This is a genomic window from Desulfobotulus alkaliphilus (genome assembly GCF_007830435.1).
GTDB lineage: Bacteria > Desulfobacterota > Desulfobacteria > Desulfobacterales > ASO4-4 > Desulfobotulus > Desulfobotulus alkaliphilus.
The window spans coordinates 1-89,489 of sequence record NZ_VLLC01000015.1 but is presented as its reverse complement, the minus strand read 5'-3'; the positions used below and the strand labels follow the sequence as shown (position 1 = coordinate 89,489).

The 89,489-nt window shown below is 51.0% G+C and carries 74 protein-coding genes, 3 tRNA genes, 1 pseudogene and 1 riboswitch; of the genes and pseudogenes, 46 read left to right on the top strand and 32 right to left on the bottom strand.

Annotation, left to right across the window (positions count from 1 at the left end; all coding sequences use genetic code 11):
- Positions 1-359 precede the first annotated feature (359 nt).
- Positions 360-878, bottom strand: a complete 519-nt coding sequence (locus tag LZ24_RS17860) for a hypothetical protein (RefSeq protein ID WP_246118577.1) — start codon at positions 876-878, stop codon at positions 360-362.
- Entirely contained in the window at positions 871-2,283 is a 1,413-nt protein-coding gene (locus LZ24_RS10495) for a Fic family protein (protein WP_222427606.1), read from the bottom strand. The genes LZ24_RS17860 and LZ24_RS10495 overlap by 8 nt, the downstream gene beginning before the upstream one ends.
- Before the next feature lie 399 nt (positions 2,284-2,682).
- Between LZ24_RS10495 and LZ24_RS10490 the strand changes: the two genes are divergently transcribed.
- Positions 2,683-4,644, top strand: a complete 1,962-nt coding sequence (locus tag LZ24_RS10490) for an adenylate/guanylate cyclase domain-containing protein (protein ID WP_186443070.1) — start codon at positions 2,683-2,685, stop codon at positions 4,642-4,644.
- Positions 4,645-4,653: 9 nt separating this feature from the next.
- Here LZ24_RS10490 and LZ24_RS10485 read toward each other — a convergent pair whose 3' ends face one another.
- The 3 genes from LZ24_RS10485 to LZ24_RS10475 all read right to left on the bottom strand — a co-directional run bounded on the left by LZ24_RS10485 (position 4,654) and on the right by LZ24_RS10475 (position 6,869).
- Positions 4,654-5,163, bottom strand: coding sequence for a bifunctional nuclease family protein (locus LZ24_RS10485; protein WP_144685250.1), 510 nt, complete (start codon positions 5,161-5,163; stop codon positions 4,654-4,656).
- Positions 5,164-5,186: 23 nt separating this feature from the next.
- Positions 5,187-6,542, bottom strand: coding sequence for a tRNA (N6-isopentenyl adenosine(37)-C2)-methylthiotransferase MiaB (gene miaB / locus LZ24_RS10480; RefSeq protein ID WP_144685248.1), 1,356 nt, complete (start codon positions 6,540-6,542; stop codon positions 5,187-5,189).
- A 66-nt stretch (positions 6,543-6,608) separates the two neighbouring features.
- Complete coding sequence (locus LZ24_RS10475) at positions 6,609-6,869, bottom strand: DUF4911 domain-containing protein (RefSeq protein ID WP_186443069.1); 261 nt, start codon at positions 6,867-6,869, stop codon at positions 6,609-6,611.
- 304 nt (positions 6,870-7,173) lie between these two features.
- Between LZ24_RS10475 and LZ24_RS10470 the strand changes: the two genes are divergently transcribed.
- From LZ24_RS10470 to trpA, 12 genes and pseudogenes are all read left to right on the top strand, one after another.
- A complete protein-coding gene (locus tag LZ24_RS10470; protein ID WP_186443068.1) occupies positions 7,174-7,590 on the top strand; it encodes a bacteriohemerythrin in 417 nt (138 codons plus the stop codon).
- Between the two features lie 93 nt (positions 7,591-7,683).
- The gene (locus tag LZ24_RS10465; RefSeq protein WP_144685242.1) at positions 7,684-8,343 is read left to right on the top strand and encodes a PspA/IM30 family protein; all 660 of its coding nucleotides are present in this window, start codon (positions 7,684-7,686) and stop codon (positions 8,341-8,343) included.
- A complete protein-coding gene (locus LZ24_RS10460) occupies positions 8,343-8,996 on the top strand; it encodes a YqiJ family protein (RefSeq protein ID WP_144685240.1) in 654 nt (217 codons plus the stop codon). Before LZ24_RS10465 ends, LZ24_RS10460 begins: the two co-directional genes overlap by 1 nt.
- 62 nt (positions 8,997-9,058) lie before the next feature.
- On the top strand, positions 9,059-10,780 hold the full coding sequence (locus tag LZ24_RS10455) for a flotillin family protein (RefSeq protein WP_144685238.1): 1,722 nt from the start codon (positions 9,059-9,061) through the stop codon (positions 10,778-10,780).
- A 708-nt stretch (positions 10,781-11,488) separates the two neighbouring features.
- Positions 11,489-12,010: pseudogene (locus tag LZ24_RS10450) on the top strand (substrate-binding periplasmic protein); the annotation flags it as partial.
- Between the two features lie 559 nt (positions 12,011-12,569).
- Positions 12,570-14,057: an anthranilate synthase component I family protein gene (locus tag LZ24_RS10445; RefSeq protein ID WP_144685237.1), complete on the top strand. Its 1,488-nt coding sequence runs from the start codon at positions 12,570-12,572 to the stop codon at positions 14,055-14,057.
- An 11-nt stretch (positions 14,058-14,068) separates the two neighbouring features.
- Positions 14,069-14,671 (top strand): anthranilate synthase component II, encoded by a 603-nt coding sequence (locus tag LZ24_RS10440; RefSeq protein WP_144685235.1) that lies wholly within the window; start codon positions 14,069-14,071, stop codon positions 14,669-14,671.
- Between the two features lie 10 nt (positions 14,672-14,681).
- Entirely contained in the window at positions 14,682-15,710 is a 1,029-nt protein-coding gene (gene trpD, locus LZ24_RS10435; protein ID WP_186443067.1) for an anthranilate phosphoribosyltransferase, read from the top strand.
- Entirely contained in the window at positions 15,700-16,512 is an 813-nt protein-coding gene (gene trpC / locus LZ24_RS10430) for an indole-3-glycerol phosphate synthase TrpC (RefSeq protein WP_144685233.1), read from the top strand. Before trpD ends, trpC begins: the two co-directional genes overlap by 11 nt.
- Positions 16,509-17,135 (top strand): phosphoribosylanthranilate isomerase, encoded by a 627-nt coding sequence (locus tag LZ24_RS10425; RefSeq protein ID WP_144685232.1) that lies wholly within the window; start codon positions 16,509-16,511, stop codon positions 17,133-17,135. The genes trpC and LZ24_RS10425 overlap by 4 nt, the downstream gene beginning before the upstream one ends.
- Positions 17,136-17,617: 482 nt before the next feature.
- Positions 17,618-18,850 (top strand): tryptophan synthase subunit beta, encoded by a 1,233-nt coding sequence (gene trpB / locus LZ24_RS10420; protein WP_144685230.1) that lies wholly within the window; start codon positions 17,618-17,620, stop codon positions 18,848-18,850.
- An 11-nt stretch (positions 18,851-18,861) separates the two neighbouring features.
- Entirely contained in the window at positions 18,862-19,665 is an 804-nt protein-coding gene (trpA, locus tag LZ24_RS10415; protein WP_144685228.1) for a tryptophan synthase subunit alpha, read from the top strand.
- 314 nt (positions 19,666-19,979) lie between these two features.
- Here trpA and LZ24_RS10410 read toward each other — a convergent pair whose 3' ends face one another.
- Complete coding sequence (locus LZ24_RS10410) at positions 19,980-22,697, bottom strand: ATP-binding protein (protein ID WP_144685226.1); 2,718 nt, start codon at positions 22,695-22,697, stop codon at positions 19,980-19,982.
- A gap of 624 nt (positions 22,698-23,321) precedes the next feature.
- Positions 23,322-24,395 carry a TRAP transporter substrate-binding protein DctP gene (gene dctP, locus LZ24_RS10405; RefSeq protein WP_144685224.1) on the bottom strand — a complete coding sequence of 358 codons (1,074 nt, stop codon included), beginning with the start codon at positions 24,393-24,395 and terminating at the stop codon, positions 23,322-23,324.
- A 160-nt stretch (positions 24,396-24,555) separates the two neighbouring features.
- Here dctP and LZ24_RS10400 point away from each other — a divergent pair, with 160 nt between their 5' ends.
- The 5 genes from LZ24_RS10400 to LZ24_RS10380 are packed head-to-tail and all read left to right on the top strand — an operon-like array spanning position 24,556 to position 30,251.
- Complete coding sequence (locus LZ24_RS10400; protein ID WP_144685222.1) at positions 24,556-25,467, top strand: AAA family ATPase; 912 nt, start codon at positions 24,556-24,558, stop codon at positions 25,465-25,467.
- An 11-nt stretch (positions 25,468-25,478) separates the two neighbouring features.
- Positions 25,479-26,438 (top strand): DUF58 domain-containing protein, encoded by a 960-nt coding sequence (locus LZ24_RS10395; RefSeq protein WP_144685220.1) that lies wholly within the window; start codon positions 25,479-25,481, stop codon positions 26,436-26,438.
- On the top strand, positions 26,419-28,407 hold the full coding sequence (locus LZ24_RS10390) for a transglutaminase TgpA family protein (RefSeq protein WP_144685218.1): 1,989 nt from the start codon (positions 26,419-26,421) through the stop codon (positions 28,405-28,407). The genes LZ24_RS10395 and LZ24_RS10390 overlap by 20 nt, the downstream gene beginning before the upstream one ends.
- A gap of 42 nt (positions 28,408-28,449) precedes the next feature.
- Entirely contained in the window at positions 28,450-29,199 is a 750-nt protein-coding gene (locus LZ24_RS10385; RefSeq protein WP_144685216.1) for a histone deacetylase family protein, read from the top strand.
- Positions 29,196-30,251 (top strand): radical SAM protein, encoded by a 1,056-nt coding sequence (locus LZ24_RS10380; RefSeq protein ID WP_144685214.1) that lies wholly within the window; start codon positions 29,196-29,198, stop codon positions 30,249-30,251. The genes LZ24_RS10385 and LZ24_RS10380 overlap by 4 nt, the downstream gene beginning before the upstream one ends.
- Before the next feature lie 386 nt (positions 30,252-30,637).
- Here the strand turns inward: LZ24_RS10380 and LZ24_RS10375 are convergent, their stop codons facing one another.
- The 3 genes from LZ24_RS10375 to LZ24_RS17230 form a co-directional block, all read right to left on the bottom strand.
- Entirely contained in the window at positions 30,638-32,605 is a 1,968-nt protein-coding gene (locus LZ24_RS10375) for a response regulator (protein WP_186443066.1), read from the bottom strand.
- An 80-nt stretch (positions 32,606-32,685) separates the two neighbouring features.
- On the bottom strand, positions 32,686-33,249 hold the full coding sequence (gene efp, locus LZ24_RS10370) for an elongation factor P (protein WP_144685210.1): 564 nt from the start codon (positions 33,247-33,249) through the stop codon (positions 32,686-32,688).
- Between the two features lie 165 nt (positions 33,250-33,414).
- Entirely contained in the window at positions 33,415-33,576 is a 162-nt protein-coding gene (locus LZ24_RS17230) for a hypothetical protein (protein WP_186443065.1), read from the bottom strand.
- Positions 33,577-33,606: 30 nt separating this feature from the next.
- Between LZ24_RS17230 and guaA the strand changes: the two genes are divergently transcribed.
- From guaA to LZ24_RS10350, 4 genes are all read left to right on the top strand, one after another.
- Entirely contained in the window at positions 33,607-35,130 is a 1,524-nt protein-coding gene (gene guaA / locus LZ24_RS10365) for a glutamine-hydrolyzing GMP synthase (RefSeq protein WP_144685209.1), read from the top strand.
- Positions 35,131-35,172: 42 nt separating this feature from the next.
- The gene (locus tag LZ24_RS10360; RefSeq protein ID WP_144685207.1) at positions 35,173-36,063 is read left to right on the top strand and encodes a coiled-coil domain-containing protein; all 891 of its coding nucleotides are present in this window, start codon (positions 35,173-35,175) and stop codon (positions 36,061-36,063) included.
- Positions 36,064-36,322: 259 nt separating this feature from the next.
- Positions 36,323-37,117: an alpha/beta hydrolase gene (locus tag LZ24_RS10355; protein WP_144685205.1), complete on the top strand. Its 795-nt coding sequence runs from the start codon at positions 36,323-36,325 to the stop codon at positions 37,115-37,117.
- A complete protein-coding gene (locus LZ24_RS10350; RefSeq protein ID WP_144685204.1) occupies positions 37,104-37,556 on the top strand; it encodes a metal-dependent hydrolase in 453 nt (150 codons plus the stop codon). The genes LZ24_RS10355 and LZ24_RS10350 overlap by 14 nt, the downstream gene beginning before the upstream one ends.
- 4 nt (positions 37,557-37,560) lie before the next feature.
- On the opposite strand, the gene LZ24_RS10345 is transcribed toward LZ24_RS10350, so the two are convergent.
- Positions 37,561-38,391 carry an AMIN domain-containing protein gene (locus LZ24_RS10345; protein WP_144685202.1) on the bottom strand — a complete coding sequence of 277 codons (831 nt, stop codon included), beginning with the start codon at positions 38,389-38,391 and terminating at the stop codon, positions 37,561-37,563.
- A 695-nt stretch (positions 38,392-39,086) separates the two neighbouring features.
- On the opposite strand from LZ24_RS10345, the gene LZ24_RS10340 reads away from it, so the two are divergent.
- From LZ24_RS10340 to LZ24_RS10330, 3 genes are all read left to right on the top strand, one after another.
- Positions 39,087-40,499 carry an MFS transporter gene (locus LZ24_RS10340; RefSeq protein WP_186443064.1) on the top strand — a complete coding sequence of 471 codons (1,413 nt, stop codon included), beginning with the start codon at positions 39,087-39,089 and terminating at the stop codon, positions 40,497-40,499.
- Between the two features lie 100 nt (positions 40,500-40,599).
- Complete coding sequence (locus tag LZ24_RS10335) at positions 40,600-41,514, top strand: alpha/beta fold hydrolase (RefSeq protein WP_186443063.1); 915 nt, start codon at positions 40,600-40,602, stop codon at positions 41,512-41,514.
- Complete coding sequence (locus tag LZ24_RS10330; protein ID WP_144685196.1) at positions 41,495-41,944, top strand: SRPBCC family protein; 450 nt, start codon at positions 41,495-41,497, stop codon at positions 41,942-41,944. Before LZ24_RS10335 ends, LZ24_RS10330 begins: the two co-directional genes overlap by 20 nt.
- Positions 41,945-41,972: 28 nt before the next feature.
- Here the strand turns inward: LZ24_RS10330 and LZ24_RS10325 are convergent, their stop codons facing one another.
- The 7 genes from LZ24_RS10325 to LZ24_RS10295 form a co-directional block, all read right to left on the bottom strand.
- Positions 41,973-42,770: a PEP-CTERM sorting domain-containing protein gene (locus LZ24_RS10325; protein WP_144685194.1), complete on the bottom strand. Its 798-nt coding sequence runs from the start codon at positions 42,768-42,770 to the stop codon at positions 41,973-41,975.
- A gap of 47 nt (positions 42,771-42,817) precedes the next feature.
- The gene (locus tag LZ24_RS10320; protein ID WP_186443062.1) at positions 42,818-44,755 is read right to left on the bottom strand and encodes a TonB-dependent receptor; all 1,938 of its coding nucleotides are present in this window, start codon (positions 44,753-44,755) and stop codon (positions 42,818-42,820) included.
- Position 44,756: 1 nt separating this feature from the next.
- The gene (locus LZ24_RS10315) at positions 44,757-45,536 is read right to left on the bottom strand and encodes a DUF4465 domain-containing protein (RefSeq protein WP_144685191.1); all 780 of its coding nucleotides are present in this window, start codon (positions 45,534-45,536) and stop codon (positions 44,757-44,759) included.
- Positions 45,537-45,582: 46 nt separating this feature from the next.
- Complete coding sequence (locus LZ24_RS10310) at positions 45,583-46,578, bottom strand: FecCD family ABC transporter permease (RefSeq protein ID WP_222427605.1); 996 nt, start codon at positions 46,576-46,578, stop codon at positions 45,583-45,585.
- Entirely contained in the window at positions 46,575-47,360 is a 786-nt protein-coding gene (locus LZ24_RS10305; protein WP_186443061.1) for an ABC transporter ATP-binding protein, read from the bottom strand. The genes LZ24_RS10310 and LZ24_RS10305 overlap by 4 nt, the downstream gene beginning before the upstream one ends.
- Positions 47,348-48,202, bottom strand: coding sequence for an ABC transporter substrate-binding protein (locus LZ24_RS10300; RefSeq protein WP_144685186.1), 855 nt, complete (start codon positions 48,200-48,202; stop codon positions 47,348-47,350). The genes LZ24_RS10305 and LZ24_RS10300 overlap by 13 nt, the downstream gene beginning before the upstream one ends.
- A 226-nt stretch (positions 48,203-48,428) precedes the next feature.
- A riboswitch (cobalamin riboswitch) is annotated at positions 48,429-48,615 on the bottom strand.
- Positions 48,616-48,711: 96 nt separating this feature from the next.
- Positions 48,712-49,464 (bottom strand): DUF6125 family protein, encoded by a 753-nt coding sequence (locus LZ24_RS10295; RefSeq protein WP_222427604.1) that lies wholly within the window; start codon positions 49,462-49,464, stop codon positions 48,712-48,714.
- A 779-nt stretch (positions 49,465-50,243) separates the two neighbouring features.
- On the opposite strand from LZ24_RS10295, the gene LZ24_RS10290 reads away from it, so the two are divergent.
- From LZ24_RS10290 to cysK, 11 genes are all read left to right on the top strand, one after another.
- Positions 50,244-51,926, top strand: a complete 1,683-nt coding sequence (locus LZ24_RS10290) for a methylmalonyl-CoA mutase family protein (protein ID WP_144685184.1) — start codon at positions 50,244-50,246, stop codon at positions 51,924-51,926.
- A gap of 125 nt (positions 51,927-52,051) precedes the next feature.
- Positions 52,052-52,456: a cobalamin B12-binding domain-containing protein gene (locus LZ24_RS10285; RefSeq protein WP_144685182.1), complete on the top strand. Its 405-nt coding sequence runs from the start codon at positions 52,052-52,054 to the stop codon at positions 52,454-52,456.
- Between the two features lies 1 nt (position 52,457).
- Positions 52,458-53,432 (top strand): methylmalonyl Co-A mutase-associated GTPase MeaB, encoded by a 975-nt coding sequence (gene meaB, locus LZ24_RS10280; RefSeq protein WP_144685180.1) that lies wholly within the window; start codon positions 52,458-52,460, stop codon positions 53,430-53,432.
- Between the two features lie 92 nt (positions 53,433-53,524).
- Positions 53,525-54,082, top strand: coding sequence for a cob(I)yrinic acid a,c-diamide adenosyltransferase (cobO, locus tag LZ24_RS10275; protein ID WP_222427603.1), 558 nt, complete (start codon positions 53,525-53,527; stop codon positions 54,080-54,082).
- A gap of 67 nt (positions 54,083-54,149) precedes the next feature.
- Complete coding sequence (locus LZ24_RS10270) at positions 54,150-54,791, top strand: DUF2284 domain-containing protein (RefSeq protein WP_186443060.1); 642 nt, start codon at positions 54,150-54,152, stop codon at positions 54,789-54,791.
- Positions 54,792-55,226: 435 nt separating this feature from the next.
- Positions 55,227-55,535 (top strand): hypothetical protein, encoded by a 309-nt coding sequence (locus LZ24_RS10265; protein ID WP_144685176.1) that lies wholly within the window; start codon positions 55,227-55,229, stop codon positions 55,533-55,535.
- A gap of 55 nt (positions 55,536-55,590) precedes the next feature.
- Complete coding sequence (locus LZ24_RS10260) at positions 55,591-56,133, top strand: C-GCAxxG-C-C family protein (RefSeq protein WP_186443059.1); 543 nt, start codon at positions 55,591-55,593, stop codon at positions 56,131-56,133.
- A 67-nt stretch (positions 56,134-56,200) separates the two neighbouring features.
- Entirely contained in the window at positions 56,201-56,410 is a 210-nt protein-coding gene (locus LZ24_RS10255; RefSeq protein ID WP_144685172.1) for a hypothetical protein, read from the top strand.
- A gap of 70 nt (positions 56,411-56,480) precedes the next feature.
- Positions 56,481-57,161 carry a 5'-methylthioadenosine/S-adenosylhomocysteine nucleosidase gene (gene mtnN / locus LZ24_RS10250; RefSeq protein WP_144685170.1) on the top strand — a complete coding sequence of 227 codons (681 nt, stop codon included), beginning with the start codon at positions 56,481-56,483 and terminating at the stop codon, positions 57,159-57,161.
- 140 nt (positions 57,162-57,301) lie between these two features.
- Entirely contained in the window at positions 57,302-58,204 is a 903-nt protein-coding gene (locus LZ24_RS10245; RefSeq protein WP_144685168.1) for a TIGR01777 family oxidoreductase, read from the top strand.
- 14 nt (positions 58,205-58,218) lie between these two features.
- Complete coding sequence (cysK, locus tag LZ24_RS10240; RefSeq protein WP_144685167.1) at positions 58,219-59,151, top strand: cysteine synthase A; 933 nt, start codon at positions 58,219-58,221, stop codon at positions 59,149-59,151.
- Positions 59,152-59,662: 511 nt separating this feature from the next.
- Here the strand turns inward: cysK and LZ24_RS10235 are convergent.
- The 4 genes from LZ24_RS10235 to LZ24_RS10220 form a co-directional block, all read right to left on the bottom strand.
- Complete coding sequence (locus LZ24_RS10235; protein WP_144685165.1) at positions 59,663-60,937, bottom strand: L-lactate MFS transporter; 1,275 nt, start codon at positions 60,935-60,937, stop codon at positions 59,663-59,665.
- A gap of 171 nt (positions 60,938-61,108) precedes the next feature.
- The gene (locus LZ24_RS10230; RefSeq protein ID WP_144685163.1) at positions 61,109-62,479 is read right to left on the bottom strand and encodes an acetyl-CoA hydrolase/transferase family protein; all 1,371 of its coding nucleotides are present in this window, start codon (positions 62,477-62,479) and stop codon (positions 61,109-61,111) included.
- A gap of 263 nt (positions 62,480-62,742) precedes the next feature.
- Positions 62,743-64,503, bottom strand: a complete 1,761-nt coding sequence (locus LZ24_RS10225) for a sigma 54-interacting transcriptional regulator (protein ID WP_186443058.1) — start codon at positions 64,501-64,503, stop codon at positions 62,743-62,745.
- A gap of 336 nt (positions 64,504-64,839) precedes the next feature.
- A complete protein-coding gene (locus tag LZ24_RS10220; RefSeq protein ID WP_144685159.1) occupies positions 64,840-65,319 on the bottom strand; it encodes a YqaA family protein in 480 nt (159 codons plus the stop codon).
- 187 nt (positions 65,320-65,506) lie between these two features.
- Here LZ24_RS10220 and LZ24_RS10215 point away from each other — a divergent pair, with 187 nt between their 5' ends.
- The 4 genes from LZ24_RS10215 to LZ24_RS10200 all read left to right on the top strand — a co-directional run bounded on the left by LZ24_RS10215 (position 65,507) and on the right by LZ24_RS10200 (position 72,636).
- Positions 65,507-66,655 (top strand): mechanosensitive ion channel family protein, encoded by a 1,149-nt coding sequence (locus LZ24_RS10215; protein ID WP_144685157.1) that lies wholly within the window; start codon positions 65,507-65,509, stop codon positions 66,653-66,655.
- Positions 66,652-68,679 (top strand): sigma 54-interacting transcriptional regulator, encoded by a 2,028-nt coding sequence (locus LZ24_RS10210; protein WP_144685155.1) that lies wholly within the window; start codon positions 66,652-66,654, stop codon positions 68,677-68,679. The genes LZ24_RS10215 and LZ24_RS10210 overlap by 4 nt, the downstream gene beginning before the upstream one ends.
- A 468-nt stretch (positions 68,680-69,147) precedes the next feature.
- On the top strand, positions 69,148-70,524 hold the full coding sequence (locus LZ24_RS10205; RefSeq protein WP_144685154.1) for an acetyl-CoA hydrolase/transferase family protein: 1,377 nt from the start codon (positions 69,148-69,150) through the stop codon (positions 70,522-70,524).
- Between the two features lie 309 nt (positions 70,525-70,833).
- Positions 70,834-72,636, top strand: coding sequence for an acyl-CoA dehydrogenase (locus tag LZ24_RS10200; RefSeq protein ID WP_144685152.1), 1,803 nt, complete (start codon positions 70,834-70,836; stop codon positions 72,634-72,636).
- A 118-nt stretch (positions 72,637-72,754) separates the two neighbouring features.
- Here the strand turns inward: LZ24_RS10200 and LZ24_RS10195 are convergent, their stop codons facing one another.
- The 6 genes from LZ24_RS10195 to pgsA all read right to left on the bottom strand — a co-directional run bounded on the left by LZ24_RS10195 (position 72,755) and on the right by pgsA (position 78,001).
- Positions 72,755-76,495: a PAS domain S-box protein gene (locus LZ24_RS10195; RefSeq protein WP_144685150.1), complete on the bottom strand. Its 3,741-nt coding sequence runs from the start codon at positions 76,493-76,495 to the stop codon at positions 72,755-72,757.
- Between the two features lie 181 nt (positions 76,496-76,676).
- Positions 76,677-77,006, bottom strand: a complete 330-nt coding sequence (locus tag LZ24_RS10190; protein ID WP_144685148.1) for a DUF503 domain-containing protein — start codon at positions 77,004-77,006, stop codon at positions 76,677-76,679.
- Positions 77,007-77,080: 74 nt separating this feature from the next.
- Positions 77,081-77,155 (bottom strand) — tRNA-Cys (locus tag LZ24_RS10185).
- Positions 77,156-77,163: 8 nt separating this feature from the next.
- A tRNA-Gly gene (locus tag LZ24_RS10180) sits at positions 77,164-77,238 on the bottom strand.
- A 36-nt stretch (positions 77,239-77,274) separates the two neighbouring features.
- Positions 77,275-77,349 (bottom strand) — tRNA-Gly (locus LZ24_RS10175).
- 85 nt (positions 77,350-77,434) lie between these two features.
- Positions 77,435-78,001 carry a CDP-diacylglycerol--glycerol-3-phosphate 3-phosphatidyltransferase gene (gene pgsA, locus LZ24_RS10170; protein ID WP_144685146.1) on the bottom strand — a complete coding sequence of 189 codons (567 nt, stop codon included), beginning with the start codon at positions 77,999-78,001 and terminating at the stop codon, positions 77,435-77,437.
- A gap of 253 nt (positions 78,002-78,254) precedes the next feature.
- On the opposite strand from pgsA, the gene LZ24_RS10165 reads away from it, so the two are divergent.
- The 5 genes from LZ24_RS10165 (at position 78,255) to LZ24_RS10145 (ending at position 85,407) form a co-directional block, all read left to right on the top strand.
- Positions 78,255-78,458, top strand: a complete 204-nt coding sequence (locus LZ24_RS10165; RefSeq protein ID WP_144685144.1) for a SlyX family protein — start codon at positions 78,255-78,257, stop codon at positions 78,456-78,458.
- Positions 78,459-78,929: 471 nt separating this feature from the next.
- On the top strand, positions 78,930-80,243 hold the full coding sequence (locus LZ24_RS10160; RefSeq protein ID WP_186443057.1) for a TolC family protein: 1,314 nt from the start codon (positions 78,930-78,932) through the stop codon (positions 80,241-80,243).
- Positions 80,244-80,302: 59 nt separating this feature from the next.
- The gene (locus tag LZ24_RS10155) at positions 80,303-81,370 is read left to right on the top strand and encodes an efflux RND transporter periplasmic adaptor subunit (protein ID WP_222427602.1); all 1,068 of its coding nucleotides are present in this window, start codon (positions 80,303-80,305) and stop codon (positions 81,368-81,370) included.
- 3 nt (positions 81,371-81,373) lie between these two features.
- Positions 81,374-84,652, top strand: a complete 3,279-nt coding sequence (locus tag LZ24_RS10150) for an efflux RND transporter permease subunit (RefSeq protein ID WP_144685138.1) — start codon at positions 81,374-81,376, stop codon at positions 84,650-84,652.
- Between the two features lie 173 nt (positions 84,653-84,825).
- On the top strand, positions 84,826-85,407 hold the full coding sequence (locus tag LZ24_RS10145) for a DUF4304 domain-containing protein (protein WP_144685136.1): 582 nt from the start codon (positions 84,826-84,828) through the stop codon (positions 85,405-85,407).
- A 372-nt stretch (positions 85,408-85,779) separates the two neighbouring features.
- On the opposite strand, the gene LZ24_RS10140 is transcribed toward LZ24_RS10145, so the two are convergent.
- The 4 genes from LZ24_RS10140 to LZ24_RS10125 form a co-directional block, all read right to left on the bottom strand.
- A complete protein-coding gene (locus LZ24_RS10140) occupies positions 85,780-87,084 on the bottom strand; it encodes a CBS domain-containing protein (RefSeq protein ID WP_144685129.1) in 1,305 nt (434 codons plus the stop codon).
- Positions 87,085-87,108: 24 nt separating this feature from the next.
- Complete coding sequence (locus tag LZ24_RS10135) at positions 87,109-87,918, bottom strand: hypothetical protein (protein WP_144685127.1); 810 nt, start codon at positions 87,916-87,918, stop codon at positions 87,109-87,111.
- Positions 87,919-88,062: 144 nt separating this feature from the next.
- A complete protein-coding gene (locus LZ24_RS10130; protein WP_144685125.1) occupies positions 88,063-88,566 on the bottom strand; it encodes a hypothetical protein in 504 nt (167 codons plus the stop codon).
- 41 nt (positions 88,567-88,607) lie between these two features.
- Positions 88,608-88,793: a hypothetical protein gene (locus tag LZ24_RS10125; RefSeq protein ID WP_144685123.1), complete on the bottom strand. Its 186-nt coding sequence runs from the start codon at positions 88,791-88,793 to the stop codon at positions 88,608-88,610.
- Positions 88,794-88,835: 42 nt separating this feature from the next.
- Between LZ24_RS10125 and LZ24_RS10120 the strand changes: the two genes are divergently transcribed.
- Positions 88,836-89,390: a hypothetical protein gene (locus tag LZ24_RS10120; RefSeq protein WP_144685121.1), complete on the top strand. Its 555-nt coding sequence runs from the start codon at positions 88,836-88,838 to the stop codon at positions 89,388-89,390.
- The last annotated feature ends 99 nt before the right edge of the window (positions 89,391-89,489 follow it).

The window sequence follows — 89,489 nt, the reverse complement described above, 5'->3', positions numbered from 1 at the left end:
GGGAGCTTCTTGCCCTGTGCGGAAGCGGCAAAAACTCCCCGCCACAGGCAGGATAAGCTTTTTGATTACCATAGCAGGCCTTGGTGTGCTGCCTTTGTGGCGGCTCAGACAGTTTGCCGCTTTTTATTAGCACTCCGGCACTCAAGCCTGAAAAAGCTTATTGCTTTTTATAGTAGGCTTTGGGTTTTTGGCTTGAGTGCCGGAATCCGAAACGATTGCAATGTCACTTGCAAATAGCCACGGAGCCTTGCAACAGTACGATGCTGCTGCAATTACAGCATTGGCAGTTCGGAATAAACTGTTCTGAATAATTACAAAAAAACAAAGCTTTGTTTATGTACACGGGTATGCAATGCGGATCAATTATGGAATTCCGAAAGAACCTCCCCCAATATATCATCAAGGTCTTGAATGTTTTCCATAATATCCTGAGGTGCTTTTCCCTGTATACACAGATTCCGGATGATTAAAAAAAGTGGAGGCATTCGTTTAAGGTTTCGGACACTCTCCCAGCTCATTGCTTCATCAACATGAAACAATACCCGATCCCAGCCGTCGAATTTTTCACCATCAACTATGGAATCTCTCAGCACAGCCCATGCGCCTTGAAGGTCTGAAAGGATCGTCTTTTCATATCCTGTTGGTTCTTCGATAAATGGCATGTTTTTCCCCTTTTTTTTGGATGCCGTACGGGACGGGGTCGGTATGGGCCTGTGCTGTGCTCTGGAGCAAAGTGAAGCGCAGGTCTGCCCCTGACGGTGTTTTGTCTGGTGCTGATTTTTTAATATACAGATTTCTTGGTACATCCTTTTTTTTCCTGCGTCGGCTTTCCAGGACGGTTCGAAGTGTTTTAGCCAAAGCTCAAGCAGGTCAGGCATGGTCACTTCCCTTGCCCGGCAGGGCTTTACCCTTTGCGGTGAGGCGATATTTTTGAGTCGGGCTTTTGGGGGAGGAAGGCTGCGTCATTTCTATAAATCCCAATTCAAGGGCAGGTTGTAAATAGCCGTATAGAAAAGTTGGCCGGTGAGCCAAATTTAAAACACTCATCAGTTCCTTGGTTCCTTTTGCCTGCCCCCCAATTGCTTCAAGCAGTCGTTTTACTTGTTCGGTTACTTGTTCGGTTACTTGTTCGGCTACTTGTTCGGCTACTTGTTCGGCTACTTGTTTCCCTGTTTGCCCGGCTATTTTTTGCAAATCATCTTTTTTTGGCAAGGGTTGAGCATAAGGGAAAACCACCCGCATGAAATTCCGGCTGATCTGAAAGCACTCCCGACCATAAGCTTCTAAAATACGGGGGATTCCTGAGCCAAGATGTTCGACAATTTCAAGATCCCGGAATATCCGCATAATTTCCTTATTACGGGGGGCTGTATGGCCTGCAAAGAAATCTTCCATTTCAAGGCCATAGGGCAGTCCTCCGGCAGAGGTAATTTCCAGTCTGTCAGAAAAAAATTCAAATTTGGGGATACTGCCATTGGAGTAGTCGTTATGAATAATGGCATTGACGACCGCTTCCCGCAGGGCAATGGGGTTAATCATCGGGCGCTCTTCCCGCAAAGGAACACCAATTCTTGTATAAATGGTATTTTCGACATTCATTCTGTCCATGACATTTTTATAGGCTTTAATCAGAGAGCAGCGGCCAAAATCAATATTTTCTATAAGATCAACCCGTGTCGTGTCCGCATATTTTGCCACCTGAACAGAAACCCCGTTTTCATCTGCTAAAAGATAAGCGGCATAATTGGGCTTTCCTTCGGGAGTCAGCAGTTCCAGATTTTTCATGAAAGAGGCATTCAGGTGCAAGCCCCTTGTTTCATAATAAATTTTAAGCTGTTCAAAGGTAAGATTGTGGCGGGTTGATTCCATTTTTCCAATGGTATTGCGGATTCTTCTGCTGTAGAGAGAATCTATCATATCCTGAGACATGGGTTCGCTTGCGCTGCCTATCCGTATAAAACAGCCTTTTTCCGTCATGCCATATTTGCGTAAATAATAGGGCTTTTCCATGCCACCGGCAACGATGATCCGAATAAGCTTTTTGTCTTCCCTTGCTTCCAGAATCACATCAAAAAGCCCCATGGCGGAAGGCTGGATATTGTTTCTGATTCTGTCTTTGATAATCAGCTGAAGCTGATCGCTTTTATCTACGCCAACAAGGGTTCCCTTATCATCTATGCCGATAAAAATGACACCGCCATCACGATAATTCAGAAAAGCGACAACTTCTTTTTCCAATGAATCCGTCAGTTCTTTTTTGTATTCAATGCGGTTTGATTCCACTAAGAGCCTCCCAATACATCAGCTCATTTTTCAGGGCATCACGGATGGTATTCATCAATTCACCTCTCCTCCCTCGTTTTTTATCTTCCGGGAGAAAGAAGCTCCACAAAAAAATGTCTCCCGGATCATCCGGAAAAGTATTTCGTTTTCATAGGATAGCCCGACCATTATTACAAGTTCTTTTGCAGTCACTTTTCAAGGCCCTGCTTTTCCTGAAGTGTCGCAAAAATTTCAGCACGTAAAACGGCACGGAACGATCCAGCGCTGAGGCGGGATCATTCAGCACAAGAAAATCCGGATTGGGGATCAGTGTCCTTGCCATGTGCGCTTGTCATGGAATCAGATTCTGGAGTATAGAGATTTGTATCATGATTTGATAATAAAAAAATGGAGATAGCGATGCTGAAAAAAACAGCCCTGACCCAAAAGATAAAGAAGCTTGCGGATAAAAAGACCCTGTCCCATCCGGTTTTCATCATGTTTTTTGCCGCTTTATGCATATGGGGCCTTTCCCTGCGCCCCCCCACCCTCATTGCATCCATGGCATCGGCCTTGAGCGACACCTATTATGCCTTCAATACAAAAACACCGCCCTCATCCCTTGTTTTCATTGATATAGACCACGAAAGCGTTAAGGAATTTGGCAGGTGGCCCTGGTCAAGGGATATTATCGCAAAGGGCTTTTCCGCACTTTCAATGGCAAAGGTTATCGGGCTGGATATCATTTTTGCAGAACCCACTGAGGCAGAAAAAGATGCGGCACTGGCCGAAGCCCTCTCAGGGCTGCCCGTCATTGGCGGTATCTTTTTAAATGGTCCGAGACTCTCTTCTCTGGGGGAAGATGTGTATGAGCATCTGCTGGACTCTTCCCTCATGCAGACAGGTCGAGCCAGCCTTCTGGAAAGCGAGCGGCTGGAAGCCCCCGTTTCTCCCATACGCGAATCCATTCCCCTGCTGGCTGCCCTCAATACCCTGCCCGATGCGGATCAGCGTTTCCGCCATTATCCACTGGCCTTTTGGGTCGGGGATCTGGCCCTTCCCAACCTTGGGGTACAGATGGCCCGCATGGCCCGCCATGAAGACCTGATATTCACGGATAAGGGGGTTTTCATGGGAGAGAAAAAAATTCCTGCGGATGCCAGAGGTGCCATACGCTTAAATTTCTACAGACATGATTCCTATGCTTCCATAAGTTTTACCCGCCTGATGGAAGAGGATTTTGATCCGGAGACCCTGAAGGATAAAATTGTCATTGTGGGTGTCAGCGAAGCCGGTGTCAGCGATCTGAGGGCAACACCCGTGGGGCAGTTTCCCGGCCCCCTCATGCATCTCACCTTTGTGGCCAACCTTGAGGATGGCTCCATACCCGAAGTCATTTCCGGCTGGAAAATGGCAGGCATTCTTTTTCTCTTCTGCCTTCTCTGGTGGCCTTCTCTGTGGATGGCGTTACCATGGCAGAGATTTTCTCTTTATTCCCTGTTATTTGTCGGTCTTTATGGAGCGGGTCTGGGCGGCTATCTTTACGGCGGTATCTGGCTGGAAGTCTTTTATCCGGGACTCTGGCTCATGCTGGCCATTCTTTCAGGGGAAGTGCATCTGTACATGGAAAGCCGTGCCGGAAGCGAAGCCCTGCGTTCTGCCTTTTCCAGCTATCTGGCTCCGGAGGTGGTGGAAAGCCTGATTCTTCATCCGGAAAAACTCCGCCTTGGCGGAGAAGCCAGAGAGCTTTCCCTGCTTTTTACGGATCTCAGGGGCTTTACGGCCCGTTCGGAAACCATGGATGCGGAATCCATGGTTCAGTTGCTCAACGCCTATTTTGAACCCATGACCCATGCGGTTTTCACCTACAGGGGCACTCTGGACAAGTATATAGGGGACGCCATCATGGCCATCTACAACGCCCCCATGGATGATGATGACCACGCCTTTCATGCCTGCCTTTCGGCCATATCCATGCTGAGGGAGCTTGAAAAATTCAATGCCGCTCATCCGGAACATGAGCCCCTGCAAATGGGGATAGGAATCAATACCGGGCCTGCGGTGGTAGGCAATCTCGGCTCTTCCTTCCGCTTCAGTTATACGGCCATCGGTGATGCCGTGAATGTGGCGGCAAGGCTTGAAAGTGCCACGAAAGAAGTCAATCAGGAGCTTATGGCAGAAAAGACGCTTGGAAAGGAAATCCCCGTGGACTATGCGGATATTCTTCTGGGTGAGGCCACCTATCAGGCGGTTAAAAACCGCCTGCCCTGCACGCCCCTGCCACCGAGGCCGCTGAAAGGCAAAAGCGGCTTCCTTGCCATCTATTCTTTACGGTGGAAGGAAATCAGAGAAGCCCTGCTGGAAGAGCACAGGGCCAGATAAATGTCAAAATCAGGCATGACCAAAATGTTCCGGATCCATTTTTTCAAGTACCCGCAGCCATTTTTTTCCTTCTTCGGAGGTATCGGCAGCTTCTGTAATCATTTCCGCTTTTCCTGTTGCTTCGCCAACCCCTCCCTGACCAAAGAGACGGGCTGCCATGAATATGGGTGCTTCAAAGCGCAGAGCCAGGGCAATGGCATCACTGGGCCTTGAATCCATGGGAAAGGCATCGCTTCCATCGGAGCCCAGAAAAATTTTTGCAGAAAAACGACCTTCTTTGAGGCTTGTTACCTCCGCCCGGATCATTCTGTAGCCTGTCTCACGGATAAAGGATGCAAAAAGATCATGGGTCATGGGGCTTTCAAGGTTTTCCTTGCGGATGGCTGCGGCAATGCCTGCGGCTTCCAGATGACCGATGACAAGGGGAACAGCCTCGTCTCCATCACATTTTTTCAGAATCAGAACAGGCTGACGGATTGACGGATCCAGAGACAGGCTGGCTATTTCAACACGAAACATCGTGGTCCTCCTTGGGTAAATATCTACTTCCCTGTCTGACTTCCCCACAGGGAATGCCCCAGGGCACGGTCAATGCGTACGGGGATACACCGGCCCACAGGATTTTTTTCTCCTTCGGCCAGTATAGCATGAACCACCCGGTTGCTTCGGGTTCTTCCCGTCACCCGGTCCCCTGCCGCAGGATCTGTGATGGCAGAAGAATCCACCTTTCTCGGGCTTTTACCCTCCACAAGGATTTCTTCCATTTTCCCCACACAGGCTTCATTTTTTTCACGGGTGATTTCATCCTGCAGGGCCAGCAGCTCAGCCAGGCGGCTCTTTTTTTCTTTTTCAGGAACCTTACCCGAAAAGTCAGCGGCCTTTGCATTGGGCCTGTCCGAGTAGGCAAAGGCAAAGACGCCATCATAACGGATGCTTTCCACAAGGGAAAGGGTCTTGTTAAAATCTTCGCTGCTTTCTCCGGGGAACCCCACAATAATATCCGTACCAAGGGCGATATCCGGACAGACATCCCTCAGCCGGGCGATGCGTTCCAGATAGTGTTCCCTTGTATATTTTCTGTTCATACGGGAAAGAACGGCTGTGGAGCCTGACTGCACGGGCAGGTGCAGGTGGTTGCAGAGTCCGGGGATCTGTGCAAAGGCATCGATCAGCTCATCGGAAAGATCCTTGGGATGGGATGTGGCAAAACGAAGACGCTGAAGCCCTTCAATATCTGCAACCATGCGCAGAAGCTCCGGAAAATCGGGCAGCCCCTCTTTTTTCCCGTAGCTGTTCACATTCTGGCCTAAAAGGGTGATTTCTCTGGCTCCGGCAGCCACCTTTTTTTTCACCTCGTCCACAATGGCTTCCGGCCTGCGGCTCATTTCCCGACCCCGGACATAGGGAACAACGCAGTAGGTGCAGAAATTATCGCAGCCCCTCATGATGGTTACAAAATCTGAAACCCCTCCCCGCATCTCACCGGTGTCCGGTCTTTCAGGAAGTTCTTCGGCCATATCCACATCCACGATTCTGCCGGAACCGGCCTCCAGTGCCGTCACAATTTCCGGAAGACGCCATATGGCATGGGTACCAAAAATAAAATCCACATAGGGTACACGGCTAAGAATGCCAGCCCCTTCCTGCTGGGCCACACAACCGGCCACCCCGATGCGGAAACCCGGTTTTACGGCTTTAATGGCCTGAAGCCGACCAATGAAACTGAAGGCCTTGTCTTCGGCCTTGGCCCGTATAGAACAGGTATTCACAATGACAAGGTCGGCACTTTCCGGACTGTCTGTGGGCAGATACCCCATGGGAGACAGCAGACGGTAAAAAAGATCGGCATCAGAGGAATTCATCTGGCAGCCAATGGTAAACACATAAAGAGACTTCATTCTTTTCCCCGAGAGTTTTCCTTAGTACAGGCATATAAGCCATAAAAACAAATTTTTACCATACAATCAACCAGGGCAGAGCTGTGTTGAAAACCCCATATTCTCCACCTCTGTCCTGCTGAGGGGAACAAGGGATGCTCCGGGACCAAGGGAAGCAGCCACTTCCTCCACCAGAGCAACACAGCCCGGTGCCACACGGACCATGACCAACCCCCCTTCCCTGTCAAGGGTGGTAACGGCTCCCATGCCCTCATAGGCTTCCAGCAGAAAACGAAAAAAACCGATTTCACTGCGGTTCATCCAGAAGAATAAAGCTTCCGTTTCCAAATAGACCCCCTTCTTGTATGACTGCATGAAAAAGTCTGCATTGTAAGTCCCTGCCATCTGTCTGTCAGAAGGGCATGGAACCCGGACGGGTTCCCGCACAGGAAGGCCATCATAATGGTCTGAAAAAGCTTTGCAATATTTTTTTAATAAAAAAGCAGGGAAATGTCGGGAAAATATATTTTTTATGCAAGTTCAGATTGCTTATCCTCCCTTCATTCTGATATATTTTTTTTAAGATTATACGATATACCCTGCGTACTTCCCTGACCTACCAGAAAATTTTTGCCTGACAAGGAGGTTTACAGTGCCCGACCATTTTCAGTGGCAGGCAGAATATGCCATCGGAGATCCTGAGATAGATGCCCAGCACCGCATGCTTTTTGAGCTGGCTAACCGCATTGTGACCATCATGGATCCCAGAAAAAACTTTTCTGAACTGAAAGCCAGCCTGCAATCCCTCTTTGATTACATTGACGTTCACTTTGATGCGGAAGAACAGTTGATGGAAGAATGGAATTACCCTGAACTTGAAAATCACCGGCTCCTGCATGATGGTATCCGTAAAGATATGGTCCTGCTCCTTAAGGATGCAAAGGATCTGGATCAACTGAAAAAGGATCTGGATATGATCATTAATAGCTGGGTGCTGGTACATATCCGGAATGAGGATGCAAAAGTAGGAGTCTTTCGTCAAAAACAGCAAGGTTCCGGTTATGCATAAAAACTTAAAGAATCCTTAAAAATCTGCCTGACAGGTGATTTTTACCTGCCTGATACGCCTGCCCCAAAACCCCACTGATTACAGGAGGAAAAAATGCGTGAAAGTATCCGTCGAAGGGTGGCACGTCTGCTCAGTGCCAGCATGAACAGTCTGGTAACATCCTTTGAGAACAGTGCGCCGGAAAGCCTGATGGCCGAAGCCGTCAGGGAAATGGATGCCGTGATTGAAGAAGCCAGATCCGAACTGGGCAGACTGCTGGCCCAGAAGCACATGGCTGAAAAAAGGCTGGGAGAAGAAAAAAAGCGCTATGAAGGGCTTTCGGAACAGATCCGGGTTGCCGTTTCCCTGAACCGGGATGATCTGGCTGAAACGGGCATTGCCGAGCAGATGGATATTGAAGCCATTATTCCCGTGCTGACGGCTTCCATAGATGAGTGCCTTGAAAAGGAAAAGGAGCTGGAAGGTTTCATTCAGGCCCTGCAATCCAAAAAGCGTGAAATGCGTTCCGAAATGGCTGCTTACAAAAAAAGTCAGGAAAAAGAAGGTCTTTCGGAAGCGCCTGCAAAGGCATCTCTGGATACCAAAGCGGAAAAGGCAGGCTCCCTTTTTGACCGCATCCTTGAAAATGCTTCCGGAGTTCCCGGCCGGGGCATGCAGACGGCTTCTGCGGCTAAACTGGCAGAGCTGGAAGAGCTGTCCCGGAAAAATGCCATTTCCGAAAGACTGGCCGCCCTGAAAACGGATAAAACCTGATGTGGGAACTTCTTACAGTCAGTGAAAACCTGATTTTTACCACAGCCCTTGGCATCATGCTTCTCATAGGGCTTCTGGAAGTACTGGCCATGATTTCAGGTGTGGGCGGTTCATCCGTGGTAGACAGTCTGCTTCCTGAAATAAATGCGGATGCGGGCGGCTTTGACGGCAGTCTTGGAAAATTCATGGGCTGGCTTCGCATCGGCAAAGTGCCGGTACTGATGCTGCTCGTAATTTTTCTGGCTAGTTTCGGAAGCGCAGGCCTGATGTTTCAGGCAGCTTTCCATTCCATCTCCGGACACTATCTTCCGGGATGGCTTCCGGCCATTTTTGTGTTTTTTGTCAGTCTCTGGCTGACCCGTTTTTTTGGTGGTTTTTTACACCGCATCCTCCCAAAGGATGAAACCATGGCTGTCGCCCGTACAAGTCTCGTCGGCCAGATGGCCCTCATCACTCTGGGCACGGCCAGCAAGGGCAGTCCTGCAGAAGGAAAAGCAAAGGATGCCCATGGAAAAACCCATTATTTTCTTGTGGAACCTGATGCAGAAGATACGGTTTTTAAAACAGGGGATGCCGTTCTTCTGGTTGCCATGGAAAACCACATCTATAAAGCCATCAGAAGTCCCAGCCCTTTTCTTTCCGATCCTCCCTGATGACTTAATCCCATTATTGTCAGCAATATCTCTTTTTTTACCCAGATGAAAGGAGTGCGTCCATGAATGAACTGCTATTCTTCGCCGGTGTTCTTGTCACCGTTTTTTTTATCCTTCTGATCATCCTTGCCCGTCTTTACAAAAGAGCTACCAAGGAAGTCTCTTTTGTGCGCACGGGTTTTGGCGGAGAAAAGGTGATCATGGATGGTGGCGCCATGGTGCTGCCCGTACTCCATGAAATCATTCCCGTAAACATGAACACCCTGCGCCTTGAAGTCCGCAGAACCGGTGAGCAGGCCCTGATCACAAGGGACAGGATGCGGGTGGATGTGGCTGCGGAATTCTATGTGCGTGTCAAACCCATTGCAGACTCCATTGCCAATGCCGCCCAGACCCTTGGCCTTAAAACCATGAATCCTTCGGAACTTAAGGAACTTGTGGAAGGTAAGTTTGTGGATGCCTTGAGGGCCGTTGCCGCAGAAATGGCCATGGAAGAGCTTCACGAAAAACGGGTGGATTTTGTTCAGAAGGTGCAGCAGGTTGTTTCCGAAGACCTTTTAAAAAACGGCCTTGAGCTGGAATCCGTCTCCCTTACGGGGCTGGATCAGACCGCATTTGAACATTTCAATGCCCAGAATGCCTTTGATGCCGAAGGTCTTACCAAACTGACCGAAGCCATTGAATCCCGCCGTAAAAAACGCAATGACATTGAGCAGGAAACGGACCTTGCCATCCGCCATAAAAACCTTGAGGCAGAAAGGGCCAGATTCGAAATATCAAGGGAAGAGGAATATGCAAGGCTGGAGCAGGAAAGGGAAATCTCCATCCGCCGTGCTTCCCAGGCTGCAGAAATCGCAAGGGAACAGGCGGAAAAGGAAAGGGAAGCCCAGGAAGCCCGCATTGCTTCCCAGCGGGAAATCGACTTGAAAAAAATTGCTTCGGAAAGGGATACGGAGAACGAAAAAATCCAGAAGGACCGGTCCATCAAAGAAATGGAGATTGCCAAATCCCGTGCCGTCGAACAGGCTGAGATTGAAAGGCGCAAGGCCATAGAGCTGGCAGAGCAGGAAAAAGCCATTGCCGTAGCGGAAAAATCCAGAGAAGAATCCGAAGCAAAAGCCGAAGCCGACCGCGCCAGAGCCAAAGCGGTCAAGGAAGAAGAAGGTGTTATCACTGTCCGGGATACGGAAAGGGCAGAGAGGGAAAAGCAGGTGGAGCTGGTTCTGGCAAGGCAGAAAGCGGAAAAGGATGCCATCCAGCTGACCGTTGCCGCAGAAGCGGAGAAAAAAGCCGCTACGGATCAGGCCGAAGCCCTGCGTCTTGCTGCCCAGGGCCATGCGGATAAAGAGCGTCTGGAAGCCAAAGGCAAGGCGGATGCGGAAATGCTTCTGGCCGATGCCGCAGAGCGGAAATATGCAGTAGAAGCCGAAGGTAAGAAAGCCCTGAACACGGCTGCCAATCTTCTTTCTCCGGAACAGGTGGCCATGGAAGTACGCCTTGCCCTGATCAACAACCTTCCGGAAATCATTGCCCAGAGTGTTAAACCCATGGAGCAGATCAGTGATATCCGTATTCTTCAGGTCAATGGCCTTGGCGGCAGTGGTAAAGAAGGAGAAAACGCGGAAAAGGGCAGTGCTTCCCTTTCGGATCAGGTGGTGAACAGTGCCCTGCGCTACCGTGCCCAGGCACCCATTCTGGATTCCCTGCTTTCGGAAATAGGCATTAAACCCGGTGACATTAACGGACTCACGGAGTCCTTGAAAAAATCCTCTCCCGAGGCTTAAAGTTTAGCTGCCAAAGGGGGCCATCTCTTTCTTTTCACACAGGAAAGGCCGGGTAGTTATACTACCCGGCCTTTCCTGTTGTAAGCGGTCAAGGAGTTTTTTCTAAGGAACACATGCAGTTTGGCTGGATCGCAATCTCCTGTTTCAAACCCCCCGATGGTTTTAACAGGACCAGGCCCTTATGCTGGTTTATAATAGGCAGAATACAATAATAATTCAAATTAATAATTATTCTTAATTCAATAAAAAAGTTTTAACAAAAAATCAAGACTTGCCATTCCCCATACCAGCATGGTATTATATATAAAATAATGATTTTTAAAGCTTATTGCATCAAATTTCCTCCATTAGCTCTCCCATATTTATAATCTTAAGTGATGATCCAGACAATCAGATCTTATTTCCCTGGACACAAGCAAACTGCCCTCTGCTGTCTTGGCTGTACAGACTAAAAAAATTCCCATTTATGCCACATATTCAGCAGTATCCAGAACCAGCAGGAAAAAATGACACCGGTGAAGCGCTGTTTTATAATTCTTCCTGGGAACCAGCAGGGAGAGTATCAAATATAAACCATAAAAAAGGAGGCTTATCATGAAAAAATTTTTAGTCCTTTTTATTGCGGTACTGTTTTTTTATTCCGGGCCAGTCTATGCAGAAAAGGTGCTGGTTGCAGCGGCAGATCCCTAGCCACCCTTTGTTGACCCCCAGCACCCCAAAGAGGGCTTAAGCCTTGAAATTATCCGTGCAGCTTTTAAAACCCAAGGGTACACCGTTACAATGGAATACGTTCCATGGGCCAGAGCAGAACATGGGGTCAAAGAAGGGACTTATGATATTTTACCCCCGACCTGGATGACAGATGAAAGAAAAAAATATCTTCATTTCAGTGAACCCTATGCGGTCAATCAGATTAAGTTCATTAAGAAAAAAGATGATCCATTTGAATACTCTGATTTGAACAGTCTTAAAGATAAAACCGTAGGAACCATACGCGGATATGGGTACGGAGATGCTTTTTTGCAAGCCACCCACTTTGAACGGGATGTTGCCAATGATCTCATCAGTAATGTCAGAAAACTCCTTGCCAACCGCATTGACCTGACCCTTGAGGATGAAATTGTTGCACGTGTCCGTCTTGCCCAGGAAAATCCGGATCTGTTGAAAGAGATATCCTTTACCCGAAATGCCATTTCCCAAAACCCTCTTTTTATGTGGCCTCAGGCCTGAAAAATCCAAGGCATAAAGAAATCATTTCAGCCTTTAACAAAGGACTGCAGGAAATACGCAAAAATGGTATATACGATCAAATTATGGAAAGTTATGGCATTAAAAATTAAGCATAAAATACGGTCCACACACTTAACAATCCTAAGCAGCTCCCAGCTTTTTTCTCCGTAACAACCCATTAATATTTTGAAGCCCGGAAAAAAACTTGACACACTTTTTTGCATGTGCTTTTATCTGATCAAGTGTTTCTGCCAATAGAAACAAGAAAAACAGGATGAACAGCCAGAAAAAGGAAAAAGCATTGAGAAGCCTCTGCACAGAAAAAAATATATCCATTCTCTGGTGGTGGCCCGTATCCTTCGGGCACCACGGCACAGGCTGACAAGCATCAGACGGCCCGTGGGTGTCCCATGACACCGCAGGCCATGAGAGATTTATATCAAAGGTATCAGGGGCTGCGGATCTTCCGCAGCCCTTTTGTCGTTTAAAGGCCTGGACATGGAATGATCCGGGCCGGATGAACCCTAATTTTTTCATCCCATAAAGGACAGAATACGCCATGCTCCTCAAACGCTTTCCGGAAAAAGCCTTTTTCAACGAAAAAGCCAGAGCGGGATGCAATGTCATCCCTTTGTGCGCCCGTATCCTTGCGGACAGTGAAACGCCCGTTTCCATGCTGCGCCGCTTTCACAATTCCCAGGATCCCATCTTTCTGTTTGAATCCGTGGAAGGCGGCGAGCGCTGGGCAAGGTACAGCTTCCTTGGCACAAGTTTTAGGTCTGAAATCAGAATTTATCAGGACCACATTGAAAAGCACGGTCCCGGTGCCACGGAAACCCTGCCCCACAAGGGTGATTTCACCCCTGCCCTGAGGCAGATTCTCCAGCGTTACAGACTGGCGGAGCTGGAAGACCTGCCCCCCTTCCCCGGTGGCCTTGTGGGCTATCTCAGCTATGAGGCGGTGAGCAGCTTTGAAAAGATTCCCCACAGTCTTCCCCCATCAAGGCCGCTGGGGGTATTTCTCATTCCCGACCCCCTTATGGTCTTTGACAACCACCGCCACACCCTGACCTGCATCTGCCTTGCTTTTTTGGAGGACGGAGCCAGTGCGGACAGTGCCTATACCACAGCGGAAGCCAGACTGGAGACCCTCCTTGAAACCGTCAGAAAACCCGCCCCGGAAGAACCAATCCTTCAGGGACCGGCTACGGTTCTCCAGCCCATGACCCCGCCGGAGGTTTTCCGCAACCGGGTGGAAAGGGTAAAAAATCATATCATGGAAGGTGATATCATTCAGGCCGTCATCTCCCAGTCCTTTGAAGGACCGGCTCCCGATGATCCCGTGGCCCTGTACAGGGCTGTGCGATACACCAATCCATCACCCTATCTTTTTTTTCTGAGGGCCGGAGGTCAGACCCTTGTGGGCTCTTCCCCGGAAACCATGGTTCGCCTTGAAGAAGGCCTTGCCACATTACGGCCCATCGCAGGCACCCGGCCAAGGGGCGTAAGCCCTGCCGAAGACCGTCGCCTTGCCGATGACCTGCTAAAGGATGAAAAGGAAAAGGCGGAACACCTCATGCTGGTGGATCTTGGCCGCAACGATCTTGGCCGCATTGCCCGAACGGGCTCGGTTCAGGTGACAGACCTCATGATGGTGGAGCGTTACTCCCACGTCATGCATCTGGTTTCCAACATCACAGCCCAACTCAAGCCGGAACTGGATGCCTTAGATCTTGTGGCAGCTACCTTCCCCGCCGGTACCCTTTCCGGAGCCCCAAAAATCCGGGCCATGGAAATCATAGCGGAAAATGAAGACCAGCCCAGAGACGCCTATGGCGGAGCTGTCGGGTATTTCAGCTTCAACGGCAACATGGATCTGGCCATTGTTATCCGCACTGCCATCATCCGTGGTGAAACCCTCACCGTACGCTCTGGTGCCGGAATTGTGGCGGACTCGGACCCTGAAACCGAAAGACAGGAAACCCTGAACAAGGCAAGAGCCCTACAGACGGCCCTTGCCATGCTTAAAGGCCCCAAGCCCCTATAAGGAGAAGAATCATGGAAAAAACCCGGATTCTCATGGTGGATAATTTTGATTCCTTCACCTTCAATCTGGTGCAGTATTTTGAAGAGCTGGGTGCTGAGGTTGTCACCTTCAGAAACAACAATATAACAGCCGAAGAAATTGAAAATATGGGTATTGACGGCCTTGTTATTTCTCCCGGACCGGGACGACCTGAAAATGCAGGAGGTTCCATGGATTTTATCCGCTGCTTTTCCGGAAAAAAACCCATACTCGGCGTATGTTTAGGGCATCAGAGCATTGCCAGGGTATTTCATGCGGATGTTGTCCATGCAAAGCGGCTCATGCATGGTAAGGTTTCAGAAATTACAGCCGATGGCAAAGGTGTTTTTGCCGGAGTCACCCGACCCTTTAAAGCCATGCGTTACCACTCTCTGGCCGTACGGGAAGAAAGCCTTCCCTTTTGCCTTGAAATCACAGCCCGCGCAGAAGATGGAGAAATCATGGGGCTCCGCCATCGGGAACACCCCACCGAAGGGATACAGTTTCATCCCGAATCCATCATGACGCCCATGGGCAAACGCTTTCTTCGTAATTTTCTGGATCAGGCCGCAGGTCATGTATCAGGCCAGATATAAGGAGTGAATCATGCTGTTCAGAAAGCTTATGGAAAAAATCATCCGCCATGAAGATCTCACGGAACAGGAATGCGGCGAGGCCATGGATGCCATTTTTACGGGAGAAACCGATCCTGCCACGGTGGCCGGTTTTCTTGCCGCCCTTGCGGTAAAGGGCGAAAGCGCCAGCGAACTGACCGGTGCGGCCCGTGTGCTGCGCCGTAACATGCAGCGCATCCAGACTCCGGCCAGCCTTACGGTGGATACCTGCGGTACGGGTGGAGACGGTGCTGACACCTTCAACATTTCCACCACAGCGGCCTTTGTGGTAGCAGGCTGCGGAGCTGTTGTGGCCAAACACGGCAACCGGTCCGTCTCCAGCCAATGCGGCAGTGCCGACGTTCTGGAAACCCTCGGTGTGCGGCTGGATATCCCTGCGGAAGCCGTGGAAGAAGCCCTCTTTGAAATCAAGATAGGCTTTCTCTTTGCCCCCAACTTCCATGCCGCCGTCCGCCATGCAGGGCCTGCCAGAAAAGCCCTTGGTATCCGTACCCTCTTCAATGCCATCGGTCCCATGGCCAATCCTGCGGCGGCATCCTGTCAGGTGATCGGTGTATTCAAACCGGATCTTACGGAAAGCATGGGACAGGCCCTGCTGGATCTGGGTACCCGCAAAGCCTTTGTGGTGCACGGCCATGACGGGCTGGATGAAATATCCGTCTGCGCTCCCACAAGGGTGACGGAGGCAGCCGATGGCAGGCTGAAAACCTATGATCTTTATCCGGAAATATATTTTGGCGAACCCGCCGATCCTGAAGACCTGAAAGGCGGGGACGCGACAAACAATGCGGCCATCACCCGGGCCATTCTCTCCGGTGAAAAGGGCGCAAAACGCAATATTGTTCTCATCAACAGCGCGGCCGCCCTTGTGGCCTGTGACAGGGCAAAGGACATCAAAGAGGGCATCCTCCTTGCCGGGGAAGCCATTGATTCCGGCGCTGCCATGGCAAAACTGGAGGCCCTGATTCAATTTACCCGGGAGGCCGCCGGTGGCCGATAAGATGACTTCCATTTTGAAAAAGATCGTGGAAAAACGAAAACTCCGCATTGATGAGGCCCAAAGGGAGCGGCCGGAAGCCCTTTTATCGGCCATGCTTTCCCAAAGACCCATGATCCGGAATTTTGGAGCCGGTCTGCACCAGAACGCCCAAAAACCCGCCGCCATCATGGCTGAAATCAAGCGACGCTCCCCTTCCAAAGGGGAGCTGAACCCGGATCTCAATCCTGCATCCCTTGCAAAGGCCTATGAAAAGGGAGGGGCTGCTGCCCTTTCCGTGCTCACGGAGCCGGATTTTTTCGGAGGCAGCCTTGAAGACATGCAGGCAGCCCGCTCGGCAACCCTTCTTCCCGTACTGAGAAAGGATTTTATTTTCACGCCCTATCAGGTACTGGAATCGGCAGCCATGGGAGCAGATGCCATTCTCCTCATTGCCCGGATTCTTGACCCAAAGCGTCACAAAGAACTGGCAAATCTGGCTTCTGAGCTGGGTCTCACTGTGCTGCACGAAATCCATGGGGAAGAAGAAATTTTTCAGACACTGGATGCAGGGGCCAGATTTGTGGGCATCAACAACAGGGATCTTGCCACCTTTGAAACGGACATCCGCCTTGCCCCGCGCATGGCTTCCCTTCTGCCCAAAGGGGTGATTGCCGTAGCCCTTTCCGGCATCCGGGGGCCTGAGGACATCGCCGTTTCCAGACACCTTGGCGTGCACAGCTTTCTTGTGGGCGAAAGCCTTGTGCGCAGCCCTGATCCGGAAAAAGACCTGAAGGCCATGGTGGAAAGCGGGGTTCTCCCATGACCTTCATCAAGATCTGCGGCATTACCCACCCGGATACGGCCCGTTTCTGCTCAGCCCTTCGCGTGGATGCCATTGGCTGCGTCTTTTTCCCCAAAAGCCCGAGGCATCTTGATGTGAAAACCGCAAGGCAGATCACGGATGCGGTTTCTCCGGACATCCTCACCGTGGCCGTAATGGTGAACCCCGATGCGGAAACGGCCATCCGCACCGCAAAAGAAGCCGGATGCCGGGGCATCCAGCTCCACGGCAGGGAAAGCCCCGAACTTGCGGCACGCATCATGGAAGAAGGCTTTTTTCTCATCAAGGGACTTTATCTGCATCAGGAGCCTTCCACAGCCTCGGCCCCCCGGTATTCCGCAGACCGTTTTCTTGTGGAAGCGGCCGCAGGAACCATGCCCGGCGGTAACGCCAAAAGCTGGGACTGGGCAGCGGCAAAGGATTTCTGCCAGAAGTATCCGGCCCTGCTTGCCGGTGGCCTCAACCCGGACAATGTAAAAGAGGCCCTCATCAAGGCAAAGCCCTTTGGCGTGGATGTCAGCTCCGGCGTGGAATCTTCGCCCGGCATCAAGGATCATGAAAAAATAAAGAGCTTTGTGGAAGCTGTTCGTACAAGCCCGGTCTAAGAATCAAATCTGTCAAACAGGTACAGAGGTATTCTGCTGGTTCGTGACCGAATCGGAAACCATGGCAAGGCCGCATACAAACAGTCATGATGCCTCTTGTTAAACCGTATATATGAGTAACTGCTCAGCACAGTTTATTCTGAACTGCCAATGCTGTCATTGCAGCAGCTTCGTACTGTTACAAGGCTCCGTGGCTATTTGCAAGTGACATTGCAATCGTTTCGGATCAGAGCTTTGCAGGCCTGTGCGAAAGAAGCGGCAAACTGTCTGAGCCGCCACAAAGGCAGCGTGCCAAGGCCTGCCATGGTAATCAAAAAGCTTATCCTGCCTGTGGCGGGGGGTTTTTTCCGCTTCCGCACAGGGCAAGAAGCTCTAAGAATAAGATTGCGTCACGGGCAAATAGCCTGGGGCCTGTGCATCTGTCTTGCAGGTATGGAATTTAAAAAACTGTGCTGAATAATTACATATAGGAAAGGAAAACCATGACAGCCTACCCGGATTTCACAGCCCTGCCCGATGCAAAGGGCCATTTTGGCATTTTCGGCGGCCGCTATGTGGGAGAAACCCTCATGCCCGCCCTGCTGGAGCTGGAAAAAAGCTTTGAGTCCATCCGGAAGGACAAGGACTTCCAAAGGGAGCTTTTGAGCCTTCTTCAGGATTATGCCGGACGGCCAACGGCCCTCTATGCGGCAGACCGCCTTTCGGACATGGCCGGAGGAGCAAGGATTTTTCTCAAACGGGAAGATCTCACCCACACCGGTGCCCATAAAATCAACAATACCCTCGGGCAGGTACTGCTGGCCCATCGCATGGGAAAAGGCCGGGTCATCGCAGAAACCGGGGCCGGTCAGCACGGTGTTGCCACAGCCACCGCCGCCGCCCGCTTTGGCATGGCCTGCACGGTTTTCATGGGAAAGGAAGATATCCGGCGACAGGCCCCCAATGTGGCCCGCATGAAGCTCCTTGGTGCAGAAGTAATCTCCGTAGAAGAAGGCACCGCCACCCTGAAAGATGCCATGAACGCCGCACTCCGCCACTGGACAGCCTGTGTGGAAGACACCTTTTATGTCATCGGCTCCGTGGCAGGCCCCCATCCCTATCCCCTGATGGTGCGGGAATTTCAAAAGGTAATCGGCGAAGAAGCCAAAGAGCAGTTTCTCCGGAAAACGGGAGCCCTCCCGGATCTTCTCGTGGCGGCGGTGGGCGGCGGCTCCAACGCCATGGGGCTTTTCTTTCCCTTTCTGGACACCAAAGTGGACATGCTGGGTGTGGAGGCCGCTGGCGAAGGCCTTGAAGGCCGCCATGCGGCCACCCTTCTCAAGGGAAGTGTAGGCGTTCTCCATGGCTCCAAGTCCTATGTGCTGCAGAGCAAAGACGGCCAGATTCTGGAAGCCCACAGCGTATCTGCGGGGCTGGACTATCCCGGTGTGGGGCCGGAGCATTCCCTTTTCAAGGACTGCGGACGGGTGCGCTACACGGCCATTACGGATATTCAGGCCCTTTCCGCCTTCAAGCTTCTGACCGTAAGTGAAGGCATTCTTCCGGCACTGGAATCCAGCCATGCCCTGGCCGCCGCCATCCTTGAGGCAAAAAAACGCCCGAAAACCCAGAACATTCTTGTGAATCTTTCCGGCAGGGGCGACAAGGACATGGCCAATGCCACGGGGCATCCTGCCTTTGACGCCATCAGGGCAGAACTTCTTCTGAATGCATAAGGAATGTGATCATGAACCGCATCAGCAAAATGTTTGAACAGTGCAGAAAGCGCAAAGAGGCTGCCCTCATCGGCTTTGTATCCGCAGGGGACCCGGATGTGGAAACCAGCAGAAAAATTATTTTTTCCATGCTGGACCATGGCATGGATCTCCTTGAAATCGGTATCCCCTTCTCCGATCCCACGGCAGACGGTCCTGCCATTCAGCTGGCTTCCCAGAGGGCTCTGAAGGCGGGAATGGACCTTGACACCGCTTTGAAAATGGTCAGGGAAATCCGGGAGAAATACCCAACCCCCATTGTACTCTTTTCCTACTTAAACCCCATCCTTGCCCATGGTCCTGAAACATTCTGCAAGGATGCTGCCGCCGCCGGGGCAGACGGTGTGCTGGTGGTGGACATGCCCCTTGAGGAAGCAGACGAACTTCTTCCGTTTCTGGAAGCCTCAGGCCTTGTTTCCATCCCCCTTGTGGCCCCCACCACGCCGGACGACAGGATGAAGGAGATCTGCAAAAATGCTAAAGGATTTTTGTATCTTGTTTCCATGACCGGCGTGACCGGCTCCGGTGGCCTTGATCCGGAAAAGGCAGGAGCCATGGCCCGTAAGGTCCGGAGCTTAAGCCCCGTTCCCGTGGCTCTGGGCTTTGGCATCAGCGAAGCGTCTCAGGTGGCGGCCCTGGGTCCGCACGCAGACGGCATTGTCATCGGCTCGGCCTTTGTCCGGGCCATAGGAGAAACAAAAGATAAAGAAAAGATCTCGGAGATTCTGGGAAAAATGACAGGGGAGTTCAAGCAGGCCTGCAAGTATTCAGACTGAGGAGAAAATATCCGGAGACAGGGATGAGGGCCAGCTCTCAGGGCGTCACAGATCCCTGTCAATATGCAATCTGATTACTACCCTGACTCAGCCACAGCTTGCTGGTCAGGTTGTTGCCATGTCTATGATGCGGGCTTTTAATACGGGCAGGCTTGAAGGCCTGCCCTTAACGCTTGGTTTTTACAAGCCCTGTTTTGTGTAGGGGCACCCTTTACGGGTGCTAAGCTAACATGCGTAAAATCTGATCATATAATTTCCATAATTAAGGTTTGTATGGCTGAAAGACAGTGGTAATCAGAATATGCAATACAACCTCACATTGGCTCAGGGGAAGATGAATCTTCAGGTAAAGGAAGCCAGGCAGCAAGGGTCTCCGCAAGATCATAACCGGATATGGGTTTGGAAATAAAAGCGTTCATACCGGACTGAAAACACTTTTCCTGATCACTCCGGGTGACATTGGCTGTCATGGCAATAATCAGAATCTCCGGATAAAGGCCCTTCACTTCCCCGGCCCGGATTCTTCGGGTTACTTCTGTTCCGTCCATATCCGGCATCTGCACATCCATAAGAATCAGATCATAGGGAGACTGTCCAAGCATTTCCAGCGCTTCCGCGCCACTCTGGGCGATATCCGCAGCCAGTCCCAGTTTTCTTAAAAATCCAAGGGCCACCTGCTGATTGGTAAGATCATCTTCAACCACAAGGATACGGGACTTTTTCTGTGCCGGGCTCAGAAGGGACTCCGGAGAGCGTACCTTTGGGACAGAGGCCTCCTTTTCCTCTTCTTCGCTCAGGGTATCAACCCGTTTAAAGGATACGGTAAACCAGAAACAGGAACCCTGATTTTCTTTGCTCTCTATTCCCATACGGCCCCCCATTTTTTCCGCAAGCTGCCGGGAAATCAGAAGCCCGAGACCCGTTCCCCCGTATCTGCGGGAAATGGAGCTGTCCGCCTGGGAAAAGGGTTGAAAAAGAGAAGAAATTTTTTCTTCTGAAATGCCGATTCCCGTATCCTGCACCCGGAAACAAAGATACCGTTCTGATCCATGGCTTGCTGTTTCACTGACCTCAATGGAGATACCGCCATGGTGGGTAAATTTCAGGGCATTTCCCACAAGGTTGGTAAGGATTCGGCGCAGCTTGTCCGTATCCCCCATGAGCCTGTCCGTAACATCATCGGCGATATTGCATGAAAAACGCAGTCCCTTTTCCTGAGCCAGAAGGGCCATGGGCGCACAGAAGGCCTCCATGAAATGACGAAGCCCGAAGGAAATCCATTCCAGACTGAATTTTCCAGACTCAATTTTTGCAAGGTCCAGAAGCCCGTTGATCATGCCAAGGAGTGATCCGCAACTGTCCTGAACAATCCGGAGATAACTCTGCTGTTCTTCATCCAGATCCGTCTGAAGCAGAAGTTCCGTCATCCCCTGTATGCCATTCATGGGTGTACGAAGCTCATGGCTCATATGGGTTAAAAATGCACTCTTGGCATCGTTATCGGCCTCGGCCTTTTCCTTGGCCCGGGCCAGTTCCGTCTGGCTTGTCTGATACATTGCAAGGGAATCCTCCAGTCTTTTTTCAGAAACCCTGCGTTCAATCAGGCGGCCTGCAAAGGCTGCTGCCTGCATCATGATATCCAGAAGGGCCGCCTCCTTTTTTCCATGGCAGAAAGAAAGGAAAAGGGCTTCGGCCTTGAGATGGTGGCTGTCGCAAACGGGCAGCACACAGATATTTTTTGATGCTAAACCAGATTCTTCTGAAAAAAAGGCTGGTTTTTCAAGGGCAAAATACCCTTCAAGCCCTTTTTCCATACTTTCCAACGCTTGAGCGCGGCAATCCCCCTGGCCTCCACAGCTGCATCCTGTAATCATAAGCCTGTCTTGTTCACCGCTGTGCTGCATGCGGAAAAAACCCGCCTCCCAGCCTCCATATTCACAGAGCTGTTCAAGGAAAATTCTGGCCGCATCTTCAAGCCCTTCTGCCTGCTGAACCGAAAAAGCAAGATCCCGCATGAGACCTGTCAGTTCGGCCTTGGCCTCAAGTTCAATATTTTTTTTCTCAATTTCTTTCTGCCGGAGCACCTGTTTACGAAGGAGCCATGCCATGCCACCCAGCCCCATGAAAACCAGCATGAAAATTAAAGAAAGATGATGAAGATCCCTTTCCCATACCTTAAGAATATGATTCCTGTTCAAAACCGTACCCATGTGGAAGGGAAAGTCCGGTAACTGATTTGTGGCAACAATATATTCCTTGTCTGTAAAGGAACGCATGCCTCCGGCGGTGAGATCCTCCAGAGAAAAGGAATTAAAATAAGACAGATCCCAAAGCCCTGCGGAAGAATCCGGCTTATTCCCACTCTCAGGGGGCAGCCATCCGGAAAGGAGACGTCCGTCTGCATTATAAAGCACAATGGCATCAACTCCTGCCAGTTCATACTCCTGATAACGCTTCCGGAAATAGGCAAAGTCCACCACCCCAACCACCACTCCGAGAAATCTGCCATCCCGGTTTTCCACTCTGCGGCTGAACCGGATACCAATATCACCCTTTTCATTTTCTGACGAAACACTGATGTCAAAGTCCATCAGGGAATCTTTGTGTGTACGAAGGAAATAATCCCTGTCAGCCATTGACAGATCCACCATCTCTCCCCTTGGATGGACGTACACAAGCTGCGCTTTGTCATCCAGAATATACATATTTTTAAGCTGATGCAGAAAAAGAATACGGCGACGGATGGCATCTTCAGCAGCGGCATTGCCCAGAACATCGCCTTCTTCCAGAAAGGGCATAACGGACATAAGGGTGATATCAATGGCTCGGAACAGGCCGGAGGCATGTTCTGCAAAAATCTGTGTCTGAATCCGGGAACGCAGCTCTGCCGCTTCCAAAAGGTTTTTCCGGGATTCCAGCTTGGTAAAAATAACAAAGATCAGAAAGCAGAGACTCAGCCCTGCCAGTATAAAACCCGTGAGAAAGAAGGGCATGGAAATAAGGGAGGAATGGAGAGTTCTGGGGCTTTTCATTAAGACTCCTTTCCATAGAATATAGAGGAAGCTATCCTGCAGACTGTTGAAGCATCGTAACTGTTCAGCACCGTTTTCCAAAGACCATATCTGCAAGACAGATGCACAGGCCCCAGGCTATTTGCCCGTGACGCAATCCGGCACTCAAGCTGAAAAGCTCAAGCCCTTTACGGGAGCAAAAATGCCTATGGATCTTGAGTGCCGGATTCGGGAGCTTCTTGCCCTGTGCGGAGGCGGCAAAACCTCCCCGCCACAGGCAGGATAAGCTTTTTGATTACCATAACAGGCCTTGGTACGCTGCCTTTGTGGCGGCTCAGACAGTTTGCCGCTTCTTATTAGCACTCCGGCACTCAAGCCTGAAAAGGCTGGCATCGTTTACATTATAGTCTTTGGGTTTTTAGCTTGAGTGCCGGAATCCGAAACGATTGCAATGTCACTTGCAAATAGCCACGGAGCCTTGCAACAATACAAAGCTGCTGTAATTACAGCATTAGCTGTTCGGAATAAACTGTGCTGAATAGTTACTGTTCGGTTTGCTTTACCCCAGGCAACGATAGATGTCCTGGTCCACAGATTGCCTGTATCCAGCAGTAAGGGAACCCGTAAAAGACAGAAGAACCGGCCTCAGGGCCTCACAAGAGATTCATCCAGTTTTTTTAAAAAAAGCATGGCCTCTGCATACAGTTCAGCATCCACACCAAGGGCTGTGACGATTGCATCCTGATGTCCTGCAAGAAAGCTTCTGTAGTCCGAAATCATTTTTTCCGGAGGCGTAAAAATTTTCATTCCCTGCTGCAAAAGAAGCCTTCTGGCATTTTCCTGGGCTTCTGCGGCTTCTTTTCGAGCCTCATCCACATGCTTCTCCCAGGTATCCATGATGATCTTCTGGAGATCATCGGGCAGTCTTCTCCAGAAATTCTGCCGGATAACGGGGATATACTGGGGAAAATACTGCCTGTCCTCAAACACATGCCCAAGCCCCGCATTCCACAGTTCCGCACTGCGAATGGTTTCATGGGTGGTCAGCACTCCGTCAATGTTTTTCTGCTGAAGCCTTGCGGGCAGATCCGGCCATGGAATAATCACTGCCTTTGCACCTAAGGCTTCCACGCGCATGGCATTGGCCAGTCCCCCCGCAACCCGTATATTCAAATTTTTAAGATCATTCTTTGAAAATACAGGCTGGTTTGTGTAAAGGTGGGCATGGCCAAGGTCCAGCCAGCGGCCCGGAACAGAAACCCTGAGACCTTTTTCAAGCTTTTCTACAACCCTGCGGCCAATTTCTCCGTCCACAACCCTGTGCATGTCTTCGGCACTGCGTCCATAAAAAGCCGGCAAAAGGAAAATACCAACGTCCGGCTCATACCTGTCAAAATGCCAGGTTCCGGGTACGCCCATTTCTACCCGATCCGAGGCAAGGGCACTGAGAATCTGCGCATCCCTGTAAAGCCTTGCACTGTCATGGAATTCCACATGGAGACGTCCCGCTGCTTTGCTGCTGAGATCTTCTGCAAAACGCCTGACCGCCTTTGTATGGACATGGCTGGGGGAATTTTCAACGGAAATGCGCATGAGAGGCAAAGAAACCTCACCCCATGCAGGCAGTGACAGGCATATAACAATAAAAACCGCCATCCGTATGGGAGAAAGGATCTTTTCAGAAAAAGACAGAAAAAAATGAACATTGTTTTTTTGCATGGCCTCTCCTTTTGACAATCCGTCCCGTTGCGCATACCATGTTGCTGCAGGCGGGAAGGGAAAAAGCCTGCTTCATAAAAAAACATCACGGCACACATTTCCTTTATATTCATGGTCACAAACACTTCTGTTTGCCGACAGAACCAGAGGAAGCTATCCTATGCATTCTGAGATTATGCCTGCTTTTCAACAGATCCGCAATGCTGTTTTAGGAAAAGATGAGGCCATCAAACGCTGCCTGACCTGTCTTCTGGCCGGGGGGCACCTTCTCATCGAAGACCTTCCCGGCATAGGAAAAACAACCCTGGCCAAGGCTACGGCCAGAAGTCTGGGGCTTACATTCCGGAGAATCCAGTGCACCAGTGATATGCTGCCCGGAGATATTCTTGGTGTTTCCATCTTTGAAAGCAGAGAAAGGATATTCAGGTTCCATCCCGGCCCTGTTTTTACCCAGATTCTCCTTGCCGATGAAATCAACCGGGCCGGACCCAAAACCCAGAGTGCCCTTCTGGAAGCCATGGAAGAAAATCAGGTGAGTGTTGAAGGACAGACCCATCCCCTGCCCCATCCTTTTTTTGTCATGGCTACCCAGAACCCCAGTGAACAGGCAGGGGCCTACCCCTTGCCCGAATCCCAGCTGGACCGTTTTCTCATGCGCATCTCCATGGGATATCCGGACAGAGATGCGGAAAAACGCATCCTCAAGGGTGAGGTGAGGCATGCATTTTCAGAACTGACTCCCCTGCTCTCTGCGCAAAAAATCATCTCCTTCAGGCAGGAAGTGCAGCAGGCAGGCGTTTCCGATGCCCTCATGGATTATGTTCAGGATATTCTGGAATATACCCGGAAAGAAAGCCTTTTCCACACAGGTCTTTCTCCAAGGGCTGGCATGGCCATTGTACTGGCTTCCAAGGCCTGGGCCTTTCTCCATAAAAGGGATTTCTGTCTGCCCGAAGACGTGCAGGCTGTTTTTCCATGGGTTTCCAGCCACAGGCTGCAAAAATCAAAGGATCTGACGGGTTTCAGCCCTGAAGAAATGCAGGATGTGCTGAAAAAAATTCCTTTGCCGTGAAAAGTGCTCCCATGAAAGCTGAAAAAAGAAAAATTTTCATTCTGCCCACCCCTGCCGGTCTTTTCATGGGCATCATTTTACTTGTCACCCTTGTGGCCTCCCTTAATGAAAACAACAATCTGGGGCTTCTGCTCACTTTTTTTCTCTTTTCCATGGCCCTTTGTTCCTCCTTTTCAACCCACAGAAATCTTAAGGGTATCCTGATCAAAGGCATGGAATGCCCACCGGTATTTGCAGAAAACCCCATCTGTATCCGTCTCCACCTTTTCAGTGGGAATCATGGGCGTACGGGCCTTACACTCTGCAGCCGTAAAAAAACGTCACAACCTGTTTCCATAGATAAAAGCAGCACCGGTATTCTGGAACTCCGTCTGCCTGCCGCAGCACGGGGGATTTATCAGCTCCCGGCCCTTACCCTCCAGTGCCGGGCACCTCTGGGACTTTTTTATGCATGGATCCGGCTGCCCCACGAAACAGAAGCCGTGGTATATCCCAAACCCCTTGCTGGTCCCCTGCCGGAATCCGAAGGCAAAGGCGCAGAAAAACAACCTTCGGGCAGGAAAGCACAGTCCATGGGGAATGAGGATTTTGAAGGACACAAAAGCTATGTTCCGGGAGACCCCATTTCCCGCATTGACTGGAAAATTTTTTCCAGAGACAGAGGTATGCACATCAAAAATTTTGAAAGCGCAGGCAAAAGCCTTGTTCTGGATTTCAATGCCTTCAACAATATGGATACGGAAGAAAGGCTCTCCCGGCTCTGCCACGGCATTCTTCAGGCCGCATCCAGAAACATGGCCTATGGTCTCCGTCTTCCAGACAGGGAAGTCGGACCGGCATCTTCCAGACAGCACCGGGAACAATGCCTGTATCATCTGGCCGCTTTTCAGGGAGAAAACACCGCAGAGGATTTATTTTCCATGATGCTCCATGCCATAGGTGAAGAGAAAAATGCCTTTATCATTAAATGATAAAAACAGACTGCTGCCGCCTTTGATCTTCATACTGGCATTATCCGCAGGGCCGCAGTTTCTGCATCAACCCCTCTGGCTGACGGCTCTTGTCTGTCTTGCATGGCTGATGCGCCTTGCCATGGCCCGGGGCTATCTTCCCCTGCCCGGAAAAAAAACCATCCTTGCTTTCACATGGATCTTTTTTTTTATCATCCTTGCCCAAAGCGCAGGCACCTTTGCACAGGATGCAGGCTCCCGGCTCCTTCTCATCATGGCAGCACTGAAAACCTTTGAGCTGAAAGAAAGAAGGGATGCCATTGCCCTTGTTTTCATCGCCCATCTGCTGGTACTTTCCAGCCTGCTTTTTTCAGAATCCCTTGCCATGGCCCTTTACATGGCCCTTGCCCTCATATGCAACCACGCTGTCCTTGCCCTGATTCACCACGAAAAAGCACCTTTAAAAAAAATGCTGCTGCAGGCAGCCACCCTCTTTTTTGTGGCAGCGCCCCTTGCCATTATCCTCTTTGTTTCCTTTCCAAGACTTTCAAGCCCCCTCTGGGGTATCCGCACGCCCTCTCCTTCCGGGATAACGGGTTTTTCGGATCAGTTGCAGCCGGGCAGTGTGGCAACCCTTGCCAAAAGCAATGAACCGGCTTTCCGTGTACAGTTCGAAGGCCCCATTCCTTCTTCAGAAAGCCGCTATTTCAGAGGCATTGTTTTCCGCAATGTACGATCCGGCGCATGGCTTCCGGACAGGGAAGTATCTCCCCTGCCTGATTTTGAAACCCCCCCCCGGATGTGGATACGCTACAGCATCATCATGGAACCCCATCAGCACCACTGGCTCTTTGCCTTAGACTGGCCCATTGCCCATGGAACAGGCTCTGTATCCCTTGTGCAGGGCGGACTTGCGCGAAACAAGGATAAAGTTCAGCGCCGCATGGGCTACACCCTTGAATCCTCAAAGGAAAATTTCCATCTGGAAAGACCGGATGACGTGGATCTTTATCTGCCTTCGGACGAAAACCCAAAGGCTCTGGCCCTTGGCCGAAAAATTTACAAAGAAAACCCGGATGAAAGCCAAAGACTTGGGGCCCTTGTTTCATGGATTCAGAGTCAGCCCTTCCGCTACACCCTGAATCCCGGCCTGCTTCCTTCAAAAAACAGCATGGACGCCTTTCTTTTTGAGACACAACAGGGCTATTGTGAGCATTTTTCCATGGGGTTTGCCACCCTTGCCCGGGCAGCGGGACTGCCCGCACGGATCATCGGCGGCTATCAGGGGGGGGAAATCAACCCCATCGGACCCTATCTCATGGTCAAACAGTCCGACGCCCATGCATGGACCGAAATCTATCTTGAAAATCAAGGCTGGCAGCGGATGGATCCCACAGCCCTGATTGCCCCCCTCCGTCTGGATGAAGGGGGAATGGCCGCCTCCCTTTCCGAAGAAGACCGCATGAGCATTGGCAGGCATACGGATCTTACATGGCTTGAAAGAAAAATCAGGCCTCTGGGCCTCTTCTGGGACAGCGCCACCCACCTCTGGCACAGGCAGGTGCTGGCCTACACCCATACCCGTCAACGGGAATTCTTTGCCCGATTGGGGGCATGGCTACAGGGTGCCGGGCTGTTTTATTTTTTATCCATAAGCCTTGCTTCAGGATTGTTTATCTACGGGCTGACAAAATATGCTATGATCCGGTTAAAGAACGGAAAGCAAAAGGACAAGGTGCTGCTGGCCTGGAATCTTCTGTGCCAGAAAATGAAAAAGGCAGGTTTTCCCAGAGATCCCCACGAAGGCCCCATGGATTATGCAAAGAGGATCAGAGAAAACAGACCGGAGCTTGCCGATGCGCTTCAGCCCCATCTGGAAAATTATGTCCGCCTGCGCTATGGCAACAAGGATGCTGATCCGGAAACCATTCAGGGTTTTCTGAAAGAAGTCCGGCGGTTTCGGGTGCCATCTTTAAAAAAGAAAGACTGAGCTGCCGCATAAACCTATGACCTGAGCCAGGGAGGAGGAATCATGAAAGTCGTTTTTGATCCGGCATTTTACGAAGTCTATACCCATGATCCGGCTGCCGAACCCGGCCGTATGCAGGCCATTGTTCAGGAGATTGAGGATATTGCCGTGTTTATTTCTCCTGAGCCCGCCACCAGGGAAGAACTGCTCCGGGCGCACGGCGAAGATCTTCTGGAGGAGGTAAGAAGGGAAGGCGTCTTTGACATCGCAGCCCTTGCCGCAGGTGCTGCCATCCTTTCTGCCCGCATGAGCTTTAAAGAACCGGTTTTCGGACTGATCCGGCCACCGGGCCACCATGCCTCCAGAGACAGCTGCTGGGGGTTCTGCTACTTCTCCAATATGGCTGTGGCACTTCTGGCCATGAAGGCCGAAGGTCTGATTCAGACGGCCCATGTGCTGGACTTTGACCTGCACTTTGGCGATGGCACAACCAATATCCTCGGCCCCCTGCCCTGGGTCAGCCTGCACAACCCCATGTCCCGCAACCGCAAAGATTATATGGAAGATGTTGAATCCAGACTTGAAAGTCTTGAAACGGATATCATTGGAATTTCTGCGGGATTTGATCATCACAGGGATGACTGGGGAGGACTTCTTCGTACGGAAGATTATTTTGATATGGGGAGGTGGGCAAAAAAAGCATCAAGACGCTGCAATGCCGGTCTTTTTGCCCTGCTGGAAGGCGGGTACAACCATAAGGTTCTGGGAAAAAATGCAAGGGCCCTGATGGAAGGCATGGCTTCAGAGCCATGAAAAAGATCCTAGCCCTGCAGCTTGAACCCAGCACCTTCTGCACCCTGAAATGTCCGACCTGTCCGCGCACGGCCTTTGCGGACACATGGAAAAATATCCATTTTCCTCTGGAAAAAATAAAACGCATCCTTCCTCTGGCCCTCCGTGCTGAAATCGTTCAGCTTCAGGGCTGGGGGGAACCCCTCTGTCATCCGGAACTTGAAGGAATGATCCGTGAGCTGACAAAGGCCGGTGCCCGATGTTCCGTCACAAGCAATGGCTGCCTTCTGGATGAAAAACGGGGACAATCCCTTCTGGAAGCAGGACTTGAACACCTCACCATTTCCATTAGCGGAGCCACCCCCGAAACCCATGCCGCCCTGAGACCCCACTCCGACCTCCATGCCCTCATGGAAAAGGTCCGCCTTTTTCGCCTTAGGGCAGACAGGCTGGGAAAAAAACCGAAAATCAGCCTCAGTTTTCTCCAGCAGGACAGCAATATCCACGAGCTGCCCCTGGCAGTGGGGCTGGCCAGCCGCTATGGCCTGGATGACTGTCTTGCCATCAATGCCAGCTACCTGCCGACCCCGGATCACAAAAAACAGCATGTGGTTTCAGGATTTCGCTCCAGATGGGCAGCCATGCGTGCCCTATGGGTTTCCATACGAAAAGGTCAGCCTTACATTCCTGCCCGGATGCAGCCCAAAGAACAGGCCGTCTGCGCCAACGACCCCTTACAATGCCTGATGGTCGGTGCGGATGGCACAGTCAGCCCCTGTATTTTCCTTTACCTGCCCCTCATATCTCACAATGCCTTTCATCCTCCCATGGCAGTCATGGGCAATCTTTTTGACGATGATTTTGAAACCATATGGCAGGGTAAAAAATATCGGAATTTCTGCAGGGCGTTTGAGGTCAGAAAGGAATTTTACGAGGAGCTTTATGCGGGTATAGGCAATTGCAGTGAGGGAAGACGCAGGCTGATGGAGGCACCGGGAATAGAGCGCATTTTTTATGGGAATCACCCCGTACCCCTGCCATGTCAGGGCTGCGCTCAGGTAAAGGGGTTATAATTCAGAATACCCTCTGCATTTTTTTCAGGCAGGTAATTATTCAGCACAGTTTTCCAGGTACCATACCTGCAAGACAGATGCACAGGCCCCAGGCTATTTGCCCGTGACGCAATCTTATTCGGGAACTTTTTGCCCTGTGCGGAAGCGGCAAAAACTCGCCGCCACAGGCAGGATAAGCTTTTTGATTACCATGGCAGACTTAAGCACGCTGCCTTTGTGGCGGCTCAGACAGTTTTCCGCTTCTTTTGCACAGGCCTGCAAAGCTCTGATCCGAAACGATTGCAATGTCACTTGCAAATAGCCACGGAGCCTTGCAACAGTACGAAGCTGCTGCAACTACAGCATTGGCAGTTCGGAATAAACTGTGCTGAACAGTTACAAAATAATCAGGCAGAAGATGCCTGAAGACAGGATTCAACAAATACATGCAGTCCCTGCCTGCGAAGATTGTTAATGTCCGTAAAAAAGATTCTCCGGTAATCTTCCGTGTACAGGCTGTTTTTATTCTCCGAAAAAACAATAAAAATGGGAACACAGGGTTTTCCGGCAAGTTTTTCCCAGTGGCGGATCTGGAAAAGGGTCTGCTGCATGGCTTCACTGGAAAAACGCATGAAAACACCGTCAAAATGACCATCCTCTGCAACATAGGCCGTCAGGAGGGCTGCGGCATCGCTAAAACACTGCTTGCGGTAACCCGAAGAACCGGCAAGACATCCGAGAAGATTTTCCGGAGGCGATTCTCCTATCAGCATACGGAATGACTTTTTCTGCTCTTCCCGTAAACGATGCCGGGTCAGCATTCCCTCACCATGTTTTTCACCAAGCAGGCGGCTGACCATCTCCACAAGAAAGGTTCTTGATACGGGCTGGGTAAGATAGCCCGCATAACCCGCATTTCTGCAAAACCCCGCACTGCCCGGAACAGGACGGGACAGGGCGATGACCGGTATTTTCTGGAATATACGGTTAACTTCAGAAGGATGCTTCGCCTTTTCAGGATCTTCCATGGCAACAACAGCCAGATCCGGTACATTATCTGCAGGGATGGCATCTTCATGGGAAAAAATTTCAACGGCAGCTCCCGCAGCCTTCAGATACTGGGCGCAGATTTCCGCCTGCCTTGGATGGGAATCCACCACATAAATTTTCTTATGGCCAAGGCCCGGAGAAAGGCTTTCTGGTTCACCGGTGGCGTCAGAATCCCTGCCCACTCTGATGCTGAAGCGGAAAGTGCTGCCCCCGTCCGGGTTGTTTTCCGCATGGATGTCTCCGCCCATCATTTCCACAAGCCTGCGGCATATGGCAAGCCCCAGTCCGGAACCGCCATATCTGCGGGTCCATGTGCCCTCTGCCTGCCGGAATGCTCCGAAAATGGCCTCTTCCTCCCCTTCCGGAATGCCTATTCCCGTATCCTTTACGGAAAAAACAAGTGTAAGTCCCTTTCCTTCTTCCTTTTTTACACCCACGGAAAGGGTAATTTCACCCTGTTCCGTAAATTTTAGGGCATTGGCCAGAAGATTGATCAAAACCTGACGCAGCTTCTGGGGGTCTCCCACGAGGCGGGCTGGCACATTGTCTTCAAAGTGGGAAATCAGGGAAACCTTTTCAGGATTCATACGGCTGCGGAGCATTTCAACGGCATCAAAACACAGGATCTCAAGGTCATAGGGAATTTCTTCCATGGCCACTTTTCCGGCTTCAATGCGGGCAAAGTCCAGAATGTCATTTAAAAGCTGCAGCAGGGTTTCGCTGCTGGATCGGATAATACTGAGAAATTCCTGCTGTTCATCATTGAGGGGCGTGTCCAGCAGGAGATCTGCAAAACCGATCAGGCCGTTCAGGGGCGTACGGATTTCATGGCTGATTCCCGCAAGGAACTCACTTTTGGCCCTGGAAGCGGCTTCCGCCCTTGAAGCCAGATGGCCAGAAACCGTTACCATTTTCTCCAGAGAAGCATTCATGGCATTTAAGGAACTGATGGCTTCCCTTTCCCGCTCCACCCGACGGATACGGGCCAGAAGCTCCCGCCTTTCAAAGGGTTTGCTCACATAATCCGAAGCGCCTGCATCCACAATATCCGCATAGTTATACCGCTCGGACATTCCCGTCATGACCATGACATCCAGGGCAGGATGCTCCCTGTGCAGTGCTTTCATGAATTCGATACCATCCATACCGGGCATACTGATGTCCGTAATGACAAGCCCCGGCAGATCCTTGCGGACCTCATCCAGGGCTTCATTGCCATCTGCAGCCAGACTGCATGCATACCCTTCACGGCTAAGCATGCGGTGGAGCATCTGCCGCAGGGCCGGATCATCATCCACCACCAGTATTTTCTGAAAACGAAACATGATATGCACCATCCGTGAGAAGGTTTGGGGTACAATCGGGCAGGTCAGGGCCGCCATTGCGAACCTGACCCTTTTACTTTTTATTCCTTTACCCGCTCCACATACTGGCCCGTACGGGTATCAATGCGTATTTTCTCTCCCTCCTCCACAAAGGAAGGAACCTGAACGGATACACCGGTTTCAAGAACCGCAGGCTTGGAATTCCCTGAAGCGGTATCCCCCTTTACCCAGGGTTCGGCTTTGGTCACCACAAGGTCGATAAAATTGGGCAGGGTCACACCAATGGCTCTACTGCCCCAGAAAAGAACACTGCATACCGTATTTTCCTTCAGAAAGTCCGTGACTTCCGACACCTGCTCCGGCGTGAGAAATTCCTGCTCAAAGGTTGTGGTATTCATAAAGCAGTAATTTTCTCCGTCCATGTAGGAAAATTCCATGGTACGCTCTTCAAGATCGGCCTTGTTGAATTTTTCTCCGGAACGGAAAGTCCGGTCAAACTGGCTGCCGTTTATCATATTTTTAAGGCGGCACTTATAAAGGGCCTGCCCCTTGCCCGGCTTTACAAAGTCAAACTGGGTAACGACATATGGGTCACCCTCGTACTCAATTTTAAGGCCCTTACGAAGATCGGAACAATCAAGCATACATCATCTCCTTTTCATTCATCCAGAAAAAACAGGGAAGATCATACATCCGCCCCCAAAAAAAGCCTCCTTGGAAGGAAGCTTTCTGATCATAAAAAATCCGCTCACACATTCCAAGATACCGGATTTCAACAGCATAATGCCAAAGACTGTTCCTGAAAAATCTTACCCGGAACCCTGCTTGACAAGACTTGCCGTTTCTACCATATTTTCAAAAGCTTCGCAATTCTTCATCCATGGCTTTCCTTTTGTCTTTCTGGCCTGAAGGATTCCATCTTGCAATTTCAGACAATTTGTTGGAAAAAAGGCCAGTTTTTTTTCTTCCACAGACCCTTCCCTCCCTTTAGGAGTATCCCGATGATTCTCATTATTGATTTCGGTTCCCAGTTCAACCAGCTCATTGCCCGCAGGGTAAGGGAGCATTCCGTTTACTGCGTGATTGAACCCCCTTCCGTTTCCGTGGAAAGCATAAGGGCCCTGAAGCCCGAGGGCATCATCCTTTCCGGCGGCCCGGCCAGCATTTATGATGAAAACAGTCCAAGGGTAAATCCCGCCATTTTTGAAATGGGGATTCCTGTGCTGGGTATCTGCTATGGCATGCAGTTCATGGTGGACACCTTTGGAGGCTCCGTAAAAAAATCTGAAAAAAGGGAATACGGTTTTGCCACCTTAAATATCCGCAGCAGGGAGGATCTTTTCGCAGGTCTTGAAGACAGCACCTGCTGGATGAGCCACGGAGATTCCATTGATACCCTGCCCGAAGGTTTTGTGAGCATGGCAGACACGGCCAATACGCCCGTGGCCGCCTGTCATTTTCCCGAAAAGAAATTCTATGGCGTCCAGTTTCATCCGGAAGTGGAACATACAAAAGAGGGCCGGAAAATCATTGATAACTTCCTTTCCATCTGCCAGTGTTCCCGTAACTGGACCATGGCTTCCTTTGCAAAGGAAACCATAGAAGATATTAAAAAGACCGTTGGCGGGCAGAAAGTGGTTCTGGGACTCTCCGGCGGTGTGGATTCTTCGGTGGCTGCGGTGCTGATCCACAAGGCCATTGGCGATCAGCTCACCTGTATTTTTGTGGATAACGGACTTCTGCGCAAAAATGAGGCGAAAACCCTTGAAGAGGTTCTTACCAGAAATCTCCAGATGAATATCCGCTTTGTGGATGCAAGGGAACGCTTTCTCTCAGCCCTTGCCGGAGTTACGGACCCTGAAACAAAGCGGAAAATCATCGGCAATCTTTTTATTGAAATCTTTGACGCTGAAGCCGGAAAAATTGAAGGGGCTGCCTTTCTCGGTCAGGGGACCCTGTATCCCGATGTCATTGAATCCAGATCCGCCTTTGGCGGCCCTTCCGCAGTGATCAAAAGCCATCACAATGTGGGCGGGCTGCCTGAAACCATGAACCTGAAGCTGCTGGAGCCCCTGCAGTATCTGTTTAAGGATGAGGTGCGCATTCTCGGTAAGGAGCTGGGGCTCAGTGATGAGATGGTCTGGCGTCAGCCCTTTCCCGGCCCGGGTCTTGGCATACGGATTCTTGGAGAAATTACCGAAGAGCGCCTAAATATTCTGAAGGAAGCCGATGCCATTCTCCTTGAAGAAGTCAAGGCGGAAGGCATTTACAAGGATCTCTGGCAGAGCTTTGTGGTGCTTCTTCCTGTCCGGACCGTGGGTGTCATGGGGGATCACCGTACCTATGAGTTCACCTGTGTCATACGGGCCGTGAACAGCAAGGATGCCATGACCGCAGACTGGGCCCGGCTGCCCCACGAGTTTCTGGCAAGGGTTTCCAGCCGCATCATCAATGAAGTCAGGGGCATCAACCGTGTGGCCTATGACATCAGCTCCAAGCCTCCGGCAACCATTGAGTGGGAATAAGTTGTTTCTGCCATCTTAATGAAAAAAGGATAAGGTTCTGTCATGTCCCTGCGGGAAAACAATGATCATACAGCCTTTGAAACCGAACGCCTGCAAAAGCGTATGGATGGACTCTCTTTTCGCCTGACACTGGCCCTTCTTGTCACGGCAGGTCTTCTGGCAGGCATTCTCTTTACCCTGTACGCCAGAGTACAGCAGGATATGAAAGCCATTCATCTGCAGCAGGCAGCCGTCCTTTCCGACAGCAAGCCTTTGGAGCAGAAGGTGTTTGAACTTTCTGCCCGTTTCGAAGACCTTTCCGATATACTGAGCCAGCAGACACAGGCCCTCAGCAGGCTTCAGCAGCTTATGGAGGAAACCCGGAAAAACGCTCAGGAACAGAACAAAACCCTCAGCAGTCAGATCAAAGAATTTGACAGGCGGCTGGCATCCGTGGAAAATCAGGAAAAACCCGATGCAGGAATTCTGAAAACCCTCAGCGAAAACCTGACCCGGACCCGGAACACCCTCCAGGCGGAGCAGGAAGAGCGGAAAAAACTGGCTGCTGAACTGGCAGCACAGACCAGAGAAAACACAAGACTGAGGCAGGTTCAGGAAAACCAGAAAAATGAACTGGCACAACTTCTTAAAAGCACAAAAGAAATGGAACAGGCCAGAAAAAGGGATACCCAGCTTCTGCAGAATCTTCAGAAAGAACAGCAGAATCTGAAGAACAATTTTGAAATACCCGCAGATGTGGCAAGAAAATCAGATCTTGATAATATCATCCGCCGCAGCGAAAATGAACGGGCTTCCCTCGAAAACCGTATCAACAGAAAATTCCAGCAGCTGCAGGTGGCCCTTGATGCGGCCTTAAGGGGTGGGAGTCCCGCTGCCGATGGCAGCCGTACACCAGTCGCACCCATTGTTGAACAGGAGCTGCTGACCGAATAATAACCTTTTCTGATTACCACTGTCTTTCAGCCATACAAACCTTAATCATGGAAATTATAAGATCAGATTTTACGCATGTTAGCTTAGCACCCGTAAAGGGTGCCCCTACACAAAACAGGGCCGTAAAAACCATTCGTAGGGGCAGGCCTTGCGCCTGCCCGTATTAAAGCTCGCACCATAGGCCTGACAACAACCGGACCAGCAAGCTGTGGCTGAGTCAGGGTAGTAATCAGATAACCTTTTATGACCGGAGGCAAAGATGAATGACAATCATATTCTGGCTGCCCTCAACCATCCTGCCGTACAAAGGGTCCTCTTTCATCCCAGAGCCGATCATGCCCCTGCTCCCCTGCCCCCCACCTTTCTGAAAGATATCCATACACCCGAAGGCATAAGACTTTCCGGTGAATATCACAGCTGTGGCCAAGCCGAAGCCCCCCTGCTGCTCTTTTTCCATGGCAACGGAGAAATAGCCTCGGAGTACAGGGATCTGGCCCCCTTTTTCACAGCTCTGGCATGGGATTTTCTGGTGATGGATTACAGGGGATACGGAAGATCCCAGGGAGAGCCCACGGCCATCAGCCTGCAGGAAGATGCCCTCTTTATCTTTGACACCCTTTACAGGGAAAACCCGGCAAGGCCCCTTGCCCTTATGGGACGCTCCCTGGGCAGTGCGGCTGTTCTGTACATTGCCTCCAAAAGATCCGAATCCATTAGCGCCCTGATCATTGAATCGGGTTTTGCCGACACCCAGCCCCTGATCCGTCTGCTGGGGGCGGATATGAGGGCCCTCGGCATTCCGGAGGATGCCGATTTCGGCAACCTGAAGGGGGTTCAGTCCTTTGCTGGTCCCACCCTCATCATCCACGGGGAAAACGACCATGTCATCCCCATCCATCAGGCTGAAAAACTGAAGAAAAATGCTTCGGGCCAGCCCCTTGACATGCTTGTCATTCCCGTTGCCGACCACAACACACTTTTTTATTATGGACTCAAACCCTATTTCGCAGCTCTGGGAGAGCTGCTGGAGAAGGCTCTGAATGCCCGGATATAAGGCGCACCTCGGTTTTGGTTCTACCCTTGGCATCCTCTGCCTTGCGGGACTTTTTTTCTGGGAGCTGTACCGGCCACCTCTGGAAACCATGGCCATTCTCATGGGACTCTGTCTTATAGGATCCCTGACGCCGGATGTGGATACGGATTCCAAGGGACAGAATCTTGTATACAGTCTTCTGATTCTTTTTGATCTTTTTCTGATTTTCAAGGGGGAGTATAAATGGGCCGCCATACTGGGTTTCTGCGCCATGCTGCCCGCCATCGGGCATCACAGGGGCTGGACCCATTCATGGTGGGCCATGCTGGTCATTCCCCTGCCCATTCTGGCAGCACCGGTCTATCTTTTTCATCAGCCATGGCAGCAGGTACTTCCCTATTACCTCGCCTTTGTGCTGGGCTTTTTTTCCCACCTTCTTCTGGACCGCAGGTTTTTCTGATCATTTACTGCGCCCGCATTTCAGGGATACCGTCCATGGCCACAAGAAGCACCCCAAGGCCCGCATCCATGGGTTCCGTCTGGTAGGAACCCTTCCATCCCTTTTGCATATCCAGAACAATGCGAAGCCTGTCTTGGTGGGCAAAGTGACGCACACGGGTTATGTGAAGACTGTCAATATCTATCCGCTGCTCTGATCTGTAGGGCGACTCCAGACCTTTCAAATCCAGAACAATCCGTCTGGGATTTTCAAGGCTAAAGCTTTCCACATCATGGATGGCAGCTCCTGCGATAATCACAAGGCGACCGGCGGACGCATCAAAGCGGATTTCTTTCAAAAGGGGTCTTTTTTTCACTTCCACATCTTTTTTACGGATTTCCTTCACCTCAGCTGAAAGATCAGAGACCGCTTCCATCCTGTCCATGTCAGACATCTTTTCCCCGGCAGGGGCTTCATCCCAAACAATGATTTCTTCAAAGGCCGCAGAAACTTCTTCAGAAGAGTCCGCATCATCCACTCCATGATCTTTCAGATCTGAGACTTCCGCAGAAAAAAAATCACTGCCCTTATGTTCTTTCCGGGCCATCCGGTCGTCCCCATTTTTTTCCCCTCCATGGACAGGGATCATGGAAGTTTCGGATCCCGGCGGAGAATCTCCGAAGGACTGAGTTCTCGATTCTGGAACGGAAATAAGATAACGGCCGGAATTTTTGCTCACATCTGTCTCAAGAATCGCTCCGGTTCCGTTGTCGGTACCCATGAGCTGCAAGCCAAGAATGATACTCCATATGAAAACAAGCAGTATGCCAACACCTGCAAATCCCCACTTCACCATTGCAAATCCTCCTCACTCCTGTTCAGGCATCTTTATACTCCAGATTGCCCATCAGCGAAAAACCAGCCCTTGGCCCATTGCGGCACTTCCTATGAAATATTTGATATCTGATAAGATCCTTCAGAGCCTGTTCAGAATAATTTATTTTTCCCCGTGACATAATTCCATTCATCTACGATAAAGGCCGCATGAAAACCAGACTTTTTTTAAGGCTTTCAAAAAACCTTAAACCATAAACCACTGCTTTCATTTGTTTTAAGGTAATTATTCAGCACAGTTTATTCCGAACTGCCAATGCTGTAATTGCCGCAGCTTCGTACTGTTGCAAGGCTCCGTGGCTATTTGCAAGGGACATTGCAATCGTTTCGGATTCCGGCACTCAAGCCATAAATCTAAAGCCTGCAATGAAAACAATGGGCTTTTGAAAGCTTGAGTGCCGGATTGCGTCACGGGCAAATAGCCTGGGGCCTGTGCATCTGCCTTGCAGGTATGGTACTTGGAAAGCTGTGCTAAACAGTTACGTTTTAAGCACTTAAAAAACACTGTTTTTTTCCCCATTACCATCTATGAAAAGCCACCAGGTCAAATCTGTATTTGACAAAAAAGGAATCTTGGGACTATGCCACTTTTTCATGGCTGTTCCCAGGCCCGTCACACCATTTTGTGCCCCTAACCCGAAAACAGGACTTAGCGGAATGCAGACAGCATCAGAGAGCAACCGGCCATGGCAGGTCTTTTTCCTTGTGGCCATCGGCGTTTTCATGTCCACCCTGGACAGCAGTATCGTGAATGTCGCCCTCCCTGCCATTCTCAAAAATTTCAGCACCAGCCTTGCCATGACCGAATGGGTGGTCATGATCTATCTGCTTACCATCACCTGTTTTCTACTGACCTTTGGCAGGCTGGGAGATATACTGGGCCGTAAACGTATCTATGCCACAGGCCTTCTTGTCTTCACCCTTGCTTCCATGCTCTGCGCCATGGCCCCCACCGTTCATATGCTCATAGCTGCCCGTCTGCTGCAGGGACTGGGTTCTGCCATGATCATGGCCTGCACCCCTGCCCTTCTGGTGGATGCCTTTCCCGACTCCCAGCGGGGCAGGGTGCTGGGACTCAATGGTGCCGTTGTTGCCTGCGGTCTCACCGCCGGCCCTGCCATTGGCGGTTTTCTTCTTTCCCTTGGGTCCTGGCGGCTCATTTTTTATGTGAATATCCCCATCGGCCTTATGGCAGCGGTGCTTGTCTTGATGATACTCCGTGAATCCGGCCATAAAAGCCGTATCAGCTCCTTTGACTGGCAGGGCACCCTGCTGGCCGCCTTAAGTCTCGGCCTCCTGCTCATGGCCCTCACCCACGGCTATGACTGGGGATTCAGCTCCTTTTCCTTTATCACAGTACTGGTATCCAGTCTCCTCTGCATGGCTCTTTTCATTTTAACGGAAAAAAACAAAAAAGATCCCCTGCTGCATATCTCCCTTTTTCAGAACCGGCTTTTTGCCCTGCCTGCCCTCTGTGGCCTGCTGCTCTTCTGCAGTCTTTTTTTCATGGTCTTTCTCATGCCCTTTTATCTCATGCTGTTTGCAGGCTACTCCAGTGCCCTGACGGGGAAAATGCTGATGATTCCCTTTGCCTTTCTGCTGGTATTTTCTCCCCTTGCGGGCATTCTTTCGGACCGCATGGGTTCCCGCCTGCTTTGTACGGCAGGACTTTTTATCATGGCCTGTGGCCTGACACTTCTCTCCGGTCTCAATGCCTCCCATGGCGTATGGGATATTGCATGGCGTCTGGCTCTGGTGGGTATCGGTACATCTATTTTCGTCTCACCCAACTCCGCCGCCGTCATGGGCGGAGTTCCCCCGGCCCACAGGGGTTCCGGCGGAGCGGTTCTTGCCTCGGCCAGAAACCTTGGCATGGTGCTGGGTGTAGCCCTTGCCGGTGCCATATTCCATTTTGTTTTTGACAGCCGAAGCGGCGGGGCCTCCCTTTCTGCACTGTCAGAGGAAAATATGACAATCTTCCTTGATGCCTTTCGCATGGCCATGGGGGCAGGGGCCGCCATTGCCTTTTTCTCCATGATTCCTTCATGGATGCGGGGACGGGAAAAATGAGACCCTTGACCGCAGGTGGATAGATCCTTATTCTTGCTGAACTGATTCTGATCATAAACCGTTCACCATGCCTATATCTGAAAAACAAGGAGTATTATCCATGACGCTGCCAGAACCCGGTGAGGGCTACATCCACCATCCGGAAAAAGGCCCCCTTCACTATATCGACTGGGGCGGTGAAGGCCCCATGGCCCATCTGCTCCATGCCAATGGCTTCTGCGCCGGCACCTATGACCCCCTGATCCGTCTTATGTCTGAAAAACTGCATGTCATCGGCAGCGATGTCCGTGGCCATGGCAGCTCCCTTTCCCCCGTTGAGATGCCCATACGCCACTGGAAGATTTTTGCCGATGATCTGGAATTCATGGTCTCCAGTCTGATGCAGCCCCCCGTCATCGGTATCGGTCATTCCTTAGGGGCCGTTACCACCCTCATCACCGCAGCCAGACATCCGGAACTTTTCTCATGTATTATCCTCATGGATCCGGTAATTCTGCCGCGGCGTTATCTCATGTTCATGGGTTTTTTACGCATGACCGGACTCATCGGACAGTTCCCACTGGCCAAAGGCGCAAGGCGGAGAAAATTTGTTTTCCGGGGCAAGCAGGAAGCCCTGTCCCGCTTCACCGCAGGCCGGGGTATTTTCAAAACCTGGGATCCTTCCTTTGTAGATGCCTACCTTGAATGCGGCCTGCTGGAAGTGGATGAGGAAACGGCCATTTTAAAATGTGACCCGGAACTGGAAGCCCAGATCTTTGAGTCCGTGCCTGCCGATATCTGGTCCTATGCAAAAAAAGTTCAATGCCCGGTCCTTGCCATACGGGGAAAAAAATCCGACACCTTTGTTCAGGATGCCGCAGACAGATTCAGCCGCACGGTAAAGGACTGCGAACTGGTGGTGGTGGATAAAAGCGGACATTTTGTTCCCATGGAACAGCCTGCGATCTGTGCGGAACACATCCTTGACTTCATAAAGCGAAAAGGACCGGGAATCCATGAAACTGCAGCGGCTTGAAAGGCAGCAGATTCTTAAGGGCAATATGCAAGAAATCTGGACCTTCTTTGCCGACCCCTGCAACCTTGAAAAAATCACACCGGAGTGGATGCATTTTGACATCCGCTCCGGCCATGGACACCCCATGTTTCAGGGACAGATTCTCGCATACCGTATCAAAGCCATCGCAGGCATTCCCATGACCTGGATCACGGAAATCACCCATGTGAAGGAGGGTGAATATTTTGTGGATGAGCAGCGCTTCGGACCTTACCGTTTCTGGCATCACCTGCACCGCTTCAGCCCCTGTGATGGGGGTATTCTCATGGAAGACCGCATCCATTATGCCCTGCCCATGGACCCCTTCAGCAGGGCTGTTCATCCCTTTATAAGAAAAAAGCTGGAAGCGGTTTTTGATTACAGAAAAGGGGCCATTCAGCTATTTTTTTAAGTGCTTTCAGTCCGGATTCACGAAAACCCTATTCATCCGGGATCGTCAGCTGCCCCATAAAACACCCCGCATCATTTCCTATGCCCCCCGTAACAAGGGGGGCTTTTTTTTCTTCCTCTGAAGATTCCAGAACCACTCCGGACAATACGGCCACGCCATCGAGATCAAAGCCTGCGGAAATTTTTGTGGGATAAGGGGCATAAACAGGATTCCCAAAACTGTCCTTCAGGCTGCCATCCCCCTTCACATCCACAAGCCGTACATAAACAATGCGGCTGAGATCCACCTCTCCTCCAATCACAGCATCTTCTTCCTTCAGCTGATCCAGATCAAAGGGTGTGCCAAAACCAGCCCTGTATTTTCCGGCAAAGCCGTCAATATGGGTGGGATTTACGTGGCCAAAGGCATGGACAGGATTTTGGGTAAGGGATTCGTTGGGGAAACGAACAAAGGTTTGCCCGTCCGTGGAAACTTCCACAAAGGCCAGTTCCAGAAAGGTATCGCTGAAACTATTTGAAAAAACAGCCAGGTTATACCCCTTTTTATTTTCTATGGGATAATCAAAGGTCAGGGTAAGGCTGCCGCCCCATCCAAGGGAAACCACATCCGAAGTGATGCCGCTGGCTCTGCCAAGGGCTTTGTCAGGTTTCATCCATGGATCTTCCACAGCTTCTCCGGGCAAATACTCCTGCCAGCCCGAAGCCCATCCTATAATTCCTTCATGGTCCATGGGAATGGCCGTGGAACCTGCCCTCCCCGCCTCCGGAGCATGGGGCCCCTCACCCGCCAGGCATAAAAGGGGCAGAAGCAGTAAGAGCATAAACATAAAAGGGGGCAGACCCCTTTTATGCATGACTCCTTTTATGTTTATGTTTAAAACCATAAGGTCACCCCCGCTTTAAACTGCCTGCCCGGCATGGGATAAAAGGCCCCTGAATAGGCAGCCATCGCATAATCTTCATCCAGCATATTGTTGATTTCCATGAAAATTTCCAAGCGTGCCCTGTTCAGACGGGCCCGTATATCCCAGACATGGAAGGCATCCAGCTTTTTTTCTCTGTTATCAAAGTCATTGCCGTCATAGCGGCTGTCAAACCATCGGCCAGCCAGATAAAATCCCAGCACTTCCACAGGCTCCCATGAAATCTGCAGACCAGCATGGCGCTCCGGTACAAGGGGAATGACCTTGTCCTTTTTTTCAAAGCGGGCCTGCATCAGGGTCATGTCCAGCCGAAAACTCAAAAAAGGTGAAGGGTAGAGGCTTAAGGAAGTTTCAAGCCCCCGCCTCAGGGTTGTATCTTCGTAATTGCGGTTTTCCTGCAGAAGACTGTCATAATAGATTTCATCATCCGCCTCCATGGAAAAAAGCCCGGCCTCCAGCCGAAAGCGGCCTGGCTGAAAAGACCGTAAACCAAGTTCCATGTGTCGGGTTTCCTGGGGTTTCAAATCCTTTGAAGCCTTTGCCAGCTCATCCACATTGGGACTTCTGAAACTGCTGGCATAGGAGGTGTAAAGATGGATTCCGGAGTTGATTTCATAGACAAGTCCCGCATCCCAGGCCTGCTTTGTCCATGTGGCACTCCTCAGGCTGTGCTGTCGCCACCCCTGAGAATCCATTCTGTCATAGCGGTAATCCGCATCCACATGATGGTAGCGGCCTCCCAGCGTGAGGCGCAGGGAATCCCTCAGGGCAAAATCACTGGCTGCAAAAACACCATATTCAATGATTCTTCCATTGTGGCGACGGGCCAGATTGGCATCGGGATCTGTTCTTATATAATGGCTTTCCAGATGATCAAAACCCAGATGCAGGCTGTTTCCGGCCAAGGGAAGGTGATAGTCCGTGCGCAGTATTTTTTCCGTAAGCTCTATGTCCACGGGCAGATTGTCTCGCCCTTCGCTGCTTAGCCTGCCCGTCATATCCATCTTCTGATCCCTGTACCGCAGGCTGCGCTGCAGCTTCAGGGTTCCGAAGGAATCAAAGTCCCCTTCTGCCCTGGCCGTGAATCTTTTTTCAAAGGTTTCTCCGCCATCATGGGGGGTGGAGGCACTTTTACGGGGCCTGCCCCCGGTGACAGGACCGGGAAGACCATAAGTATCCCCATGAACATGGCCGGACAGGCCAAAGGAAAACGGACCTTGTTGATCCAGACGCAGATCCAGTCCCGCATCCTTTACATTAAAATCACTGTTCTCCCGGTAACCGCTGGTTTCATGATGCCCGCCATACAGACGGAAACTGAAATCCCTGCTGCTTCCGGAAGTCTGGATGCGGTTTTTTCTGTACCCGAAGCTTCCCGTCTCCGAGAAGAGGGTGGCAGAAAGTGCCGTGGGTTTTTTGGTGATGATACGAATCACACCGCCCACAGCCCCGCTGCCCCAGTGCACGGCACCGCTGCCACGAATGATCTCTATGCGCTCAATGTCTTCCATGGCAATGGTGGAAAAATCCACACCTGAAAGATCCCTTGCATTCATGGGAACATCATCCAGCAAAACCAGAACATTGCTGGATGATGTGTCTCCCATGCCGCGGATGTCCAGCCCTCCGGACTTTCCCACGCCTTCTCTGGGGACAAGCCCCGCCTCCCTTGCCAGCACCTCCACGAGGCTGGTACCGGGCATGCGCCTGAGGTCTTCTTTGTCCAGCACCTGAACGGGTCTGGCAAGCCGTTCCGTCCCCTTATCCTCCCGGCCTGCCGTCACCACAAGGGTTTCAAGCTGAACCGGCTCACCAGAGGCCGAACCGGGCCAGAAGGAAAAAAACAAGGGGCCAAATAACAGGAAAAGAGCAGCACGGGCCGGACTCATATTAAAATCCCAGAGAATTGATAAAGCAGCTGGAGCTGGAACCTTCCGCTTCCTTGATGCGGGGTCCCCCCACATTGTCCATGGCAAAGTAGGCGGGGGTGTTCATGCCCCACTCACCCACATCCGTGGATTCAAGGGAAAAGGAGAGGCGTTTTACTGGTCCCATGGAGGCAAGATCCACCCATTTCCATGTATCCAGAATATAAGGGCTGGACGCACCTGAGCGGAAATCCGCCAGATAAACCACCTGCCGACCTGCTATATCGCCTGCTGAATTGCGACCTTCTATGGTCAGTTTGAACCAGTCTCCCTGTTCAAATTTTTTAGCATACTGATCCCCTTCTTTCATGGACCAGTAGGCATAGGTGGTGTTAGTCACATAAAGACCGGGGAGGGTGTGGGGAAAGTCCAGAACCAGTTCAGAGTCTCCATCAAAAGAAGAATAAAATCCCACAGCATAGGTGCTGGAACCATCAATTCCTTCTCCGGTTATGGCGCTGTACTGGTTGGACAAGCCTCTTGTCCAAGTATCGATTTTAGTCGAAAGGGCAAAGCCGCTCCAGGAACCCCACTCCTGATTATAATTATTTTTAAAGGAGATGGTGCCAGACCTTATTTCCCCGCTGCCATCACTGCCGTTCCAGTAACCATCTTCAAAATGTTTCCGGTCCACATCTTCAAAGGTTGCGGGAACAAAATTCTGGGCCCAGAGATAAAGGGGAAGAAATCCCGTCAGCAGTACCAGAACCAGACTTTTTATCCATGCCTGTCTTCTCATCATTTTCCTATCCTTTCCAATGTCAATCCATTTAAGTCAAAACACACCCTTACAGGGAGCGTTTCCAGAGCATCCTCAAAAAAACGGGGCCACCGATTACAGCCGTTAAAATACCCACGGGCATTTCCGTAGGTGCCACAAGAGTCCTTGCCAGCATGTCGCAGAAGGCAAGAAAAGCCCCCCCTGCCAGAGCGGAAAAATAAAGTCCCGTCCGCATGTCCGGGCCGGAAATTCTCCGTACCGCCTGGGGAATGATCAGGCCCACAAAGCCGATGGGACCGGAAAAAGCCACAGCCGCCCCCACAAGGCATCCCGTTGCAAGGCAGATGCGAAGCCGCACCCGGCGTACGGGTACCCCATGGGCCCTTGCAAGGACCGGATCAACGGCCATGAGATTCAAGGCCTGACCCAAGGGAAAAAGCAAAAGACTTCCTGCAATTACAAAGGGAAACATGGCCATGAGACTGTCCCATCCCACCACATCCAGCCCGCCCATGAGCCAGCGGTCCATGACCACAAGCCTTGATGGATCCACAAAATAGCGGATCAGCATCATCAGGGCACCGCAGAGAATATTCACGGTGACACCGGCAAGGATCACCGTTTCCGCAGCACCGCCGAAACGGGAAGCCAGTTTCAAAGAAAGCCCCACAGCCATGAGAGATCCTGCAAAGGCCAGGATCTGCACAGACGAAAAGGGGCCGAGGTACACAAGCCAGACAGGAAAGGAAAGGGCCATGGAAGCCCCTACGGCGGCACAGCCTGCAATGCCCAGAACAAAAGGCTCTGCCAGGGGATTTTCCAGCATCACCTGCAGGGCACTGCCGCAGGCGGCAAGCCCCATGCCGCAGACAAAGGCCAGCAGCACCCTTGGAAAACGGTGATGCAGAAGAATTTCTGCAGCAAGGCTTCTTTCCCCGGAAAAAAGTTCAAAAAAAGCAGCGGGTGGTGTTGCTTCCGCCCCGAAAAATGGAAGAATACACAGTGCCCCGGCAGCCAGAAAGCCGTAGACCAGCCAGTGAATTTTTTCTGCACTACCAATCACAGGAATTTTTTCCTCTCCGGTAACAGCACCCTGCCACCTCTGCCATCGGGATGGGGCCATACGGCCATGGATCTGCCATAGGCTCTGGCAAGCACTTCGGAATTCATCACATCAACAGGTTTGCCTCTGGCCAGAATCCGTCCCTGATCCATAAAAATCAAAGTATCCGCAAAGGCTGCGGCCAGATTGATGTCATGGCTCACCACCAGTGCCCCGGCACTGGCCCTTGTTTCTTTTTGCAGAAGGGAAAAGAATTCGGCCCCGTGGTGGGGATCAAGGCCTGTGGTCGGTTCATCCAGCAGCAGATAGTCGGGATTTCTGCAAAGTACAGAGGCCAGCAGCACCCTTTGCCGTTCTCCACCGGAAAGATCGGAAATAAAACGGTCTTTCAGATGCAGTATCCCGGTTTTTTCCATGGCAGCCAGTGCCGCCTCCCGTGCCGAAGCCCTTCCGATATGCCCGCCATCCACGGGAAAACGGCCCATGGCCACGACAGCATCCGTCCGGAAAGCATAGAGGGAGCGTACGGCCTGGGGAAGATAGCCCACCCGGACCGCCACCTCCCTGCGCTGGAGCTGTGCCACGGGCCGTCCTTCCAGCAGCACCCTGCCCCTGTCCGGCCTGAGTACGCCGGCAAGAATCTGCAGGAGGGTGGATTTGCCCCCGCCATTGGGTCCGATGATGCAGCAAAGCCCTTTCTGCGGAACCTCCACATCCAGAGGGCCGAGCAAAAAATCATTTTCCCGGGAAAACCCAAGGGCTTCACCCCTTAATTCTCCCATGCCATCATCTCCTCCATCACCTCCCCCAAAAGGGCCGCTGCTTCCGGAATACGGGGACCGGCCATCTGCAGATGGGTTGCTGAAAGCGCCCGGATACGGCCATGCCGCACCGCAGGCAGGGGACCAAGAGACCGCCATTTTCTGACAAGATCTTCCGGAGCTGGCGGGGACTCTCCGGGTAACAGTTCAAGGATGATATCCGGCTGACGCATGAGAATGGCTTCCTTGGAAATGGAGGGATAGCTCTGGGGATGGTCGTCAAAAATATTTTTTCCCCCGGCCAGTGCGATGAGTTCGGTAAGGTAGGAGTTTTTTCCTGCGGTCATGATCTGGGAAAGGGTGCCGGGTGTTGTTCCCAGCACAAGGAGTACGGCGGGAGGGTGGGCTCTCTCATATCGTATGCGGATTTTTTCCAGCTCTGCTTCCAGAGAATCAACAAGTTTTACGGCTTCATTTTCACGTTCCAGGGCCCTGCCCAGAGCAAGGATGCCTTGTGCAATGGAAGCCCTGTTTTCCATGCTCACCCGCAGCACGGGAATGCCCTGTCTGCGGCAGTATGTATCCACCTTTTCATGCCTGCCCTGCAGAATGACAAGGTCGGGCCTGATGGCGGCTATGCGCTCAAGATTGGGGTTGAAGTACCCCCCTACCACCGGCAGATCCAGTGCCTCGGGAGGCCATGAGGTATATTCCGGAATGGCTGCCACCATGTCTCCCGCTCCAAGCGCAAACACGGCCTCCACAAGATTGGGAGCCATGGGCAGAATGCGCCGGGGTTCGGCGGAAAGAACAAAGGGGAAAAAAAGAAGAATGATCCCGATCAGGGCAGCATTTTTTTTCATTCAGGATACCTGCACCGTAAAAAAAGTCACTTACAGGACCTGATGGGGAAAAGAAGGAAGGAAAGAAAATATCCGTAAAAATCCATGGGCCGTATGAAAATGCCCGTTCTTACGAAAAAACCACATGCCTGAACACGCTTTCCAAAAGAAAAAACAAGGTTCATGCAGAGGATCCGCCCTTAAGGGGTCTGGATCATTCTTTCCGCCCTCTGATCCTCAAGAGGTCGGGGAAAAAGCTTTCAGGGCAGGTCTTCTGACTTTCCGGATCATCTGTTTTTTAATGGCCTTCCCATCCTTTTCAAGGACAGTGACACTTTTATAAAAAACATCCCCGGTTACAGCGGTGGGCCCGTTCCCGATTTTCACGGGATTCCCTATGAAGCGCAAAGCGCACCCTGAACGCAACGTTTCTGTCATGGACTCTGAAAAAACTCAAGGGTTCTTATTGAAAAAAAGTTTCTTGGGAATGGCCGTCATTGCTTATCCATGACGGCCTTTGCAGGATTTTTTCAGGCTTTATCCCCTTCAAGAATAAATTCCCAGGCACACCACCATTCTTCCGGATGGGCATCCGGAGGACAGGCCACGCACCGGGTCTTAATTCTGGGATCTATTTCCCTTGCAAAGAAAGGATATTCAACCATTCCTGCACTTTTACATGGATAATCCTCAAGGCCTTTACGTTTACGTGCATCCTGCACACGGCACTTGTGCATGCGGAAAACAAATCGGTCCGGTCCCGTATCTTCGATGCTCTGCTCATTGATGAAGGCGTAGAGCCTGTAATTCAATGCTTTTTTCAGCCCTTCCAGTCCGGGGTTTTTCCCAAGACCGAGGCTTTTACGGATCATGGCTGCTTCAAAGGGAGAAAAGTGCGCCCAGCAGGAATCATTGCAGCGCTTGGCATCGTTCATGCCATGTTCAAATTCCACTCCCTGAAACCAGAGACCATCCAGAGCCAGCCAGTTCTGGGAAACCGCATCCCTGAGTGCCAGCCTCTTTTCTTCGGGCAGATTCAGCAGGGGTTCGGGAAGACCGTCTTTCATGGAAAAACCAAGAACCTTTGCAAAACGGTTCATATATACGCCAAGAACCTTATCGGAAACCTCAGCGATCACCCCATGGCTGCGGTCCGGACCCAGCTGGTGCCTTACTTCGGCAAACCAGAGTCCGTAGTGAACCATGCTGCGGTGCAAAAGATCCATAAGCATGGAGACGGAAGCTTCCGGAGACTGCTTTTCATCCATTTTTTCTGACATCATCTCGCCCTTTCCAGATAAGTATAAAAGGATTCCATATCGGCCAGCTCTCTCCTGATACCTGTTTCAATATTTGAGATAAGGCTGCAAAACGAGGGCCATAGCACCCTTTGTACTGAAACTTCCTTTTTTCGATCAGGCCGTACAGGCCCGGCAGACTCCCCTTTAGCCGGGATGGAAAGAGTGGCCGCATCGTTGATTTTTTTTAAAAAAAACCTGAACCGTGCGAAATCGCCACATCCTTTTTTTAAACCATTTTTAAAAAGCCATGATTTCATTCAATAAAAGAGATTTTCAAGGTGAGAGTAACGTTTCGTGGCGTTTTATGCACACTTACGGCAGCGTCATATACAAAACATATGGAAATATAATTTACCTGTCTGCGATATGAAATACAGGCAAACCGTCTTCCAAATATATAAAAATGGCGTGGATAAAGAAGCGGCTTATCCTCCAAAACCAGTGAAACGCCTTTGCCTTAAGGCAGGAAGATCCTTTCAAAATAAAACTGGCATACCCATTGCACTACAAAACTCAAAATACAAATTTATCACTTGGGATGCATCCTGAATTTTAACCGGCAGGCAACACCTTAACCGACAATCCGGACAAAACACCGATCACCCATACAAGGCATGTTTTGTTGTCAGGAATCAGACGAAATGCAAGCCGTTCATCTGACGGGATACAGCATAAGGCATAAATAAGCAGGTCCATCTAAATGCTGAAACAAACTTTCAGCGTGCAGTTAACCTGAAGTCAGAAAAAGGATTGGTGAACATATGTATTTTTCCAAGGAAGTTCTGGAAAGTTCCAGCCGGATGCGCCAGAAGTGGGAAGATGAGGTAAAAAAGGTCATTGCCAAAGGCCCGGATCAGAAGCCCAGATGGTCAACGGTCTCAGACCTTGAAATCAAACGCCTTTACGGACCCGAAGACATTCAGCACATGGATTTTGAACAGGATATCGGGTATCCGGGACAGTTCCCCTTCATCAGGGGCAACCAGCCAACGGGTTACAGGGGAAAATACTGGACATTCCGAATGTTTTCCGGGATGGGCAATGCAAAAACCACCAACGAACGCTGGCATATGCTGCTGAGGGAAGGACAGACCGGGCTGAGTACGGCCTTTGATTTCCCCACACTGATGGGCTACGACACAGACTCTCCCAAGGCAAGGGGCGAGTGCGGTAAATGCGGTGTGGCCATTGATACCCTGGATGACTTCATGCAGCTTGTGGATGGCATCCCCATGGATCAGGTGACCACCTCCATGACCATCAACCCACCGGCAACGGTTTTATGGGCCATGTACTGCGCCGCAGCAGAACTTAAAGGAATCCCCCTTACAAAAATCGGGGGCACCATACAAAATGACATGCTCAAGGAATTCATCGCCCAGAAAACCCTCATGTGTCCTCCGGACCCTTCCGTAAAACTGGTCAGCGACACCGTTGAGTTCGGCGCCAAACATGTCCCCCGCTGGAACACCATCTCCATCAGCGGGTATCATATCCGTGAAGCCGGTGCCACGGCAGTGCAGGAACTGGCCTTCACCCTCAGGGACGGTATGGAATATGTGGAAGATGTCATCCGCCGCAAAGGGCTCCACGTGGATGCCTTTGCTCCGAGACTTTCCTTCTTCTTCAATTCCCACAGTGATTTCTTCGAAGAAATCGCCAAACTGCGTGCTGCCCGAAGAATCTGGGCCAAAGCCATGCGGGATCGTTACAAATCCCAGGATCAGCGTTCCTGGTGGATGCGTTTCCATACCCAGACGGCAGGATGTTCCCTCACCGCACAGCAGCCCTACAACAATGTAATCCGCACAGCCACACAGGCCCTTGCCGCCGTACTGGGCGGAACCCAGTCCCTGCATACCAACTCCCTTGATGAGGTGCTCTGTCTGCCATCGGATCATGCCGTGCAGATCGCCCTGAGAACCCAGCAGATCATAGCCGAGGAGACCGGTGTAGCCAATACGATTGATCCTCTGGCAGGCTCCTATTTTGTTGAGTCCCTTACCAATGAACTGGAAGAAAAGGCCTGGGAATACATCCATAAGATTGATGACATGGGCGGCATGGTCGCTGCCATTGAAAAGGGCTATCCCCAGCTTGAAATTGCCGATGCGGCCTATCATTTCCAGAAGCAGATTGATGCCGGTGAAAAGATCATGGTCGGCATCAACAAGTATGTTTCCGCCGAACCCTCACCCATTCCCCTTGTGGAAATTGACGATACCGTAGAAATTGAACAGATTAAAAGCCTTGAAGCCGTCCGGAGAAAAAGGGATGACAAGGCTGTCAAAAGATCCCTTGAAGACATTAAAAACGCCTGTAAAAAGGGTGACAATGTCATGCCCCACTGCATTGAAGCCGTTAAAAACTTCGCCAGCGTACAGGAAATCTGTGACGTGTACCGCGAGGTGTACGGAGAATACCGTGATCCGGGTCTCTACTGATCAGAAAAATATCTGAGGCCTGAAACCGGGAGGCAGGATGAAAAGGCATCCTGTGCCTCCCGACTCACCATGATTTGTGAAACTGGCTGTATAACGCGACATGAGCGCATGGAGGTATATCCATAATGTCAGAACATATTATTCGTGTGATGGTTGCAAAACCGGGTTTGGACGGTCATGACAGAGGTGCCAGGGTACTGGCCCGTTGTTTTCGGGATGCGGGTTTTGAAGTGATTTATACGGGCTGCCACCAGACCCCCGAACAGATTGCAGCGGCAGCCATTCAGGAGGATGTGGATGTGGTTGGCCTGAGCTGTCTCTCCGGTGCCCACCGCTACCTCTTCCCTGCCGTTGTGGAGCAGCTCAGGCAGCGGGGAGCCGATGACATTGACGTGGTTGGCGGTGGTATCATACCGGATCAGGATTTTCAGTTCCTTTATGACGCAGGCCTCAAGGCCCTGTTCACTCCCGGAGAAAAACTTGACGATATCGTGGAATGGTTCAGACAAAACGTCAAAAAGAGAGACTGATATGGTCGATAAAGTAAAAAAAATTCAATCCGGAGATGTAAGATCTGCATCACGTCTCATCCGTCATATTGAAGACAATGTGGCTGAAGCCCGCAGTACCATGAAGGATATTTTTCCCTTAACGGGCCACTCCCACGTTGTCGGCCTGACGGGTCCGCCGGGAGCGGGCAAAAGCACACTGGTGGACGGACTCATTGATGCTTTCCGTAAAATGGGAAGAACCGTAGGTGTCATCGCCGTGGATCCCACAAGTCCTTTCACGGGCGGTGCCATTCTCGGGGACCGCATACGGATGCAGCGCCATGCGGAGGATCCCGGCGTTTTCGTGCGGAGTGTTGCCACACGGGGGGCTCTGGGCGGACTTTCCAGAGCTGTGGGGGATGCCATCCACATCATGGATGTCATGGGTAAGGATGTCATTCTTGTGGAAACCGTGGGTACGGGTCAGCAGGAAGTGGACATCATGCACTATGCCCACACGGTTCTTGTGGTTCTCATACCCGGCATGGGCGACGACATTCAGGCCATTAAGGCGGGGATACTGGAAATAGCCAGCATCTTTGTCATCAACAAGGCGGAAAGGGAAGGATCTTCCAAGCTCCGCAGGGAGCTGGTGACCATGCTCAACATGGCACCGGAATCCGCCTTTCCCGGCGGCTGGCGACCTCCCATTCTGAAATGTGACAACGCCTTTGAGCCATCAGGTTTCAGTCAGAGCGTAAGCGATCTTGCATTAAGCATCAACGAGCACTACGAACATCTTGTCAGCAAAAGTCTCATTGGAAACTGGTCTGCCAGAAAGGCCGCAACGGAGTTCAATGAAGCCATCCGCTGTGCCATACTTGATCCCGTACTCAATGATCTCATGGCCAATGGCGAGTTGGATGCCATGATAGGGCGGCTTGTGAATAAGGAAACAGATCCCTACACACTGGCGGAAGAAATTGCTACCCGGTATTTAAAAAAAATGACCTGAAAGAATGCCTGGCTATCCGCCAGAGAATCCATTAATCCCAGACCCGGTTCCTCCTCAGCAGGGAACCGGGTTCTATTCCGGAGTGACAGCATATGGAAGAATCTATAGCAGCTACCATGGAGCGCCATAAGCGGGGACTGGTGCTTGTGATTACAGGGGATGGAAAAGGAAAAACCACATCCTGCCTGGGGCAGGCCCTGCGCAGCATCGGCCACGGCAACAGGGTTTTAATCATCCAGTTCATGAAGGGAGAAAAATATGGAGAAATACTTGCCATAGAAAACTACCTTTCAGAGAGGCTGACGGCAATCCAGTGCGGTCTGCCCAGTTTCGTCATGAAGGAAAACCCTGCACCTCTGGATGTGGAACTGGCTCAGGAAGGACTCAAAATCGCCGAAAAATCCATTGCCTCAGGTGAATATCAGATGATCATCCTTGATGAAATCAATGTGGCCATGGATTTCGGCCTGATTGAGGTGGAAGATGTTGTTGAACTGATCCGAAACAAGCCACCCATGATGGATCTCGTTTTGTCCGGCCGTTATGCTCCCGTGGAAATCATTGAACTGGCGGATATGGTCAGTGAGGTCAGGGAAATCAAACACCATTACCATCAAGGTGTTACGGCAAGGGCGGGCATTGAACACTGAAAAACCCTCTCCATGGGCCTTCTGTTCTGCTGAAGGACCCCATGGAAACAAAGAAAGGGGGTCAGAAATGACCCGTCAGGTCCGGTCACATGCCCCTGTCGTGCATCCTGAAAACCCGGAATTTCTCAGTGACATTTCATCCCGTCTGATGCAGGAAGGCGCTTTTGCCACAAAAATCGTAAAAAGCTCAGCGATTCTCGTGGATGAAAGGGTGCGAATGAAATGCCTGATTCCCCTCTGTGACAGTTACGGCAAAAATCTCATGTGCCCTCCCCTTGTTGTTCCTTCCTTTGGATTTTTCCGGAAAGCACTGGCCCGTTACAATGCGGCCATTCTCATTCAGGTAAAAGCAGATCTTCTAAAAACAGATCATTTTAAAAAGGACCTTCCGGACAAACCCGATGAAACAAGGAAAGCGGACATCTACGCCCCTGCCGGAAAACTGCATCACCTTGTTAATCAGGCGGAAAAATGGGCTTTTGAGTACCGCTACCGCTTTGCTCTGGGACTGATAGGAGGATGCTGCCGTCTCTGTGATGAGTGCGTGGCCCTCACCGGAGGGACTGCCTGCCGTCATCCCTTTAAAGCCCGTCCATCCATGGAAGCCATGGGTATTGATGTACTGGCAAGCCTTGAGCGGGCCGGACTGGACACAGCAGCTTTTCCCGTAGCTGACAGCGTAACATGGACCGGTGTTCTGCTGGTCTGAAGACCTTTACTTTACGCCATATCCTTATGCACCGGAGCAAGGTATGCTTTTTTAAAAAAAGAGTAACTGTTCAGCACGGGTTTCCAAGTATCATACCTGCAAGACAGATGCACAGGCCCCAGGCTATTTGCTCGTGACGCAATCTTATTCGGAAGCTTCTTGCCCTGTGCGGAAGCGGCAAAAACTCGCCGCCACAGGCAGGATAAGCTTTTTATTACCATGGCATGCCTTGGTACGCTGCCTTTGTGGCGGCTCAGACAGTTTGCCGCTTCTTTCGCACAGGCCTGCAAAGCTTTGATCCGAAACGATTGCAATGTCACTTGCAAATAGCCACGGAGCCTTGCAACAGTACGAAGCTGCTGTAACTACAGCATTGGCAGTTTGGAATAAGCTGTGCTGAATAATTACAAAAAAGATAAGGAAGGATGAACGGACATGGAAATCAGGATGCCCATCAAATCTTACGGAAACTACGTTGTTGCCATCCGTCAGAACAAGGAAGAAACCCGTGAGCGTTGTCAGCAGTTGCGGGTACGCAGGCTTTCTCCGGAAGAGCAGCAGAAAGCGTACAGGGATCAGGGTCTCAGCGAAGAGGCCATGCCCACCCACCAGATCATTTTCTATGATTTCGGATGCAAGCGAATCATAGAAGGAAAGCTTGCGGAAAATGAGGAGGACCGGACCGTATTTCAGGTACAGGACAAGGAGTACGTCTTTTTCCCCTTTGTTCCCAAAAGGCCATAGTATTTTTTAAAACGACTTAAAACCTTAGAGAATGTATAATCGTGGAGGACGCATCATGGAAAAGGAAGAATTGACAGAAAGTATCCGTCAGCGGGCCAGAAAAAATTTTTCCCTTGGGTATAACTGCGCAGAATGCATCACTGAAGCTGTTTTTTCCCTTGTGAACACGGGGATGCATGTGGATGTCAAAAAATGCGCCACAGGGTTTGGTGGTGGTATCGGCCTGTTCGGGGATACCTGCGGCGCCCTTGTCGGTGCTGTCATGGCCGTCAGTGCCGTGCATGGCAGAACGGAACTGCCTCCGGGAGAGGATCAAAAGGCAGTGGCAAAGCGGTCTAAGGAACAGCTTTACGGCAAACCCGGTATCTACAGAATTTTCAATCAGCTTCCCAACCGTTTCAAAGAACAGTTCGGCCATACCCTGTGCAGGGAACTGGCAGGAAAGTGGGAGTCTGAATGGCTGTGCCGCGACCATGCCCTGTACTGCCGTGAAATCATTACAGAGACTGCAGGTATTGCCGCAGATCTCATCCTTTCGGACAGGGATACGCTTGCCAGCCAGCCCTTTGGCAGCAATGTGGAAAATCTGGAAAACTGATCAGGCAAAAAAAACGCCTGTGCGGCCATGAAACCGTTAAAGGAAGCCTGGCCGGGGAGGGATAAAAATGATGGAACTGCAGACAGTGGTCATGGTCAACCATCCGGGGCATCCCTTTAACGGTTGCGTGGGAAGGGTTGTTGGCAGACGGGGAAACAGAACAGAGGATGACATCTGGCTTCTGATTTATTTTGCTTCAAAAATGAGAAGCTATCTCATCCCTGAATCCATGGTCTCCGTGCAGGACAGACAGGATGCACCCATGAAATTACGATGATGCTTACCGCTTGCAGATATTTCTGGTATACTGACAGGGCAGGCAAAAAAACAAACGACGGAAAACAACGATGAAGCTACTGGTTGTCGCAGCGATGTATACGGAAATAGAAGGCCTGATCCTCAGGCTCGGGGCAGAAAAATCAGGCAATCTGAACGGCATGGACTGGTATTTCAGAAAAATGAACCATGCTGCCATCCATCTTGTCCAGTGCGGTGTCGGCAAAGTCAACGCTGCGGCCATCAGTCAGCATGCCATCATCCTTTTTCAGCCGGATCTTCTCATCATCACGGGCATTGCGGGCAGCATGCATGGAAACAACAGAATCGGAGATATCATTATTGCAAGGGAGCTGGCCCACCATGATGTGAGCAGGGGGCAGATGAAGCACTGTTTTCCCTATCAGTCCGCCTTTTTTCCGGATGAAAAGGCTTTCCGTGAACTGCAAACCATGGGGCAGGAATATGAAGCAGGAAAGGTAAAATCCGGAAAAATTGTCAGTGGTGAGCGCTTTATCAAAGATTCTGAAAAAAAAAGAAAAATTCAGGAGGCCCACAGGCCGGACTGTGTGGATATGGAAAGTGCCGCCATCGCACATACGGCCTTTATCAACCATGTCCCCTTTGTCTGCATCAGAACCATCTGCGACCATGCCAATGACGATTCCCTTGAAGATTTTTCATCCTTTGAAAAGGAAAGTGCCGACCTGAGTTCCCGTTTTACCTTTGAGTTCATTATCCGTATCACGTGAAAATAACCCCTCCAGCCCAGCGCATGAATGCTTCCTGACCCTCCCCTTGCCCCGAAAATTCCATTGCAGGATCCCCTGCTGCATGACAATATACCTTTGAAGCGTCCATTTTCCCAGCAACCCCTTCAGAGGAGAACCCCATGCATGCTTTCATTACAGGTGGTGCCGGATTTGTGGGCACCCGCATCCTTTCCTTCCTGCTTGAAAAAGGCTTTGATGTTTCAGCGACAGACCTTGCCCCGTCTCACCCTTCCATCAGCCATGATCAACTCACCTATATTCAGGCGGATACGACCCTGCCCGGCCCATGGCAGAATGCGGTGGCAGATGCGGACCTTGTCATCAATCTTGCCGGTCGCAGCATTTTCCACTACTGGACAAAGGCTTCCATGGAAACCATGCGCAACTCCCGCATTCTGACCACAAAAAACCTTGTTTCTGCCCTCTCCGGCAAAAAAGATCAGACCCTGATTTCCACATCCGCCATTGGATATTATGGTTCCTGCGGCGAAGAAGTCCTCCGTGAAGACCATGGACCGGGCGAAGATTTCCTCGCAAAACTCTGTGTTGAATGGGAAGATGCGGCTCTGGCTGCGGAAAAAAAAGGGATTCGTGTGGTCTGCATGCGACTGGGCATTGTCTTGGGTGACAGGGGCGGCGCACTTTCCAAAATGATTCCCGCCTACCGCATGGGAGTGGGCGGACCCTTAGGATCAGGAAAACAGTGGATGCCGTGGATTCATGTGGAGGATATCCTTGCTGCCGTGGACTTTTTCATAAGCCATCCGGAAAGCGCAGGCCCTTACAATCTGGTGGGACCGGAGCCTGTCACCAACGCAGACTTTTCCCGCACCCTGGCACAACTCCTGAAGAGGCCTGACTTTTTCCGGGTTCCGTCCTTTGCCCTGCGTCTGTTCCTTGGAGAATTCGGAGAAATCCTTCTGGCAAGCCAGAGGGGAACTCCGGAAAGGCTTGAAAAAGAAGGATTTAAATTCAGATTTTCCAGCTTGGAATCCGCCCTTAGGGATGCCATTGAAGGCTGAAAAAGGAGTCTCCCATGAATATATATCCGGATATTCCCGCCACCATCGGCAGAACGCCCATGGTAGATATCACACCGGATTCCATGAAAAAAAAGAATACAAAAATCCTTGCCAAGCTGGAATTTTTCAATCCTCTGGGCAGTGTCAAGGACCGCATTGCAGAAGCCATGCTCAGTGCTGCTGAAAAAAAAGGTCAAATCGGCCCGGGTTCTGCCATCCTTGAACCCACCAGCGGGAATACGGGCATTGCCCTTGCGGCGGTCTGCGCAGCAAGGGGGTATCGTCTCACCCTGACCATGCCCGAAAGCATGAGTCTTGAGCGTAAAAAACTGCTGCGCTATCTCGGAGCCGAACTGATTCTCACCCCGGCAGCCGCGGGCATGGCCGGTGCCATTGAAAAAGCCCATGATATTTTATCAAAAAACCGGAAAATTTTTATGCCGGACCAGTTCTCCAATCCCGCCAACCCCGCCATCCATGAAAAAACAACGGCCCCTGAGATGGATGCGGCAGCACAAGGCCATGTCCATGCCCTTGTGGCCGGGGTGGGAACCGGCGGAACCCTCACAGGCATTGGCCGCTATTTTAAAAGGAAGAATCCTGATTTTAAAGTGGTTGCCGTAGAACCATCATCCTCTCCGGTTCTTTCCGGTGGTTCTGCCGGAACCCATAAAATTCAGGGAATCGGCGCAGGTTTTATTCCTGCCATTCTTGATACGGCTCTGATGGACGAAGTGATCCCGGTGAGAGACGAAGAGGCCATGGACATGGCAAAATGGCTGGCCCGGAGCCGTGGTATTCTCTGCGGAATTTCATCGGGTGCCGCTGTTTCTGCGGCCATGGCCCTGGGTGAAAGGGCTGAGTTCCAAGGAAAAACCATTGTGACCATTCTGCCCAGCACGGGGGAACGTTACCTCAGCACCGCCCTTTTTGACGATGTAGAATAAGTGAATAAAAAGTAATCTGATTACCACTGTCTTTCAGCCATACAAGCCTTAATAATAGAAATTTTATAACCAGATTTTGTGCATGTCAGCGGGCACCCGTAAAGGGTGCCCCTACACAAAACAGGGCCGTAAAAACCATTCGTAGGGGCAGGCCTTGCGCCTGCCCGTATTAAAGCCCGCACCATAGGCCTGGCAAAAACTTGACCAGCAAGCTGTGGCTGAGCCAGGGTAGTAATCAGAAAAAGTAATAATTCAGAACAATTATTCTGGTACCATACCTGTCAGATAGATGCACAGGCACCCAGACTATTTGCCCGTGACGCAATCCGAAACGATTGCAATGTCACTTGCAAATAGCCAAGGTGCCTTGCAACAGCACGAAGCTGCTGCAACTACAGCATTGGCAGTTCGGAATAAACCATGCTGAATATTTTCATAACACACAGCAAAAAGATCCGTAGCAGAAAATGCCACGGATCTTTTTTATTCAGCTACAGGGAAATTTTATTTTTCAGGATGCTCCCGTAACCTTTGGTTTCAGGCCTTCGCTTCCCAGAGTATCCGGCTGCTTCACAACACCCGGAGCCCTTGCAAAAATGGCAATCACAGCACCGATGACACAGGCGATACCCGCCACAAGGAATGCACTTTCAAAACCGATGGCAATGGAAAGCCGTGGCGCTGTGAGGGCCGCTATGCCGTAGAAGATAAAAACCGCACCATAATTATTGCCCACATTGGCAAGACCGAACCACTCCGCAGTCAGGGTAGGCAGCATGGCCGCAAGGCCTCCGAAACAGAAACCTACCACACAGGTGGCCACAAGAAAGCCCGCATAGGTCATGGGAATCAGGGCCATATAGAACATGGCGAGACTGAGCATGATAAAATTGGCCAGTATGGAGGGTTTTCTGCCGAATCTGTCGGAAATCCAGCCCCATCCCAGACGGCCACAGGCATTGAAAAGGGCGATGGTGACAACGGCATTGCCTGCTGCGGCAAGGCTCAGGCCGATCATGGTCATACCGATATTGGCGGCCACACTGATGATCATGAGGGCTGCGGCGCTGCCAAAAAACATCCAGGCCACCAGCATATAAAACTGGGGAGTACGCATGGCCTGACCCGTTGAAAAGCGGCGGCTTCCGGCAGGTGCTGCGCCAGCCTGACTCACGGGTGGTGTCCAGCCCGGAGGCCGGTATCCCTTGGGCGGCACGGCAAGCAACATGGCACCCGCAACAATCAGAACACCATAGATGCACCCAAGGTAGAGAAATGACTGGGACACACCGAATTTAGTAATGAAAATTAAAATGATGGGCTTAAAGACCATGCCCCCCACTCCCAGTGCGGCAAGGATCAGGCCGGTAATCAGCCCCCTTTTTTCCGGAAACCATTTTACACAGGTGGCCAGAGGCGTCACATAGGCCGCACCGATCCCGATACCTGCTATCACGCCGTAGGTGAGATAAAGAAAATATACATTGGTGGCAAAGCTGGCCAGTGCCACACCAAGACCCGTGAGGAGGCCACCCACAATGGCCACCTTTTTTGGGCCTATTTTATCCTGTATCCTGCCCGCAAAAATAACGGCCACCGAGAAAAAGGCCAGGGTAATGGAAAAGGTGAATACCGTGTCCCCCGGTGTCCATCCGTGGGCTTCCACCAGCGGCCTGTTGAAAAGGCTCCAGGTATAGATGGCCCCCAGACTGAGCTGCATAAGAAGCGAACCCGCAACAACAAGCCAGCGGTTGGGAATTTTTTCATTCTGATAAGCTGTTTCCATGGTGCCCCCTTGTATTGTTTTATGGATTAAGGCAGATCTTTACACTAAACTCTGTTCAGGGCAAAGGTTTAAAAAAGACCGGGAATCTTCCCACGCTCGGAGAGATGGGGGGGAGGAGAGAAGATTCCCGGTTCAGGAGAGAAAGGGCCAACCCTATAAAGCCCTTATGCCTCATACAGCCATGCGTATCTCACTGGAAAGTCCCGTAGGATGCAGCCTGCGCTTCCAGATATTCATTCTGGCTGCTTCCTGCATCAGTTCTTCCCTGTAATCGGGATGGGCAATGCCGATCAGGGCTTCAGCCCGCTCCCATGTACTTTTACCCTTAAGATTGGCCATGCCGTACTCCGTAACCACCCAGTGGGTGACGGTTCTGGGAAGGGTGACAATGGTCCCCGGCTCCAGGGTCGGCCGGATTCTGGTTTTACGATTACCCTGCTTATCCGTGGTGGTAGAACGCAGACAGATGAAACTCTGACCGCCTTCGGAATGGTAGCAGCCAAAGGCAAAATCAAACTGGCCGCCGGTCCCTGAAATGTGACGGATGCCTGAGGATTCACTGGAAATCTGTCCGTAAAGATCCACCTCCACGGCATTATTGATGGATACGGCCCTGGGATTGGAAGCAATGCGGGCGGGTGCATTCACATAATCCACGGGATAGCTGGCACAGAGGGGGTTATGGTGCAGGAAGTCATAGAGGCGCTGACTTCCCAGAGCAAAGGTATAGGTCATTTTACCGGGAAGATCCCTTTTCATGCGGCCCGAGATACGACCCGCCTCGTACATGTCGATGTAACTGTCCACCAGCATTTCCGTATGCACACCCAGATCCCTTATGGTGGAATCCGCAATCATGCGACCAATGGCGTTGGGAAGCCCGCCAATACCAAGTTGCAGACAGGCACCATCGGGAATCCGTGAAACCACGTGTTCTGCGATTTTCATATCTTCTCTGGATACGGCGGGTTCCTTGAGGGCAAACATGGGCGCATTGTCCGACTCCACCACAAAATCCACCTGGGAAATATGAATGGCTTCATCATATCCTCCATGGCATACGGGCATGCTGCTGTTAACCTCAACAATAATGGTTCTTGCACTTTCTATCTGTGCCCGCTGAACGGAATTGGCGACACCATAATTAAAAAAGCCATTGCTGTCCATGGAGGCACAGCGTACCATATACACATCGCTTTCAATATCCCGTTCATAATAACGGGGGCCTTCGTGATAAAGAATGGGGATGTAGCTGCAAAGGCCCTTATCATGGAGAATTCTGTCGCCACCGGTAAAATGCCAGTTGTTATAAATAAACCGCTCACCCGAAGGGTCGGCCATGGCAACGGCCGCAAGGCCAGGGAAACCCACGGCACGTACCTTGACTTCCTCCAGTTCTTCAGCCCTTTTGGCCAGAGCCGCATCCAGGGTCAGGGGTGCACAGAGAAAATTGCCGTAATCCACCCATTGTCCTGAGCGTACAATGGAAACAGCCTGCTCCGGTGATACCAGCTTTGTTCGATAAAGGGCCTGCATGTCCATGGTGTCCTCCTTTGGTTGATACCGCCTTCTGACGGCATTCGCTTTGGTTGACATCCAGTATTGCAATGGCCGGGCCAAACATATCATCATATTGATTTTAAAGAACAAATTACAAAAAATCCGATTTCAAAAAATATAAAACCGGATCCAATGCGACAACTATGCCGCATTGGATCCGGCTAAAAATAAACATTGTTCACCCTATCATCCCGTGATTACTGGCGCCTCCAAGGATACGGCATGTGCGCCGCATAATACGACAACTATGCCGTATCGTTTTCCCGCAGCTTAAACCGGTTCATTTTTCTTTCAAGGGTTCTTCGGTCAATACCCAGAAGGTCTGCCGTGTGTCCCCGATGTCCCTCACACTGTTTCAGGGTTTCCAGAAGAACTTCCCGTTCATACAGATCCAGACGGTCTTTCAGTGTACGATCCGAAACATTTGTGTCCTCTGCGGAAGAAACCGGCAGATCCAGAGTTCCAAGGGTAACATAGCGTTGCAGAACATTCTGCAGTTCCCGGACATTACCGGGCCATGGATAACGGAAAAAAGCCTCCATTACCCTTGCATCCACCCCGGAACTGAGCTCATCGCCCATGGCAGAAAGAAAGTGTTCCACAAGAAGGGATATGTCCGACTTCCTTTCCCTTAAGGGCGGCAGGTAAATGGGAATAATATGAAGGCGGTAAAAGAAATCCTGCCGCATCCGTCCCTCTGCCACCATGGCTTCCATATTTCTGTGGGTGGCGGCAATGATCCGCAGGTCTGTGGAAATATGCTCTCTGCCTCCCAGAGGCCGAAAACCGTTACCCTCCAGGGCACGGAGCAGTTTGACCTGCATGGACAAGGGAATTTCTCCCACCTCATCCAGAAAAAGCGTTCCCCCACTAGACATTTCCAGCAGCCCCTTTTTATCCGTATCCGCACCGGTAAAGGCTCCTTTTTTGTAACCGAAAAACTCACTTTCCATGAGGTTTTCAGGGATGGCACCACAGTTCACCGGCACAAAGGGACCGTTTTTCCGCTGGCTCAGGCCATGGATGGCCTTTGCCACCAGCTCCTTTCCCGTTCCGGATTCTCCCCGGATCACCACGGCAGCACCACTGCCTGCGGCCTGAAGAATACGGTCATAAACGCCCTGCATTTCAGGACTCTTTCCCACAATTCCATGGAAACGGTAGCGGTCCTTCAGGCTGGATTTCAGCCGCTGGTTTTCCTCCATGAGCAGGGCCGCCCGGGACCGCATCCTCTCCTCCGCCATCTTTCTGTCCGTAATGTCCACCATGACGGTCTGCCGGAGCAGTACCTCCCCGTCTTCTCCGCAGATGGGGGTGGTAATAACATTATACCAGCGCTCATCCACAGGATCGAGCCGCTCCGTTTCCACGGTTTTACCGGAAAAGGTTTCTTGATTCTCACACCACGGGCAGGGATCTTCCCTGCCATACACCACCTTGAAGCAGGGTCCTGAGTCCAGATTCATGCCGGTTCTTTCCCCTAAGGGACGATTGATGTAGGCTAAGCGATAGTCCTTATGGCAGGTATAAAGAAAGCCTGTAAAATGTTCCACAATGGCCCGGAACTCCGCTTCCCTCTGCCTCAGTGTTTTAACAACGGCCTTTTCCGCCGTCACATTAACAAGGGTGGCCACGCTGGTGGTGGTTCCCCGGATCATATCCAGTTTTATCAGGATATCATGGACCTGACCTTCCCGGTTCATGAGACGACACTCATACTCACCGGGGGCGGCTCCGGGATCTTTTCTCCGCATATGATGATACCGCATCATACGTTCCAGATCTTCTTTCACCACAAAACGCAGCCACTCAATCTTTCCTTCAATTTCTTCTTTGGAATATCCCAGAAGCTCCTCAACCCGCTCATTGATGCGGCTGATGGTATAGTCCGATTCAATGACAATGGTGGGGGCCGTGGACTTTTCAAAAATCATCCGGTAAAAACGTGCGTCCGTTTCTGCTTTTTCCACCCGGTCACGCCAGTGTTCCCTTTGATTTTCCTGCATGGGATGCGTCCTTTTTGATGCATTGGGGTTATGGGTCAGAGCCTGCAAAAGACGGTTGTCAGAAACCGTCATAAAAACTTAAAGATAAAAAACCATCTGATTACTACCCTGACTCAGCCACAGCCTGCTGGTCCGGTTGTTGTCAGGCCCATGGTGCGGGCTTTAATACGGGCAGGCGCAAGGCCTGCCCCTACGAATGGATTTTACGGCCCTGTTTTGTGTAGGGGCACCCTTTACGGGTGCCCGCTAACATGCGTAAAATCTGATCTTATAATTTCCATGATTAAGGTTTATATGGCTGAAAGACAGTGGTAATCAGAAAAAATAAAGGATGCTTCAACCATAAAGAAGACCTGCTCCGATGGTCAGCCATGCCACCAGAATATAGCGAAGCAGCTTTCCGAAAACCATGAAAATCAAAAAAAGCAGAACCCTCATTCGCAAAATACCTGCGGCAAAAACCAGAGGATCTCCCACAACGGGTACCCATGAAAAGAGAAGCAGCCATGAACCATAGCGGGAAATCCACCGGGCGGACAGCTGCTTTTTTTCTTCGGAAATACCAAGAAAACGTCCTGCCCGCTCTCCTGCAAAATTACCAAGATAAAAGGTGGTAACAGCCCCTAAAACATTGCCCGTGGTAGCGGCAAGAACTGCCGCAACGGGGTCTTTGCCATTCAGCAGGGCTGCCACAAGAACCACTTCCGAAGCTCCGGGCAAAAGGGTTGCCGCCACAAAGGCAGAAAGAAAAAGCCCCATCAGCCAAAATTCATCGGAAGACAGCAGATGCGTCTCCCAGGGAAAAAAAACACTCATATTATACCATTCCACTGATTATCAGTGTTAATGAATCCGATGACCACAATCTTTCAGCCATTCGGAACTGAGCCTGTAAAATGACAGGGCTGATATCCGTCCCCTCGCTTGACGCTGGAAAGCCCGGACCGTATACTTGCCCGAAAATTTATCCCTGCATGTTCATGCAGGCAAACAGGGAGGTTTCATGGAGTCCTTTAGGGAATTTTTTACAATAACCATTGATGTATGGAATCATGGATTCATGGGTATTCCCATTGCCCGTTATCTTGCGGCTGCCGGTATTATCATCTTTTTTCTCATGCTCCGGCGTACCGTTGTCCAGTGGCTGCTCAACCGCCTTAAAAAACTGAGCAGCCAGACAGAAACCCGGCTGGACGATGAAATCGTTGCCTCTCTGGAACCACCCGTACGTCTCGTTCCCATTATCTTAGGTATCTTTTTTGCCCTGCGTTTTCTGAATCTGGAAGGCAGTGCTGCTCTGTTTTCTGAAAAACTGATCCGGTCCATGGTAGCCTTTATGATTTTCTGGGCCCTGCTTTCCGCTGTCCCTCCCCTGTTCAGACTCCTCGGCAATGTGAAAGAAAAGGTGGGCGAGGCCCTTTTGGACTGGGCGCAGAAAGCCGTAAAAATTGCCATTATTGCCATCGGTGCCGCCACCATTCTGGACATGTGGGGGATTAAGGTCGGCCCGGTTCTTGCTGGTTTCGGTCTTTTTGGCGTGGCCGTCGCTCTGGGTGCCCAAGATCTGTTCAAAAATCTTATTTCCGGCATCCTGATTCTGACAGAACGTCGCTTTGGCAAAGGCGACTGGATTCATGTGGAAGGTGTTGTGGAAGGCACCGTTGAAGAAATCGGTTTCCGCTCCACCCGCATCCGCCGTTTTGACAGAGCTCCGGTCTTTGTACCCAATGCGCGGCTTTCCGACAATACACTGACCAATTTTTCCGATATGACCCACAGAAGAATTTTCTGGACCATTGGCCTTGAATACCGCACCACTCTGGATGCACTGAGGAGGATTCGGGACCGCATAGAAAATCATCTGCTGGAAAATCCGGCCTTTGCCAATCCGCCGGAAGTTCCCCTTTTTGTGCGCGTTGACCGCTTTTCCGACTCTTCCATTGATATCATGGTTTATTGCTTTACCCGGACCACGGTCTGGGGAGAATGGCTGGCCGCAAAAGAAGCACTGGCCCTTTTCATCAAGGCTATCGTGGAAGAAGAAGGCACATCCTTTGCATTCCCCAGCAGGTCTATTTACTTTGAAAACCTGCCGGAGTCCGAGGCTCCCCAGGTCTTTATTCCACCCGCTGCCCAGGATGCCCAAAAATGATGCCCCTCTGCCACCAGCTGCTGCAGCTTGCTGAAAGAGCCAGGTTTCTGGACGATTTTCTCCGTGAATCGGAAAAGTGCATACAGGAAAATTTCGACATCGCCTGCCTTCGTTTTCTTCCCAATGCAGTCAAATCGGAAGGTGCTCATTTTCCCATGGCCCATACGGAAAAAATTCCGGACGGCCCCCTCCATATGACGCTGACGGAAGACCATGGCCTTTCTCCCTTCCTGCTGCAGCAGGCTGCGGACATGACCGGACGCATTGCAAAGGTTCTGCACAGGAATCTTTCCACCCATGAGCACATGCGCATGTATAAAACCGTTTTCGAAACAACGGGAACCGGCACCATCATCATTGAAGAGGATATGACCATTACCTGCGCCAATGCAAGGTTTCAGGAAATGACCGGCTACAGCAGGGAAGAGATACACGGCAGAAAAAAATGGTCGGAGTTCATTGTACCCGAAGACAGGGACCGCATGCAGCAGTACCACTATGGCCGCCGTCAGCCCGGCAACAAAGTACCCACGGAATATGAATGCCGCATCACCGACCGCCATGGCCGCATCATGGATATTTATATGAAAGTCGGTGTCATTGCCGGAACCCGGCGCAGCATCGCCTCTTTTCTGGATATCACCACCCGAAAGCAGGCGGAAGATGCCCTGCGCCAGCGTGAATCCCAGCTGAATGCCATTCTGGAAAACTTTGAAGGCTTTATTTTCATCTATACCAGAGATCTGCGTATCCGCTACATGAACCGCCTGCTTGTGGAACGTACGGGCATGGATGCCACGGGTATCCTCTGTGAGGATGCCCTTCCGGGAATAGCATCCCTTTTTACTCCGGGTATCCGGGAAAGGGTCTTTTCCGGTGAAACCCTGCGCATGGAAGTACAGTGCACAAGAACCCTTCAGTGGTTTTATGCGGTCAATTCTCCAGTTTTTGACAGCAAAGGTTTTGTGGATTGCATTCAGGTCATGCTCATTGATATTACTAAACGAAAAGAGGAAGAAACCATACTGAAAGAGAGGGAAGCCAGCCTGCAGAAGGAAAACATCCTTTTGCGCTCCGGCCTCAGGGATCGCTACAAGTTTGGTAAAATCATAGGAAAAAGCCCAAAAATGCAGGATGTTTATGACCTCATCATGAAGGCTGCGGCATCCAGCGCCAATGTCATCATCCTTGGAGAATCCGGTACGGGAAAGGAGCTTGTGGCCCAGGCCATTCACGATCTCAGCGACAGACGGGACAAGGCCTTTGTGGTTGTCAACTGCGGAGCCATTCCTGAAAACCTCATGGAAAGTGAGTTTTTCGGTCATGTGAAAGGAGCCTTCACCGGTGCCGTCAGTGATAAAAAGGGCTATATGGATATGGCCGATGGCGGCACCCTTTTTCTCGATGAAATTGGTGAGCTTCCCCTTTCCCTGCAGGTTAAACTGCTGCGGGCCATTGAGGGCGGCGGATATACACCGGTGGGCGCTTCCATGCGAAAAGACAGCAATATCCGTATTCTTGCGGCCACAAACAGGGACCTCAGGGACCATGTAAGGAAAAACCTGATGCGGGAGGATTTCTTTTACCGTATCCACATCATCCCCATCCTCCTGCCTCCCTTAAGGAAAAGACGGGAAGACATTCCTTTGCTTGTGGATCATTTTGTCAAGGCCTTTGATCCTTCCGGCCATATTCCCCCCATTCCCGCAAGGATCATAGATGTTTTCACTTCGCATAACTGGCCGGGCAATATCCGGGAGCTTCAAAACACGGTCCACCGCTATCTGACACTGGAACAGATCGATTTGCCGGGAAGCACCCAGCCTTCGGCTTTATCCGGTGAGAACAGCCCTGCAACCGGAACAGTTCCCATGGATCTCCGTCAGGCCATGGATAATTATGAACGGGAAATCCTTATCCGTACCCTCAAGGAGCACCAGTGGCATAAAGGTCGTGCGGCAGAAGCTCTGGGGATACACAGAAAAACCCTTTTCACCAAACTGCGCCAGCATGGTCTCTCCTGAAAAAGGCAATAAACCCTCCCATAATAGGGTGAAAACGCCACACATTTCAAAACATCCCTGTTTTTACACCTGATTTCCATGAACACAGCAGGTATATGTGGTAATTTCACCCTAGACCTGCCCCAATACCCAAAACACTACAAAAACTCCCTCACCCCTTGCTTCCATCGAAAAAGAATAAAACATAACGGTAAAAAAAGATGGGAATCAAATCATTTTATGACCGCACAACCTTCCAATAACATTTAAATATAGGCAATTAATAAAAAATTAAAGACAGGCTTTTTCTACCGGGTTGATTAAACACCCCCGGCTTCCCCCTGCCTTCTTCCTCCTTTCATGGTCCGGAAAAAAGGTGCCGTGGCACGCTTATGGCAACAATGGCTGTCAGACACGATGCCGGCGCAATCAGACCTGTCAGAAATTTAAGCTGACTTTTTACCCCACAGGGACACCAAGGAGGAATCCATGAGCTCTTATCTCGTATCTTATAATAAAAAAATGCGCAGCCCCGGGCAGGCCGTAGCTGAAGTCAAATCCGGCAACTGGGTGGATTACGGCAATTTTGCCTGCGCTCCCCTGACACTGGATGCCGCCCTTGCAGAGCGGGTCAATGAACTGGAAGACGTAAAAGTCAGGGCCATGACCTTCCCAGGACTTGCCGCCGTTGCCAAGGCTGATCCTACAGCCACCCGCTTCATTTACAACAACTGGCATTTTTCAGGAGGAGACAGGAAGCTCCATGATGCGGGCAACTGTTTTTATGTGCCCTTCCTTTTCCATGAGGGGCCGGGTTACTATGACATCATAGATTCCGATGTCTTTCTTGTGGCCGTGGCACCCATGGATGAAAGGGGATATTTCAATTTCGGCACATCCAACTCCATACAAATGGCAGTGGCCAAAAAAGCAAAAAAAGTGATTGTGGAAATCAACCGCAACATTCCCCACTGCTATGGCGGCTTCAATGAGGGCATCCACATTGATGAGGTGGATCTGATAGTGGAATCCGACCACAAACCCCTTTTCCAGCTTCCCTCTTCCACGCCTTCGGAAATAGACACCCGCATAGCCAGACTCATTATGGAAGAAATTCGGGATGGCTCCTGCATTCAGCTGGGTATCGGCGGTATGCCCAATGCCGTGGGTAAAATGATTGCTGAATCGGATCTTAAGGATCTGGGGGTTCATACGGAAATGCTGGCAGACTCCTTTGTGGATATGTTTGAGGCCGGACGCATCACCTGTAAATTCACGAGATACTGCCCCGGTAAAATGGCCTATACCTTTGCCCTTGGCTCCCGGAAACTCTATGATTTCCTCGACAGAAATCCCTTCTGTGCCAGCTATTCCGTGGATTTTGTCAACAAACCCTCTAATATTTCCATGAATGAAAACATGGTTGCCATCAACAATGCCGTGGAAGTGGACCTTTTCGGACAGGTTTCCAGTGAATCTTCAGGACCCCGCCACATATCCGGAACCGGCGGGCAGTTTGACTACACCTTCGGCGCATACCATGCTCCCGGCGGCAAAAGTTTTATCTGCCTTTCCTCCACCACAAAAGGAAAGGACGGACAACTGGTTTCACGTATCCGTCCCACCTTCACACCGGGCTCCATTATCACGGTTCCCCGCACGGTATCCCATTGGGTGGTCACGGAATACGGCAAGGTCAACCTCAAGGGAAAATCCACATGGGAAAGGGCAGAAGCCCTGATTTCCATTGCTCACCCGGATTTTCGTGACGAACTGGTTGAAGAAGCACAAAAGATGGGAATCTGGCGTGCAGGGGACAGGAAGCATAAAATTCAGAGTCCAAACCTTCAGCTGAAAACCGCTTGAAAAACAAGAAAATATTTTTTTCACCAAAAGTCAGATTATCCAGAAGATGGATACAGGCATTGCAAAAAAATCAAAAACATGGTTTTAGGTCTGAGTCATCGTTTGATCAGAAAATTCTTATCTTCCCCGTACTAAGAGAGCCGTATTCAGGATGGGAAAATACTATCAGGACAGGAATCCGGAAGCCAGATTTCCCCTGTCCGGCCTGAAGGGCATAATAAAAGTCAGCACCATCATGCAATTTATAATGATGATCCGTGTCATAAGGAACGTAAACCTTTCACCAAAATCCCCAAAAGGAGACTCCAGATGGCCCAACTGATTGCCGACCGCCGCGATGTAGATTTTGTTCTCCATGAGCAGTTTGAAGTTGCAGAACTTGCAAAAAATGATCGCTTTTCTGAATTTAACCGAAAAACCGTTGATCTCATTATCACAGAGGCCAGGAATCTGGCCATCAAAGAAATTCTTCCCCTGCAGAAAATCAGTGACAGCCCCGGCTGTGTATTCGATGCAGGCGAAGTCAAAGTTCCTGAACCTTACCATAAAGTCTACAAAACCTATTGTGATGGTCAGTGGTTGGCCATGAGTGACTCTCCCGAGTGGGGAGGTCAGGGAATGCCCACCTCCGTGGGCCTTGCTGCCAATGAATATTTTTATGGTGCCTGCAACTCCTTTATGCTTTTTAACATGCTGACCCACGGTGCAGCCAGGCTTGTGGAAAGCTTCGGTACAAAGGAGCAGAAGGATCAGGTTCTTAAAAACATGTATTCGGGCAAGTGGGCCGGTACCATGCTTCTTACGGAACCCGAAGCCGGTTCCGATGTTGGTGCCCTGACATCCGTAGCCAAGCGTAATCCCGATGGCACCTATTCCATCACCGGCTCCAAAATCTTCATCTCCGGTGGCGAGCAGGACATGGTGGAAAACATCATTCACCCCACCCTTGCCCGCATCGAAGGCGCTCCCGCTGGCACCCGCGGTATTTCCCTTTTCCTTGTACCCAAATACCGCATCAAACCGGATGGCAGTCCGGGAGAATTCAACGACGTGGTCTGTACCGGGATTGAGCATAAAATGGGCCTTCACGGCAATGCTACCTGTTCCCTCACCCTGGGCGGCAAGGGTGAATGCATCGGCACCCTCATCGGTGAAGAAAACAAGGGCATGGCTGCCATGTTCCAGATGATGAACGAAGCCCGTCAGATGGTGGGCCTTCAGGGTTTTGCCAATGCCACGGCCTCCTATATGTATGCCCTGGATTATGCCCGTCAGCGCATACAGACCAAGCACATGACCGATCCTCCGGAAGCAGGCCCTGCTGCCATTATACGCCACCCGGATGTACGTCGGCAGCTCATGATCATGAAGAGCATGGTGGATGGTATGCGCAGCCTGATCTATTTCAACGGCATGGTACAGGACAGGCACAAGCTCAGCGACAGCCCCGAAGAAAAAGAGCGTCTCCGCAACCTTGAGGAAGTCCTCACCCCCATCATCAAAGGATACATCACAGACAAGGCCTTTGAAGTATGCTCCCACGGCGTACAGGTCTATGGCGGCTATGGTTACATCGAAGAGTATCCTGTGGCCCAGCTTCTACGTGACTGCCGTATTTTCCAGATTTACGAAGGAACCAACGGCATCCAGTCCATTGACCTCATTGGCCGTAAAATGGGCATGAAAAAAGGCGCTGCCTTCATGGCCTTCCTTGAGGAAATCCGTAAAACCATTGACATGGCCAAAGGAATTGAAGCCGTAAAACCTTTGGCTGAAAACCTTGAAAAACTCTTCAACACCTATACTGAAACCGCTGCCATTCTGGGCAAGGCCGCAGGCAGTGACAAGGTGCTGGATGCCTTTGCCTTCAGCCATCCTTTCCTGGAGTCCACCGGTGATCTCTGCATGGCATGGATGCTTCTGTGGAGGGCTGCCATCGCTGCTCCCAAAATCGGGCAGAAGAAAAAAGACGATGCCTTCTATAACGGCCAGGTAACCACGGCCCGTTTCTTCATCAACACCCAGCTCCCCATCACCGCAGGCAGGCTCACCGCCATTCAGGTCATGGACGGTGCTGCCGTTGCCATGGAAGATGCCGGATTCGGCGGTTAAGACCCATAAAAAAAGCCGGGGGTTTTTCCCCGGCTTCATATCATGGCTTCCGACAACGCCCCCGCCGGAAGTCGTATGCCGATGCATCCTCCCCGGTGCATCGGCATATTATTATACTTCAGCTCCCATGCAGGGCCATATGGACGGCCTTTGCAATGTCTTTGCGTATGACGGGCTTCATTACACAGTCCACAATACCGCTTTTGCGGAGAACTTCCTTATCAAGGGTCTCACTGAAGCCGGAACAGAGAATCACGGGAAAGCCCTTCCTTATTTTCTGCATTTCAGCAGCCAGAACCGTACCCGTCATTACCGGCATGGTCTGATCCGTGATGAGAAGATCGTAGTTCTCCGGCATGCGTCGGAAGATGTCAAGGGCTTCGGTGCTGGACCAGCATCCTGTGACCTCGTAGCCCAGACCTGTCAGGGTATCCTGAAGCATTTCCACAATCAGGGTCTCATCATCCACCAGAAGCACATGCCCCTTGCCACCGATAACAGCCTCATGATCATCCGCAGAACGCAGATCCTCATCCTTTGCGGCCACCGGCAGATACACAAGAAAAGCCGTGCCCTTTCCCGGCGTACTCCGGACAAGAATATCACCTCCGCAGCCCGTGACAATACCATGGACCGTTGCCAGCCCCAGCCCTGTTCCCTTACCCTGTTCTTTGGTGGTGAAATAGGGATCAAAAATTCTTTCCATGGTAGCAGAATCAATACCAGAGCCCGTATCCTGAACGGAAAGCAGCTGCCAGATGCCCGGCCGGATACCCGGATGCAGATCCGCAGCCCTGTCTTCTGCAAGATTCAGGGTATGCAGCTCCACCGTCAGGATACCCCCGGCTTCCATGGCATGGTAAGCGTTGGTACACAGATTCATAACCACCTGATGGATCTGGGTAGGGTCCGCCACAACCCTTGCATCACCACTTTCAATGTCATGGCGGATTTCAATGGTGGATGGAATGGAAGCCCGCAGAAGTTTCAAGGCTTCTTTCGCAACAGAGTGCACGTAAACACTGCTGCGTTCCTTTTCATCATTCCTGCGGCTGAAGGTAAGAATCTGCCATACCAGCTCCCTTGCCCTGTGGGCGGCAGTCAGAATACTTTTTAAGTATTTTTTTTCTATCCGGCTTTGGGGAAGACTCTCCAGAGCAAGCTCCGTAAAACCGATAATGGGAAAAAGAATATTATTGAAATCGTGGGCAATGCCCCCGGCAAGGGTTCCGATGGCTTCCATTTTCTGGGCCTGACGGAGCTGCCTTTCAAGGCTGCGCTCCAGACTCACGTCCCGCTTGACGGCAACAAAATTAATAATACTGCCCGTATTGTCCAGAATGGGTGAAATACTCACCTCTTCATCGTAGCAGGAACCGTCTTTTTTTCGGTTGGTGATATAGCCCTGCCAGACCCTGCCCGAAAGAAGGGTCTGCCACATTTCCTCGTAAAAACTTTTCCCATGATAGCCACTGCTCAGAATGGCAGGGGTTTTTCCCAGAACTTCATCTTTATGCCAGCCAGTAATTTTTTCAAAGGCCGGATTCACATAGAGTATGCTGGCCTGCCTGTCCGTGACCAAAATACTCTCCGCCACCTGTTCGATGGCTGCGGAAAGCCGGATGCGGTCCACCTCGGCCCGGATACGCTCTGTCACATCCGTAGCCACACCCGAAGCACCCGTTACATTGCCTGAAGCATCCCAGAGTGGAACGCCTGTGAGCTCAAAATACCTTCCCCGGATCTGTACGGTGATGGAAACGCTTTCCCCGCCCAGCACCTTTTCAATGTTTCGGAGCATCAGGGGCACTCCGGCATACCGCTCCCTTACCTGTACGCCAACCAGCCCTCCTTCGGGCATCACAAGGGACTGGGTTCCCTTGCCTTCAAAAAAGGTGATGCGTCCTTCACCGTCAATGGCCCAGAGTATCACGGGAAGACTGGCCAGGAGGCTGTGCAGTCGCCCCCTTGTCTCCAGAAGGGAACGCTCTCCTTTTACCTGCTCTGAAATATTGTCCAGCCCAACGACAACCATGTCCAGAGAACCATCCTCCAGCCAAAGGGATGCCGCATTGACCGAGAGATACACACGTCTGCCATGGCCGCCCTTTACTGCATGACAGACGTTGCTAAGGGGCTTCCGGCTTTCTCTGGCCAGATAAAAGATGGTTTTTTCCACAGGCAGGGGTTTCAGGTCATGGTCCGTCACCTCCCATACCTCATCAAAGAGAGTCCGCTTCATAATGGCAGAAACTTCCATCCCAAGGATTTCGGCAGCCTTCTGATTGGCAAAAACGATTCGGCCATCCGCATTGGCTGCAAGGATCCCGGAGGGACTGGTTTCCACCACCTTGGACAGAAAAGAACGCTCTTTCCGAAGCTGATGCTCTGCCTCCCGGATATGATCCACACCTCTGATAACGGACAGGATATGGGGGCACCCATGGAGCAGGGTTCTGGAAGCCGACATCAGCGCATGAATGGTTCTGCCGTCCTTTACCCGGAAACGGGCCTCAAAATTTTCCACTACCCCTTCACTGCGTATGCGCTCAAAAAAGGTATCCCTTTCCGCAAGATCCACCCACAAACGCAAATCCACCGCAGTTCTTCCACGCACTTCCTCTGCCCTGAAGCCGCTCATTTTAACAAAGCCATCATTCACATCCACCAGGGTATGATCCGAGAAACGGGTCATAATAAGGGCATCGGGAATGGTTTTAAAGGCAACACGGAAACGGCTTTCGCTTTCCTTTAAAGCATCCATGGCCAGCATTTTGCGGATGGCAAGGGAAAAAAGATCCGCCAGTTTTTCCAGCACCCGCAGATCCGTGTTCGTGTAGGGATGATAACCGTCTCCAAGGGTAATCTGCCCCACCAGCTGATCCCCTGCCATGGCAGGGACGGAAAGCAGGTAGCTGACGGACATCTGACCATCACGGGTGGGAATGGAAAGATTTCTGCCACCATCCACACTTGCATAGACCGGATGACCGTGACGCAGTACTTCTCCCCATACCCCTGAAAAATGTTCCAGCTCAAGGGGTTCCGCATGCAGAACCCTGTTGGTATTCAGCTGCCCGGAACCCGCAGGGCAGATCAGATGCCCCGTAAGGGGATCCATATAGCCCGCATAACCGACACGGCTGCCCGTCAGTTCATGGGCGGCTTCCAGTACATAGAGCGTGGCTTCCGTCATATTTTCAGATAAAATCAAAGACCTTGAGTAGCGGGCAAAAATTTCATCAATGCGGGACTTCCTAGACAGGGCAATCTCGGCATTTCTGCGGGCTTTCAGCTCACCCCGCATCCATACGGACTGCCAGACAAAATAAACAATGAGGATAACAAAGAGACCAAGGGAGATTCCCACAAACAAAAGGGTAAAGGGAAGACCGGCTCCGGGATGCTCTGCAATGAACAAAGCCAGCTGAAGGGATTCGGAAAGGGGGGTGGTAATCTGGAGAAGACCGGAGACGCTGGCTAAAGGCCCTAAATCTGCAAGATGATATTTTTTTTCAGGGGAAAACAGGAAAAACTGTTCAGAAATCCAGGGCATACTGGGTGCCGCATCCGCCACAATCCAGACCTCATCTCCTTTTTTACCATAGAGACGCATGCCAAGAATTCTGGGGTCTTCATCCACAAGGGCTGTCATAAGGGTACGCATATCCCCTGAACCACCGGGATCTGCCGGAAGCAGGTGGGCAATCACCCTTGCCATACGCAGGGCATCTTCCCGAAATTCCTCTTCCATATGTCCGGCCATGCGTAAAACCGAAACCGCTGCGACCAGAACCATCAGTAAAAAAGCCGCTGCCGGAACGCCCCAGCCTTTTACATTCTTTTTCAGCCATGACATCAGATCTTATTATCCTTTACAAAGGTCAAACACATGCCAGGCCCGATTTCGTTAAAAAAACAACGTTTTTTTACACGGACCGACATGAAGCCCCAGCATAAAACCATTGATAAGGAACACAGACAGCGATGAAAGTCAAATCTTTCCCAAAAGAAAACAGATATTTTCTTTTAATCAGGAATCAGAATTCACTGTAGTGAAAAATCTCAAAATCCGAGTCCACAAGTTCCACACCGGCAAAGGAATCCGCCATGCCCATGAGACTGTCCGCCATGGCATTTACATGGCCTGTTTCGTTACCCACCAGAGAAAAACCGATCTCCGCACGCTGGTAGATATCCTGGGAGGCAACTTCTGCAATGGCCGCATTAAAATGATTTTTTAGCTTTGAGATGACAGGACGGATGGCTCCCCTTTTTTCCTTGAGGGAACGGCAACCGTGAATTCTGAAGACCAGCACACCCACGGCACAGACCATGCCCTTCCCCTTTGGCAGCCTCTGATTCTTCACTTCTCACCTCCGTATAGCATCAGATCCATAAAACAAAAAAAGACCAGCCGGAGCTGATCTTTATTCATGTTTTTTGGAGGCGGCACCCGGATTTGAACCGGGGAATAAAGGCTTTGCAGGCCTCTGCCTTACCACTTGGCTATGCCGCCAAAAAATATGGAGCGGGAAACGGGATTTGAACCCGCGACTTCAACCTTGGCAAGGTTGCACTCTACCACTGAGTTATTCCCGCATAAGGGGGGGTAAAACAAAAAACAATTAAAATTAATGGAGCGGGAAACGGGATTTGAACCCGCGACTTCAACCTTGGCAAGGTTGCACTCTACCACTGAGTTATTCCCGCTCAGTGAGAACGGGACTGTATTTAGGAAATCCCGGTCTGGATGTCAATTGAAAAAACACACACTTTCCAAAAAAGAAGATCTTTTTTAAAAAATAAGCTTCCGGGCACGGACCACATAGTCCACGCCGGACCATACGGTCAGCACCAGAGCCACCCACAGAACCCAGGTTCCTGCCAAATGAAAATTCAATCCGAAGTAAGGATAATGGAGAAGAAGCGGAATCAGGGCACCAATCTGAAAGCCCGTTTTCCATTTGGCCAGATTTGTGGCAGCCACATCCGAACCACTGGAGGCCAAAATACTCCGAAGCCCTGTAATGGCAAGCTCCCTGCCGATGATCAGACAGACAATCCACCCTTCCACGCGTCCAAGGCTCACCAGCATGATAAAGGCACTGGATATGAGAAGTTTATCCGCAAGGGGGTCCATGATCTTGCCGAACTGGGAAATCAGTCCCATGCGGCGGGCCATAAAACCATCCAGAAAGTCCGTAATGGCCGCAAGGGAAAAAACCAGTGCTGCAAAAAAAGCAGCCCAGCGGCTGGGACTCAGCATAAGAACCACCAGAAGGGGAACCGATGCCACCCTGTAAAGCGTCAGTGCGTTGGGATGGAGCAGGCGTGCCAGCCAGGATTTATCTTCCAGTATCATAAGAAAAAACCTTTATCGTTCAATCGTTAGTATGGGAGTCATGGGGAAAGGGAGCCTCTGAGGCTTGACTTCTGTATCACTTGGTTACACAATCCTCTGTCTCTTTGCAAGCAGGGGCCGGGGCTTTTTTCCGGCCCCTACCTTAATAATTAGGTAAAAGCGTACAGACCACGGAGGGATGTAAAGTCCTTTGAAAAAAGCATACCATAAAATCCGGACAGAATGATATTCGATTAAACAGGAGCAATGATCAATGAATACAGAAGATATCATCGCACTGGAAACACGGCTGGCGTATCAGGAAAAACTGATTCAGGAACTCAGTGATGTGGTCTTTGGCCAACAAAAAGAGATTGACCACCTTCACTATCTTTACAAGCTGCTGGACCGTCGGTTACAGTCTCTGACAGACAATAGCGGGCAGGGTGTGATCAATGACCCACCGCCCCATTATTAGGGTATCTATCTCCAAAAAAGGCCCTCTTTTGCACGTTCTGTTACAAATTTTCACAGATTTCAGACAGACAGCCAGAGTACCATCCTTTATATATCCAGCAGAGCAGTGAAGATACTGTAAAAAAATCCCATACAAAAAAGCAAGGATGGAAACATGTAAAGCAAAACAGGAAACGCTTTTCATCCGAATGCCCCGTACAAAGACCGGGGTTCAGGCTGTGGAAATCCGTTTTTTCTTAAAAACCAGACAAGGGCTAAAGATGTAAATGTCTACCATTGATAAGTATTTTTATCAAATCTTTAAAAGAAAGAATCAACCCTATCCATGCAAAAAATACCTTCCTGCTCAGCCAGAAAACCGGACAAGAGACATGCGGCAGACTGTCTGTATTTTTTCAAAAAAAACGCTGCCTCTCTGATGCCAGATTCTTTTTATGTCAGGGTAAAGTGCCCCTTTGCAGCATTTTTATCCATGGTTTCAGTACTCATCTTTCTCTTTGTCTCCCCTGCCCTGCATGCGGAGACAAAACCCTTGCAGCATCATTCTTTCCATCTCGATGAACTCTATGCCATGGCTGTGCAGGAAGCCGACCGCATCCACATGGCAAGGGAGTCCATCCATATGGCAAGGGCCGTACAGGATCAGGCCAGATCCGCCATGCGACCCCATGTGGAAGCCTTTGCCGGACACAGCTATTATCCCGACCCCGGGCATACGGACCCGGACCGCCTGAATACCTTCGGGCTGCGCCTTGGGCAGAGCATCACCCTGAACGGGAAAGAATGGACGGCCCTTCAGATGAGCAAAAAAGCCATTGACCAGTCTGACCGGAATCTTCAGGCCATTACCACGGCCTACCTTCTGGAAGTGGGCAGCCGTTTTTATCAGCTGATCCGTGCGGAAGAAGAAATCCGCATTGAGGCGGCAGAAATCCTCAGGCTTGAGCGCCATCTGGAGGAAGTCCGCACAAGGCTTCGCCTCAGCGATACCACAAGGCCGGACCTGCTGCGCACCCAGGCGGCCCTTTCCGGAGCCAGAAGCCGCCACAATGCTGCCATGGAAAACCTTGCGGATCAGCGGTCCATGCTCATGGCCCTTATCGGTCTGCCGCCGGATTTCCGCCTCGTGCCCCCTCCGGCCCTTCAGGCGTACCGCCCAGAGGAAAACCTTGATGATCTTGTTGCAAAAGCACTGGATACAAGGCCTGAAATACAATCCCTGAAACTCAGTCTGGAGATGGCTGAGGATAAAATCCGCATTGAAAAGGGGGGGCTCTGGCCGACCCTTTCATGGTCTGCCCGGTATCAGGATACCCGCCCTTCGCCTTCGGAGTACAACGACACAAACTCCCTTTCCTTAGGGCTTGAGCTGGCCCTTCCCCTGTACACAGGCGGTCTTGTCCCTGCCCGCATCCGGGAAGCGGAAGCGGAAAAGCGCATGGCTCTTTTCCAGTATCATCAGCTTGTGAGGGATATTACTCTGGAAGTCAGGCGAGCCTGGCACGGCCTTGAAAAAGCCCTTGGCAGCCTGCAGGCCCTTGAAGATCAGCTGCTCTTTGCCACGGAAAATTATCAGGCGGTCAGCCGCCAGTTTGAAGTGGGCCTTGCCAACATTGTGGACCTCATGGATGCCAACAGTCTCATGCTGACCGCCCAGAGCAGCCTTGCCACAATCCGTCTGGACACCCATCTGGCCCGTCTGGCACTGGATTATGCCACGGGAAGACTGAAAAACACCGTCAAAGACAAAAAAAACCATAACCCTGACACTGTGATGAGCCCATGAATATGCCCGAAGAAAACACCCCGTTCAAGAGCCCATGGTTTAAAAGGATGCCCGTCCTTGTGCTGTTGCTGATGATCATCCTTGTGGCGGTTATGGCCATGGCCGTATCCCGCAAGGGGGAAAGGCTGGCCGAAGAACGCAGCACGGCATCTGCCCAGGAAGAAAGGGGAACCAATGTGGTGGTTCTCGTTCTTCAACCCTCCAAAATCAGTGAACGCATCAACCTGCCCGGCATCATCAGCCCCTGGGTGCGTCTTACCGTCAGTGCGGAGGTTGCCGGAAAGGTTGCTGACCGGCTGGCAGAGGAAGGCAGTTATATTCGGGCAGGAACAGCCCTCTACCGTCTGGATGAACGGGACTACCGCAACAGCTACAATGCGGCCAGCGCTGCCTTTGAAACGGCCAGAGCATCCCACAGCCGCCTTAGGGAAATGTATGACGAAAAACTTGCCAGCAGATCCCTTCTGGATACGGCCGTTGCGGAACTGGAACGGACCCGCTCTGCCATGGAAACGGCCAGACTACAACTGGACCGCTGCCTTATAGAAGCCGGTATGGATGGCGTTCTTAACCGCATGCTGGCAGAACCCGGCCAGTTTGTCTCCGTGGGTGATCCTGTGGCTGAAATCCTCCAGCTCAACCCTGTCAAAGTCACCGTGGGAGTTCCCGAATCCGATATCCATGCCGTCCGCAGGGTGGACACCTTCAGCGTTCGTATCAATGCCCTGGAAGGCCGCACCTTCACAGGCACCCTGCACCGTTTTTCCAGATCCGCAGATGGCATGGCAAGGCTGTACGATCTTGAAATCCGCATTGACAATCCCGAAGAAATCATTCTTCCGGACATGTTTGCAAGGGTGGACATTGTCAAACAGAGCAAGCCCATGGCCCTGACACTGCCCATCTATGCGGTTCTTTCATCCCGTGATGTCCATTCTGTCTTTGTGGAAAAGGAGGGAAGGGCTGAAAAGAGGGAAGTCACTCTGGGTATGCAGGAGGGGTGGCAGGTGGAGATTCTTTCCGGTCTCACCAAAGGGGAAAGGGTGGTTGTGGTCGGCCAGAGGGATCTCAGAGAAGGCCAGCCGCTCAACATCATTAAAGAAATCAATGATATCGGGGAACTCTGATCCATGATCGTACCGAGAACTGCCGTCAAAAAACGCACCACAATAATGGTGCTTGTTTGCCTGCTGCTGATTTTCGGCAGCTACAGCTACAATACCCTGCCCAGGGAAAGCACACCGGATATTTCCATACCCTATGTCTTTGTTTCCACACCCTACAAAGGGGTGGCCGCCTCAGACATTGAAACCAGCATTACCATACCCATTGAAAAAAAGCTCCGGGGTATGAAAGGCGTCAAAAAGGTTACATCCATCAGCTCCGAGGGTCTCTCCCAGATCAACATTGAATTTCTTCCCAATACGGATATCAACGTTGCCCTGCAGGATGTACGCAACAAGGTGGACGAGGCCAAGGGCGAACTGCCAACGGACCTTGAGGATGATCCGGCGGTTTTTGAGGTGAATTTTTCGGAATTTCCCATCGTGGTTTTTTCCCTTTCCGGAACATCGGGAATTGCCCGCTTAAAGGAAATTGCCGATGACCTCAAGGATGCCATAGAAACCATTCCCGGTATTCTTGAGGTGGATATCACCGGCGGACTGGAACGGGAAATTGTCATTGAGATGGACCCGGACAGGCTGGCCTATTACCGCATACCCATCACCGCCTTTCAGGATGCCGTTGCCAGAGAAAACATCAACACTTCCGGCGGTGCCATCACCCTTGGCCATGGACGGTATCAGATTCAGGTTCCCGGAGAATTCAGCACCCCCGAAGAAATCCTCATGCTGGTGGTGGCCACCCAGGAAAACCGTCCCATCTATTTAAAGGATGTTGCAAAGGTCACTGACGGTTTCAAGGAAGAAACCAGCCGTTCCCGGATTGACGGCAGGCCTTCTGTGAATATTTCCGTAAAAAAACGTTCCGGAGAAAACATTATCGGGATTACCGATGAAATCGACCGGCTCATTGAAAGGGAAAGCCGGTCATGGCCTGAAGGTACGGAAATCATCAAGACCATGGATGCGGCCAAGGACATCCGCTCCATGGTGGCAGACCTCGAAAATAACATCCTCTCCGGTCTGGTGCTGGTGGTGGTGGTCCTTTTCTTTGCCCTTGGCGGACGCAATGCCCTTCTTGTTGCCATGGCCGTCCCCTTTTCCATGCTCATCACCTTTACCGTTCTCTATGCTCTGGGCATTACCCTGAATATGGTGGTGCTTTTCAGCCTCACCCTTGCACTGGGGATGATGGTGGACAATACCATCGTGATCATAGAAAACATCTACCGTTTCATGGAACAGGGGGTTCCCCGCTTTCAGGCCGCCATCCGGGCCAGCGCCGAAGTGGCCTGGCCCATCATCGGAGCCACCCTCACCACCCTTGCCGCTTTCATGCCCCTTCTTTTCTGGCCCGGTGTCATGGGAGAATTCATGAAATACCTCCCCCAGACCCTGATCATCACCCTTTCTTCCAGTCTTTTTGTGGCCCTTGTGATCAATCCGGCGCTGGCATCCTTTTTCATGCGGGTAAAGGGCAGAAAAGAAACCCCCGAAAACGGCAAGCTCAATGGGGTATCCATCCCCGAAGGGGGCGAGGAACCCGTCCGCATCCGGGGCCCCATTCTCAAAACCTATCGGGGTCTTATGGAAATTGCGCTGGACAATCGTATCACCATGATTCTCACCGCCTTCATGGTGCTGGCCTTTCTCTTCTTTTTCTGGCTGCTCCGGGTAGGCCTTGAAAGGCCCGTGGAATTTTTTCCTTCGGTGGATCCCAGAAACATTTATGTCAACTTCCGCATGCCCGAAGGTGCGGATCTGGAATACATCGACCATGTGATAAAAAGGGCGGAAATGGCCATTGCCCGCAAAGAATTCAGCAGTGAAAAAATTCTTGGCCCCATTAGCGATGAAGGCTATGCCAGCGTCCTGGCTCCCCTCACCCATACCACCCGCACGGGAAAAAGCTTTTCCGGACCCAGCGATTTTGACAACATCGAACACATCTATGCAAAGGCCGTATCGGGCCCTTCCCTGTCCATGTTCGGCGGCACCAGCCCGAACCACATCGGCATTCAGTTCATTGATCTGGAAGAACGGAAAACCCCCTCTCCCCAAACCATGGAAGCCATACGGGAGCGGGTAAAGCATATTCCCGGTGCTTACATCACCGTGCAGGAACAGGATGAAGGCCCGCCCACAGGTCCACCCATCAATATAGAAATCACCGGAGATGATTTCAGGATGCTGGGGTCCCTTGCCCGTCAGGTGGAAGATCTCATAAGAAAAGTACCCCATGTGCGGGATGTGGAAAACGACTACATCGAATCCATCCCCTCCATAGAAGTCCGCATCGACCGGCAGAAGGCCGCCCTTTTCGGCCTTTCCACAGCCTCCATCGGGTCTGCCCTGAAAACCGCCTATAACGGAATGGAGGTGTCCACCTACCGGGAGGGAGATGAGGATTTTGACATCACCGTGCGCCTGCCCGAAAAGGACAGAAAGGGCAGCGAGGTTTTAAAGAAACTCATGATCGCAGCACCGTCCGGGCAACTGGTTCCCCTGAGTACACTGGCAGAATTTCACTATGCCGGCACCATGGGCAATATTGTCCGCATCAACCACGAGCGCGTGGTAACGGTGAAGGCCGAGGTGGACGAAAGCAGAATGCCCGGTGCCACGGCACGGCTCTATGCGGAAAGACTGATGAAGGAAGTGCCCATGCCCCATGGATACAGCTACCGGTTCACCGGCGAGGAAGAAGAGCAGCAGGAATCCCAGAAATTTCTCTCCAATGCCTTTCTGGCCACCCTGCTCTTTATCTTCCTCATCCTTGTCAGCCTTTTCAACTCCGTAACCCAGCCGGTGATGATCATGACTTCGGTCATTCTTTCTCTGGGGGGGGTTTTTCTGGGGCTTACGGTTTTGAATCTTCCCTTCGGGATCATCATGAGTGGTGTGGGGGTGATCTCTCTGGCGGGTGTGGTGGTGAACAACGCCATTGTTCTCATAGACTACATCAACCGGCTTAAAGAAAAGGGCTATGCTGTCCGGGATGCGGTGATTGCCGGTGGCGCCACCCGTCTGCGGCCCGTGCTGCTGACGGCCATCACCACCATTCTAGGACTCACTCCCATGGTAACGGGCATCTCCTATGACTTCAGAAACCTAAGCCTGTCTCTTGTCAGCGAGTCTTCCCAATGGTGGCGGTCCATGGCCATTGTGGTAATCTTTGGCCTGATGGTGTCCACCTTCCTCACCCTGGTTGTGGTGCCGGTTCTCTACTCCCTGATCCACAGTATTCAGGAGAAATGGAAGCGGGTTGTGGGAAAATACACCTGATGAAGCCCCGTTCTATTCTCTAAAGAGCAGCTCACGCCTTGTTAGGGCATCTTGTCGTAGAGTAACTTGTGCCGGATTCAAACTCATTTCGATCAGTGATTGATAATGGACCATTTTCTAAGTTATTGAATTAAAAAAACTAAATCTAGGTTACTCAGAAGTATCAAGGGTATATGACAATATCACAACTGAAAAAAGAAATTACCAGCAACATATCGGAGTGCTGTTCTTCGATGGGCTTTGAAGTGGACAAGGCACCGACTTTTTATTACAGAAAAGACAGGGTAGTTGGAATATTTCACATAGATTTTTTAAATTCACAAAATGCCGCCTATTTCAATAGCAATACAGCCTCTTTCTCATTAAACATCGGCGTATTTTTCAACTTGCAGAATATTATCATCAAGCCCAAAGAATACGAATCCAATATTCGAGGTCAAATCTTGCGTGACTTTCGCCAGAAACACCCTATGAAACTAAAAGGATTCAGTTGGTGTCATCCCGAGCGATGGAGACGTGATATTTGGTGGGTAGATAAAGACGGGCAAAATTTAGAGCATATTCTTGCAAACGCATGCAGGTTAACCAAAGAGAAGGCTTTAAAGTGGTTCGAAAAATACTCTGATCCCGACCATGTTATATGGCTTCTAAAACATGGCAAGGAAAATGGTAAAGGAGGACCTTTCGGATTTGGAAGCATTGGTTCCCCTTCCAGAACAGATCTCATAAAGAAGTTGGAAACAATTAAAGGATAACAAATAAGGATAGTTCGTGGTTTGTCCCTCACACCTATCGGGGGGGATACCACAACAGATCTCGAAATAGTAACTTTTTTTATCTGAAGGCCTTAGACTGATTAGGTTCCCCTATGAAAGGCCAAGGACTTAAAAAAATGTCCACCCATAAACCCAAAAAAGCTTTGAAGCCAGAATATCCCAAAATTTTATCAGGGTTATTCTGGCCCCAGCAGGCTTGAAAGAACGGCAAGATACCCGCCGAAACTGCTTATTCCCGGCATCAACGGGTAAAATGCATATGGTTCCTGCTATGACAGAATAATGCCCAGGGGAGCCAGGGAGGATAGCATCGGCCTTTTTCATCAGCTGAATCCGATAGCAAAAAAGCCGTCAGTCCGGAAGCAGATCATAAAAATAGCGCATGGCATCGGAGCGGGAAACAATGCCGATAATTTTACCATCCCGGATTACGGGCAAGCGGCCAATGTCATGCTTCACCATGACCTTGGCTGCTTCCATGGGACTTTTTTCCGGATCTATGGTAATAATATTGCGGCTCATGAAAGCTTTCACAGGGGACTTCTTCTGGGCCTCTTTTCTTATTTTTCTGAAATCACGGCGGGAAATAACACCGGTCAGGACCCCATCCTCCACCACAGGAAGTCCTGTGCATCCCTTTTCCTCCAGCACTTCCCAGACCCTTTCCATGGGCATACTGGCTTCAACGGTTGTAACAGGGTAACTCATAAGATCACTTAACTGAACGGAACTCTGCTGATTCCCTTCCAGCAGGGTCATGATCTGATCCACCACAGCATCGGGATTGACCATATCCAGCATAGCCGAGCCTGCGGCAGGATGGCCGCCGCCGCCAAGGCTTCGCATGATGGAACCTACGTTCAGATCTTCGGTTTTGCTGCGGCCAATGACAAAGGTACGCTGGCGCTCAAGATCCGTGAACACCCCGAAGGCGGCATCCACATTCATGATCTCCCTGTACATATTGATAACAACGGAGAGATTGCCCACATGCCCTTCTATAACCATGCGGCTGACGGCAATGCGGTGGCCCTTCACATCCACCTTGGCGGACTCTCCGGCCTGTATCATATCAAAAAGTATTTCCTTTTGCCGCTCTCCGTAAACAGGCCGCAGAAAGGTGGAAAGAACATTCAGATCTGCCCGGTTTTCCAGAAGATAGGCCGCAGCCAAAGCATCCTCGGATTTGGTGGAGCTGAAGCTTAAATTCCCCGTGTCCTCATAAAGCCCCAGCAGAAAGAGGGTGGCCTGCATGGGTGTCAGGCGCATACCCTGCTCCCGGAGACGTCTGACCAGAAGAGTTACAGTGGCACCCATGAATTCCCTGCAGGTCCACTGGGCCTGCATATCGCCTTCCGGGTGATGATCCCAGAGGATGAGTTCCAGATCCTTATTCTTCTGCAGTCTGCGCAGATGCCCGTCCAGCCTTGCCCATGATCCCGTATCCACCACAATGAGACGCCGGACCTTATCAAGTTCTGCTTCTTTGGGGAGATAGGTATCAAAGATATCCTTGTGAATGGATAAAAAAGCCTTCACATTGGGATTGAGATCGTTGGGCCGTACGGGTACAGCACCCGGATACAAAAGGGTTGCCGCAACCATGGAGGCCACAGCATCGAAATCCGCATTTTTATGGGTAGTGATGATATCCATGACCCTCACATTCTGAAATTCAGTCTATTGTACACGCTGCTCCACAGTCTCAGGGGGTATCCTGTCGTCCACGTCTTTCCCCTGCCCGTTGTCAGATATAAGCTGTGTCTTTTCTTCTTTATACGCAACCTGTCCGGCTTCCATTTCCAGATGAAGACGCAGCCGCTCCAGCTCCAGCCTTGCATCCATGGCCTTTGCTGCCAGGCGATAGCGCAGATAAAGAAACCAGAAACAAAGACTTAAAACTCCAGTAAAAAGAACGGCAAATATCCAGCGGAAACGCAATACCAGCTCCAAAGCAGAAAGGGCTGCACGGGAAAGCAGGGCTGGCAGTACCCAGAGGGCCAGCACAGAAACAAAAACCAGCCCGCCTACCATAAAAACGCCGGGTCTGTCCATGCGGGAAACCACACGCCCCCAGCTTTCATTTGCAGGATGGCTTTCTTCTTCACCATCCTCTGGTTTCCCCGAAAAAAGAGAACGCCATACTTTCACGAAAAATGCCATAAAAAGAACCAGACCCACAGGCACGCCAATGGCGGTAAACAGCCAGGCAGTCATGGGAAAAGGTATTTCCCGGGTCACAAGCCGGGTATGATAATTTTCCAGAGGTCCAAAGTTCTGCTCAAAATAATAACGGTCAAAGCGGGTCAGGGTATCTCCCCTTGTTTCGTAAATAATTGCACCCTCGCTGTTTTGCACCTGCAGCCAGGATTTTTTACCTGACATGTTCCAGGCCACGGCCAAAGCAATCATTTCTGCCAGAGCCAGAAAAACCAGAAGAAGCAGTATAAACTTTCGTGAAAGTCCGGATGACGGCATGGTCTGGGGCATAAAGACCCTCCTCGGGCTTAAAAACAAAAAAAGCAGACAGACCCTTAAGGTCTTTCTGCCCTTTCTTAGCACAGCCCCCTGTCCCGGACAATATATCCCGCATAAACTCAGGCGGAAATTTTTCCTTGCATCCGCATGACAGCACTATCGGTTTGCAATGCGTCCGTCCCACTGGAAAATGGATGTTCTCGGGGCAAGGAAAACCCGCATTTCCGCCGTTGCCATACCTTCGGCATAGGCCACCTCCATAACCTGCGCTCCCCGGAGATAGGCACGGGTTTCCGCAAGAATCCTGTCATGGCTCATATCCCCTTCACCGGACATGGTGTAAGCATCCAGAATAAGGCCTGCGATCCTCTCTGAAAGCTGCCTGTAACCATCCAGCACGGCGGCCCGTTCCGCATTGTAGCGGCGTCTGGCGGGCGACCCTTCTTCCGGTGCCAGTCCCTGGCCCCTTACCCGCACAACAATTTTTGCAGCAGCTTCTTCTGCTTCCACACCGGGAACAATATTGGCCGAATGCACGGCAGCGGTTTTATGCCACAGCACCTGATTACGGGTGGCACAGCCACCAGGCACCAGCATAATGACCAGCAGAAAAGCGGCCATTGAATACATGCCCCATGATTTTGCCTCTGATTTTTCCATGCACCCTCCTGATCTGAATGTTACCCGCAAGTTCATTGATGTCATGTCTTTGCTGCATGTTTTATTTTTCTACAATCTTTTTTATTCAGACTTTTTTTATGCAGAGAACAGGAGCAGGAAAACAGCCCTTTGCCCATGGCACGCTCCTGTTCCTTAAGATTTTCTTGCTTTTTTAGCCTTCTCCATTCAAAAATACACCCGACTGCAAGGCGGTTATCAATCACCATCGACCGAAAGATCCTTTTTCTTTAGCCTCGGAAATAAAAAAAATGAAAAAAGCCCTGCACTCACCCCTTATTTATTTTTCTTCCCTGATTTTGCTTCTGTTCCTCTGCCTCTCCTGTGCCAGACCCTATCCCCGGCAAAGCACAGGTCCCTTTTTCATCCTCCTTGAACAGGACAACAGAAATGGTATACAGGGGGAAAGTCGGCTGAGCATGTTCCCTGCACCGGAGGAATACCGGACAGACAACTGGAAAATACTCACTGTCAGCGTAAGCGTTCCGGAGCAGCCCGGCGAGGATGGCAGGATGCTGGCCCTTAAAACCGCATGGGAAAGGCTGCTCATTGAAAAAGGAACCCGAAGTGTCACAGGCCGGAGTGAATCCTTTGACTGCCATCTCCAGTCCCGGCTGACCCTGCGTTATGAGGGTGTCATTGATGAACCCATACGCATTGTGTCCTTTGTCCGGGACAATCATCACCTTCACTTGAGCCTTGAGACAAAGTTTTCACCACTGGCTTTTCCGGAAGACTGGGAAAAACTCAGAAAAAACAGAAAGAGAAAGGAAGATTTCAAAGACATCCTTTCCGTTTTTCAATAAGCTTCTAAATGTATAATTATTCAGCACAATTTATTTCGAACTGCCAATGCTGTAATTGCAGCAGCTTCGTACTGTTGCAAGGCTCCGTGGCTATTTGCA

Coding starts and splice junctions, on each gene's coding strand:
- LZ24_RS17860 (WP_246118577.1), bottom strand. CDS start 878: ATGCCTGACCTGCTTGAGCTTTGGCTAAAACACTTCGAACCGTCCTGG.
- LZ24_RS10490 (WP_186443070.1), top strand. CDS start 2,683: ATGCTGAAAAAAACAGCCCTGACCCAAAAGATAAAGAAGCTTGCGGAT.
- LZ24_RS10485 (WP_144685250.1), bottom strand. CDS start 5,163: ATGTTTCGTGTTGAAATAGCCAGCCTGTCTCTGGATCCGTCAATCCGT.
- miaB (WP_144685248.1), bottom strand. CDS start 6,542: ATGAAGTCTCTTTATGTGTTTACCATTGGCTGCCAGATGAATTCCTCT.
- LZ24_RS10465 (WP_144685242.1), top strand. CDS start 7,684: ATGCGTGAAAGTATCCGTCGAAGGGTGGCACGTCTGCTCAGTGCCAGC.
- LZ24_RS10460 (WP_144685240.1), top strand. CDS start 8,343: ATGTGGGAACTTCTTACAGTCAGTGAAAACCTGATTTTTACCACAGCC.
- LZ24_RS10455 (WP_144685238.1), top strand. CDS start 9,059: ATGAATGAACTGCTATTCTTCGCCGGTGTTCTTGTCACCGTTTTTTTT.
- LZ24_RS10445 (WP_144685237.1), top strand. CDS start 12,570: ATGCTCCTCAAACGCTTTCCGGAAAAAGCCTTTTTCAACGAAAAAGCC.
- LZ24_RS10440 (WP_144685235.1), top strand. CDS start 14,069: ATGGAAAAAACCCGGATTCTCATGGTGGATAATTTTGATTCCTTCACC.
- trpD (WP_186443067.1), top strand. CDS start 14,682: ATGCTGTTCAGAAAGCTTATGGAAAAAATCATCCGCCATGAAGATCTC.
- LZ24_RS10425 (WP_144685232.1), top strand. CDS start 16,509: ATGACCTTCATCAAGATCTGCGGCATTACCCACCCGGATACGGCCCGT.
- trpB (WP_144685230.1), top strand. CDS start 17,618: ATGACAGCCTACCCGGATTTCACAGCCCTGCCCGATGCAAAGGGCCAT.
- trpA (WP_144685228.1), top strand. CDS start 18,862: ATGAACCGCATCAGCAAAATGTTTGAACAGTGCAGAAAGCGCAAAGAG.
- LZ24_RS10410 (WP_144685226.1), bottom strand. CDS start 22,697: ATGAAAAGCCCCAGAACTCTCCATTCCTCCCTTATTTCCATGCCCTTC.
- dctP (WP_144685224.1), bottom strand. CDS start 24,395: ATGCAAAAAAACAATGTTCATTTTTTTCTGTCTTTTTCTGAAAAGATC.
- LZ24_RS10400 (WP_144685222.1), top strand. CDS start 24,556: ATGCATTCTGAGATTATGCCTGCTTTTCAACAGATCCGCAATGCTGTT.
- LZ24_RS10395 (WP_144685220.1), top strand. CDS start 25,479: ATGAAAGCTGAAAAAAGAAAAATTTTCATTCTGCCCACCCCTGCCGGT.
- LZ24_RS10390 (WP_144685218.1), top strand. CDS start 26,419: ATGCCTTTATCATTAAATGATAAAAACAGACTGCTGCCGCCTTTGATC.
- LZ24_RS10385 (WP_144685216.1), top strand. CDS start 28,450: ATGAAAGTCGTTTTTGATCCGGCATTTTACGAAGTCTATACCCATGAT.
- LZ24_RS10380 (WP_144685214.1), top strand. CDS start 29,196: ATGAAAAAGATCCTAGCCCTGCAGCTTGAACCCAGCACCTTCTGCACC.
- LZ24_RS10375 (WP_186443066.1), bottom strand. CDS start 32,605: ATGTTTCGTTTTCAGAAAATACTGGTGGTGGATGATGATCCGGCCCTG.
- efp (WP_144685210.1), bottom strand. CDS start 33,249: ATGCTTGATTGTTCCGATCTTCGTAAGGGCCTTAAAATTGAGTACGAG.
- guaA (WP_144685209.1), top strand. CDS start 33,607: ATGATTCTCATTATTGATTTCGGTTCCCAGTTCAACCAGCTCATTGCC.
- LZ24_RS10360 (WP_144685207.1), top strand. CDS start 35,173: ATGTCCCTGCGGGAAAACAATGATCATACAGCCTTTGAAACCGAACGC.
- LZ24_RS10355 (WP_144685205.1), top strand. CDS start 36,323: ATGAATGACAATCATATTCTGGCTGCCCTCAACCATCCTGCCGTACAA.
- LZ24_RS10350 (WP_144685204.1), top strand. CDS start 37,104: ATGCCCGGATATAAGGCGCACCTCGGTTTTGGTTCTACCCTTGGCATC.
- LZ24_RS10345 (WP_144685202.1), bottom strand. CDS start 38,391: ATGGTGAAGTGGGGATTTGCAGGTGTTGGCATACTGCTTGTTTTCATA.
- LZ24_RS10340 (WP_186443064.1), top strand. CDS start 39,087: ATGCAGACAGCATCAGAGAGCAACCGGCCATGGCAGGTCTTTTTCCTT.
- LZ24_RS10335 (WP_186443063.1), top strand. CDS start 40,600: ATGACGCTGCCAGAACCCGGTGAGGGCTACATCCACCATCCGGAAAAA.
- LZ24_RS10330 (WP_144685196.1), top strand. CDS start 41,495: ATGAAACTGCAGCGGCTTGAAAGGCAGCAGATTCTTAAGGGCAATATG.
- LZ24_RS10325 (WP_144685194.1), bottom strand. CDS start 42,770: ATGTTTATGCTCTTACTGCTTCTGCCCCTTTTATGCCTGGCGGGTGAG.
- LZ24_RS10320 (WP_186443062.1), bottom strand. CDS start 44,755: ATGAGTCCGGCCCGTGCTGCTCTTTTCCTGTTATTTGGCCCCTTGTTT.
- LZ24_RS10315 (WP_144685191.1), bottom strand. CDS start 45,536: ATGATGAGAAGACAGGCATGGATAAAAAGTCTGGTTCTGGTACTGCTG.
- LZ24_RS10305 (WP_186443061.1), bottom strand. CDS start 47,360: ATGGGAGAATTAAGGGGTGAAGCCCTTGGGTTTTCCCGGGAAAATGAT.
- LZ24_RS10300 (WP_144685186.1), bottom strand. CDS start 48,202: ATGAAAAAAAATGCTGCCCTGATCGGGATCATTCTTCTTTTTTTCCCC.
- LZ24_RS10295 (WP_222427604.1), bottom strand. CDS start 49,464: ATGATGTCAGAAAAAATGGATGAAAAGCAGTCTCCGGAAGCTTCCGTC.
- LZ24_RS10290 (WP_144685184.1), top strand. CDS start 50,244: ATGTATTTTTCCAAGGAAGTTCTGGAAAGTTCCAGCCGGATGCGCCAG.
- LZ24_RS10285 (WP_144685182.1), top strand. CDS start 52,052: ATGTCAGAACATATTATTCGTGTGATGGTTGCAAAACCGGGTTTGGAC.
- meaB (WP_144685180.1), top strand. CDS start 52,458: ATGGTCGATAAAGTAAAAAAAATTCAATCCGGAGATGTAAGATCTGCA.
- cobO (WP_222427603.1), top strand. CDS start 53,525: ATGGAAGAATCTATAGCAGCTACCATGGAGCGCCATAAGCGGGGACTG.
- LZ24_RS10270 (WP_186443060.1), top strand. CDS start 54,150: ATGACCCGTCAGGTCCGGTCACATGCCCCTGTCGTGCATCCTGAAAAC.
- LZ24_RS10265 (WP_144685176.1), top strand. CDS start 55,227: ATGGAAATCAGGATGCCCATCAAATCTTACGGAAACTACGTTGTTGCC.
- LZ24_RS10260 (WP_186443059.1), top strand. CDS start 55,591: ATGGAAAAGGAAGAATTGACAGAAAGTATCCGTCAGCGGGCCAGAAAA.
- LZ24_RS10255 (WP_144685172.1), top strand. CDS start 56,201: ATGATGGAACTGCAGACAGTGGTCATGGTCAACCATCCGGGGCATCCC.
- mtnN (WP_144685170.1), top strand. CDS start 56,481: ATGAAGCTACTGGTTGTCGCAGCGATGTATACGGAAATAGAAGGCCTG.
- LZ24_RS10245 (WP_144685168.1), top strand. CDS start 57,302: ATGCATGCTTTCATTACAGGTGGTGCCGGATTTGTGGGCACCCGCATC.
- cysK (WP_144685167.1), top strand. CDS start 58,219: ATGAATATATATCCGGATATTCCCGCCACCATCGGCAGAACGCCCATG.
- LZ24_RS10235 (WP_144685165.1), bottom strand. CDS start 60,937: ATGGAAACAGCTTATCAGAATGAAAAAATTCCCAACCGCTGGCTTGTT.
- LZ24_RS10230 (WP_144685163.1), bottom strand. CDS start 62,479: ATGGACATGCAGGCCCTTTATCGAACAAAGCTGGTATCACCGGAGCAG.
- LZ24_RS10225 (WP_186443058.1), bottom strand. CDS start 64,503: ATGCAGGAAAATCAAAGGGAACACTGGCGTGACCGGGTGGAAAAAGCA.
- LZ24_RS10220 (WP_144685159.1), bottom strand. CDS start 65,319: ATGAGTGTTTTTTTTCCCTGGGAGACGCATCTGCTGTCTTCCGATGAA.
- LZ24_RS10215 (WP_144685157.1), top strand. CDS start 65,507: ATGGAGTCCTTTAGGGAATTTTTTACAATAACCATTGATGTATGGAAT.
- LZ24_RS10210 (WP_144685155.1), top strand. CDS start 66,652: ATGATGCCCCTCTGCCACCAGCTGCTGCAGCTTGCTGAAAGAGCCAGG.
- LZ24_RS10205 (WP_144685154.1), top strand. CDS start 69,148: ATGAGCTCTTATCTCGTATCTTATAATAAAAAAATGCGCAGCCCCGGG.
- LZ24_RS10200 (WP_144685152.1), top strand. CDS start 70,834: ATGGCCCAACTGATTGCCGACCGCCGCGATGTAGATTTTGTTCTCCAT.
- LZ24_RS10195 (WP_144685150.1), bottom strand. CDS start 76,495: ATGTCATGGCTGAAAAAGAATGTAAAAGGCTGGGGCGTTCCGGCAGCG.
- pgsA (WP_144685146.1), bottom strand. CDS start 78,001: ATGATACTGGAAGATAAATCCTGGCTGGCACGCCTGCTCCATCCCAAC.
- LZ24_RS10165 (WP_144685144.1), top strand. CDS start 78,255: ATGAATACAGAAGATATCATCGCACTGGAAACACGGCTGGCGTATCAG.
- LZ24_RS10160 (WP_186443057.1), top strand. CDS start 78,930: ATGGTTTCAGTACTCATCTTTCTCTTTGTCTCCCCTGCCCTGCATGCG.
- LZ24_RS10150 (WP_144685138.1), top strand. CDS start 81,374: ATGATCGTACCGAGAACTGCCGTCAAAAAACGCACCACAATAATGGTG.
- LZ24_RS10145 (WP_144685136.1), top strand. CDS start 84,826: ATGACAATATCACAACTGAAAAAAGAAATTACCAGCAACATATCGGAG.
- LZ24_RS10140 (WP_144685129.1), bottom strand. CDS start 87,084: ATGGATATCATCACTACCCATAAAAATGCGGATTTCGATGCTGTGGCC.
- LZ24_RS10135 (WP_144685127.1), bottom strand. CDS start 87,918: ATGCCCCAGACCATGCCGTCATCCGGACTTTCACGAAAGTTTATACTG.
- LZ24_RS10130 (WP_144685125.1), bottom strand. CDS start 88,566: ATGGAAAAATCAGAGGCAAAATCATGGGGCATGTATTCAATGGCCGCT.
- LZ24_RS10125 (WP_144685123.1), bottom strand. CDS start 88,793: ATGGTGATTGATAACCGCCTTGCAGTCGGGTGTATTTTTGAATGGAGA.
- LZ24_RS10120 (WP_144685121.1), top strand. CDS start 88,836: ATGAAAAAAGCCCTGCACTCACCCCTTATTTATTTTTCTTCCCTGATT.